A 110,074-nucleotide genomic window follows, 5' to 3' on the forward strand; every position below is an offset into this window, starting at 1 on the left:
AGATGGAGTTGGCGTCGAGGCAGTTCATGATCTCGGCGCGGGCGACGACCCCGCCGACCGACATGCCGTTGCCGATGCCCTTGGCGAAGGTGAGGATGTCGGGCGGTCCGGCCTGGCCGTGGGCCTGCCAGCCCCAGAAGTGCTCGCCGGTCCGGCCCCAGCCTGTCTGCACCTCGTCGGAGATCCAGAGGATCCCGTGCCGGTCGAGGACGCGCCGGAAGGCGGCGTAGAGACCGTCGGGCGGGGAGGTGAAGCCGCCGACGCCCTGGATCGGTTCGGCGATGAGGGCGGCGACGTCCCGGGTGTGGCCGAGGAGGTCCTCGAGGTCGGCGACGCAGGCCTCGATGAACCGCTCGTCGGAGTACTCGGCGTAGGGGCCGCGGGTGCGGACGCCGCCGTGCACGTACAGGGTCTGGAGCGGGGAGAGGCCGGTGGGCGACCAGGTGCGGTTGCCGGTGATGCCGACCGTGGAGAAGGAGCGGCCGTGGTAGCTGTTGCGCATCGCCAGGATCTGGTTCGTGCGGCGGTACGCGGTGGCGAGGAGGAGGGCCGTGTCGTTGGCCTCGGTCCCGGAGGTGGTGAAGAAGACCCGGGCGTCGGGGATGCCGGAGAGGCCGGCGACGCGCTCGGCGAGCTCCACCATGGGGCGGTTGAGGTAGAGCGTCGAGGAGTGGATGATCCGCCCGGCCTGCTCGGCGACGGCCTTGGTGACCTCGGGCAGGGCGTGGGCGGTCATGGTGGTGAGGATGCCGCCGAAGAAGTCGAGGTACCTGCGCCCGTCGGCGTCCCAGACGTGGCGGCCCTCACCGTGGGTGATCTCCAGGGGGTCGCGGTAGTAGAGGGCGACCCAGTCCGGGATGACGGCCTTGTGCCGGTCGTAGAGGCTGCTCACGGCTGCACCAGCCCGTCGTACGCGTCGGGGCGGCGGTCGCGGTAGAAGGCCCACTGCTGCCGGACCTCGTCGATGAGGCCGAAGTCGAGGTCGCGGACGACGAGCTCCTCGGTCTTGTCGGAGGCGACCTCGCCGACGAACCGGCCGCGCGGGTCGACGAAGTAGCTGGTGCCGTAGAAGTCGTTGTCGCCGTACTCCTCCTGGCCGACCCGGTTGATGGCGGCGACGAAGTACTCGTTGGCGACGGCGGCGGCGGGCTGTTCCAGCTGCCAGAGGTAGGACGAGAGTCCGCGCGAGGTGGCGGACGGGTTGTAGACCAACTGGGCTCCGTTGAGACCGAGTTGGCGCCAGCCTTCCGGGAAGTGACGGTCGTAGCAGATATAGACGCCGACCTTGCCGACGGCGGTGTCGAAGACCGGCCAGCCGGCGTTCCCCGGGCGGAAGTAGTACTTCTCCCAGAAGCCCCTGACCTGCGGGATGTGGTGCTTGCGGTACTTGCCGAGGTAGGAGCCGTCGGCGTCGACGACCGCCGCGGTGTTGTAGTAGAAGCCGGAGTCCTCGATCTCGAAGACGGGGACGACGATCACCATGCCGGTCTCGCGGGCGAGGTCCTGCATCCGGCGGACGGTCGGGCCGTCGGGGACGGGCTCGGCCCAGCGGTAGTGCTCGGGCTCCTGGACCTGACAGAAGTAGGGAGCGTTGAACACCTCCTGGAAGCCGATCACCTTGGCGCCCTGCCGGGCGGCCTCCCGGGCGTACTCCTCGTGTTTGGCGATCATGGATTCGGTGTCGCCGGTCCAGGTCGCCTGGACGAGCGCGGCGCGTACGACGTCGGTCATGAGCTGCTCCTTCGGCACGGCGTCAGAGAGCCTCTACGCACGTAGACGCGATGCGTAGGAGGAGAACGTAAGCCCCGTCACACCCCGGAGCAAGACCGCGGCCCTGAAGCGGCCGGGTCGATCATGTTTCATACCCGAGTGGTCCACGTCGGACACGTACCGACACGTACGGACCCGTGCGGACCCGTCCCGACTCGCGCGGAGAGGACCCCGGCCGCCGTCTCCTTCCCGGCCCGGGGCGGCGGGACCGAGGGCCCCGCCCCTCACGCCCCGGCCAGGCCCGCCACCCTCAGGGCGTGGAGCAGGTCGCGCTCCCGGGACGCGGACACCGCGCGCGCCGCGGCGAGCAGTTGAGGGACGAGCCCGTGCGGGTCGGCACCCGCGAGCCGGGCGGCGTCCTCGGGGGCACGGACCCGGACGAAGGCAGTGAGCAGGGCATGGGCCTCGCGGTGGTGGTCCTCGGCGTGCAGCGCGGCGCACGCCCCGGCGAGCTCCTCGACCGGGCGGGCCACGCCCTGCCGCAGCAGCTGCTCGCAGTCGGCCGTCCGGCCCGCGTCGGCGAGGACGCCCGCGACGGCGGCGAGCCGGCCGGGCGGCAGAGAGGCGGCCTCCCAGAGCAGGGTGGACCAGTCGGCACCGAGCCCGGCCCGGTGCAGCTCCGCAGCGAGGGCGGGCAGCCGGGCGGGCGGCCCGCCGAGCGCCTCGCAGAGCAGGGCGTGGGCCTCGCCGCTGCGGCCCTGGGCGCGGAGGCGCCGGAGGGCGTAGACCGCGTTGGCCGCGGCACGGTCGGCCTCGGCGGGGTCCGCCACGGGGACCTCGGCGACGACGGGTTCGACGCCGCCGAACCGGGCGCCTCGGGGCGCCGCTCCCCCGGTCGGCAGCGCGGGCAGCGGCGCCGGCTCGTCGACGCTCTCCTCCAGCCAGGCGTACCGGGCGCCCCGGGGGCGCCGCTTGACCTTGGCGGGCACGGCGCCGCCCACGGACGCTCCGGCCGCGGGGGCGGGGGCGGGCCGGCCGATCGGGGGCGCGGTGGGCGCGGGAGCGGGCGCCACGGCTACCGGGGGCGCGGTGCGCGCCGGTGGCGCGGGCGGGACGGCGTTCTGGGTCGCGGTGTGCGCGGGAGCGGACTGGCCGACGACCGGGGCCGCGGTGCGCACAGGCGGTGCGGGCCGGCCCGCGACCGGGGTCGCGGTGTACGCGGAAGCGGGAGTCGCGGCTACCGGGGCCGCGGTGCGCGCCGGTGGTTCGGGCCGCGTCGGGGCGGCGCCTCCCGTCGGGGTCCCGGCGCCGCGGGCCGACGTGCCGGGCGGTCCCGCTCCCAGCCGGGCCAGCCGGCCCGTCAGTTCCCTGACGCGGGACGTGGCCCGGGCGTGGTCGTCGCGGGTCCAGGCGAGGTCGCGCTCCAGGCGGGACGCCTCCGCCGGGTCCGGGGCCGCCCTGAGCCGTTCGCCCAGTTCGCGGGTGCGGGACTCGGCGTAGCGGCGTTCGCCCTCCATCAGGTCCCGGCGTTCGGCGAGGGCCGCCGCCCCACCGGGGCGGCGGTCATGGGCCGCGGCGGCCGCCGCGTACAGCGCTCGCCCCCGAGCGGCGAACGGCCCGTCGGCGGTCTCCCCGGCGTCCTGGAGGAGGGACTCGACGACGTCCCAGGGCAGGATCTCGATCCCGTCGAAGCAGGCGCGCAGGCCCTCCGGATCGCGCGCGGCGAAGACCCCGTACCAGCCGCCGTCCGGCCGGACACGCCTGACGAGCTCCGTCAGCCAGTGCCTGAACGTGGCTACTTCCACCGGGAGTTGATACACCGTCATGCGATCCGCACCTGCCCCGCCGTCGACTGGAACCTTCCGGTCCGCGGGTATTGGACCGCAGTCGTGTTACGGGACGACTACGGACCGTTTTCAGAACGTGACGACGATCCCGGTGTGCGGGCGCCTGCCGAGCCGGACGATCATGGCCGGAACGTCGGTCAGCCAGTACTGCCAGGTGTACTTGCGCGAGAGCAGCCGCCGGATCAGGCGCAGCTCCTCCCCCTCCACCAGGCGACCCGTGCCGGCGAACCGCTGGGCGCCCTCGGCGACGTTGCCGCGCAGGTCGCAGACGGCGACCTCGACCCGGGAGTCGTTGCGCAGGCGCTTGACCTTCCAGGAATCGGAGCGGGTCCAGACGTACAGCGCGGAGCCCTCCACCGCGTACCAGACGGGTGTCGCGACCCCCGTGCCGTTCTTCCGGAAAGTGGTCAGGCTGACGTAGCGGCCGCGCCGCAGCTCTTCGGGCATCATGCCCGGCAGCCTAGGCGGGGTCGGGTCCTTCGCTACGTCACGGGGCTCGTCCGCTCGTACGCGCTGCGCGCCTCGGTGACCTGGGAGGCGTGGGTGCGCGCCCAGTCACAGGCCGTGTCGAGCGGGCCGAGGAGGGACCGGCCGAGGCCGGTGAGGGCGTACTCGACGCGGGGCGGGTTCTCGTCGTGGACGGTGCGGGTGAGGAAGCCGTCGCGCTCCATGGCGCGGAGGGTCTCGGTGAGGACCTTGGGGGTGATCCAGTGCAGGGGGACGCGGAGTTCGGAGAAGCGGCGGGGCGTCCCGTCCTCCAGACAGCGCAGCACCATCGCCGTCCACTTGCCGCCGACGCGGAGGGGCTGTGCGGAGCCCGCGCCGCAGTCGGGGTCGGGGAAGAAGGAGGGGCTCAGCGACTGCGGGGAGTGCTGTTCGATCATGCGGCCGACGCTAGCCCAGTACCGTTGAAGTAACCAGGGGTGCCCGTTCTACGGTCCGGCCATGGACATCGACACCAGCGACAACAGCAGCGGGAACATCGTGGTCTTCGGCGCCGGAGGGCGGGTCGGCCGGGCGGTCGTGGCGGAGGCGGTGGCCCGGGGCCGCCGGGTGACCGCCGTGGTCCGCGACCCGGCCGCCCACCGCGACCTGGAGGGAGCGGGAGTCGCGCTCGTACGGGGGGACGCGACGGACGCGGCCTCGGTGGCGGCGCTCGCGGCGGGCCACGACGCGGCGGTGAACGCGGCGGTCCGGCTCGACGTGCCCTCGGCCGACTTCTTCACGGCCGCCGCGCGGGCCCTGGTCACCGGCCTGACCGCGGCGGGGGTCGGGCGGCTGCTCACCCTGGGCATCGCCACGACCCTGGAGACCGCTCCGGGGGTGCGGCTGATGGACGCGCCCGGCTTCCCCGAGGAGTGGCGGACGTTCTCCCAGGGACACGTGGCCGAGTTCGAGCTGCTCGCGGCGGAGGCCGGGCCCGGGCTCGACTGGCTGATGGTGGTGCCGCCGATGGACCTGAACGCGGAGGCGGAGCGGACCGGCGGCTACCGCACGGCGGTGGGCGCGGTGATCGACGGCCCGGGCCGCATCGCCCACGCCGATCTGGCGCTCGCCCTCCTGGACGAGATCGAGCGCCCGCGCCACAGCCGTGTGCAGCTGGCGGTCTCCGTCTGAGCCGGGCGGGCGGCTCAGACGGGGGCCGGGGTGCAGTGCACCACGAGCTCGTCCATGGAGAGTCCGAGGACTCCGGCCAGGGCCGCGACGGTGAAGAAGGCCGGGGTAGGAGCCCTGCCGGTCTCGATCTTGCGGAGGGTCTCGGCGGAGAGGCCGGCGGCGGCGGCGATCTCGACCATGGACCGCTCGCCGCGCGCCTCGCGCAGGAGCAGGCCCAGGCGCTCGCCGCGCTCGCGCTCTTCGGGGGTCAGGGGTGTACGCACCATGCGGCCATTCTAATACCGGTATAGTAATTGGTCATGGTGGAGATCAAGACGAACGAATCCCTGGCGGCCATGCGCGAGTCGGGCCGTGTGGTGGCCCGCGCCCTGGCGGCCGTACGAGAGAAGGCGGCGCCCGGCGTCCCGCTCACCGAGCTCGACCGCGCCGCGCGCGCCGTGCTCGCCGAGGCGGGGGCCGGCTCGCCCTTCCTCGACTACCACCCGGAGTGGGCCCCGGTGCCCTTCCCCGCGGTCGTGTGCGTCTCCGTGAACGACGCCATCGTGCACGGCATCCCGGACGGGACCCGGCTGGCCCCGGGCGACCTGGTCTCCGTGGACTGCGGGGCGACGCTGGGCGGCTGGGCGGGCGACGCGGCGGTCAGCTTCACCGTCGGCCCGGCCCGGCCGGAGGACACCCGGCTGATCGCCGCGGCGGAGGAGGCCCTGGAGGCCGGCATCGCGGCGGCCGTCGTCGGCAACCGCATCGGCGACATCGCCCACGCGATCGGCCGGGTCTGCCGGGCCGCGGGATACGGCATCCCCGACGGATTCGGCGGGCACGGGATCGGCCGCGCCATGCACGAGGACCCGGGCGTCCCCAACGAGGGACGCCCGGGCCGGGGCATGAGGCTGCGCCACGGGATGGTGCTCGCGATCGAGCCGATGCTCATCGGCGGCGGCACGGACGAGCACTACACGGCGCGGGACGGCTGGACGATCCGTACGTCCGACGGCTCCCGCGCCTCCCACGCCGAGCACACGGTGGCGATCACGGACGACGGCCCGCGCGTCCTGACGGCCCTGTAGCCGGCCGGGGCGCGGGGCCGCGGCGGGCGCACGACCGCGACCGCGCGGCTCCGGAAACCGGGACCGTGACCGCGCGGCTCGGGAAACCGCGACCTCGACCGCGCGACTCCAGGCCGCGCGGTCGGGGGCGCGTCGCTAGGACGCCGGACGTACGACCATCGCCGAGCCGCCGCCCCTGCGGACGGTCTCCGCGGCGGCCACCCAGCGGCCGTCGGGGAGCCGCTGGACACCGGTCGCCGCACCGATCTCCGGGTTCTGCCGGAAGCCGTGCCCGATGCCCTCCAGCTCCGCCCTCAGCGGGCTGTTCCACAGGGCCGGTTCGAGTTCGGTGGTGGCCTGGTTGCGCTGGCTGGCGCGCGGCGCGGCGATCGCGTCGACGAGCGGCAGACCCCGGTCGACGACCCCGGTGAGGGTCTGGAGGACCGTGGTGATGATGGTGGCGCCGCCCGGGGAGCCGAGCGCCAGGACGGGCCGGTCGTGCCGGTCGAGGACGATCGTCGGGGAGATCGAGGAGCGCGGCCGCTTGCCGGGGCCGGGCAGGTTGGGGTCGTGGACGGCCGCGCCGGCCGGGGCGAAGGAGAAGTCGGTCAGCTCGTTGTTGAGCAGGAAGCCCCGGCCGGGCACGGTGATGCCGCTTCCCCCAGTGGACTCGATGGTGAGGGTGTAGGCGACGATGTTGCCCCACTTGTCCGCCACCGTCAGATGGGTGGTGTTCTCGCCCTCGTACGTGGTCGGGGCGGCCGTGCCCCCGGTCGCGCAGGGCGCGGGACGCGCGGGGTCGCCCGGTGCGAGCGGGCTGGTGAGGGCGGCGTCGTCGCGGATCAGGCAGGCCCGGGAGTCGGCGAACCGCTGGGAGAGCAGGCCCCGCGTCGGCACGGATTCGAAGGCCGGGTCGCCGACCCAGCGGCCCCGGTCGGCGAAGGCGATGCGGCTGGCCTCGATGTAGCGGTGCAGGTAGCGGGCCTGGGAGGCCGCCGAGAGGTCGGTGCCCTCCAGGATGTTGAGCGCCTCGCCGACGCTGGTGCCGCCGGAGGAGGAGGGGGCCATGCCGTAGACGTCGAGCCCCCGGTACGAGACCTTCGTGGGCCTGCGGGACTCGGTGCGGTACGCGGCGAGGTCGGCCTCCGTCAGATCGCCGGGGCGGACGGTCCGGGTCGCGCCCTCGCGGAGCGGGGGCGTGCGCACGGTGTCGACGATGTCCCGGGCCAGCGGCCCCCGGTAGAGGGCGCCGACGCCGTTGCGGCCGAGCGTCTCGTACGTGCGGGCCAGGTCGGGGTTCTTGAAGACGCTGCCGACCACGGGCAGTTGCCCGCCGGGCAGGAACAGTGCGGAGGTGGCCGGGAAGTCACGGAACCGGGCCTCGTTGGCGGCGGTCTGGGCGCGGAACGTGGGGTCGACGGTGAAGCCCTCGCGGGCCAGCCGCTCGGCGGGTTCGAGCAGGGTGCCGAGCCGCTTGCTGCCCCAGGCGTCGAGGGCGGCCTTCCAGGTGGCGGGGGTGCCGGGGGTGCCGACGCCGAGTCCGCTGGTCTGGCCCTCCTCGAAGGGGATGGGCTTTCCGTTCTCCACGAAGAGCCCGGCGTCGGCCGAACGGGGGGCGGTCTCCCGTCCGTCGATGGTCCGCACGGTACGGCTCTTCGCGTCGTAGTACACGAAGTAGCCGCCGCCCCCGATGCCCGCCGAGTACGGCTCGGTGACGCCGAGGGCGGCCGCGACGGCGACGGCGGCGTCGACCGCGTTGCCGCCCTTGCGGAGCACCTCGATGCCGGCGGCCGAGGCGTCGGCGTCGACACTGGCGACGGCACCGCCGTACCCGACGGCGACGGGTTCCTTGACGGGTGGGGCCTGGACGGGCGGGGCCTTCGACGGCGCGGCGGCGCCCATCGAGAGCACCGTCGCCGCGACGGCGAGCAGCGAGACCTTGCCTGCGGCGGAGCGACGCATTCCTACCTCCAGTCAACGACCGTCCGCGCAGCGTAACTTCCCGCGCCGCCTCCCGTCAGGACCGCCTCGAACTGGAGGCCGGATCGCCGCTAGCATGCGCGCCTATGAACGAAGACCTGCGCAACGTGGTGCTCGGGGTCCTGGCCACCGGAGTCAGTGGTTCCCTGGGGTGGCTGACCCGGGCCTACCTCTGGCGGCGGCGGCTACGCCGCAAGCAGGCCTTCTTCGGGCTGCCCTCCGGTTCCGAGTGTCTGCTCGTGGTGAACCGTCTGGCCGGCAGCGAGCGCGGGGTGCACGCCACCGACGTGTCGGCGCTGCTCGAACTGTCGGCGCTGATCAAGGACTGCGGGGCGCGGCCCCGTGTCGTACAGCACGACACGGCCCGTCAGGGCCTGGGGCAGATAGCCGAGTTCTGCATCGGCGGCCCCTACTCCAACCGGCGCATGGCGGCCCATCTGCCCAACCTGTTGCCGGGACTCACGATGAACGTCGAGCAGGAGCCGCGCGAGGACCGGGGGATGATCACCGTCGCGGGCGAGACCTACCGCCCGGAGTGGGGGGTCGACGAGTACGTCGTCCTCGCCCGCCTCACCCGCGGCGAGGGCGGTCGGCCGGTGTTCCTTCTCTGCGGCCAGGCAGCGGTCACCAATCAGGCCGCGGCGCGGCATCTGGCCCGCCATCACAAGGCGCTGGCCGGCAAGTACGGGCCGGACGGCTCCTTCGTGCTCCTCCTGAAGGTGGTCAACTCGCAGGCGTACGGCCCCGATGTGATGGAGCTGGTCGCCGACGTCACGAGCGCGGCGCGGACGGCTCCAGCGGTCGAACCGGCAGCGACTTGATCCCGTTGACGAAGTTGGAGACGAGGCGCCGGGGCGGTCCCGCGAGGATCAGTCCGCCGCAGGCCGCGCGCGTCTCCTCGTAGAGCACGCGGAGCTGGAGCCGGGCGAAGTGGGCGCCGAGGCAGACGTGCGGGCCGTCGCCGAAGGAGACGTGCGGGTTGGGGGTCCGGGCGAGGTCCAGGCGGTGCGGGTCCACGAAGACGCGTTCGTCGTGGTTGGCGGAGGCGTGGAAGACGACGACCTTGTCGCCGGCCCGGATCCTCCGCCCGGCCAGTTCGGTGTCCTGGGCGGCGGTGCGCCGGAAGGAGAGCACGGGCGGGTGCACGCGCAGGAGTTCGTCCACGGCCGTGTCCATGGGGACCTCCCCCGCCCACAAGTTCCGCTGCTGCGCCGGGTGTTCGGCGAGGGCGAGGATTCCGCCGGGGGCGGCGCTGCGCACGGTGTCGTTGCCGGCGACGGTCAGCAGGAAGAAGAACATCTCCAGTTCTGCATCGTCGAGTTCGGAGGCGGCGAGCACGCTCATGACGTCGTCGGCCGGGTGGGCGCGTTTGTGGGCGGCGAGCTCCTGGGCGTAGCCGAACATCTCGGCGAGCATGGCGGGTGAGCGGGGGTTGACCGGCCGCCCCTCGGCGTCGAGGACCGGCGGCTCGTCGGGGTCCTGGTAGGCGATGACCCGCTCGGTCCAGGTGTGCAGCAGTCCCCGGTCGCTCGCGGGCACCCCGAGCAGGTCGGTGAGGTTGAGCAGCGCGTAGTCGTCGGTGACGGCCCGGACGAGGTCCACCTCGCCGCCGTCCGCGAACGCGGCCGCCAGCAGCTCACGGGCCCGGTCGCGGGCGGTGACGGTGAAGCGCTCGATCCGCCCGGGCGTGAACGCCCGGCTGACGAGCCGCCTCAGCCGGCCCTGTGCCGGGGGATCCTGATTGAGCATCATGCGGCGGACGAAGGGCAGGTCGGCCGGGTCGGGGTCGCGGATCTGGGTGGCGCCGAGGTGCGAGGAGTACGTCCCCGAGTCCTTGAGGACCCGCACGACGTCGGCGTGCCGGGTGACGGCCCAGAAGCCCGGCCCCGCGGGCCAGCCGAGGATCTCCGGCTCGTCCTGCCGGGCGACGGGGGCCCGGTCGCGCAGGGCGCGGAAGCGGTCGTGCGGGATGCCGGACGCGTAGATCCGGGGGTCGAAGACATCGGGTACCTCGTCCGGATCCCCCACCGTGCCTCCCGCCAGAACCGATCCAGAGGTCAAGACGTTCCCATCATGACAGGTCAGGGGCCTTTTTCGTAGGACGGAACGCACAGTTCGTGAGCCTTGTCCGGCCTGCCCCGCGACTCCCAGAATCTCCGTCGTGCATCACGCGGAGAACAGGGGGCACATGGGCGACACACGGAAGCCCGACGAGGACGCGGTCATGCGGGCGCGGGTCCTGCTGCTCGGATCCGACCGGCCGAGCAGCCGGGAGCAGGTCGAGGCGTACCGGATCCTGGTGCAGGTCAACCCACGGGCCTATCTGGCCAAGTTGACCCACGCGCTGGTCATCCGCACGTGGGACACCAGGGATCCGAAGCAGCACGTGGCGCTGTACGCGGAGGCGGTGGACGCGATGCGGCGGTACGGCGGGGAGGTGCCGGGCGGGAAGGACGAGCTGAGCAGCGCCCTGCAGGGCTATCAGCGCGCGCTGTTCGGCGACGGCCGGCGGTCCGAGGGGCGTGCGGTGTGCGAGGAGTTGGCGGCGGCCGGCCTGTACGGGCGCCTCGCGGTCGTCCTGGCGGAGGAGGGGCGCCACGCGGAGGCGGCCGATCTGCACGCCCGGCACATCGTGCCCGGGGAGGCGGACGTGTCCGAGTGGACGCTGATCGAGTGGGCGGCCGAACTGGACGCGGCCGGACGGCACGAGGAGGCCCTGGAGGTGTTCGCGCGTGTCGTCGACGAGGCCCGGCGCACGGCGGCGGAGGACCTCGCCCCGCTGGCGGCCCTGGTGTGGAAGCTGGACCAGTACGCCCGGATGCTCCGGACCGCCGGACGGACGGCCGAGGAGGCGGCCGCGCGGCGCGAGACGCTGACCCTCCTCGCCCGTCTCGCGGAGGGCGGGGAGCCGGTGAGCTGGAGCAACATCCAGGCCTGGTGGGTGACCCTGCTGCTCCTCTCGGGCCGGCCGGCCGAACCGGCCGCCACTCCCGAGGCCCCCCTGCCGGCGTTCGGGGTCCACCCTCACCACGGCTGGTCTCCCGACATACGGGAGGCCTGGTTCGCCTCGATCCCCGCCCTCGAAGGCCGGACCGCCGCCCTGCGGGAGTCCGGTGATCTTCCCGCGCTGATCGCCGCCCAGCGTCGCCTCACCGTCCGCCGGGCGCTCCGCTGGGAGACGTCCGGCCACCGGGCCGAGGACGCGCTCCGCCCGGCCTTCGACGAGGGCGTGCGTCTCGCCCGCCGACCGGACGGCGGCACGAGCGCCCTGGTCCGCGCGCTCACCGACCGGTCCATGTTCCTCCTCGCCGTCAAGCGGTACGAGGAGGCGCACGCGGACTTCGCCGAGGCCGTCGCCCTCCGGGGTGACGCGCCACCAATCGTTACCCGCACGTAACTTACCGACCAGTTACCACGGGTAAGGCGTCGCGGTTACCGTCGGGTCACTTTCACTGCCCCCCAACAGTGTCCCCAGTGAGGAGTGCCCCGTGCGCAGATCCCTGGTCCTCGCCGTCTCGGCCGCCCTCGTGGCCGGGACGGCCCTCGGGTTCGCCCCGGCCACCCAGGCCGCCGACACCGCCGGATCCCTCCGCTTCGTCGACATCGCCGGGGAGGGCGGCACCGTCCTCAAGGCGAACGTCGTCACGCCGGCCGGAGCCGACGCCGCCACCCGCCATCCCCTGATCGTTCTGCCCACCAGCTGGGCCATGCCCCAGGTCGAGTACCTCGCCCAGGCCAAGAAGCTCGCCGACTCCGGCTACGTCGTGGTGAGTTACAACTCGCGCGGCTTCTGGCAGTCCGGCGGCGAGATCGAGACCGCGGGCCCCAAGGACGTCGCGGACGCCTCCAAGGTGATCGACTGGGCCCTCGCGAACACCCCGTCCGACCCCGACCACGTGGGCATGGCGGGCGTCTCGTACGGCGCGGGCATCAGCCTGCTCGCCGCCGCGAACGACCCGCGGATCAAGGCCGTCGCCGCGCTCAGCGGCTGGGCCGACCTGATCGAGTCCATCTACAGCGGCCGCACCCAGCACCTCCAGGCCGCCGCCCTGCTCGGCGGCGCCGGCTATCTCACCGGCCGCCCGGGCCCCGAACTCCAGCAGATCCTCGGCGACTTCCTCTCCTCCGACCTGACCAAGGAGGAGGACATGATCGCCTGGGGCCGCAAGCGCTCCGCCGTCGAGCAGCTCGACCGGATCAACGCCAACGGCGCCGCCATCATGCTCGGCAACGCCTGGGGCGACACCATCTTCCCGCCCAACCAGTACGCGAGCTTCTACGAGAAGCTCACCGGCCCCAAGCGGCTGGAGTTCCGGCCCGGCGACCACGCCACCGCCGAGGCCACCGGCCTCCTCGGCCTGCCCAACGACACCTGGACCAGCGCCCACCGCTGGTTCGACCACTACCTCAAGGGCGTCGACAACGGCATCGACCGCGAGCGGCCCGTCCAGCTGAAGCCCCGCTCCGACGCCGGCTACGAGGGCTACCCGGACTGGAAGTCCCTCGACGCGAACCGGCGGAAGTTCGACCTCGGCGGTACGCAGCGGATACGGGCGAACGTCGACTCCGGCGCCAACGGCGGTGTCGTCATGCTCTCCAACCTCCTGGACCAGTTCTTCCAGGCCCCGCCCGTCGCCTCCGTGCCCCTCCTCCCCCGCGCCTTCGCCGGCGTCTGGCAGTCGGAGCGGTACGACGCCCCGCAGCGGGTGCGCGGCACCGTGAAGGTGCACACCACGGTCAGCTCCACCGAGGAGAGCGGCACCCTCGTGGCGTACCTCTACGACGTGGGCCCGCTCGGGCTCGGCAAGCTCGTCAGCAACGCCCCGTACACCTTCCACGACCGCACGCCCGGGCAGCCGTTCGGCGTCGATCTGGACCTCTTCTCGACGGCCTACGACGTCCCCGCCGGGCACCGGCTCGCGCTGGTCGTCGACACCGTCGACCCGCTCTACATCGAGCACAACCCGACCGGCGCGCGGCTCACCTTCTCCTCCCCCGCGACCGACCCGTCGTACGTGTCGGTCCCGCTGCGGGCGGAGTGACCACCGGCCGCTGCCGGGCGGGGGCGGCTCCCTGCCCGGGGGCGGCGGGGGTTCAGTACTCGGAGGCCTCCGCGTACACCTGGGAGAGCTGCGGCGCGCCCGTCATCGCCCAGTCCAGACCGGCCTCGACGACCTGGATCTCCCGGCCCGAGGCGAGCCGCACCACGGGGCCACCGCCCGGCCACACCTGCCACCGGGCGCCCGGCACGTTCCGGACGATCACGGTGCCGAGGTAGAGCCCGGCGTCGTTCCCGAACCAGGGGAGCTCTTCCGGATCGTTTCGCCAGCGGGGCGGCAGCTGGTCGAGCTCCTGGAGGGAGCCCGGGGTGTCGTCCAGGACCACCCCGGCCTCCCCTGCACGGGAACGCAGCAGCTCGCACTCCGAGAGGAGCTCGGCCACTCCCTCCGGATCCCGGTCGAAGGCCGCGGCCAGGGGGGCCTCCGCGGGCTCGGGCTCATGCCGCTTTCGCCAATGGTCCAGAAAGGGGATGTTCATCGGAACAGCGTCGCACCGCCACCTGTCGGTCGACCACCCGGCGCGCGGAGATGATCTCCGCACACGGGGCCGAAAGGACCGGTCAGACGTCGAGGTCGACCACGACGGGGGCGTGGTCCGAGGCGCCCTTGCCCTTGCGCTCCTCGCGGTCCACGTAGCTGTCGGAGACCGCCTCGGCGAAGGGCTTGTTCCCGTAGACCAGGTCGATGCGCATGCCCTTGTTCTTCGGGAAGCAGAGCTGGCGGTAGTCCCAGTACGTGAAGGGGTGGTCGTACTTGAGGGGGCGCGGGACGACGTCGGTGAGACCGGTGTCGCGGAGCCCGGCGAGCGCGGCCCGCTCCGGCTCCGTCACGTGCGTGGCGCCCTCGAAGACGCCGATGTCCCAGACGTCCTCGTCGGTCGGGGCGATGTTGTAGTCGCCGAGGACCGCGAAGGGGCGCTCCCCGGCCGCGTCCTCCGCGACGGCCGCCTTGAGCGCCTCCAGCCAGCGCAGCTTGTACGCGTAGTGGTCGTGGGCCACCTCGCGGCCGTTCGGCACGTACACCGACCAGACGCGGACCGGGCCGCAGGTCGCGGAGATCGCCCGGGGCTCCTCCGCCCCGTCGTACTCCGGGCCGCCGGGCAGGCCGGTGACCACGTCGGCGAGGCCGACCCGGGAGAGCAGGGCCACGCCGTTCCACCGCCCGGTGGCGTTCACCACCGACTCGTAGCCCAGGGCGCGCAGCTCCTCGGCGGGGAACTGCTCGGCGGTGCACTTGGTCTCCTGGATGCACAGCACGTCGGTGCCGCTGCTCTCCAGCCAGGCCAGGAGCCGGGGCAGCCGGGCGGTGATCGAATTGACGTTCCAGGTGGCGATGCGCATGTGCGCAAGCCTACTGGCGGGGTGTGACAGTCGGCCCTCGCCGCTCAGAGCTCGGCGGACGCGCCGGACGCGAGGCGCTCGTGGCGGGTGCCGCCGAGCTCTCCGATCTGGCGGTCGTAGATGGGCCGGGCGAGATCGGTGAGCAGGGCGTCGTGGATGTCGTACGCCCGGCGCGGCCGGACCTCGCGCACGTAGTCGATGACCTCGGAGATCTTGTTCCAGGGCGCCATGACGGGCAGCAGCAGGGTGTCGACCGGGTGGTCGGGCACGGTCAGCGCGTCGCCGGGGTGGAAGACGGAGCCGTCGACGAGATAGCCCACGTTGGTGATGCGCGGGATGTCCGGGTGGATCACCGCGTGCAGCTCGCCGTGGACCTGGACGTCGAAGCCGGCCGCCGTGAAGGTGTCGCCGTGCCCGACGGTGTGCACCCGTCCCGGGAAGGCCGCCGAGAGCCGGTCGGCGACGCTGCGCAGCGTCCAGATCTCGGCGGCCGCGTTCGCGTCCAGGGCGGCGCGCAGCCGGCCCTCGTCGAAGTGGTCGGGGTGCTCGTGGGTGACGAGCAGCGCGTCGGCTCCGAGGACGGCGTCCTCCTCGGTGAACATGCCGGGGTCGAGGACGAGCGTGCGGCCGTCCTTCTCCAGCCGCACGCAGGCGTGGGACTTCTTCGTCAGCTTCACGGGCCCAGGCTACGCCGGGGGTGTCGTCTCCTCGGCGATGGCGCGGGTGACGACCCGCAGCGCCGTCTCCGCGGCCGGGAGGCCGCAGTACACGCCCGCGTGGAGGACGATCTCGCGGAGCTCCTCGGGGGACAGGCCGTTGCGGAGGGCGGCGCGGGTGTGGTCGGCGAGGGCTTCCCGGTGGCCTCCGGCGATGAGCGCGGTGAGCGTGACGGCGCTGCGGGTGCGCCGGTCGAGTCCCTCGCGGCTCCAGACCTCGCCCCAGGCGTAGCGGGTGACCAGTTCCTGGAAGGCTCCGTCGGCGTCGTCGGCGAGGGCCTGGTCGACATGGGCGTCGCCGAGGACCTCGCGGCGCAGCCCGAGCCCCTTCTCGTACGGGTCGGGCCGGCCGCTCTCGGTGGGCTCGGCGGGCACGGCGGCCGGCGCGGGCACGGCGGCGGGGACGGGCGGCGCGAGCGGGGGCGGGACGGCGAGGGTGCCGCTGGCCTCCTGGGCGATGCCGGAGAAGTGCTCGGTGAGCAGGTCGGTGACGGCGGCGGGCTGTTCGACGGGGGCGAGGTGCGAGGCGCCGGGGACGACGGCGAGGCGGGCGTCGGCGATGCCGGCGACCAGGGTGCGGGCCTCGGCGGGTCCGGTGACCTGGTCCTCGGAGCCGACGAGGACGAGGGCGGGGATGCCGATGCTGCCGAGGGCCTCGCGGACGTCGAAGACGGCGAGGGCCTCGCAGGCGGCGATGTAGCAGGCGGGGTCGGTCGTCCGCACCATCTGGACGGCCCAGTCGACGATGGCGGGCTGCGCGCCGGCGAAGAGGGGCGTGAACCACTGCTCGGGGGCGGTGCGGGCCATCGGCTCCAGGCCGTTGGCCCGGACGATGACACCGCGCTGGCGGAACTCGTCGGCGGTGCCGAACCGGGGTGAGGTGGCGACCAGGGCGAGCGAGGCGACGCGGTGGGGAGCGCGGAGGGCGAGGTCGAGGCCGACGGCGCCGCCGAAGGAGCAGCCCGCGTATCCGAAGCGCTGGACGCCGAGCGCGTCGAGGGTGGCGAGGAGCCGGTCGCCGAGCTCGGCGACGGAGGTGAAGGGCTCCGCGGGCGCGCCCCCGTGCCCCGGGAGGTCGAAGCGGACGACCCGCCAGTCGCGGGTGAGCTCCGGTATCTGCCGGTCCCACATGTGGAAGGTCGTGCCGAGGGACGGTCCCAGGACCAGGACCGGAGCGTCGTCTCGCCCGTCGACGCGGTACTGCAGGGTTTCAGCGTTCGTCTCACTCACCCGCCCACGCTCCCACATCCCGGATCGCGTCAGGGGTGGGGGGCGAGGGTGCATCACCACGAGGCGCCACCTGGCACCGATCGACACAGGTTGGCACCACAATGGACTTGCGATGGCGCCATTCTGATGCCACTCTCTTCCTCATGGACCTGACCCCGCACATCGAACAGCTCCGCCGTGAACTCGCGGCCGCCGGCGAGATCGGCGGGGACGACACGCGCGCGCTGGCCGAGCGGCTGGCCGCCCCCCTGGAGTCGGCCGCCCGGCTGACCCTGCTGGACGCACTGTCCGCCGCCTCGGACGCGATCACCCGCGACCTGGCGCCGGGATCGGTGCACATGCGCCTGCGGGGGCTGGACCCCGAGTTCGTGGTGACAGCACCGCCCCTGCCGATGGCGCCACCCATGGCGCCAATGGCACCACGGGTGGCCGACGGCGAGGAGGCCGGCGGCACGGCCAGGATCAACTTCCGGCTCCCGGCCCCCCTCAAGGCCCGCGTCGAGGACGCGGCCACCCAGGAGGCCCTGTCGGTCAACGCCTGGCTCGTACGGGCGGTGGCCATCGCCCTGGAGCCGAACGGACCGGCCGAACCCGCCGCCGACGCCGCCTGACCGGGGCGGATCCACCCCGGTCGCGACCACCGGCCCCAGGGCCCCCGCACGACCCTCACGAAGACTCCACACCCGATCCGTCTCCGGGTGCCTCCGGCATGCCGCCGGCGGCATGCCGGCCCTACCGACAGGACTCCTCCACCGTGGCCACCTTCCTCTCCCGACTGGGCCGCTTCGCCTTCCGAAGGCGGGGCCTGGTCGTCGTCCTCTGGCTCCTGGCCTTCTTCGGCGCGGGCTTCGCGGCCTCCACCGCCGCCGCCCCGCCCGCCGACACCTTCTCGATGCCGGGCACGGAGTCGCAGAAGGCGTTCGACCTCCTCCAGGAGAAGTTCCCCGACGCCCGCGCGGACGGCGCCGCCGCCCGCGTCGTCGTCCGCGCACCCGGCGCCGAGAAGATCACCTCCCCCGCCCGCAAGGCCCAGGTCGAGCGGCTCGTCGCCGACCTGGCCAAGGCGCCCCAGGTCGCCGTCGTGGCCGACCCCTTCGTGACGAACGCCGTGAGCGGCGACCGTACGACCGTCTACGCCTACGTCACGTACAAGGCGAAGGCCACCGAGCTGACCGACGCGGCGCACGACGGCCTCGCAGGCGCGATGGAGCGGGCCAGGGACGCGGGCCTCGCCGTCGAGGCGGGCGGCGACGCCGTCGAGATCGAGCAGGCGATGAGCGGCACGGGCGAGAAGCTGGGCATCCTCGTCTCCGCCGTCGTCCTGCTCCTCACCTTCGGATCCCTGATCGCCGCCGGAATGCCGCTGCTCACGGCCATGATCGGCGTCGGCATCGGCATCAGCGCCATCACCGCGCTCGGCAGCACGCTCGGCCTGTCCTCCACCACCTCGACGCTCGCGATGATGATCGGCCTCGCCGTCGGCATCGACTACGCCCTGTTCATCGTCTCCCGCTACCGCTCCGAGATCGCCGAGGGACGCGAACGCGCGGACGCCGCCTCGCTGGCCGTGGGCACCGCGGGCTCGGCCGTCGTCTTCGCCGGTCTCACCGTGATCATCGCCCTGGCGGGGCTCGCGGTGGTCGACGTCCCGATGCTCACCAAGATGGGCCTCACCGCGGCCGGCACCGTCGCCGTGGCCGTCCTCGTCGCGATCACGTTCGTGCCCGCGCTGCTCGGCTTCGCCCCCGTCAGGGTGCTCGCCCGCCGCGACCGCAAGCAGTACACCGGCAAGCCGCTGTCCCCGCGGCAGCAGCGCAAGGCCGACAAGCGCGCGGCCCGCAGCAAGCCCAACCTCGGCGCCCGCTGGGCCGGATTCGTCCTGCGCCGGCCCGTCGCCGTCCTCCTCCTCGGCGTCCTGGGCCTGGGCGCCGCCGCCGTACCCGCCGCGAGCCTCGAACTGGGCCTGCCGGGCGAGGGCTCGATGGCCCCGCACACCACCCAGCGCAAGGCGTACGACATGCTGTCCGGCTCCTTCGGTCCCGGCTTCAACGGGCCGCTGACGGTCACCGTCGAGGCGAAGGACGCGAAGCGGGCGGCCGAGGCGGTCCGCACGACCCTGGAAGGGGTCCGCGGAGTCGCGAGCGTCTCCCCCGCGACCACCAACCCGTCGAACGACACCGCCGTCGTCACCGTCGTCCCCGCCACCGGCCCCACGGACACCAGGACCGAGGACCTGGTGCGCTCCCTGCGCGCGACGGCCGACGGGACCGAGAAGCGGACCGGCGCCACCGAGATCCTGGTCGCCGGCCAGACCGCGATGTTCATCGACTTCTCGCAGACCCTGGACGACGCGCTGCTCCCCTACCTCGCCCTGGTCGTCGGCCTGGCCTTCCTCCTGCTGATGCTGGTCTTCCGCTCCGTGCTCGTCCCCCTCAAGGCGGCCCTCGGCTTCCTCCTGTCCGTGAGCGCCGCCCTCGGTGCCGTCGTCGCCGTGTTCCAGTGGGGCTGGCTCGCCGACCTCTTCGGCGTCGACCAGCCGGGCCCGGTCATGAGCACCCTTCCCATCTTCATGATCGGCGTCGTGTTCGGCCTCGCGATGGACTACGAGGTCTTCCTGGTGTCCCGGATGCGTGAGGCGTACGTCCACGGCGCCCGCCCCGCCGAGGCGGTCGCCACCGGCTTCCGGTACGGCGGCCGGGTCGTCAGCGCCGCCGCGATCATCATGACCAGCGTCTTCTCCGGCTTCATCGTGGAGGACAACGACTTCGTCAAGATGATCGGCTTCGGCCTCGCCGCCGCCGTCCTCTTCGACGCCTTCGTCGTCCGCATGACCCTCGTGCCCGCCCTGTTCGCCCTGCTCGGCAGGTCCGCCTGGTGGCTGCCGAAGTGGCTCGACCGGATCCTGCCGAACATCGACGTGGAGGGCGAGCAGCTGACGCGGCCGGGGATCCCCTCGGGGCACCCCGCGCGGGAGAACCACCTCGTGGGCTGACCGCCGGAGGTCACTCCCGGTCCGTGCCGAGATACCGGTCGAGCGGGGGCTCCTGGGCCAGGACCGCGCCGATGGTGAAGGCGAAGGTGAGCGAGGCGCAGACCACGATCAGCCAGGACAGCATGGTCAGGACCAGGCCAAGCGAGCCGTACTCGGCCAGGGCACGGTCGAGGGCGGTCGGCATGTAGAGATGCGCCGTGATGCCGAGGACGGTCGAGGCCGTGCCCGCCAGCAGGGCGCCCGGCAGGAGGGGCAGCCAGGGCACCCGCTTGACGAGCAGCAGGTGCTGGGTCCACAGCCACACCCCCGTGCTGACCAGGAAGTACAGCGGCAGGCCCAGCCAGGCCCCCGCCCCGAAGCCGTCGCGGATGGGGGCCTGGAGGAACACCAGGAGGACCAGCGCGAGCAGCCACACGGTCCACCGCCAGGCCGCGATCCGGGTCCCCGCCTTGGGAAGGCCCCAGGCCCGCTCGCACACCCTGGCCATGGCGCGGCTGAAGCTCGTGGCCGAGATCAGGGCGACGATGGCACCCACGATGCCGGTGGTCTCGCGCAGTCCACCGGCGTCACCGCCGTTCAGGACCTGCTGAAGTTCCTGGTCCGCGGCGCCCCGCAGGCCGAACATGGCACGGAGCGACTCGCGCAGCTGGTCGCGCGCGCTGCTCGGGGCGAAGGCGGCGACGGCGAAGAGGAGGGGCACGGCGGCCAGGAAGGCCTGGGCCGCGAGCCGTGTCCCGGAGTCCAGCAGGTTCCCGCTGACCAGCCTGCTGGTCAGTTCCGTGAGAACGGGAAAACGCTTCTCGGCTCCGGTCCGGATGCGCCGCACCCGGGTCGCCCACGACATCCCGCCTCCCGACCCCGCCCGGCCCGTCCCGCCATTGGACGTGAAGCCGGGCACGCGCGCGAGCCGGGCGGTTCCTTCGGGGGAACCCGGGGCGTCAGGGGCTCGTCGTCGAGACCGCGTACACGCGGGGGAAGGCGGGGTCCGTGAGGTCGACGGTGATGTCGGTGCGCGGGCGCGGCTCCTCCCGGGTGACGGTGGTGCCCGCCCAGGTCATGCCGTCGGCGAAGGTCCAGCCGGCGATGTCGGCGTCCCGCTCGCCGACGGTGATCCGGCCCGGCGTGAGCGCCGAGCGGGAGGTCCCGGACTCGGCGAGGAAGGCGTCGAGTCCGCCGGCGTTCGTCGTGAACTGGACGTACAGCCGGCTGGTCTTCCAGTTGCTGGTCTCGTAGTAGGCGACGCCCCAGGCCCCCGCGGGGACCGGGACCTCGAAGACCCGGCGCTTCATCAGCGAGGGCCAGTTGTCCTGGAGGCCGGCCGCCGAGGACTCGCGCTCCTTGTCCCGGCCGCTGTCGCGGCTCTGGCCGGCGGAGATGACGAGGTAGCCGGCCGGGATGCCGACGAGGAGCACGATGATGACCGCCGTCAGCCAGCGGCGGCGGATCATGTGCCGGCGGTCCTCGGGCAGCTTCTCCCGCGGGGTGCGGGGCGGGGCGGACTGGTGGGGCAGGGTCATGAAGGCGGGTCCTCGGGGGTGCGTGCGGCCCGGCCCGAGGTCCCGTTGCGCAGGGCCTGGGCGTAGCGCTCGTACCGTTCGTACCGCTCGACGCGGCGCCGGTTGGCGCGGCGGAAGCGGCGGGCGACGAGCCGGGCGAGGTCGGCGGCGCCGACCATCCCGGCCTCGGGGCCGAGCTGGGCGCGGGTGATGCGGGCCTCGGGACGGTAGCCGCGGCCGGTGAGGTGGCGGCGGAAGGCGTCCCTCGCGGGGCCGATGAGCAGGTCGTCGGCGGCGGAGACGCCTCCGCCGATGACGAAGCAGGAGGGGTCGAGGGCGGCGGCGAGGTTGGCGATGCCGACGCCGAGCCACTGGCCGATGTCCTGGAGCAGCTCCACGCACATGGCGTCGCCCTCGCGGGCGAGCTCGGTGATGAGGGGGCCGGTGATCTCGGGAATGTTCCCCTTGACCCGCTCGATGATCTCGTACGCGACCGGGGAGTCGGCCGCGGCGAGCTCGCGGGCCTCGCGGACCAGCGCGTTCCCGGAGCTGTACTGCTCCCAGCAGCCGCGGTTGCCGCAGGGGCAGCGGTGGCCGCCGGGGACGACCTGCATGTGGCCGAACTCTCCGGCGACGCCGTACTTGCCCCGCTTGACCTGGCCGTCCTCCAGGATGGCGCCGCCGATGCCGGTGCCGAGGGTGATCATGACGAGGTGGTCCTCGCCGCGTCCGGCGCCGAAGCGCCACTCGGCCCACGCGGCGGTGTTGGCGTCGTTGTCGACCATGACGGGGACGGCGAGGCGGCCCTGGAGGGCGTCGCGCAGGGGTTCGTTGCGCCAGGCGAGGTGCGGGGCGAAGAGCACCCGGGCCCGGTCGGCGTCGACCCAGCCGGCCGCGCCGATGCCGACGGCGTGCACGTCGTGCCGGTCGGAGAGGTCCAGGACCAGTTCGACGATGGTGTCCTCGACGACCTTGGGGCTCTTGGACTTGTCCGGGGTCTCCGTGCGGAGCTTCTCCAGGATGTTGCCGTCGGCGTCGACGACGCCGGCCATCACCTTCGTACCGCCGATGTCGATGCCGACGGTCGGCACCCGGGGCGCCGTCAGGTGGGAGCGGCGCTCCCGGGTCCCGACGGTCCGCAGCACGGTCCCGCGGGCGGCTCCCCGGTGGGCGAGGTCACGGTAGGTACTCATCGGCTCCGATTCTGCCAGGTGGGGTGTGAAGGGGCCGTCATGTCGCGGAGGGGCCGGTCACGGTCCGGTCGGCCGCTCCAGCTCGTGGCGCAGGTCCTCCAGCTCGCTGCCGCCCGCCATCTGCCGGGTCAACTCGTCGAGCGTGACGGAGTCCTTGGTGTGGCTCGCCGCCATGACGCCGCGCTTCAGGAGGACGAAACGGTCGCCGACGAGGTAGGCGTGGTGCGGGTTGTGCGTGATGAGGACCACGCCGAGGCCCTGGTCGCGGGCGGCGGCGACGTACTTCAGGACGACCCCGGACTGCTTGACGCCGAGGGCGGCGGTCGGCTCGTCGAGGACGAGGACCTTGGCGCCGAAGTGGACGGCGCGGGCGATGGCCACGCACTGGCGCTCGCCGCCGGAGAGGGTACCGATCGGCTGGTCCACGTCACGGAGGTCGATGCCCATGCGGAGCAGCGCCTCACGGGTCGTGGACCGCATCAGGTCGACGTCGAGCCGCTTGAAGGGGCCGGAGCCCTTCGTCGGCTCGGAGCCGAGGAAGAAGTTCCGCCAGACCGGCATGAGGGGGACGACGGCGAGGTCCTGGTAGACGGTGGCGATGCCCCGGTCGAGGGCGTCGCGCGGGTTGGCGAGGGTGACCTCCTCGCCCTCGATGCGGAAGGTTCCGGCGTCGTGCCGGTGGAGGCCGGCGACGATCTTGATGAGGGTGGACTTGCCGGCGCCGTTGTCCCCGAGGACGCAGGAGATCTCGCCCGCGCGGACCTCCAGGGAGACGCCTTCGAGGGCGCGGATGTTGCCGTAGTACTTGCTGACGTCGTCGAGCTCGACGAGCGCGGTGGCCTCCGTCGTCACTTGGTCGCCTCCACGCGCTTGCGGATCCAGGCGTTCAGCAGGGTCGCCAGGAGGAGCATCGCTCCCAGGAAGAACTTGAACCAGTCGGGGTTCCACTCGGCGTACACGATGCCCTTGCTGGTCATGCCGAAGATGAGGGCGCCGACCGCCGAGCCGATGGCGGAGCCGTATCCGCCGGTGATCAGACAGCCGCCGATGACGGCCGCGATGATGTAGATCAGCTCGTTGCCGACGCCTTCGCCCGACTGGACGACGTCGAAGGAGAAGAGCAGGTGCTGGCCGGAGATCCAGGCGCAGAAGGCCACGCCCATGTAGAGGCCGATCTTCGTGCGGTAGACCGGGACGCCGACCGCGCGGGCCGCGTCGGCGCCGCCGCCGACGGCGAAGATCCAGTTGCCGAAGCGGGTGCGGAGCAGGATCCAGGTGGCGAGGGCGACGAGGCCGAACCACCACAGGATGGTGACCTCGAGCTCGACGCCGCCGATCGTCACCTCCGAGGCGAAGAGCTTCCGGGCGGAGGAGAAGCCCTCCATGTCGGCGATGCTCTTGGTGGAGACGGTGCCGCTGATCAGCTTGGTGAGGCCCAGGTTCAGGCCGGTCAGCATGAGGAAGGTGCCGAGCGTGATGATGAAGCTGGGCAGCTTGGTGCGGGTCAGCATGAAGCCGTTGAAGACGCCGATCGCCAGGGTGACGAGCAGCGAGACGCCGACGCCGACCCAGACGTTCGCCGTCATCTGGTAGCTGAACATCGACGAGACGAGCGCGGAGCTGGTGACCATGACACCGGCGGAGAGGTCGAACTCTCCGCCGATCATCAGCAGGCTGACCGGGACGGCCATGATGCCGATGGTGGAGGCCGCGTAGAGGACGGTGCCGAGGCTGGAGGGCTTCAGGAAGCCGTCGGCGACCACCGCGAAGAACACGAAGACGGCGATCGCGCCGACGACCGAGCCGAGCTCGGGGCGGGCGAGCAGCTTCTTCAGCGGGGTGGTGCGGAGCAGCCGTTCGTCGACGTGGTCGACACCGTCCGAGGACGGGGCGGTGGAGCTCATCGGGTGCCCCGATCCGCGTACTGCTTCAGCGCGGCGGCCTGGTCCTTGGTGATGATCTGGGGGCCGGTCAGGACCGGCTTCCCGCCGCCGAGGACGTCGGCGTTGTAGCGGTAGAGCCAGAGCAGGTCGACGGCCTCGTAGCCCTGGAGGTAGGGCTGCTGGTCGACGGCGAAGCCGAGGGTGCCGGCCTCCAGGGCGGTCGCGACCTTGGCGTTGAGGTCGAAGGTGTCGACCTCGGCCTTGCTGCCGGCGCTCTTCGCGGCCTGGACGGCGGTGTCGGCGAAGGGGGCGCCGAGGGTGACGACGGCGTCGACGTCCTTGTCGGACTGGAGCTTGGCCTCGATGGAGGCCTTGACGTCGGGCATGTTGGTGCCGTCGACGTACAGGTTCACGAGCTCGCCGTCGAAGGTCTTCTTCACTCCCGCGCAGCGCTGCTCGTGGCCGACGTTGCCCTGCTCGTGCAGGACGCACAGGGCCTTCTTCTTCCCGCGCTTGTCGAGCTCCTCGCCCACGGCCTCGCCGGCGACGGTCTCGTCCTGGCCGATGTGGGTGAGCGCCCCGTAGGCCTTGGACTGCTCGGCGCCCGAGTTCACGGTGATCACCGGGATGCCGGCCTTGACGGCCTTCTCGACGGCGGCCTTCATGGCGTCGGGCTTGGCGAGGGTGACGATCAGTCCGTCGACGCCCTTGGCGACGTACGAGTCGATCAGCTGCGCCTGCTGCTGCGCCTCGTCGCTGTGGGCGTAGAGGAAGTTGATGTTGTCCTTGGCGGCGGCCTGCTTGGCGCCCTTCTGGACGATGTCCCAGAAGGTGTCCCCGTCACCCGAGTGGGTCACCATGGCGAAGGTCCACCGGGGGGTGTCGACGGCGGCCCTCCCCTGGGCCTCGGCGGCCTTGCGGGCATCCTCCGCCCGCTTTCCGCCGGTGCTGCTGCACCCGGCGAGCGCCGCGGTGAGTGCGAGGGCGAGCACGGCGCCGACTGCGGCGCGTACCCCTCCTGTCCGAAGCCTGGTCACGAGGCCGTGCCCTCCTTTGTGTCCTTCTGCGTGCATTGCAGTATCGGTCATGCGGGTCGCGGCACTGGTGAGGGGCCCCCTCGAGTGGCTACGGACGGACCATCAGCTGGAACTCGAAGGAGTAGCGGGTGGCCCGGTAGAGGTGGGAGCCGTACTCGACGGCGCGTCCGGTGGCGTCGAAGGTGACGCGCTCCATGGTGAGCAGCGGGGCACCCACGGGCTCGTCGAGGAGCGCGGCCTCCTCGGCGGTCGCGGCGCGGGCGCCGACGACCTGCCGGGCGCTGTGCAGGGTGAGCGCGGCGGAGCGGAGCAGGCGGTAGAGGCCGGTGGTCTCCAGGAGTCCGGTGTCGGGGTCGGCGATCCCCGCGGGCAGGTGGTTGCGGAGGAGGGCCATGGGCTCGCCGTGCGCGGTGCGGATCCGTTCCAGGTAGCGGACCTCGGTGCCCTCGGGTACGCCGAGGGCGGCGGCGACGGGTCCCTCCGCGGGTTCGAGGCGGTTGGCCAGGACCCGGGTGGCGGGGCGCTGCCCGGCCGCGGCGAGGTCGTCGTAGAGGCTGCTGAGCTCCATCGGGCGCCGGACCCTGCTGTGCAGGACCTGGGTGCCGACACCCCGGCGGCGGACCAGCAGGCCCTTGTCGACGAGGGACTGGATGGCCTGGCGGACGGTGGGCCGGGAGAGGCCGAGGCGGGTGGCGAGGTCGATCTCGTTGCCGAGGAGGGTGCCCGGGGTCAGTGTCCCGTTCTCCACGGCGCTCTCCAGCTGCTGGGCGAGCTGGAAGTAGAGCGGGACCGGACTGGTGCGGTCCACGGAGAGCGGGGGCAGGGGGGAGCCGGACTGCTTGGGCACGGGGGGAGCGTAGCCCGGGGCGCTGATGACGGGAAGTCGTGACGTCCGGTTGTCCTGACAAATCCTTGACACCCGGGGCCGCCCGGCTCCACGGTGGGGCCATGCGCATCGGACTGATCGGTACGGGACGGATCGGGAGCTTCCACGCGGGTGTGCTGGCCCGGCACCCGGAGGTCGAGTCGCTGGTCGTGGCCGACGCGGACGCCGTCCGGGCGGCCGGGGTCGCGGGGGCGCTCGGGGCGGAGGCGGCGCCGGACGTGGACGCGCTGCTCGGGCACGCCCTGGACGCCGTGGTGATCGCCTCGGCGACGGCCGCGCACGCGGAACTGATCGCCCGCGCCGCGGGGGCGGGGCTGCCGGCCTTCTGCGAGAAGCCGATCGCCCTGGACGTACCGGGGACGCTGGCCGCGCTGGACGCGGTGGCGGAGGCGGGCACGGTGCTCCAGCTGGGGTTCATGCGCCGCTTCGACGCGGGGTACCGGGCGGCGCGCGAGGCGGTGCGGTCGGGACGGCTCGGCCGGCTGCACACCGTGCGGGCGGTCACCTCCGACCCGGAGCCGCCGCCCGCCGCGTACCTGCCGCTCTCCGGCGGGCTCTTCCGCGACTGTCTCGTGCACGACTTCGACATCGTCCGCTGGGTGACCGGGCGGGAGGTCGTCGAGGTGTACGCGACGGGGTCGGACGCGGGCCCGGCGATGTTCCGCGAGGCCGGAGACGTGGACACGGCCGCGGCCGTGCTCACGCTGGACGACGGCACGCTGGCGACGGCGACCGCGACCCGGTGCAACGGCGCCGGGTACGACGTCCGGATGGAGCTGGCCGGCGAGCGGGACCAGATCGTGGTGGGCCTGGACGACCGGACCCCGCTCACCTCCGTGGAGCCGCAGGGCCCGCCCGCCCCGGGCAAGCCCTGGCCCGGCTTCCTGGAGCGCTTCGCCCCCGCGTACGAGGCGGAGCTGGACGCCTTCGTGCGCCTGGTGCGCGGCGAGGCGCCCAACCCCTGCGACGGCCGGGAGGCCCTGGCGGCGCTCCGGATCGCCGAGGCGTGCGAGCGCTCGCGCCGGGAGCGGGTTCCGGTGCGGGTCGGGTCCTAGACGGGCGGTGTCACCCCGCGAACCCGGCCCGGGACGGTCTCACCCCGCGAACCCGGCTTGGGACGGTGTCGCCCCGCGCGCCCGGCCCGGGACGGGTGTCACCAGCGGACCGGGAGGTGACGGACGCCGCGCATCAGGAGGCCCGGCAGCCATTCCCAGGGCGCGCCCTCGGGGTCGAGTTCGAGCCGGGGGAAGCGGTCCAGGAGTGTCCGGAGGGCGATCCTGCCCTCCAGACGGGCGAGCGGGGCGCCCAGGCAGTAGTGGATGCCGTGGCCGAAGGCGAGGTGGCCCCTGGTGTCGCGGCGGATGTCGAAGCGGTCCGGCTCGGGGAAGCGGGCCGGGTCCCGGTCGAGCGCGCCGATCCCCACGAGGACGCTCTGTCCGGCCGGGATGACGGTGTCGCCGATGGTGACGGGCTCCCCGGTGAAGCGGAAGGTGCCGGTCTCCACCGGCCCGTCGTACCGCAGGGACTCCTCGATCGCGCCGTCGAGGAGGTCCGGGTCGGCGCGCAGGGCGGCGAGCTGCTCGGGGTGGGTGAGCAGGTTGCGGACGGTGTTGGAGATCAGGTTGACGGTGGTCTCGTGGCCGGCGATGAGCAAGAGGTAGGCCATGGCCCGGAGTTCGGGTCCGGACAGCCGGTCGCCGTCCTCGGCGCGGGCGGCGATCAGGCCGGAGAGCAGGTCGTCGGCGGGGCCGGCGGCCCGCTTGTCCTCGATGAGCCCGTCGAGGTAGCCGCCGAAGCCCTCCAGGGCGTCGAGGATGCCCCGTTCGCCGGTCGGGGTGACGAGCTCGTTCGACCAGCCGCGGAAGGTCTCGCGGTCCTCGGCCGGGACGCCGAGCAGTTCGCAGATGACGGTGATCGGCAGCGGGAACGCGTAGGCGTCGACGAGGTCGGCGCGTCCGGCCGGTTCCATGGCGTCGGCGAGTTCGTGGGTGAGCCGCTCGATGCGGGGGCGCAGGCTCTCGACCCGGCGGCCGGTGAACTCCGCCGTGACCAGGCGGCGCAGCCGGGTGTGGTCGGGTGCGTCCGCCGCGAGGAGGTGGACGCCGATGATGTCCTCCTCCGGCGGCCGGACGCCGATGACGGACGGTGACTTGGCGAGCCGGGGATCGGCCAGCGCCGCGCGCCCTTCCTCGTGGCCGACGACCAGCCAGAACTGGAAGCCGTCGGGCATCCGGACCTCGTGGACGGGACCTGCTTCACGGAGCTTCGCGTAGTAGGGGTACGGGTTCGCGGTGAAGTCCGCGCCGTACTCCCCCAGTTCGATGACGGACATCGAAGCAGACTATCCGACTAGTCGTTCTCGTCCGGGTCGACGAGGCCCGCGTCGTGGACGAGGAGCGCGATCTGGACACGGTTGTTGAGGCCGAGCTTGGCGAGGATCCGGGAGACGTGCGCCTTGACCGTGGGGACGCCCATGTACAGCTCGGCGGCGATCTCCGCGTTGGACCGGCCGTGGCCGACGGCGACGGCCACCTCCCGTTCGCGGTCGGCGAGTTCGGCGAGCCGGGCGGTGGCCGTGGCGCGCCGCGACCGCTCCGGCGGCTCCGGCCGCTCCGCGACGTGGGTCATGAGCTGGCGGGTGACGGCGGGCGAGAGGACGGGGTCGCCCGCGGCGACCCGGCGGACGGCGCCGACGATCTCGGCGGGCGGGGTGTCCTTGAGGACGAACCCGGCGGCGCCGGCCCGCAGGGCGCGCAGCACCTGTTCGTCGGCGTGGAAGGTGGTGAGGACGACGACCTCGGGGGCGCCGGGGTGGGCGCGGAGCCGCTCGGTGGCCGTGAGGCCGTCCACGTGGGGCATGCGGATGTCCATGAGGACGACGTCCGGGGCGTGCCGGGCGACGAGTTCGGGGACCTCGCGTCCGTCGGCGCCCTCTCCCACGATCTCGAGGTCCTCGGCGCCGCCGAGCATGAAGGTGAGGCCCGCGCGGACCAGGGGGTCGTCGTCGACGATGAGCAGCCGGATGGTCATGGGGGCCACGGTAGCCAGGCGTGCAGGGCGAATCCGCCGTCGGGGGCCGGACCGTGTTCCATCCGGCCGCCGGCGAGGGCGGCGCGTTCGGTCAGGCCGATGAGCCCCTGGCCGGAGCCGGGGACGTGCGGGACGGGCCCCGCGGGGGCCGGGTTGTGGATGTCGACGGTGAGGCCTTCGCCGGGGCGGCCCCGGACGGTGACGGTGACCGTGGTGCCGGGGGCGTGCTTGCGGGCGTTGGTGAGGCCCTCCTGCGCGATGCGGTAGACGGTGCGGCCGGTGGCGGCGGGCACGGCGGCCGGGTCGTCGACGGTGCTGTCGAGGACGACCTCCGTGCCGGCCTCGCGGGACTCGTCGACCAGCGCGTCGAGGGTGACGAGGGTGGGCTGGGGCCGGTCGCCGTCGCCGTTCTCGCCGGGGGCGCGCAGGACGCCGATGATCTCGCGGAGGTCCTGGAGGGCTTCGTGGGCGCTGTCGCGGATGACTCCGGCGGCGCGGGCGATCTGCTCGGGCGGGGCGTCCGGCCGGAACTCCAGGGCGCCGGCGTGCACGCTCAGCAGGGTGAGCCGGTGGGCGAGCACGTCGTGCATCTCGCGGGCGATGGCCTCGCGGGCGAGCCGCTGGGCCTGCGCGGCGCGCAGCTCGGCCTCGGCCTCGGCGCGGCGGGCCCGCTCCCTGAGGGCCTCGACGAGCTGGCGCCGGGAGCGGACGAGCATGCCCCAGGCGGTGACGAGCAGGATGAGGATGAAGCCGAGGCCGATGGAGAGCCCGACGTTGGTGGTGGGGTCGGGGCGGACGAAGACCTGGACGGTGGAGGTGGCGGCGGCGAACGCCACGATCCAGCCGACCTCGCGGAAGGGGCGGCGCACGGCGACGCTGAAGAGGCTCGCGAGGAGGGCGCCCGCGGCGACCGGGGCGACGATGTTCACCACGGACAGGGCGACCGCGAGCCCGGCCGGCCAGCGGCGGCGCCCCCAGAGCGCGCAGCAGGCGGCGGCGCCGGCGAGCTGGTCGAAGAGGGTGACGGGCTCGCTGGTGTACTGCGCGCTGGCGTCGGCGGCGAGGAGGCCGACGAGGGCGGCGAGCAGGAACAGAGTGGTGTCCACGATCCAGTCGCGGACGGTACGGCGGGGCCGGGCGGCCCCGCTCCCGCCCGGCTCGACCAGGTGGGAGGGGAGCAGCCAGCGCTGCCGGTCCGTGCGAGTCATGTCGGCAAATGTACGCAGGCCGGGGGCGGTCCACCGGTCCCGCGGGCCGTCCCGCTACCGGAGTCGCGGAGGTCGATACTTTGGTATCGGCCGCCCGAGACGTCCGGCCGACGCGGCCGGCCGGCCCTCGCCTCCATGATCGGATCATGAAGAAGTTCCTTGAGGGCCTCGGAGCACTCCTGCTCGTGGCCGGCGTGGCAGGAGTGATCCGCGAGATGACCGACGGCTGGTTCCACTTCCTGGGTCTGACCCGGTTCCTCACGGAGAACGTGGGGTTCCTGGAGGGCCGGGAGCTGTTCGCGAACATCGTCGTCGCGGTCCTCGGCCTGGCCCTCGCGATAGGCGCGAGCCGCATGGCGGCGGACTGAGACGGGCGCTTCCGGCGTTCTTCCGGATGCGGTCAGGCGCTCGCCCGGTCGAGGCGGTTGACCTCGGCCAGGTGCTCGGCCATGCGGTGGGAGACGGCGCCGCTCGTGTAGAGGACGGCGCCGACGACGGCGAGGGGGACGGAGCCACCGAGGATCGCGAGCGTCCCGGGCCAGTCGCGGGAGGCGACGCAGTCCTTCTCGTGGACGTAGTCGCTGCTGAGGAGGGCGGGGCAGGGGCTGCCGCCGCCGTCCTCGTCCTCGTACGGGGTGAGGAGGAGGACGCCGAGCCAGACCCAGAGCAGTCCGGCCACGGCGAGCAGCCCCAGGCCCCAGCCCTGCGTGCGCCGCGCGCGGGCGCGGAACGCGTTGTCGTACACCAGTGAACGCATGGTCGAAGAACCTACCGGGCGTCGCCGTCGGCCGTGCGACGGCCCCAACTGGTGCCCGCGAGAACGAGGATCGCGCCCACGAGCCCGAGGACACCGGGGCGGTCGCCGGCGAGCGCGATGCCCGCGGCGGCGGCCCAGAGCGGCTCCGTGCCGAGGAGGAGGCTGACGCGGGAGGGCGAGGTGCGGCGGACGGCCCACATCTGCACGAAGAAGGCGAAAAGCGTGCAGAGGACGGAGAGGAAGAGGAGCCCCGCCCACTCGCGCGGGCCGAAGTCGAGGGCCACGGCCCAGGGCGAGGCGCCGGTGCCGGGGAAGGCGGCGATGACGGCGAACACGGCGACGGCGGAGCCGAGCTGGACGGTGGTGAGGGAGAGCGAGTCGGCCGACCGGACCGCCTTGATCCGGGACATGGCCAGGACGTGGACGGTACGGGCGAGGGCGGCGAGCAGCATGAGCAGATCGCCGAGGGAGGGGGCGGTGAAACCGCCGCCCTGGGTCAGCAGGACGACACCGGCGACGGAGAGCCCGGCGGCGGCGAGGAAGGCGCGGGGAGGCCGGACGCGGGTGACGGCGGCCTCGGCGAGCGGGGTGAAGATCATGGTGAGGCTGATGATCAGGCCCGCGTTGGTGGCGGAGGTGTGGACGACGCCGTACGTCTCCAGGAGGAAGATCCCGCTGAGGATCAGCCCGAGGGTCGCGGCGCCGCGCCACTGGGCCGCGCTCAGGGCGCGGAGCCTGCGCCGTCCGGCGGCGACGAGGACGGGCAGCACCACGGCGAACCGCAGCACGAGGACCGCGATGACGGTGTGGCCGGTGGTGATGCCCTTGGCCGCGAGATAGCTGGCGCCCCAGACGACGGCGACGAGCAGGACGGGCAGGTCGGTGAGCCAGGCCCGGCGCGGGGCGCCGAGGGGCACGGGAGCGGCGATCGAGGACATCGCGGCCGATTCTCCAACTCTTCGGGCGGGGTGGAGACTTCGACGGCTCGCACTCGGAGCGATCACCGTACCCGGACGGGCCCGTGGCGGCTACACCTTTCCCGCGGCCTCCGGCTCAGTAGCTGCCGTACGTGGGGCGGCCGGCCAGCTCGTAGGTGTGGAGGGCGACACCCGTGCTGCTGACGCGCGTGTCGGTGAGGCGGAAGGCCGTGGGGCGGACGCCTTCGCTGAACAGGCGGCGGCCGGTGCCCAGGACCACGGGGAAGACGTGCAGATGGAGGGTGTCGATGAGGTCGTGGTCGAGGAGGGTCCGGGCCAGGCCCGCGCTGCCGTGCATCTGGATCTCGCCGTCGATCCGCTCCTTGAGGGCGGCGACCTCCTCGACGACGTCACCGCGGAGCAGGGTGGTGTTCTCCCAGTCCGCCGAGGTGAGGGTGGTCGTGGCGACGTACTTGGGGAGGGCGTTGAGCTTGGAGGCGACGGGGTCGGTGGGGTCGGTGTGCTTCGGCCAGTAGCCCGCGAAGATGTCGTACGTGTGGCGGCCGAGGAGGAAGGCGGTCGGCCGGGCGAAGATCTCGGTGATGCGCTGCCCGAAGTCCTCGTCGCCGAACGGCACGGACCAGCCGCCGTGTTCGAAACCGCTGCTGCGGTCCTCGTCGGGACCTCCGGGCGCCTGGATGACGCCGTCGAGGGTGAGGAACTGGGTGAGGCTGAGCGTGGCCATGGCGGATGCCTTTCTCTTCTGCGGACCATCGTGTCCCACCCCTTTCGACTCCGCCGCCCGGCGGAAGTCATCGGTGATCGGGTCGGCGTCCGATTCCCGCCAGCTTCCGGGCGCCTCGCCGACTTTCATTGAACCCGCAACCACTTGGTACTTCTCTCGGAGGTTTCGGATGTCCACGATGAACGGCACGGCGGCCCTGGTGACGGGTGGCAGCCGGGGGATCGGCGCGGCGACGGCGGTGCGTCTGGCTCAGGAGGGCGCCGATGTGGCCTTCACCTACGTCCAGGACGAGGCGCGCGCCAAGGAGGTCACCGCACGGATCGAGGCGACCGGCCGCAAGGCGCTGCCCCTGCGGGCCGACGCGGCCGACGCCGGGGACGCGGCGGGCGCGGTGGAGTGGGCGGCGGACGCCCTCGGACGCCTCGACGTCCTGGTGAACAACGTCGGCGCCGGCGTCCTCGGGCCGCTGGGCTCGCTCTCCCTCGCGGAGGTGGACCGGGTCCTGGCGGTGAACGTCCGGGCGGCCTTCCTCGCCTCGCAGGCGGCGGCCGCGCGCTTCGCCGAGGGCGGCCGGATCGTCACGATCGGCACCTGCATGACCCAGCGGGTACCGGGCCCCGGCGGGACGCTCTACACGATGAGCAAGGCGGCCCTTATCGGTATGACGAAGGCGCTCGCGCGGGAGCTGGGCGGGCTCGGCATCACGGCGAACATCGTCCACCCCGGTCCTGTCGACACCGACATGAACCCGGCGGACGGGCCGTACGCGGAGGGGCAGGCCGCCATGACGGCGCTCGGCCGCTTCGGCACCCCGGACGAGGTGGCGGCGATGGTCGCCTTCCTCGCGGGACCCGGCGGGCGGTACGTGACGGGCGCCGAGTTCTCGGTGGACGGCGGGCACGCCGCGTAACCCCTGGCCGGAGCCCGGAGGGTGAGCCGAAGGTCGCCGCAGGGACGTGAGCCCGGCTCGGGGCGCCCGGAGGCGAACCGGGCCCGGAAAGAGGGGAGCGCGAGGGCGCACCGGTGCTGTCGGGTCGGTGCGCCCTCGCGGGCCGGGCGGGGTGTCGTGCCCGCCCAGTCGGTGGAGGAGCCGGCTAGCCGCCGAGCTCCTGGTGGCGGGCGGTCAGCCGCGCCGTACCGGCCTCCGTGAGGGAGCCGAAGAGACGGAGGCGGGAGATGCCGCCGTCCGGGTAGATGTCGATCCGGACGCGGGAGCCGACCGCCGGGGTGTCGAGCACGAACCGGTGGTTGGTGTCGGGCTGGAGGCGGGTCCGGGGCAGGATCTCGGTCCACTCCTCCGAGCCCTCGGCCGCGACGGAGAGGGCGACCCAGCCCGCGCTGTTGCCCTTGAGGTAGGCGGTGTCGATCTCGACGGCGCGGATCTCGGACTCGGCGACCAGGCCGTAGCGGATCCAGTCGTTGCCCTTGTCGCGGCGGCGGCGGGTCTCCCAGCCGTCGTCCATCTTGCGGGAGCGGCCCGGCTGGATGGTGTTGGTGGCCGGGGAGTAGAAGCGGTCGGAGGCGTCCTCGACCTGGCCGCCGTTCTCCAGGGCCGCGAGGTCGAAGGTGCCGAGGACGCCGAGCCACGCCGGGTCCGGGGCGACCTCGCCGTAGACGCGGAGGCGGGCGATGCCGCCGTCCGGGTGCTGGTTGACGCGCAGGTGGGTGAAGCGCTGCTCGACGTCGACGGCGAAGCCGTTGGCGGCGTGGCCGCCGACCGCGGTGCGCGGGACGAGCGTCGTCCACTTCACGTCGTCGGCGAGGAGCTCCTCGGGCGAGGGCGAGCCGGCCACGGAGGTCGCCTCGACGGAGACGGCCTGCGGGTAGTTGCCGCGGAAGTGGGCGGTGTCGAGGACGATGCCGCGGACGACGCCGGGCGCGCCGAGGCGTACGAGGGCCCAGTCGTGGTCGTCCTCGGTGGGGTGCGGCTGCTGGGCCGAGACGCCGCGGCGGCGGCGGGTCTCCCAGCCGTCCATGATCTTGCCCTTGTGGCCGAAGTGCTCGGGGTCGAACTCGGCGGCCTCGGGCTTCAGCAGGTTCTCGCGCTCGGCGAAGAACTCGTCGTTGGCCGCGATGACGCCGGCGCCCAGACGCCGGTCCGCGAGGTCCGCGTACTGGGTGAAGGGGAAGTCGGCCGTCCGGTAGTCGGCGTACGGGTCGCCGCCGCCGTAGGGGCTGGCGTCACCGGTGAAGCTGGGTATGGACGACACGTCAGTTGTTCCTTTCGAGGAGGCGGCCGGAGGGCTCGGCGAGGGTGCCGTGGTCGGCGATCCGCTCGCCGCGCAGCCAGGTGGAGGTGACGACGCCGCTGAGGGTCCTGCCCGCGTAGGCGGTGATCCGGTTGCGGTGCTGGAGCTCGGCCGGGTCGACGGTGAACGTGGCGTCGGGGGCCAGGACGGCGAAGTCGGCGTCCCGGCCGGCCTCGATCGCACCCTTGCGGGTGAGTCCGGCCAGCCGCGCCGGGCCCTCGGACATCCAGCGGACCACGTCCTCCAGGGTGTGGCCGCGGCGGCGGGCCTCGGTCCAGATCGCGGGCAGCCCCAGCTGCAGCGAGGAGATCCCGCCCCACGCGGAGGCGAAGTCCGGGGTCTTCAGATCGGCCGTGGACGGCGAGTGGTCGGAGACGATGCAGTCGATCGTGCCGTCCGCAAGGCCCTGCCACAGCGCGTCCTGGTTGACCGCCTCACGGATCGGCGGACAGCACTTGAACTCCGTCGCGCCGTCCGGGATCTCCTCCGCGGTGAGCGTGAGGAAGTGCGGACACGACTCCACCGTGATCTTGACCCCCTCGGCCCTGGCCGCCGCGATCGGCGCCAGCGCGTCCGAGGACGACAGGTGCAGGACGTGGACGCGGGCGTCCAGCCGGCGGGCCTGGTTGATCAGGTTCTCGATCGCCGTGTTCTCCGCGTCCCGGGGACGCGAGGCCAGGAAGTCGGCATACGCGCCGCCCGACCGCTGCGGCGCCGCCGCCAGATGATGCGGGTCCTCGGCGTGCACGATCATCAGACCGCCGAAGCCGGAGATCTCCGCCAGCGAGGTCGCCAGCTGCTCCTGGTCCAGCTCCGGGAACTCCTCCACGCCCGAGGGCGACAGGAAGCACTTGAAACCGAAGACACCGGCGTCGTGCAGGGGACGCAGGTCCTTGACGTTGTCCGGCAGCGCGCCGCCCCAGAAACCGACGTCGACGTGCGCCTTGCTCCGCGCCACCTCCTGCTTGACCCGCAGGTTGTCCACGGTGGTGGTCGGCGGCAGCGAGTTCAGCGGCATGTCGAGCAGGGTGGTGATGCCACCGGCGGCCGCCGCGCGGGTGGCCGTCCAGAAGCCCTCCCACTCCGTCCGGCCCGGATCGTTCACATGCACGTGCGTGTCGACCAGACCGGGCAGGACCACGTCGTCACCGACGTCCTCCAGCCGGGCACCGGCCGGCACCTCCGCGTCGTACGCCAGCACGGCCGCGATCGTCCCACCGGAGACGGCGATCGACGCCGGGCGCGTCCCCTCGGGGGTGATGACACGCGTCGAACGCAGGACCAGGTTGACGTCCACCCGTACCCCTATCTTCAAGCGATCCGCAGAGGGAGCGAGAAATTCAACGAACTGTTGAAAAGGAGTCTTCACTTCCGGGCGACAGGTCGTCAAGGGCACACTTCCAGCATCGGCCGTCGGCGAACCCGACTTAGAGGTTTCCACAAAGTGGAATGGAAATTCCGTACAGTAGAACGTAGCTCCGCACATGCGGGCCAGACCCGGATCGCTCCGGGCCGTCACCGACACCGGACAAACACCCCCTGACCGGCGCTGACGCCGGGACCGGGACCGTGTGCCCCGGCCGGCGGCCCGGTAGGCTGCTGCCTTGCCCGCCTGCCCCGAAAGGACCGTTGACGTGCCGACGTCCAGCGCCAGCACCACCGACGCCGCCAAGCCCGCCGCGAGCGGAGGCGTCCAGTCCCTCGAGCGCGCCTTCGACCTCCTGGAGCGGATGGCCGACGCCGGGGGCGAGGTCGGGCTGAGCGAGCTCTCCGCCAGCAGCGGACTCCCGCTCCCCACCATCCACCGCCTCATGCGCACCCTCGTGGCCTGCGGCTACGTGCGCCAGCAGCCCAACCGGCGGTACGCGCTCGGCCCCCGGCTCATCCGGCTCGGCGAGTCCGCCTCCCGCCTCCTCGGCACTTGGGCCCGCCCCTACCTGGCGCGCCTCGTCGAGGAGACCGGCGAGACGGCGAACATGGCGCTGCTCGACGGGGACGAGATCGTGTACGTCGCGCAGGTGCCGTCCAAGCACTCGATGCGCATGTTCACCGAGGTCGGCCGCCGGGTCCTGCCCCACTCCACCGGCGTCGGCAAGGCGCTCCTCGCGCACACGCCGGCGGAGGAGGTACGGGCGCTGCTCGCCCGCACCGGCATGCCGGCCGCGACCGAGAAGACCATCACCACGCCGGACGGCTTCCTCGACGCGCTCGTCGCGGTCCGCGAGACCGGGTACGCGGTCGACGACAACGAGCAGGAGATAGGAGTCCGCTGCCTCGCGGTCTCCGTACCGGACTCCCCCACGGCGGCGGCCATCTCCATCTCGGGCCCGGCGGGCCGGGTCACCGAGGCGGCCACGGAGAAGATCGTCCCGATCCTCCAGGAAGTCGCCCGCGAACTGTCGGCGGCCCTCGCGAACACCACGGGCAACGGCCAGGGCTGAGACCCCCGTGGGAGCCGACATCGACGGGGTCGTCGAGGTGCGCGAGCGCGACGGCCGATGGCGGTTCGCGCTCGGCCTCCCGGAGTCCGCGCTCGTACGCGACCGGCACGCCAGGGAGGTCCTCTTCGGCTACGGCGGGGCCCTCCAGGTGGAGCGGCCCCTGTTCGACCGGCGGGGATGCCCGGACGACGTCTCGGACGTGGTCCCCAGCACCTGCGAGGAGCTCCACCACAGCCACTCGTACGCCACCTGGGCCGAGATCGCGGCGGTCGACTGGGACGGGCCGCTCTGCGACGGCCCCGACGGGAACCACATCGGCGCATGGCGGCCGGGGCCCGACGGTTCGCTCGTCCTCCACGACGTGCCCTGGACGCCGGTCGAGGTCCTCGACGCGGCGGAGGAGCTCTTCGGCGAGGACCTGATGCCACCGGAGTGGCCGGCGGGCGGCGAGGTCCACTGGAACGGCGCCGTGTACCGCCCCGTGACCTGGACGCCCCGCATGTTCGTCCCGCCGGACGGCGACTGGGGCCCGGTGTGGACCGTGATGCGGGAACTCGCGACCGCCCACGGGGACGAGAACGTCCGCCTGGTCGTCTGGTTCTGCTGACACCACGACCGACCGGTCCGCCGGGCCCTGCGCCCCCGGACCGAAGGCTCAGGGCCCGGTCCGCCGGATCGGCCCCCGCCCCGTTCCGCCCCGGCCCGGTCCCGGTCGTCTCCGGTCGGGCGGGGGGCAGGGCGGAGGGGGACGCCCGGCCCCGGGGCGTCCCCGGGCGGTGTCGCCCGGCCCCCCGGGCTCAGGCCCGTACGGAATCCGTCAGCCGCCCGTCCTGGACCGTCACCGTGCGGTCGGTACGGGCCAGATGGGTGCGGTCGTGGGTGACCAGGACCGTCGCCGTGCCCCGCTCGGCCGTCAGCGTGGCCAGGAGGTCCATGACCGCCGCCCCCCGCTCGTGGTCCAGGGCGCTCGTCGGCTCGTCCACCAGGAGCACGGACGGCTCGTTCATCAGCGCCCGCGCGATGTTCACGCGCTGCCGCTGCCCGCCCGACAGCTGGTGCGGCCTCCGGTGCGCCTGGTCCGCGAGGCCCACCGCGTCGAGGAGGTCCCCGGCCCGGCCGCGGAAGGACTTCGGCGCCCGGCCCGACAGATGGGCCATCACCTGGAGCTGCTCCAGCGCGCTGAGCGACGGCAGCAGATTCGGCTGCTGGAAGACGATCCCGATGTGCTCGCGGCGCAGCTCCGCCTTGGCGGCGGCGGTGAGCACCCCCGTGTCCGTACCCGCGACGGCGACCCGGCCCGAGTCCGGGGTCACCAGGGTGGCGGCGACCGCGAGGAGGCTGGACTTGCCGGAGCCGGAGGGGCCGACGACGGCCGTGAGCGTACCGGCGGGGACGGTGAGGGAGACGGCGTCGAGGGCGGTGAGCCGGCCTTCGCCGTCGGGGTAGGTGAGGGTGACGTCGTCGAGGACGAGGCTCATCGGGCGCTCCCGAGGGCGGTGAGGGGGTCGACGGCGGTGATCCGCCGGATGGACAGGGCGGCGCCGAGGACACCGAGGACGACGATCACGGCGGCGGGCCCCAGGACGGTCAGCGGCTCCAGGACGAAGGGCACGTTCCCGCCGCTGACGAGGGCGCCGATGCCGACCGCGAGCGCGGTGCCGAGCAGGGTGCCGCCGGTGAGCATGAGGACGGCCTGTCCGAGGGCGTCCTTGAGGAGGTACGGGGTGGAGGCGCCGAGCGCCTTGAGGACGGCGACGTCACCGCTGCGCTGGATGGTCCAGACGGTGAAGAAGGCTCCTATGACCAGCGCGGAGATGGCGAAGAGGAAGCCGCGCATCAGCTGCAGCGAACCGTTCTCGGCCTGGTAGGACCCTATGGCGGTGAGGGCGCCGTCGGGGGTGCGGGCCTCGGTGCCGGCGGCCTTGTCGCCGGCCGCCCAGTCGACGCCGTCGCCACTCAGCGCGATGACGGTGGCCTGGTCCTGCGGGGTGGTGCCGCTGTGGCCGAGCTTCTGCCAGTCGTCGAGCGAGGTCCACACCACGGGCGTGTGGCTGTACGAGGCGTCGCCGGACACCGCGGAGACGGTGACCTCCAGCGGGCCGAGGCGGACGATGTCGCCGGCGCGCACGTCCAGCTCCTCCGCCGCCGACTCGGACAGGACCGCCCTGCCCGCGCCGACGGAACCGGGGGCCAGGCCCGCGTCCGGCTCCGAACCGAAGGCGGAGACGGCCGCGGTGCGGTCACCGGCGGCGGCGTTGAGGGTACGGATCCCGAGGGGATCGGCCTCCGTCACCCCGGGCCGCTCCGCCCAGCCGCGCCACTGCTCCTCCGTCACCGTCGAATTGGTGAAGGAGACCGACTGCCCGGACGGCGGTGCCGCGAAGGCCAGCCGGTCGGCGGGCAGACCGGTGATCGCGGAGATGTTCTCTCGCGCGAGTCCGGCCGTCAGCCCGGACAGCAACCCCACGAGCAGGGTGATCAGCACGATCACCGTGCCCATGAGGGTGAACCGCCCCTTGGCGAATCTCAGGTCTCTCCATGCCACGAACATGCTGACCAGAGTGGTCCCGGAGGCCCCCGGCGGGCATCGCGCCACGGATGGCTCCGCAATCAAACTTTCGGTTGAGTCCGGATTGTCGCCCGGTGTCTACGCTGGAGAAACCATGGACCCCCGCTCACTCACCCCCGCCCTGCGCGCCCTGCGCGTCTGCCTGCACCTCCTCATGGCGGGCCTGCTCGTCCTGGCGGCGGTACGGGCGGACTCGGCCGCCGGGACGGTCATGGCGGCGGTGACGGGCGCGGTCTACGCGGCCGGCTCGTACCTGCCGTCCGTGCGGAGCTCCCAGCGGGCCGCCGCCGTCTGGCTCGCGGTCCTCGGGGCGTCCTGGCTGGCGCTGCTCTGGCTGACGCCGGAGGCGCTCTGGCTGGCCTTCCCCCTGTACTTCCTCCAGCTGCACCTGCTGCCCACCCGCTGGTCGCTGCCGGCCGTGACGCTCACGGCGGGCGCGGCGATCCTCTCGTACGTGGGCCACGGCGCCGCGCTCAACCCGGGTGTCTTCATCGGGCCGCTGCTCGGTGCGGCGGTCGCGGTGGCGACGGTCCTCGGCTATCAGGCCCTGTACCGGGAGAGCGAGCGGCGGCGCCGGCTCATCGAGGAACTGATCGAGACGCGGGCGGAGCTCGCGGCCGCGGAGCGGCACGCGGGGACGCTCGCCGAGCGGGAGCGGCTCGCCCGGGAGATCCACGACACGCTCGCGCAGGGCCTGTCCTCGATCCAGCTGCTGCTTCGGGCGGCCGAGCGGGTGCTCCCGCCGGACTCCCCCGCCGCGGGCCACATCGGCCGGGCCCGCGAGGCGGCGCAGGACAACCTGGCGGAGGCGCGGCGCTTCGTCCGGGCGCTGTCGCCGCCGGACCTGGAGCGCGGCTCGCTCGCGGCGGCCCTGGAGCGCCTGTGCGAGCCGGTCACCGGGGTGACTCCGGGACCCGGGCCGCGGGTGCGGTTCTCGGCGAGCGGCACACCGGTCGAGCTGCCGACCCCGTACGAGGTGGCGCTGCTGCGGATCGCGCAGTCGGCGCTCGCGAACACGGTGCGGCACGCCTCGGCCTCGCGGGCGGAGATCACCTTGTCGTTCATGGACGCGTCGGTGACCCTGGACGTCGTCGACGACGGCAACGGCTTCGACCCCGCTTCCGTACGCCCCTCCTCCGACGGCGGCTTCGGGCTTCCGGCGATGCGCTCGCGGGCGGAGTCGCTGGGCGGCACGTTCACCGTCGAGTCGGCGCCCGGCCAGGGCACCGCCGTCGCCGTCTCCCTCCCCCTCCCCGCTGGAGCCACCGCATGACCATCCGACTCCTCCTCGCCGACGACCACCCGGTGGTACGGGCGGGCCTGCGCGCGGTCCTCGACACCGAGCCGGACTTCGCGGTGGTCGCGGAGGCGGCCACGGCCGAGCGCGCGGTGGAGCTCGCCGCCGCCGGGGACGTGGACGTGGTCCTGATGGACCTGCAGTTCGGCCCGGGCATGCACGGCTCCGAGGCGACGGCGGCGATCACCGGCGTGCCGGGCGGGCCGAAGGTGCTGGTCCTGACGACGTACGACACGGACGCGGACATCCTGGCGGCGGTGGAGGCGGGTGCCTCCGGCTACCTCCTGAAGGACGCGCCGCCCGAGGAACTGGCGGCGGCGGTCCGGACGGCGGCGGCCGGGCAGTCGGCCCTCGCGCCGGCGGTGGCGCACCGGCTGATGGACCGGATGCGGACACCGGCGGAGGCCCTGACCAAGCGCGAGCTGGAGGTCCTCCAGCTGGTCGGCGAGGGCCTGTCGAACCAGCAGATCAGCAAGGCGCTGTTCCTGAGCCAGGCGACGGTGAAGTCCCACCTGGTGCACATCTTCGCGAAGCTGGGCGTGGACTCGCGCACGGCGGCGGTCGCGACGGCGACCGCGCGGCGGCTGATCAGGCGGTGAGGCCGTCCGCCCGGCCCTCGGCCGACGAGGCGGCCCTGGCTCCCATCAGGTCCTGGAGGGACCGCATGCACGGCAGACAGTGCCGGTCCGTCGGCTCTCCGTCCGCGCGGCGGTCGACGGTCTGACCGCAGAGGCTGCTGACCGCCTCCTTGGCGATCACGTGCCAGACCAGAAGTCCGCTGGAGTGGTCGGGCGCGATGTGCATCTCGTACATGGCAGGTTCCGTTCTCCGGGGGTCCGTGTCCCACCCAACTCGTGCCTGGCGGCACCGGCACGGCGGCCAGGTCAACCGGGTGAAACAGAAGCACTCGGACCCCCGGGGATCCCCGGGCTCACCCGGACTTGGCGGGCGAGGCGGACTTCCGGCCCCGGGCGGGGGGCGCGGACGGCCCGGGCTTGGCCTTCTTGGCCGCGGGCTTCTTGGGTGCGGGCTTCGTGGGTGCGGGCTTGTTCGGTGCGGGCTTCTTGGCCGCGGGCTTCTTCGGTGCGGGCTTCTTCGGTGCGGGCTTCTTGGGCGCGGGCTTCCTGGGCTCCGCCTTCTTCACCTCCGCCTTCTTCGGCGCGGGTGCCTTGGTCCCGGAAGCCTTGGCCTCGTCGTCCATCCGCCACTTCAGCTCGATCTCCAGCTCGATCTCGCCGTCCTCGACCTCGAACTCCACCTCGGCGCGGAGCGTGTCGGGGATCTTCAGGCTCAGCACGCCGGGCCCCCACCGGAGCTCGGCGTCCTCACCCTCCCTGAGTGCGCGAGCGAGCGACTCGAGCTGCTCCGCGGCCTCGGCACGGGACAGGGAGCTCTTCTGCTCGAACTTCAGGTCGCTCACGACTGCCTCCCGGTGGCCGAGCCGCCCATGTCGTCCCCGCGGTCGACGCACAGGGCCCAGATGATGAACCCGGACATCGCGATCATGATGACGGACCACCACGGGTAGTACGGCAGCGACAGGAAGTTCGCGATGATGACCAGCGCGGCGATGCCCACGCCGGTGTACCGCGCCCAGGCGGCCGCCTGGAAGAGCCCGAAGCTGACGAGCAGGGCGACGATGCCGAGGCAGAGATGGATCCATCCCCAGCCGGTGAGGTCGAACCGGAAGACGTAGTTGGGCGTGCTGACGAAGATGTCGTCCTCGGCGATCGCCATGATCCCTCGGAAGATGCCGAGCAGCCCTGCCAGAGCGAGCATGACGCCGGCGAACATCCGGAGGCCTCCGGCCCACGCGTGCTTCGCCGATGACACCTGGGCGCTGTGCGCGGTGGTCATCTCGGTCCCCTTTCCTTTCCCCGGGCCCGTCTCAAGGACTCGGGGTGGTGGTGCCGGTGCCCGTGTCGGCGCCGGTGCCGGCGGGCGTGGACGGCCGGTCGTCGCTCAGGACGAGCTCCTTGGCCCTGCGGAACTCCTCCTCGCTGATGTCGCCGCGGGTGCGGAGCTCGGAGAGCCGGGAGAGTTCGTCCGCGTGGCTGGGACGGGCGCCGCCGCCGGCGGTCTGGCGGACGTAGGAGTCGAACGCCTCCTGCTTCTTGATGGCGTGCTCGACCTCCCGCTGCCCCATCTGCTTGCCCCGGGCGATGACGTAGACCAGCACGCCGAGGAAGGGCAGCAGGATGACGAACGCCAGCCATCCGGCCTTGCCCCAGCCACCCATGCTGTCGTCCCGGAAGATGTCCCAGATGATCCGGAAGAGCAGGATGAACCACAGGATCCACAGGAAGAACCACAGCATGGTCCAGAAGGCACTCAGCAGTGGGTAGTCGTAGGCGAGGTAGGTCGGTGTGTCCATGTCCGCGCTCCGTTCCGGGTCCTTCTCGTGTCGGGGTCCGCCGCGGTCACTCCGGCAGCCGCCGCAGTTCCACCACGTGCAGTCCGAGCGACTGGAAGCGGGCCAGCAGGCCGTACAGGTGAGCCTCGTCCACGAGCGGGCCGTACAGCAGCGTCTGGCCGGAGATCATCACGTGCTCCAACTCGGGGAAGGATCCGATCAGCGTCTCCGACATGTGCCCGTCGACGCGGATCTCGTACTGCATGGCGTGCCCCCTCTCGGGGTGGCGGTCACCTGGCCGGTCGTGCCCTTGGCTTCGATGGTCCGCCTCCGTGTGTCCGCCTGCCTCACCCCGCACGGGTGAATCACGGGCCGGCGGGGCCGGGCTCCGGCGGCTCGGGGTCCGTGGCGTCCGGCTCGCGGCGCTCGCCGCCGGTCCCGCCACCGGTCCCGCCGGCGCCGGGCAGACCGCGCGTCACGAAGAAGCTCGCCAGGGTGATGCCCCCGGTCGCGAGGACGGCTGCCTTGAGGCCGTCGAGCTGGGCCGAGGCGTACGCGTCGGTGACGGCGTCCACCTCGTGCGGCGGAAGCCCCGCGCTCTCCGCCGCCGAGCGGACCTGGTCGGTGGGGACGAAGTTGATCCCGGCCTCCAGGGCGACGCTCGTCTGCTGCCGGGCCGCGTCCGAGAGCCGCGGGTCCTCTTCGACCTGGGTCGTGAAGGCCTGGGCCAGGGCTCCGATCAGCAGGGAGCCGATGAGGGCCGTGCCCAGTGCGGACCCCAGGTTCTGGGCGGTGAACTGCAGGCCGCCGACCTCGCTGCGCTCCTCCTCCCCCACGCTCGACTGGACGACGTTGCCGAGCTGCGAGGCGAGCAGCCCGACGCCCAGGCCGAGGAGCGCCATGGCCCAGAAGAACTGGGCGTCGTCGAGCTCGGGGTCGATGGTGGCGACGAGCCAGCCGATGGCGACGAGCAGCACCGCCAGGGCCAGGCGCACGATCCGCCGCGGGCCGGCCCTGCGCCCGAGCCGCGCGCCGCCCAGGGAGGCCACGAGCATGGTGACGGAGACCGGCAGGAGCCTCAGTCCGGTCTCGAAGGCGTCCAGGCCCTGCACCACCTGCAGGTACAGCGGGATCGTGAAGAACAGCCCCAGCAGGATGAGGTTCTGGCTCAGCAGGCTCATCAGCCCCGAGCTCAGAGCGGGTCTGCGGAACAGGGCCAGATGGACCAGGGGGTCGGCACCGCGGGCCTCCCGCCTCTCCTCCCACACGCGGAAGAAGTACAGGACCACGACGCCGGCCCCGACCACGAACAGCGTGGGGGCGAAGCCGAAGACCGTGAAGGGAGGGTTCCGCGGCTGCACCCATCCCCAGCTGCTGCTCTGGAGCACACCGAGCACACCGAGCCCCAGACCGGCCGCCGACAGCACGGCGCCGACGACGTCCATGCCGGGACGGCGGCCCGCCGGGGGCCGCTTCGGGATCGCCCCCTGGAACAGGAGCACGGCCAGCACCACCACGACCTCGCCCGCGAAGACGAGGCGCCAGGTGAGGTACGTCGTCACCCAGCCGCCGAGCAGCGGACCCACCGCGATGCCGGCCCCGGCCAGGCCGCCGATCACGCCGTACGCGACGGAGCGGTCGCGGCCCCGGTAGGACTCGGCGACGAGGGCCGCCATGGACGGCAGCACCAGTGCGGCGCCGAGCCCCTCGATGACCGACCAGCCCAGGGCCAGGACCCACAGGGTGGGCGCGACGGAGGTCAGGGCCGATCCGACGCCGTAGACCGCCATGCCGATCAGGAAGACGCGGCGCCGGCCCAGGATGTCCCCGAACCTGCCCCCGATGAGCATGAAGGCGGCCATGACCAGGGCGTACAGGGTGATGACGGCCTGGATCGCGGTCACCTCGGTGTCGAAGTCCTCGACCAGCTGGCTGATGGAGACGTTCATGACGGAGGTGTCCAGCACCATCAGGAACTGGGCCGCCCCCAGCACGATCAGAGCACGCCAACGTCTCACGGTCGCCACCTCGCCGGACCCTGACTGCCGGTACCGCCGGCAGCGGAGAAGGTGAGCACACCCTCGTCGCCATCACACCGGAAACGGCCGGCGGCCGCCTCACCCGCTGCGGGTGACGCCCGGCGTCGGGGCGCCCGCCCCGTCGCCGCCGGGCGTCCGGTCACAGCAGCCCCAGCTCACGGGCGCGGCGGACGGCGTCGTTGCGCCGGTGCACGGACAGCTTCCGGTAGACGCTCTTGAGGTGGGTCTTCACCGTGTTCACCGACACGTACAGGTCGGCGGCGATGTCCTCGGTCGACATCGCCCGGGCCAGCCGCTCCAGGACGTCGCGCTCCCGCTCGCTGAGCTCCTCCACCGGCATACCCGGCCCGGGGCCGCCCGGGGCCGGGCCGTCCGGCGCCTCCGGGTCGGGAACGAGCCATCCGAGCGCCGACGCCCGCAGCGACGGCTCCGCCAGGAACGCGTCGATCCAGGGCCCGGCGCTGCGGAAGGGGCGTCTGAGCTCCTCGCGGCGGCCCTCGGCGAGGGCCTGCGCGAGGAGTCGGCGCACGGTGGCGGTGTCTCCCTCCAGCGCCGCCGCCTGGGCCCGTACCAGCGCGGCGGGCACCGCCACCCCCGGTCCCGACCGCCCGTGGGCCTCCAGACCGTCGAGCAGGCGGAGGGCCGTACGGGGGTCCCCGGCGGCGAGATACGCCCGCGCCAGGCCGACGGTGCACAGCGGCTGGTCCCCGGCGACCTGCCGGAGGGCCTCGACGGCCGCGTCCGGACGGCCCTCGGCCAGGAGGGCCTCCGAGACGACCAGGGCGGCGGTGCCCTGCGCCCAGGGTGAGTCGTCGGCGGCCGGAACGGGCCGGGCCGCGACGGCCAGCGCGGCGCCCGTCCGGCCCCGGGCCAGCAGCACACCGGCGGTGACGGCGCGGCCGGCCGCCGCCGGCACCGGGTCCGCCGACCGCGGACCGGGCGCGTCGGCGAGGAGGGCCTCGGCATGGTCCACGTCGTCCCGGCCGAGTGCCACCGCGGCCAGGACCACCTGCCCGAGTCCGGAACCCCACGGCTGGGCCAGGCCGTACCGCTCGGCCTCGGCCGTCATGGCGGAGACCTTGCGTTCCGCCGCGCCCGGCCGCCCGTCGAGGTGGTCGACGAGCGCCAGGTGTTCGAGTGCCTCCATCCGCGGGAGCGCGGTGGACGCCGTACGGGGACCGCGGGCCACCGCGGTGAGGTCGGTCCGGGCGTCTTCGTAGCGTCCGGCCCAGAGCGCGGACGAGCCTCTGTGGGTGAGCAGCAGGGCGTCGAGTTCCGGGTGTCCTTCCAGCAGCCGGGAGGGCATCCGGGGCATCAGCTGCCGGGCCGACCGGGTGGCCCGTTCGGCGCGTCCCGCCGAGCCGGCCAGGCGCCCGGCCAGTGCCTCCAGGACGGCCCAGCTCAGCCGGGCGGCCGGGAAGTCCCGGCCGTCGGACGCCAGCTGTTCCTCGGCGCGGCGCAGGTGCGCCAGGCCCCGGTCGAGATCGGACCGGGACAGCTCGCAGGCGGCGCGGACGAGGTTCGTGGCCGGGTCGGGCGTCTCGCCCTCCATCCCGGCGAACCAGTCGACGGGCTCCCCCGAGCCCGGGCCGGTGATGAGCCGCCCGATCTCCAGATCCTCGACCAGGACCCGGGCCATGTACGTCCAGTCCCTGGCGGCGGCGCCGTGGGCCAGCATCTCGGGCAGGGTTCCGGAGCGCCGCAGCCAGTGCGCGGCGCGCCGGTGCAGCTCCGTCTCCAGGCCGGGGGCGCGCCGCCGCAGATGGACCAGGAGGATCTCCCGGAAGAGCGGATGGAGCCGGTACCAGCCGTGCCCGAAGTCCTCGACGAAGGCGTTCGCACGGTGGAGTTCCGCCAGGATCGTCGCGGCGTCGCGCCGCTGGGTCAGCGCGTCCGCCAGGCCGGGGCAGAAGCGGTCCAGGACGCTGATCCGCAGCAGCAGGGCCTGGGTCTCGGGGGTCTGCCGTTCCAGCACCTCGGCGAGGAGGAAGTCGGCGATCGTGCCCTGTCCCGCCTCGAACTGCTTCAGGTAGAGCTCGGGGTCCGGGCTCGACCGCGCCGCCAGGGCGCTCAGCCGGAGGCCGGCCGCCCATCCCCGGGTGCGCTCCACCAGGGCTCCGGCCACCGGAACGGCCAGCGACAGCCCGTGCAGCTCCAGGAGCTCGACCGCCTCCTCCGTGGTGAAGGCCAGATCGGCGTCACGGATCTCGGTCATCTCGCCGGCGAGGCGGTAGCGGTGGAGCGGGAGGAGGGGTTCGGTACGGCTGACGAGGACGAGGCGGAGCCCCGGCCGCGCGTGCCGCAGGACGAACTCCAGCTGCCGTGCGACCTCGGGGTCGGTCATCCGCTCGAACTCGTCGATCACCACGGTGACGGGCCGGTCGTGCCCGGCGAGTTCCCAGGCGAGCCGGCTCAGGAGCGTGTGGTGGACCCGGGTCGCGTCGGCGGGGAAGTCGATGGCGGTGGGTACCGGTACTCCGCAGGCGTTGAGGGACTGGAGCAGCTGCGCCCAGAACATTCCGGGGCCCTCGACCGCCGCGTCGAGCGTGAGCCAGGCGACCGGCCGCCCGAGGTGTGCGGCCCAGTCGGCGACCAGGAGGGACTTGCCGGCCCCGGCGGAGCCGTTGACCACGGTCAGCGGGGTCAGCAGGGCCTGCCCGAGGTGCTCGACCAGGCGGTCGCGGCGCAGGAACGTGCCGGGGCGCCCCGGCAGGGCGAACCGGGTCCGTAGGAAGGGGTCGCCGAGGGGGTCGGCGCCGCCGGGTACGGGGGCGCCCCGCGGGACCTCGCGATCCGTGGCCGCCACGTCCACCACCGCCTTCCGGCCGGCCCGCCGAGGGCGGAGTCTCCCCTCCAGGATGGAAGTGTTCTCCCGGAATCGGCCACCGGACAGGGCCCCGCAAACCCCTCGCGGGTACCCGAAGGTCCCGCACCGGAGGGACCTTCCGGGGAACCGCCCGGGCCGGGAGGTGCGCCCGGCCCGGCCGCGGGGCCTCCTACTGTCCGGGCTGCGGGGGCCCGAAGAGCTCGACGGCACGCCGGACCCCCGCGAGGCCCTCGGCGAGCGCGCTGACGGAGCCGACGGAGCCCGCGACGATCAGCAGGGAGCGGCGCAGCCGCCGTACCTCGGGGTCGCCGCTGAGCGCCATGGCGTCCAGCGCGGCGAGCTCGTCCTCGGCGATCCCCCGGTCGGCGAACTCGACCCGGTGTGCGGCCAGTTCACGCCGGAGCCGGGACACGGCGGACCGCAGTTCGGCCACCCTGGGGTCCACACCCTCGCCGGTCACTCGCCTCTGCCCCACGCTTCGCAACATGGTTCTCCCCCTCGCACGACACTGTGCGCAGAACTCCGTACGACGAACACTCCGGACACTCCGAGCCGACCCCCCGGACGGCGGTCGGGCGCCGTGAGTGGGGGTCAGTTAACTCCTTCGCCACCCCGGCGCGCCACCCTTGGTGGACGGAATTCAGGCGACCGTGTGATTCCGCCTCATGGGGTATGCAGGTGGCATGACAGCTGCAGAAGATCGAACCCCCGTCGTCGCCGGACTGCTGCTCGCCGCCGGGGGCGGGAGGCGGCTCGGGGGGCGGCCCAAGGCGCTGCTCCCGCACCGGGGGCGGCCGCTGGTGGAACACGCCGTGGGGGTGCTGCGCGAGGCCGGGTGCGAGGTGGTGCACGTGGTGCTGGGCGCGTCGGTGGAGCTCGTACGGGAGCGGGCGGAGCTGCCCGGGTGTGTGCTCGTGGACAACCCGGAGTGGGCGGAGGGCATGGGTTCCTCGCTGCGGGCCGGGCTCGCCTCGCTGGCCGCCGATCCGTGCGGCGTGGACGCGGCGCTCGTCCTGCTGGTGGACCAGCCGGGGATCGGGGCGGAGGCCGTGGCCCGGGTCCGGGCGGCGTACGGCTCACGGGATTCCCTGGCGGCCGCCTCGTACGACGGGGAGCGGGGCCATCCGGTGCTGTTCGGCGCCGGGCACTGGGCGGGCATCGCGGAGACGGCGGTGGGCGACCGGGGTGCACGGGACTATCTGGCGGCGCACCGGGATGCGATCACCCCGGTGGACTGCTCGGATGTGGCCGAGCCCTACGACATCGACACCGAGGCGGACCTGGCGCACCTGGAGTGAACGGGCTGGCACCGAGCGCCATGTTCTGTCGATCCGGAGAATCTCGACATCAACAAACCATTGAACTTCCACCATGAGGAAACTAGTATCCACTGTTCAGAAGCGCCTGCTCGTTCAGAAGGCGCTCGCGGCCGTATCTCGGCGCCTGCGGCACTCCGTGCCGATCCGCGACGCCCGGCGGCCGCCTGGCACCGCCCGTGAAGTCCGCTGAAGGAAGTGACAGTTCATGTCCGCACCAGCGCCGTCCCCCCTGGCCGTCGTCGATGCCGAGCCCCTCCCGCGTCAGGAGGAGGTGCTCACCGAGGCCGCCCTGGCCTTCGTCGCCGAACTGCACCGGCGGTTCACCCCGCGCCGGGACGAGCTCCTCGCCCGCCGAGCGGAGCGTCGCGCCGAGATCGCCCGTACGTCCACCCTGGACTTCCTTCCGGAGACCGCCGCGATCCGCGCCGACGACTCCTGGAAGGTCGCGCCGGCCCCGGCGGCCCTGAACGACCGCCGTGTCGAGATCACCGGCCCGACCGACCGCAAGATGACGATCAACGCCCTCAACTCCGGCGCGAAGGTCTGGCTCGCCGACTTCGAGGACGCCTCGGCGCCGACCTGGGAGAACGTCGTCCTCGGCCAGGTCAACCTGATCGACGCCTACACCCGGAAGATCGACTTCACGGACCCGAGGTCGGGCAAGTCGTACGCGCTCAAGCCGGCCGGTGAGCTCGCCACCGTCGTCATGCGGCCGCGCGGCTGGCACCTGGAGGAGCGTCACCTCACCTTCGACGGACGGCCGGTGCCCGGCGCGCTCGTCGACTTCGGCCTGTACTTCTTCCACAACGCCCAGCGTCTGATCGACCTCGGCAAGGGCCCGTACTTCTACCTCCCGAAGACGGAGTCGCACCTGGAGGCCCGCCTCTGGAACGACATCTTCGTCTTCGCGCAGGACTACGTCGGCATCCCGCAGGGCACCGTCCGCGCCACGGTCCTCATCGAGACCATCACGGCCGCGTACGAGATGGAGGAGATCCTCTACGAGCTCCGCGACCACGCCGCCGGCCTGAACGCGGGCCGCTGGGACTACCTCTTCTCCATCGTCAAGAACTTCCGTGACGGCGGGGCCAAGTTCGTCCTTCCGGACCGCAACGCGGTCACGATGACCGCCCCGTTCATGCGCGCGTACACCGAACTCCTCGTGCGCACCTGCCACAAGCGCGGCGCGCACGCGATCGGCGGCATGGCGGCGTTCATCCCGTCCCGCAAGGACGCCGAGGTCAACAAGGTCGCATTCGAGAAGGTCAAGGCCGACAAGGACCGCGAGGCCGGCGACGGCTTCGACGGCTCCTGGGTCGCCCACCCCGACCTGGTCCCGATCGCGATGGCCTCCTTCGACGCGGTCCTCGGCGACAGGCCGAACCAGAAGGACCGTCTCCGCGAGGACGTCTCCGTCGCGCCCGGCGACCTCATCGCCATCGACTCGCTCGACGCCAAGCCCACCTACGGCGGCCTCGTCAGCGCCGTCCAGGTCGGCATCCGCTACATCGAGGCGTGGCTGCGCGGCCTCGGCGCCGTCGCCATCTTCAACCTGATGGAGGACGCGGCCACCGCCGAGATCTCCCGCTCCCAGATCTGGCAGTGGATCAACGCGGGTGTCGAGTTCGAGCACGCCGGGAAGACCGTGACCGCCACCCCCGAGCTCGCCCGCAAGGTCGCCGCCGAGGAGCTGGCCGCGATCCGCGCCGAGATCGGCGAGGAGGCCTTCGCGGCCGGCAGGTGGCAGCAGGCCCACGACCTGCTCCTGCACGTCTCCCTCGACGCGGACTACGCGGACTTCCTGACCCTTCCCGCGTACGAGCAGCTGGTCGGCTGACCCGACCCGTACGGCTGACTCGGCTGCCCGCACAGCCGCCGACAGCAACCTGAGCAGGGCTTCGTCACCGGTGTCGCACAGCACCGGAGGCGGGGCCCTGTTCCCGTTCCTGTGACCTCACAGGCGACGTGACGGAACCGAGATATGCAGCTACCTAGCGGTAACAAGCCACGCCGTGCGAGATTCCGCCATGCCACCGGCCGGCGGCTGTCCCCCACGTCACTGCGTCACCGCATACCGCAGGAGCACAGCCATGCCTTCGACCCCCCACCGTGCGCTGCGCGCACTCCTGGCACTGTGTACCGCCGCCGGGCTCGCCTCCGTCGCCGCCCCCACGGCCACCGCCGCCCCCGGCACCGGCCCCACCGCCGTCGTCGCCATGGGCGACAGCTACATCTCCGGCGAGGCCGGCCGCTGGCAGGGCAACAGCCTCACCAACTCCGGCAGCCGCAACGGCACCGACCGCGCCTGGACGGGCAGCGCCTACGACCCCTCCCGGGTGTACGGCTCCACCGCCGGCGGCTGTCACCGCTCGGACACCTCCGAGGTGCGGAGCGCCGGTCCGATCGCGAGCTCCCTGATCAACCTCGCCTGCTCCGGGGCGACGACGAAGAACGTCTTCCGCGCCTCCCAGGGCGGCCAGGCCTACAAGGGCGAGGCGCCCCAGGCCGACCAGCTGGCGGCCGTCGCCGCCGCGAACGACGTCGAGCTGATCGCGCTGTCCATCGGCGGCAACGACCTCGGCTTCGCCGACATCATCACCACCTGCGCCACCGACTACATCGTCTGGTACTCCTACTGCCACGACGACCAGCAGGCCGAGGTCGACGCGCGGATCGACGGCGTGATGGCCGACGTCGGCAAGTCCGTCGACGAGATCCGGGCGGTCATGACCGCCGCCGGATACGCCGCCTCCGACTACCGGATCGTCCTCCAGTCGTACCCGTCCCCCATCCCCCGCGCCGCCGACAACCGGTACGGGGAGAGCGGCTGGGCCCGCACCAACACCGGCGGCTGCCCCTTCTGGAACGCCGACTCGGACTGGGCCCGCGACTCCCTGGTCCCCCAGCTCGCCTCCCGCCTCAAGGGCGTCGCCACGGCCAAGGGCGTGCAGTTCCTGGACCTGCGGGACGCGCTCCAGGGCCGTGAGGTCTGCGCGAAGGCCGCCAAGCAGGTGACGGCGACCGTGCCCCCGTCGGGGACGACCAGCGAGTGGGCGCGGTGGATCGACAGCCAGAGCACACAGGGTCTCGTCCAGGAGTCGATGCACCCCAACGCCTACGGCCAGCAGGCCCTCGGCCGCTGCCTGGCCCTGATCAGCGCCCGCCCGACGGGGAACCAGAGCTGCCGGAACACGGCGGGGTCGGGGCCGTCGGGGATGTACCTCACGGCGGGGTGACGTCCGCCGCGCTCACGGGAGGGTGATGCCGAGCGGGCGGAGGACCCGCTCGGTCTCGTGCCGGTCCGCCGCGGCCATCGCGCGGACCAGGGCCGCGGAACCGCCCGGCCAGGCGGCCGCCGCGGTGTCGAAGGCGGCGCGGCGGGACTCCAGGGGGCCCTTCTTCCCGGGCAGCGCGTCGAGGACGTGCAGGGCCCGGGCGGAGGTCCGGACCTGGATCGGGTCCGCCGGCTCGCCCCGGTCGCGCAGGGCGTCCAGGACGTACGCGCCGACGACGGGGTCGCGCAGGGCACCGCGCAGGGCCTCGGGCGGGGCACCGGCCGTGTCCAGGACGGCGAAGAGGCCGCGGGTGGCGGCCGCGTCGGAGGTGCCGGAGTGGACGGTGCCGAGGGCGGCGAGCAGCTGGGACCAGGCGTCGGAGGTGTCCCCGCGCGCGTGGAGCCAGTCGGCGAGCACGCGCGCGGCGACGGACGCGGACCAGCCGCCGGCGGCGGCGACCACGTCCGGCGCGGCCCAGGCGAGGGCCTCGGCGGCGTCGGGCGCGACGACCCCGCGCACTCCGAGCAGATAGCGCACGACGCCCGCGCCGCGCGGGGTGAGCCCGAAGGCGTCGCCGGTGCGGAAGACCAGGCCGGTGGCGGCGAGGCGGTCGAGGACCGTGGCGAGGTCGCGGGCCGGTCCTTCGAGCCGCGCCCGGTCGGCCTCGTTCGGCTCCGCCGTGCCGAGGAGCCGTACGAGCTCCGGCAGGGGCGGGACGGTGTACGCGTCAGGTGCCGCGTCCGGCACGGTGACGGGCAGGTCCTCCAGGGCCGGGTCGACGGGCCAGTCCTCGTACTCGGCTGCCTTGCGGGCGACGGACTCGGCGGAGCAGCCGCGCTGGTAGACCGCGTACAGCAGGTGCGGTGCCTCGCCCCCGTAGGGCTCGAACTCCTCCTCCGCGAGCTCCTCGACGGCGGCGATGAGGGTGTCCGCGTCCTCCTCCACGGGCCCGGCCTCGATCGCGGGCGGCGGGGGTGCGGGGGCGGCGGGGTCCCCGTAGTAGTCGAGGTGTTCGTCGAGGAGGGCGTCGGCGAGGACGAGGTGGGGGAAGGCGTCGGGTCCCGGCGCGAACCGCGCGTACGGGCCGGCGAGCTGCTCGGCGAGTCCGGCGGCGGTCCACCGGTCCTGGAGCGCGGCGGCGAGCTGCCCGATGCCGGCCGCGACGGCGTGGTCGGTGAGCAGCGGACCGGCGGCCGGGGGCGCCTCGGCGTCCCGCACGTACGCGCGCGTGAGCGCCTCGGCGAGCAGCACGTCGGCGAGGGCGGTCCGGCCCATGAGGTGGGCGCGGCGCACCCCGTCGGGCAGCGGCGCGCCGTCGAGGGCGGAGAGCCGGCGCCGTACGTCCTCGGGGTCGGCGAGGTCGGCACCGCAGGTGCGCAGGAGCGAGGCGTACCAGCGGTGCCAGGTGAGGTTGCCGGGGTCGGTCATGGCGCGCTCGAAGTCGGGCGCGGAATCGGCGACGACCACGGCGATCTTCTCGCGCCGTCCGCCGTCGAACCGTGCGGCGAGGGCCCCGAGGACGGCCGGGTAGGCGGCGAGCTCGCCGGGCGGCGCGTACACGAAGGCCGGCAGGTCCTCCACGAGGAGCTGCCGCACGAGTCCGGGCGTCGGCTCGGGCAGCCCCGTCGCGCGGTCGGCGCCGCGCAGGGCGAGCAGTCCCAGTACCGCTTCGGCGGCCCGCGCGAAGGCGGGGTCATGACGCTCGGGCGCTCCGTCGAGGAAGCCGTCGAGCCCGGTGTTGGTGAGAACGGTCCCGGCCACGCTTCCCAGGGTAGTTCGGGGGAGCCGGTTCCGGCGGGCAAGGGCCGGGGGTCAGGAGTGTCGCCGCAGGGTGCGGACGACGTGGGTGAGGTGCTGGATGTGGCCGTGGCCGATCCAGAAGTCGGGGTGGCCGGTGCCGGGGAGGTCCCGGCCGTCCGCGCAGGCGCGGAGCCAGCGCTCGCCCTCGCTGTACTCCGCTCCCCTGAAGTCGGGGCCGTCGACGATCTCGCGGGCCAGGGCGCGGACCGTCAGGTGGTGGTGGGACTCGGCGGGCACCTCGCCGATGAGGAAGGTGTGCGCGGTGGTGTAGCGCAGCGCGCCCCGGAAGGGGTCGTCGCCGGTGTCGGAGACCCGGTCGGCGCTCGCCGCGTCGTGCGCCCCGTAGTCGCCGTATGCGGGTCGGGGACCCTGTCCGCCGGCGGCGTGGCGGAGCAGTTCGGGGAGGTGACGGTCGGTCCGGTACGTCTCGGCCAGGGGTGCCCCGTACCCCTCGGGGTGGGTGCGGGGGAAGGCGCCGGCGAGGAGTACGACGGTGCGCCAGGGGTGGAGGGTGCCGAGGTGGTCGAGGAGGTCGAGGGTGTGGAGCGCCGTGCGTTCGGCGCCCGGGTCCTCGTCGACGGCGCCCAGGTCGACGAGGAGGTCCAGCGGGCAGCGTGCGAACGCGATCCGGTCCAGGAGGCGGCAGAGTGCCTCCGCCGTGGAGTCGACGGCGTCCGGGCGTATCCGGATGCCGAGGCCGGTGCCACCGGCACGGGCCGCCTCGGCGCAGGCCACCTGCTGGGCGGCGGCGCGGTCGATGCCGGTCACTGGCCTCAGCGGGGTGCGGCCGGAGCCGATGCCGGGGAATCCCGGCTCGCGCTCGATGTGGCGGGTGTCGACCCAGGCGGGGCGACCGCGCTGGGCCCGTCCGATGAGGTCCAGGGTGTCGCGGGCGTGGCGGGCGAGTGCGGCGGGGTCGGGGTCGAGGGGGTGGGACGGCCCGCGGCCGGGGGTGCGCTCGCGGCCGACGCGCGGCGGGACGGTCCAGAGCGGCACGAGGGCGGCCCTGATGTCCGGCGTCAGCAGGTGGTAGGCGCCGAGCGCGCTCGGCCGGGCGGGCAGGGCGGGTACGTAGATCGGCTCGGACGACGGCTCGGACGACCGTTCTGACGACGGCTCCGACGGCGGCTCGGACATCGCCTCGGACATCGGCTCGGACATCGGCTCTGGCATCGGCTCGGACATCGGCTCTGGCATCGGCGCCCCCCAGCGGCCCGTCGCATCCCCTGGTCGCAGGGTGAGGGGCGTCGGTTCTCGGCGAAAGGGTGCGATTCCGGCCAAGGGCCCTGGAGTTCAGCGCACGACCACGGTCCTCGGTGCCGAGAAGTCGCCCCAGGTGCCGTCCGGGAGCTGGGCGCGCAGGGTGACCGTGTAGCGGGTGCCCGGCGGGTCCTGGACCGGGAAGGTGTACGTCGCGCGGCCGGGGGGCGGGGTGGTGCCCCAGACGATGGTGGTGGCGAACCGGCCGTCGAGGTGGAGTTCGTGGTGGGTGACGGGGGCGCCCGTCCTCGGCGGTGTCCAGGTGAGGGTGATCTCGCCCTTGCGGGCCGTGGCGGTGAGGTCTCGGGGGGCGGTGTTCGGCGGGGCGCCCGGGGAGGGGGCGGTGGTGAGGTCGGCCGGCGCGCTGTCCGGGGACGAGTTCTCGGCGGCGTCGCGGGCGCGGACGGTGAACGCGTAGGCGGTGCCGGGGCGCAGGCCCGTCAGGTGGGCGGTGGTCGCGGTGCCGGGGACGGTGTGGATGCGGGTGTCGGCCTGGTAGACGTCGTACGCGGTGACCCGGGTGTCGTCACGGGCCGGGGACCAGCGGAGGGTGGCGGCGCGGCTGCCGTCGGCGGTGACGCGGAGGGCGGTCGGGGTGGTGGGAGGCCTGCGGTCCTCGGCGGCGGCGCGGAGGGTGGTGGCGGTGACGGTGGCGCTGGGGGGCGAGACGTTGCCGGCGGCGTCGCGGGCGCGGACGCTGAAGCGGTGGGGGGTCGCGGGGGCGAGGCCCACGACGTCGGTCATCAGCGTGGTGGCGGGGAGGTCCTTGACCTTGCGGCCCTCGCGGTAGACGGCGTATCCGGTGACGGCGCGGTCGTCGGTGGCCGCGCTCCACATGACGTGGACGGTGCTCGCGCTGCCGGCGGTGGCGGTGACTCCGCTGGGGACGGTGGGTGCCCGGGTGTCCTTCGGCGCGGGGGCGGCGGCGCCGGCGCAGGCGGTGAGGGAGAACGTCATCGTGAGCGCGAGTGCGGTCAACAGGCTTGCGGCGAGCGGGCGTTGCACGGGCCGGCCTCCGTCCGTCGGAAAGGTCCAGACCTATATCGCACAGTCGGCGTCGACTCGGCAAGGGGGCGTTGTCAGTGGGGTGCGCTTCACTGGAATCGTCACGCTGAGTAGTCGACGAGGGGGGAATCATGACGGACCGTACGACCTATGTGTCGCTCGCCGGGGTGCGGGGGCGCGGCTGGACCGACGCGATGGTGCAGGATCTGCTCGGCACGCCCGATGTACAGGGGCGCGATCCGCGCCGCTGGTCCCTCGCGCCGGTGCGGCTCTACCTCCTGGCCCGGGTGGAGACGGTGGAGCGGACGCCCGAGTTCGCCGAGACGGCCGCGCTCTGCAGGGCGCGGGCCTCGGCCTCCGGGGTCCACGCCGAGCGGCGGCGGGCCGCCGTCCTGAGCGCGATCCGAGCGGAACCGATCGAGGTGCCCCGGCTCCCCCGGCCCGAACTGGAGCGGCGGGCCGTGCGGCACCGGCATCTGCTGGGAGCCCGAAGTCCCGGGCCGCGGCGCGAGGGGGCACCGCCCGGTGCACCCGCACCCGCGCCCGCGCCGGCCGGGGCGCTGGTGCGCTGGCAGGTGAGCTATCTGCGGCACGCCCTGTCGCGGTACGAGGCGCTGCTCGACGGGCTGTACGGGGAGAGCGGGCGGGGCGAGGCCGAACGGCTGCTGAGGCAGCGGCTGTACGAGGCGATCGCCGCCGCCTACCCCGCGCTGGCCCGGGAGTGCCGTCGCCGGATCGCGGTGGAGGAGCGGTGAGCGCCGCCGTGCCGCCGCGCCGGGCCGGTGAGTGCCGTCATCGGACGGTCGGTCCGCCGGTCCGGCGGTCCGTCAGCAGCCGGGTGATCGCGCGGCAGGCCGCCGGGATCGGGGCGACGACCCGGACCGCGCAGCGGGCGTGGAGTGCCTCGGCCGCCTCGCCCAGCGGGCCGCCGCCGATGACGACGGCGCGGGCCCCGTCGCGTTCGGCGCAGGCGCGGACGGCGCGCTCCAGCCGGTCGAGGAGGAGCTCCGGGTCGGCGGAGAGGCGTTCGGGGGCGCCCGCGGTGAGCCGCAGGCCGGTGTACCGGTCGGCGAGGCCGAGGGCGTTCACGCGGGCGTGGATGGCGTCGGCGAGGAGCGGGGTGGTGGTGGCGATGCCGAAGGGCGTGCCGCCGGCGGCGGCTTCGAGCAGCGCCGCCTCGCCGATGCCGACGACGGGGATGCCGGACGTGGGGGCGCCGGACGTGAGGGTGCCGGACGTGAGGGTGCCGGACGTGAGGGTGCCGGACGTGGGGATGCCGACCTCCCGGATGCCGGACGCGGGGGTGCCCGTCGCCCCGTACGCTCCGCTCGCCCCGGCCAACCCGTGCACCCCGCTCGCACCGGCTCCCGTCGTGGCCGCGCGGAGGGCTGTGAGGCCCGGGTCTCCGAAGGCGGCGACGAGGAGGGCGGCGCAGTCGCCCCCGGCCGTGGCCCGGAGGCCGGCGGCGAGGACCTCGGGGGCGGCGGCCCGCAGGGCCTCCGGATCGGTGAGCATGCGCGGCCCCCGGGCGACGGTCACGCCCCGGACGGGAAGGGCGGGCCCCAGGGTGCGCCGGGCGATGGCGGTCATCATCGCGGTCGTGGCGGTGGAGGAGTTGGGGTTGATCAGCACCACGGCCCCGGGCCCCGCGGCGTGCGCGGGGACCAGGGCGGTCGGTGGGACGAGGAGCGGGCTCAGTGGACGTGCGCCGCCTTCGCCGAGGCGCTGCCGGAGATCTCCTCGCCGGGCTCCATGGGCGCGGTGACCTCGTCGGCGTCGCGGCCGCGGCCCAGGTGGTTGAAGACCACGTTGAGCAGGACGGCGGCGACGCAGCCGGTCGAGATGCCGGAGTCCAGGATGATCTGCGCGGTCTCCGGGAAGGCGTGGTAGAAGTCCGGCTTGGTGATCGGGATGATGCCGACGGCCAGCGAGACGGCCACGATCAGCACGTTGTTGTCCTTCTCCAGGCCGGCCTTGACCAGGGTCTGGATGCCGCTGGCGGCGACCGAGCCGAAGAGGACGACGCCCGCGCCGCCGAGGACCGGCCGGGGCACGACCGAGATGAGCGAGGCGGCGACCGGCGAGAGGCCCATGAGGACCAGGAAGCCACCACCGGCGGCGACGACGAAGCGGCTGCGGATCCTGGTCATGGCGACCAGACCGATGTTCTGCGCGAAGGCGCTGCACATGAAGCCGTTGAAGAGCGGGCTGATCGCGGAGCCGAGGGTGTCGGCACGCAGTCCGGCGGCGATGGTCTTCTCGTCGGCGGGCCGCTCGACGATCTCGCCGAGCGCCAGCATGTCGGCGGTCGACTCGGTCATGGAGACCAGCATGACCACACACATGGAGATGATCGCGGCGAGGGCGAACTGCGGGGCGCCGAAGTGGAAGGGGGACGGGAAACCGACGATGTCGGCCTCCTGCACCGGGCTGAAGTCGGTGACCCCGAACGGTATGGCGATGAGCGTGCCGATGACGAGGCCGACCAGGACCGCGACCTGCTTGAGGAAGCCGCGGGTGAAGCGGCGGAGCAGCAGGACCACGACGAGCGTGATGCCGGCGAGCGAGAGGTGCGTGGTCGAACCGTAGTCCTTGGCCGTGGGGTTGGGCCCCTGGGCCCAGCCGAACGCGACCGGGAGGAGGGAGACGCCGATGAGGGTGATCACGGTGCCGGTGACGACGGGCGGGAAGAACCGCACGAGCCGGGAGAAGAAGGGTGCCGCGGCGAAGCCGAGGAGACCGGCGACGATGATCGCCCCGAAGATCACGGGGAGCGCGTCGGCCTTGTTCTCGGTGGTGTCGACGATCGCCAGCATGGGCGCGACGCCGGCGAAGGTGACGCCGTTGACGAACGGCAGCTTGGCGCCGATCTTCCAGACGCCGAGGGTCTGGAGGAAGGTGGCGAGGCCGGCGGTGAAGAGGCTGGCGCCGGTGAGGAAGGTGAGCTCGGTGCCGGAGAGGCCGACGGCCGCTCCGACGATCAGGGGCGGGGCGACGACGCCCGCGTACATGGCGGCGACGTGCTGGAGGCCGCTGGTGAGCATCTTGAGTGGGGGCAGCGTCTCGTCGACCGGATGCTTCTCTCGGTCTTCGGGGGCGGAGCCTGCTTCTGGTGCATTGCGAACCTGGGGCTTGGCGGCCACGGGGTTCCTCCGGTCGGTTACACGTCGGCGGTGACGCGGGGTTCATGGAGGTGGTGCGAAGCGGTGCGAAGTGCAGGAGGTGCGGCTCGGTGCGGGGTGAAGAGGGTGGAGCGGGGTGCGCGCGGAGGGGTGCGACGCGGGGACGGGTGCCCGGTGTGGGGGTGCGGGCGTACTTCACCGTCCCGGGTGGTGCCGTAGGTCTTCTGCGTACGGCACCACCCGGTCGGGCTGCCGCGGACCCCGCTCGGGTCCGCGGCGACCGACCGAGGGCCGTCCCCCTCGGTCGGACTCCATGGGGAGGGTCAGCTCTGGGCCGTGATCCGGGCCAGGCGCTGCGCCTCCGCTCGCGCGTCACGCGCGATCTGCTCCTCGTCGGCGAACAGGAGTCGGTTGTTCTCGACGATCTGCTTGCCGTTGACGAAGGAGGCGGTGACCGGGGCCGCCGCGCCGAAGACGATGGCGGTGACCGGGTCGGCGATCGAGGAGTGGCCGAGGCCGTCGATCTTCCAGAGGACGAAGTCCGCGAGCTTGCCGGCCTCGAGGGAGCCGATGTTGTCGGCGCGGCCGAGGACCTGGGCGCCGCCGTAGGTGCCGAGGCGCAGGGCCTGGCGGGCGTTGAGCGCGGCCTCGCGGTGGGCGCCGAGCCGGTTGATGAGGAGCGCGTTGCGCAGCTCGGTGTGGAGCTCGCCGGACTCGTTGGAGGCGGTGCCGTCGACGCCGAGGCCGACGGGGACGCCCGCCTTGAGCATGTCCGGTACGCGGGCGATGCCGGCGGCGAGGCGCGCGTTGGAGGAGGGACAGTGCGCCACACCGGTCTTGGTGCGGGCGAAGGCCTCGATGTCGGAGTCGTTCATGTGGACGCAGTGCGCCATCCACACGTCCTCGCCGAGGAAGCCGGTGGACTCGAAGTAGTCCGTCGGGCCCATGCCGAAGAGCTCGTGGCAGAACTTCTCCTCCTCCACGGTCTCCGAGCCGTGGGTGTGCATGCGCACGCCGAGGCGGCGGCCGAGCGCGGCGCCCTCGCGGAGCAGCTCGGTGGAGATGGAGAAGGGCGAGCAGGGGGCGACGGCGACCTGGGTCATCGCGTCGAAGGAGGCGTCGTGGTACTTCCGCACCGTCTCCTCGGTCGCGGCGAGCGCGCCCTCGGTGGTCTCGACGGCGAAGTCCGGCGGCAGGCCGCCGTCCTTCTCGCTGCGGTCCATGGAGCCGCGGGCCAGGGTGAAGCGGACACCCATGTCGGCGGCCGCGCCGATGATGGCGCCGGAGAGGTCGCCGGAGCCCTGCGGGTAGACGTAGTGGTGGTCCATGGCCGTGGTGACACCGCCGCGGGCCATCATCGCCAGGGAGCCCTGGGCGGCGACGCGGACCATCGACTCGTCGATGCGGGACCACGTCGGGTAGAGCGCGACCAGCCAGTTGAAGAGGTTGTGGTCGGTGGCCAGACCTCGGGTGATCCACTGGTAGAAGTGGTGGTGGGTGTTGACCAGGCCGGGCGTCACCAGATGACCGGTGGCGTCGATCCGGCGGACCACGTTCTCCAGGCCCTCGGGCGCCTTGCCGGCGCCGATGGACTCGATCCTGTTGTCGGCGACGACGAGGTGGCCGGAGGCGTACTCGGTGTCGTTCGCGTCGACGGTCGCGATCGCCGCGTTCTCGATGACGATGCGCTGGGCTGCCGAAGGTGCTGCCATGGCGGTGCTTCCTTCATTCCTCGGGGGTGGTGTGGGCACGGCAGGACCCTAGGAGGATTTGAGTGCCGGAGCCGTGTGACGGCTCCGGGTGCCGAGATGGTGGAAGAACAGGTTGAGCAGGACCGCGACGAGCGCGCCCGCGCTGATGCCGGAGCCGAGCACGGTCTGCGCCCAGGCGGGGAAGCCGGCGTAGAAGGTGGGCGCGGCGAGCGGGATGATGCCCGCTCCGAGCGCGACGGCCACCAGGATGATGTTGGAGCTGTCGTCGAGTCCGGCCTCGGACAGGGTACGGATGCCGCTGACCGCGATGGAGCCGAAGAGGACGATGCCGGCGCCGCCGAGGACGGGCATGGGGACCATGGAGACGACCGCGCCGAGGACGGGGAAGGCGCCGAGGACGAGCAGGGCTCCGCCGGCGACGGCGACCACGTACCGGGAGCGGACCCGGGTCAGCGAGACGACGCCGACGTTCTGGGCGAAGGCGGAGGTCGGGAAGCCGCCGAAGACCGGGCCGAGCAGGGTGGCGATGCCGTCGGTGCGCAGGCCGCGGGTGATGGTCCTGCCGTCGCTGCGGCGCTCGCAGATCTCGCCGAGGGCGAGCATGCCGGCGCTGGACTCGGTCATGAGGACCAGCATCACGATGCACAGGGAGAGGATCGCGGCGGGCTGGAACTCGGGGGCGCCGAAGGCGAAGGGCGCGGGGAGGGCGGCGACGGGCGCCTCACGCAGGGCGCTGAAGTCGGCCATCCCGAAGGGGATCGCGGCGAGGGTGCCGATGAGCAGGCCGAGCAGCAGGGCGATCTGCTTGACGAAGCCCTTGCCGAAGCGCTGGAAGAGCAGGATGACGACGAGGGTGAAGCCGGCGAGTGCCAGGTACTTCATGGCGCCGAAGTCGGCGGCGGTCTTGTCGCCGCCCTGGGCCCAGCCGACGGGCACGGGCATCAGGGTGACCCCGATGAGGGTGATGACGACGCCGGTGACGAGCGGCGGGAAGAAGCGCAGGAGCCTGCCGAAGAAGGGTCCGACGGCGAGGCAGAAGACTCCGGCGACCATCACCGCGCCGTAGATGGCGGGGAGTTGGTGTCCGGGGGCGCTCGTCTCGGCGATGGCGAGCATCGGGGCGATGCCCGCGGACGAGGCGGCGTTGACGAACGGGAGCCGGTTGCCGGCGAAGCGTCCGAGGCCGAGGGTCTGCAGGATCGTCGCGCACCCGGCGATGAGCAGGCTGGCCGCGATGAGCCGCGTCATTCCGGCGGCGTCCAGGCCGACGGCCTGGCCGATGATGAGCGGAGGGGTGACGACGCCGGCGTACATGGCGGCGATGTGCTGGAGCGCCGCGGGGACGAGCCGCGAGGCGGGGAGCTTCTCGTCCACCGGGTGGCACGCGGCCGGGGCCGGGGCGGTGGTGGACGGCGGAGTGGAACACGGGCCTTCGGCGTGCGCCGGCCCCTTTGCGGGCTGTGCCATGGAAATGCCTCCGCTCTGGTGCGGGCCCCGCCCGACTGCGGGCGGGCGGGGCCGTCACTCAGATGCCGCTTAGAGGTTGGTCATGTCGACCGGGATCAGCGCCGTGGCTCCGTCGCGGAGGACGGTGGCCTCGATGAGGCCGTACATGCGGTCGGCGGCGTAGTAGACCTCGTTGTCGTTCTTCAGGCCGAAGGGCTCGAGGTCCACCAGGAAGTGGTGCTTGTTCGGGAGCGAGAAGCGGACTTCGTCGATCTCCGAGCGGTGGTTGATGATGCGCGTGGCCATCTGGTACAGCGTCTGCTGGAGGGAGTACGAGTACGTCTCCGAGAAGGCCTCGAGCATGTGCTTCCGGGTCTGCTCGTAGGACCGCTCCCAGTTGGGCATGCGCTGGTCGTCGTCGGTCCAGTTGAACCGCCAGCGGGCGGACACCTGGGTCGCCAGGATGCGGTCGTACGCCTCCTGGAGGGTGGTGTACTGGTCCTTGATGTAGCCCCAGAACTCCGAGTTGGTGGAGTTCATGACGACGAGGTCCTTGAGGCCGGAGATGACCTCCCACTTCTCGCCGTCGTAGGTGATCTGGGTGACGCGGGTCTCCTGGCCCTTGCGGGCGAAGGAGTGGTTCACCTCGTCGGAGCCGATGAACTTGGAGTTGGCGTCGGAGGAGGCGATGCGCTCCCAGGCGTACTCCTCGATCCGGATGCGCGCCCTCTTGATCGGCTCCTGGCTCGTCACGAAGTGGCGGGCGAGGTGGATGCCGAACTGCTCGGCGGACTCGATGCCGTGCTCCTTGGCGAACGCGAAGATGGTGTTCTTCGTCGTGTCGGTGGGGAGGCAGTGGGCGTTGGAGCCGGTGAGGTGGACGTCGTCGAGGTCGCCGGAGAGGGCGACGGAGACGTTCAGGTCCTTGATGTGGTGGGTGGCGCCGTCCCGCGTGATCTTGACGACGCGGTTCTCTGCTTTGCCGTACTGGTTCTGGCCGAGAATCGTGGGCATGTCTGCTAGCTCCCTCGGTAAACGGAGTAGCCGAACGGGTTGAGCAGCAGCGGTACGTGGTAGTGCTCGCCCGGCTTGACGGCGAACGTGATCGCCACCTCCGGGAAGAACGCACCGCTGTCCCTTACGCGGGGGGCGTCCTGCTGCGCCTCGGCTTGCTTCTTGGCGAAGTACGTCTCGGTCTCGAAGTCGAGACGCACGTGGGTGGTTTCTTCCGGCAGCGCCGGCAGGTCCTTGCAGCGCCCGTCCGCGTCGGTGGCGGAGCCGCCGAGCGTGACCCACTCCGCGTCGGAGCCGCTGCGGGCCGCGAGCGTGATGGCCACGCCCTCGGCCGGCCGGCCGATGCTGGTGTCCAGGATGTGTGTGGACACCGAGGCGGTGGTGTCGGTGCTCATCGGGAGCTCTCTTCCTCGGGGGTCTCGGGAGTCTCCACGAGACGGGTCAGCCGGATGCGGTTGATCTTGCCCAGTTCGGTGCGGACGATCTCCCGCTCCCGCTCGGGCGAGTTCGAGATCCGCTCCCGGACCGCGTCGCGCATCTGCTCGCCGGTCCTGCCGGTGGCGCAGATGAGGAAGACATGACCGAACTTGTCCTGGTAGGCCAGGTTGAGTTCGAGCATCTCGGCCTTGAGCTCCGCGGAGGCGCCGGCCATCCCGCTCTGTTCGCGGGAGGAGGTCGGGTCCCCGGCCTTCGGACGACCGATCGGCGGGTGCCCCGCCATCGCCTCGGCCAGGTCCTCGGCGGTCAGCTCGGCCATGGCGGCGTCACTGGCGAGGAAGAGGGCTTCGGCGGTGGTGTACGGGCGCTGGGCGAGAATCCTGCTCCCCCACGCCGAACTGGAACACACCTCGTGGAGCGTGGCGACGGCCTCGCTGTCCGAGGAGGTGTTGAACCGGGTGAGGCCCGGTGTCGTACCTGAAGTCACGGGAAGCCTCCGTGGCTGTTTTTCGCTGTGCGTCGGACGGGCTGCGGATAGCTAACGCCCTCCGCAACACAACGTCAACACTTTGTTGAAAACTCGGCCACACAAAAGCCGTCGTCCCGACATCTGGACGACGGCTCATGGTCAAACATGATCAACTACTCGCTCTTGGTGGCCTTTTCCCTGTTCAGGGCGGTCTCCCGGTTCAGGTAGTTGTACACGGTGAAACGACTGACACCGAGCGCGCCGGCCACCGTCTCCACTCCATGACGCACGGAGAAGGCACCGCGTGCCTCCAGGATCCGGACGACCTCCTGCTTCGCCTTGCGGTCCAGTTCGGCCAGCGGCATCCCGTGCCGCCGCTCCATCGCCGCGAGGATGTGGTCCAGGGAGTCCGAGAGCTGCGGCAGCCGCACGGCCAGCACGTCCTCCCCCTCCCAGGACAGGACGACGTCGTCCCCCTCCGCCTGCGCGGGGACCAGCAGCTCGGCGCCCATGGCGTCCACCAGCGGCTTCACGGCCGCGACCAAGGGGTGCTCGCTCACTTCTCGCCCTCCCCGATCACATTGACCTGGAGCGAGACGCGCGTGGCGCCGGCCGCGAGCGACCTGCGCAGCAGGGCGTCGACGGCGGTGAGCACCGCGTCGGCGCCGCCTTCCGCCGTGTTGCCGAAGGGGCCGACGTCGACCGCGTCCAGCTCGGCCGACTGGATGACCTCACGAGCCACGACCGCGTGCGCCGGCGCCTCGTCGAGGTCGAACGGCTCGGTCGTGAACTCCACTCTCAAACGCTCCATGGCCCCACGCTACGGCCCCACCTCGCGCTACGGGAGCCCCGGACCTGCGGGGACCTCTTGACAAGTGTGTCGCCCGCCTTGCAACATTCCGTCAGACAGAAACTTACTTCCGCAATACGGAAGGAGCGCCGCCCCTCATGGGATACACGGACCAGCGCTTCGATGTGAACCTGTCGATCCTCTTCACGGAACTCCCGCTCCTGGAGCGCCCCGCGGCCGCCGCCGCGGCGGGCTTCACCGCGGTCGAGCTGTGGTGGCCCTGGATCGACACCGCCACCCCCGAGCAGAGCGAGCTCGACGCCCTCAAGAAGGCTCTTGAGGACGCCGGCACCCAGCTGGTGGGCCTGAACTTCTACGCCGGGCAGCTCCCCGGCCCGGACCGCGGAGCCCTCTCCGTGCCCGGGGAAGAGTCGGACCGCTTCCGCGCCAACATCGAGGTGGCCGCAGACTTCGCCGCCTCGGTCGGCTGCAAGGCGCTCAACGCGCTCTACGGCAACCGCGTCGAGGGCGTGGACCCGCAGATCCAGGACACCCTCGCCCTGGAGAACCTGGTCCTGGCCGCCCGCGCGGCCGACCGCATCGGCGCGATCCTCCTCGTCGAGACCCTCAACAAGCCGGAGTCGCCGCTCTACCCGCTGGTGAGCGCCCCCTCCGCGATCGAGGTCGTCGACAAGGTCAACGCCGCCACCGGCCTCGGCAACGCCAAGTTCCTCCTCGACATCTACCACCTGTCGATGAACGGCGAGGACGTCAGCCAGGTCATCGCGGAGTACGCGGCCAAGACCGGCCACGTCCAGATCGCGGACAACCCGGGCCGCGGCGCGCCGGGCACCGGCGACCTGCCGCTCGAGCAGCTCCTCGACGAGCTCAGGAAGGCCGGTTACGACGGCTGGGTCGGCCTGGAGTACAAGGCCGCCGACGCCGCCGCGTCCTTCGCATGGCTGCCGGCCGAGGCCCGCGCCGCCCGCTGACGCAGGCTCCCTCCCCGTACCACCTTGTTTTGAGAGGCACCCTCACCATGAGCACTCTTCCCAAGATCGCTTGGATCGGCCTCGGCATCATGGGCTCCCCCATGTCCGAGAACCTCCTGAAGGCCGGCTACTCGGTCACCGGCTTCACCCTGGAGCAGGACAAGCTGGACCGCCTGGCCAAGGCCGGCGGCTCCGTGGCCGGCTCGATCGCCGAGGCCGTCAAGGACGCCGACGTCATCATCACGATGGTGCCCGCCTCCCCGCAGGTCGAGGCCATCTCCTACGGCCCCGAGGGCATCCTGGAGAACGCGAAGCAGGGCGCGCTGATCGTCGACATGTCGTCGATCACCCCGCAGACCTCGGTCGACCTGGCGAAGAACGCGGCCGAGAAGGGCATCCGCGTCATCGACGCCCCGGTGTCCGGCGGCGAGGCCGGCGCGATCGAGGCCGTGCTCTCGATCATGGTCGGCGGCGGGCAGGCCGACTTCGACGAGGCCCTCCCGATCCTGGAGGCCCTCGGCAAGACCATCGTGCTCTGCGGCCCGCACGGCTCCGGCCAGACGGTGAAGGCCGCCAACCAGCTGATCGTCGCGGTCAACATCCAGGCCTGCGCCGAGGCCGTCGTCTTCCTCGAGAAGTCCGGCGTGAACCTCCAGGCCGCCCTGGACGTCCTCAACGGCGGCCTGGCCGGCTCGACCGTGCTGACCCGCAAGAAGGACAACTTCCTGAACCGGGACTTCAAGCCCGGCTTCCGGATCGACCTGCACCACAAGGACATGGGCATCGTCACCGACGCCGCCCGCAACGTCGGTGCGGCCCTCCCGGTCGGCGCGGTCGTCGCCCAGCTCGTCGCCTCGCTGCGCGCGCAGGGTGACGGCGGCCTGGACCACTCGGCCCTGCTGCGCGCCGTCGAGCGCCTCTCCGGCCAGCAGGTCTGACCCTCCGCCCCGTCACCGGGGCCCCTGATTTCCGGTCGGCGGCGGCGCTGACAACCTGTCCTGTCGCGCCCAGGCGTCGTCGCCGACCGGAACACCACACTTCATTTTCAACAAACTGTTGACGTGCTGTTCGAGCCGAATTTACGCTCCTCGGACCGTCAGCAGAGCTCCCGTACGGAAGGTCACGATGTCGAAGCGCGTGCTTACGACCGAGTCCGGCGCCCCCGTCGCCGACAACCAGAACTCCGCCACCGCCGGCGTCGGTGGCCCTCTCCTCCTCCAGGACCAGCACCTGCTGGAGAAGCTCGCGCGCTTCAACCGTGAGCGGATCCCGGAGCGCGTGGTGCACGCCCGCGGCTCCGGCGCGTACGGCTACTTCGAGGTGACCGACGACGTCACCGCGTACACCAAGGCGGACTTCCTCGGTGAGGTCGGCAAGAAGACCGAGACCTTCCTCCGCTTCTCCACCGTGGCCGACTCGCTCGGCGGCGCGGACGCGGTGCGCGACCCCCGCGGCTTCGCCCTGAAGTTCTACACCGAAGAGGGCAACTACGACCTCGTCGGCAACAACACCCCGGTGTTCTTCATCAAGGACCCGATCAAGTTCCCCGACTTCATCCACTCGCAGAAGCGCGACCCCTTCACGGGCAAGCAGGAGCCGGACAACGTCTGGGACTTCTGGGCGCACGCCCCCGAGGCCACCCACCAGATCACCTGGCTCATGGGCGACCGCGGCATCCCGGCCTCGTACCGTCACATGAACGGCTACGGCTCGCACACCTACCAGTGGACCAACGCGGCGGGCGAGGCCTTCTTCGTCAAGTACCACTTCAAGACGAACCAGGGCATCCGCTCCCTCTCCGCCGAGCAGGCCGCCGAGCTCGTCGGCAAGGACGCCAACTCGCACCAGACCGACCTGCTCCAGGCCATCGAGCGCGGCGTGAACCCCTCGTGGACCCTGTACGTCCAGGTGATGCCGGCCGCCGAGGCCGCGGACTACCGCTTCAACCCGTTCGACCTCACCAAGGTGTGGCCGCACAGCGACTACCCGCTGCAGCGCGTGGGCCGCCTGGTCCTCGACCGCAACCCGGACAACGTCTTCGCCGAGGTCGAGCAGGCCGCGTTCTCCCCGAACAACTTCGTGCCGGGCATCGGTCCCTCGCCGGACAAGATGCTCCAGGGCCGACTCTTCGCCTACGCCGACGCCCACCGCTACCGCCTCGGTGTGAACCACACCCAGCTCCCGGTGAACGCCCCCAAGGCGACCGTGGCCGAGAACTACGGCCGCGACGGCGCCATGGCCACCCGCCAGGGCTCGCGCCACGACAAGAACTACGAGCCCAACTCGTACTCGGGCCCGGCCCAGACCGACGCCGCGCTCTCCGCGCCGCTCGCGATCCACGGCTGGACCGGCACCCACGAGGCGCCCGCGCACACCAAGGACGACGACTTCTTCCAGGCCGGTGAGCTCTACCGCCTGATGTCCGAGGACGAGAAGAAGCGCCTGATCGCCAACATCGCCGGCGGTCTCTCCCAGGTGTCCCGCGAGGACGTCATCGAGAAGAACCTCGCGCACTTCGCCGCCGCCGACGCGGACTACGGCAAGCGCGTCCGCGAGGCCGTCGAGGCCCTGCGCGAGGACTGACCGCACAGCAGCACCCAGACTGCGTACGGCACCTGACGGGAGGTCAGTGCCGTACGTGGTCCGGATCGCCGGCCCGGATGAGGGGTGGTCGGCGAACCGGACAAGCGTGAGGACCGCGGCGGCTCCGAGCCAGTGCGGTGGTAAGGACGCCGGGCCCCCTTCCTGACCTGAAGGAAGGGGAACCGCCACGGCGCCCGTCGGCACCGCCGCGGTCCCAACGCCCCCCTTCCGAGGGGATCCCAAGACTCCGCCCGGCGACGCGAACGTCCTGTCGCGCCAGCCTCGTGCCGTCGGGCGGTCACAACGGGAGAGCGCGGAACCAGGTTTACGGTCCCTGGTTCCGCGCTCTTCTTCTTTGTACGGCCCCGCTCAGGCCGTTCGCCGGCGCTCCCCGCGAGGAGCCGGTCGTGCCGCGCCCGACGGCACTCCCCCGGGTTCCCCGGGCTCCCCGCCGCGCTCCGCCCGGGCCAGCAGGAACGTCACGGTGAGCGAGGCGAGGGCGAGCAGCACCATGCCCGTGCGCGGTGAGGTGTACTGGGCGAGGGTGCCGGCCAGCGCCGCGCTCACTCCCTGGAGCGCGAGCATCCCCGAGGTGTGCAGCCCGAGGGCGTGACCGCTCAGTTCCTCCGGCACCAGGGCCATCAGCCGCTCCTGGTGCAGCAGGCTCGCCGCGTACCCGACCGCCGACACGGTCACGAGGACGAGCGCCAGGGGCAGTGCGGGATCGAGGGCGAACAGCAGGAACGGGGCCGCCAGCAGCGCCTGGAGCGGGAAGCGGATCCGGTCGCGCAGCCGCGCCGGGAGGAAGCGGCCGACGGTGGTGTCCCCGGCCAGCATCCCGAGCGCGCCGCAGGCGAAGAGGAGCCCGGCGCGCTCGGGGGCGTACGGCACGAAGAGCGACTCGCAGCCGACGACGAGGCCGTTCGGCACCCAGAGCGCGAGGTAGGCCCTGCGGCGGGCGGGCACGGCCCAGAGCCGTCCGTTGGTGCGCCAGGTCTCGGCGACCGAGGGCCGCCCGGCCACGCGGGGCGGCCGGGCCCCGAGACCGAGGCGGGCGGCCAGGGCGGCGGCGAGGTAGAGCCCCGCGCCGGCGAGGACCGTGCCGCGCGGCGAGAGCAGGGCGACGAGGAGTCCGCCGGTGGCGAAGCCGCCGATCTGGAAGGCGCCGGTGGACATGTTCATCACGGAGCGGCCGAGGAGGTACTCCTCGCGCGGAAGGATCTCGTTCAGGAGCCCGTGGCGCACCCCGCCGCCCAGTGAGGCCGCGAGCCCCTCGGCGAGCAGGATCAGGAAGACCGCCCAGGTCGGCAGGGCGGGGACCGCCAGGACGGCGGTGCCCAGGGCGAAGAAGAGGGCGATGCCGGAGATCGCGGCGCGCGGCGGCAGCCGGTCGGCGGCGGAGAGCAGGGTGGTCGCGCCGAGCAGCTGGGCGAGCGAGGGGCCGAAGAGGGCGAGGGCGGAGAGGAGGGGGGATCCGGTCGCGCGGAAGACGAGCGTGGCGAGACCGAGTCCGGCGACCGTCTGGGCGGCGGTGTGGGCGGAGCCGGTGACGAAGAGCGGGGTGAATTCGGGCGTGCGGAAGAGCGCGCGGTAGCGGGGCATGGTGCGGAGTCTCGGAGCCCGCGCGGACCCGTCGGTATTGTTTCGCGGGGAGGCGAAACATGGGCTGGTGGCAGATCGGCACGGACACGCTGGCGGGGAGCTCGTTCGTGCTGTCGCCGCTCGCCGAGACGGTGGCCTCGCTCAAGGTCCTGCACGCGGCGTCGGCGGCGCACCCGGGTGAGCGTGCCTGGCTCGACCGGCACCTGTCCGCGTACCGGGAGCGGCTGGCGGCGGAGCCGCTCGACGCGTTGCTCGTGCGGGCGGCGATCGGCCCCAGCTGGAACGCGGACTTCCTCACCCCGACCCCGCTGGGCGACCGCGAGCGGAGCTTCGAGGAGGAGGTCGTGGCGGTGCGGGCGACCCGACCGGCCGACGCCGTGGACCAGTTGGCGGTGGCGATCGGCGGCCCGGTGCCGGAGCCGCTGCGTTCGGCGCGGGATCTTCCGGACCGACTCGCGGGCGTGCTCGGGTGGGTGTGGCGGGAGACGGTGCGGCCGGAGTGGGCGCGCCGGCGGCGGATCCTGGAGGCCGACGTGGTGGCGCGGACGGCGATGCTGAGCCGGGGCGGCTGGGCGGCGGCGCTCGACGAGCTGTGCCCGGGGAAGATGCGCTGGCTCGGCGACGGCCGGCTCCAGGTCAACACCCGTGACTATCCGCCGCGTTCGGTCGACCGGGGCCGGTTGCTGTTCGTGCCGGTGACACCGGCGAAGGGCTGGGTGTCGTGGGAGGGGACGGAGCGCTACGCGATCGTCTACCCCTGCGCGGGCGCTCTGGCGGACGCGGCCGGTCCGGCCGTGCCGCGGGCCCTGGGGGCCTTGCTCGGGACGGCCCGCGCCGGGGTGCTCGTACGGCTCGGGAGTCCACTGTCCACCAGCCAGTTGGTGGCGCTGACGGGGCAGGGGCTCGGGTCTGTGGGCCGGCATCTGAAGGTGCTGCTCGACGCCGGGCTCGTCCGGCGGGGGCGGGCGGGCCGCTCGGTGCTGTACGAGTGGACGGAGGCGGGTGCCGTGCTGGTGACGGCACAGGGAGACCCCCGCCCCGGTGCTCCTCGGGGCGGGGGCCGTCTCACGGCTCCGTGATCAGACCTGGAGGGCCTTGATCGCGGTCGGCGCGTGGCCGGGCTCGGTGGCCAGGTCCTCGAACTCGGTGACGTCGCTCATGTCGACCGTCTTGCTCATGGCGATGTTGGTGATGCGCTCCAGGATGGCCTCGACGACGACCGGGACCTGGTGCTCGACGGCCAGCTTCTTGGCCTCCTCGAACGCCTCGCCCAGCTTGTCGGGGTCGGTGACGCGGATGGCCTTGACGCCGAGGCCCTCGGCGACCTTGACGTGGTCGACGCCGTAGACGCCGATCTCGGGGGTGTTGATGTTCTCGAACTCGAGGTTGACCTCGAAGTTGATGCCGAGGTTGCCCTGCGCCTGGCGGATCAGACCGAGGTAGGCGTTGTTCACGAGGACGTGGACGTAGGGGACCTTGTGCTGGGCGGCGACCGCCAGCTCCTCGATCATGAACTGGAAGTCGTAGTCGCCGGAGAGGGCGACGATCGGCGTCTCCGGGTCGGCGGTGGCGGCACCGATGGCGGCCGGGATGGTCCAGCCGAGCGGGCCGGCCTGGCCGCAGTTGATCCAGTGGCGCGGCTTGTAGACGTGCAGGAACTGCGCGGCGGCGATCTGGGAGAGACCGATGGTGGTGACGTAGCGGGTCTCCGGGCCGAAGGCCCTGTTCATCTCCTCGTAGACGCGCTGCGGCTTCAGGGGGATGTTGTCGAAGTGCGTACGGCGCTGCAGGGTGGCCTTGCGCTCCTGCGCGGAGGCGGCCCAGGCGGAGAAGTCCGGCAGCTTGCCGGCGGCCTTGAGCTCCTCGGCGATCTCGATGAAGAGTTCCAGGGCGACCTTGGCGTCGGAGGCGATGCCGTAGTCGGGGGCGAAGATCTTGCCGATCTGGGTCGGCTCGATGTCGACGTGGACGAACTTCCGGCCCTTGGTGTAGGCGTCCATGTTGTAGCCGGTGTGGCGGTTGGCCCAGCGGTTGCCGATGCCGAGGACGAAGTCCGACTCCAGGAAGGTCGCGTTGCCGTAGCGGTGCGCGGTCTGGACGCCGACCATGCCGGCGGCGAGCTCGTGGTCGTCCGGGATGGTGCCCCAGCCCATGAGGGTGGAGATGACCGGGATGCCGGTGAGCTCGGCGAACTCGACGAGGAGGTCGGAGGCGTCGGCGTTGATGATGCCGCCGCCGGCGACGATCAGCGGACGCTCGGACTCCAGCAGGAAGTTCAGCGCCTTCGCGGCCTGCGCGCGGGTGGCCTGCGGCTTGTAGACCGGCAGCGGCTCGTAGGTCTCCGGGTCGAACTCGATCTCGGTCAGCTGGACGTCGATCGGGAGGTCGATGAGGACCGGGCCGGGACGGCCGGAGCGCATCAGGTGGAAGGCCTGCTGGAAGACGCCGGGGACCTGCGCGGCCTCCAGGACGGTCGTGGCGGCCTTCGTGACGGGCTTGGCGATGGCGGCGATGTCGACGGCCTGGAAGTCCTCCTTGTGGAGCTTCGAGACCGGCGCCTGGCCGGTGATGCAGAGGATCGGGATGGAGTCCGCGATGGCCGAGTACAGGCCGGTGATCATGTCGGTGCCGGCGGGGCCGGACGTACCGATGCAGACGCCGATGTTGCCGGCCTTGGCGCGGGTGTAGCCCTCGGCCATGTGGGACGCGCCCTCGACGTGGCGGGCGAGCGTGTGGCCGACGCCGCCCACGTTCTTGAGCTCGCGGTAGAAGGGGTTGATCGCCGCGCCGGGGACGCCGAACGCCTGGGTGACGCCTTCGCGCTTGAGGATCTCAACGGCCGCTGCGGCGGCGGTCATACGAGGCATGGGAGTGCTCCTGCTTCGGCCGGGCGGATCCAGGCGGGCGCCCCGTCTCGGGAGGCCCGACCGCCTGTTTCCGTAATGCGGAAATACTGTTCTGCTATACGGAAGCAATGTAGGTCGGGCTGCGGAGAGCCGTCAAGAGAAGTCCGTACGGCGGGATCACCGAAGTGGCCGAACAGCCTCCCCCGGGGTGCCGGATGGGTGGACGATGGGGCGGAACGACAGGGGGTTGGGCTGTGGGCGAGTCGGTGCCGGTGAACTGTCCGGAGTGCCTGCGCACGCACGCGTACGCGGCACCCGCCCTCCCCTGCGTGTGCGGAAGCCCGGTCGCCCCACCGGTGGCGGCGGGCGCGGTCGCGCAGCCGATCACGCACCGGAACTGGACGGACGAGTGGGTCACCGTCCGCTGCGAGGCCTGCGGCCGCGAGAACGACTGGCCCCACCCGGAACTCGGCTGCCCGTGCGGGACCGTGCTGCGGGTACCGGTACGACCGGTGGAGCCGGGGCCGTGGCCGGCGGGCGGGACGGCTACGGAGGCCGGCGGCACCCCGCCCGGCACGGCGGGCGGTGTGGCCGGAACCGGTGGGGGCGCCGCACCGGCGCGGGACCCGGGTCCGTCCCCGTCGCCGCCGCGGACGGACCCCGGCTCACCGCTGCCGACGTCTGAGGGACGGGACCTTGGTCCACGGCCGGGGACGGGCCGCCACGGAACCTCCGGCAGCGCGGCCGGCGGCACGACGGACGGCGCCCGCGGCGCCGGCGGCGGCCGGTCCGACGGCGGACGGTCCGGCGGCGGCAGGCCCGGCGGCCCGGCCGGCGACGGCACTTCCGCCGGCGACAGCACTTCCGCCGGTGAAGGCACCTCCGCCGGTGAAGGTCCCGCCGACACCCCGGCCGTGCCCGGGTCCCCGTGGTTCGGGCCGGGGCCGGGCGCCCGGGGCGGGGCCGGTGCGGCCGGGCTCGGGGCGGACGGGCCCGGCCCGGCGGCGCCCCGCACCTTCGCCGAGCGGTACCCCGCGCACATCCCGCTGCCGGTCACGGCCCCGCGCCCGGCTCCGCTGCGCGGGGCCTTCCGGCCCGTGACGATCCGGACCTCGCGGGACGCGGTCGCGGCGGCGGCCGGGTACCTGCGCTGGCTCGGCTTCCGGGACGTCGTCCAGCCCGAGGAGCGCCCCGCGTCCGGCGTGGACCTGCGGGCGCCCGGTCTGGTCGCCCAGGTCGACCCGAGCACCCGGCCGACCGGGCTGCGGGCCGTCGAGTGCCTCTGGCTCAACGGCCTGAGCGCCTCCGCCGTGAGCGTGTTCTTCTCGCTCGCGGGCTACACCCCGGAAGCCCGCTCGCGCGCCGCCGAGCTCGGTCTCCCGCTCTTCGTCCTCGACCTGACGGGCACCCCGCAGCCGGTCAGCGACGCCGCGGAAGGCCTGGCGGCGGGCGGCGCCTGAGCACGGGAGGCGCCGGGCGGGCCGCCCCGGGGGCCCACACAACTCCTCGGCATCCGAAATCGGCCATTCACGCGTGACGATCACGCTCCCCCGGGCACAACACCCTCGGGGGGTGGGCGTCATGCCGACGGGGACATGGTGGTTCATCGGGGCGGCCTGGGGAGAGCTGCTGCTCGCCACCCTGCTGCTGACCGCGCGCGGAACCCGCAGCAGGGACAGCGGTACGGCGGACGGGGATGCCGTGCCCGCGCCGCAGGCCCTCGCGCTGCTGCGGGGCGGGCGGCGGGCGGCCGTCACGGTCGCCCTGGTGGCGCTGCACCAGCGCGGGGCGGTCGCGGCGGGCCGCAAACATACGATTCGGGCCAATGGCGGACCGGGCCGCACGCGCGACCCCGTCCAGCTCGGAGTCCACGGGGCCCTGCACCGGGCGCTCGCGCTGCGGGCCCTCGCGCTGCGCCCCGAGGCGCGGCGGGCGGTGGACACGCTGCGCGGCGAGCTGCGCGGGGCCGGGCTGCTGCGGCCGCTCACCCGGCTGTGGGCGGCCCGGGCTCTGCTGGGGTGCGTACCGCTGACCGTGCTGGCGGGGCCGTTCGCGACCGGGGCCTCCGGGACGGGCCTGGCCGGGGCGCTCACGGCCGGGCTGCCGCCGGTCCTCGTGGCGGTGGCGCTGCTGCGCCTGCCGGCCACGACCAGGGCGGCGCGGCGGCTCCTCCACGGCCTGCGGGATCGGTATCCGCTGCCGGCCCACCGGCGGGAGGTGACGGACGGACGGCTGGTCCAGCTGTACGTGGCGCTGTACGGCGATCCGGCGCTGGCCCTGTTCCTGCCCCGCTTCTCGCGCGACGGCGGCCTTCTCGACCGGCCCCGGGAGCACGAGGGCCCCCGGGGCGACGACCGGAACCGGCCGCCGGCGGACGGTGGTCCGGGCGCGGGCGGTCCGGTGCGCTGAGGCCGCGCCATACTGTCGTATGCGCATCAGAGCGGCCGCTCCGGCCGAACTCCCGCTGCTCCAGGACATCGAACGAGCGGCGGGCGAGCCGTTCCGCACTCTCGGCATGGCGGCGATCGCCGACGACGACCCGCTGCCCCTGGACGTCCTGGAGGCCTACCGCAGTGCGGGCCGGGCCTGGGTGGCGGTGGACGCCGCCGACCGCCCGGTGGCGTACCTGCTCACGGACACCGTGGACGGCGCGGCCCACATCGAGCAGGTGTCGGTGCACCCGGACGCCGCCCGCAGGGGCGTCGGCCGGGCGCTGATCGAGCACCTGGCGGCGGCCGCCAGGGAGCAGGGCCTGGCGGCCCTGACGCTGACGACCTTCACCGAGGTGCCGTGGAACGCGCCGTACTACACGCGGCTCGGCTTCCGCCCGCTCTCCGACGCCGACCCGGCGCTCACGGAGGGGCTGCGCGCCATCAGCCGGGCCGAGGCGGCCCACGGCCTGTCGGTCTGGCCCCGCGTCTGCATGCGGCGGGAGCTCGTCCGGGACCGGCCCTAGGAGCCGTACGTCTGGCGCAGTTCCACCTTCCGCACCTTGCCGCTCACCGTCATCGGGAACTCGGTGAGGATCTCCACCCTGCGCGGGATCTTGTAGTGGGCGAGCCGGTCCCGGCAGAAGGCGGTGAGCTCCTCCAGGGTGGGCGGGGCGGCGGGGTCGCGGGGGATCACGCAGGCGAGGATCTCCTCGCCGTACCGCTCGTCGGGGACGCCGACGACCTGCACGTCCGCGATCTTGGGGTGGCCGTAGAGGAACTCCTCGATCTCGCGCGGGTACACGTTCTCCCCGCCCCGGATGATCATGTCCTTGATGCGGCCGACGATCTGCACGTATCCGTCGTCCCGCATGACCGCGAGGTCGCCGGTGTGCATCCAGCGGCCCGGGTCGATCGCCTCGGCGGTCTTCTCCGGCTCGTCCCAGTAGCCGAGCATCACGCTGTAGCCGCGGGTGCACAGCTCGCCCGCCGTGCCGCGCTCGGTGGTCAGTCCGGTCGCCGGGTCGACGACCTTCACCTCGACGTGCGGCATGACCCGGCCGACCGTGCCGGTGCGGCGCTCCAGGTCGTCGTCACGGCGGGTCTGGGTGGAGACGGGCGAGGTCTCGGTCATGCCGTAGCAGATCGACACCTCCGCCATGTTCATCTCGGCGACGACCCGCTTCATCACCTCGACCGGGCACGGCGAGCCCGCCATGATGCCAGTGCGGAGCGTGGAGAGGTCGTACGCGGCGAAGTCGGGCAGGTTGAGCTCGGCGATGAACATCGTCGGCACCCCGTACAGCGAGGTGCAGCGCTCGTCCTGGACCGCCCGGAGGGTGGCGGCGGGGTCGAAGGAGGCGGCCGGGATCACGATGCAGGCGCCGTGCGAGGTGGCCGCGAGGTTCCCCATGACCATGCCGAAGCAGTGGTAGAAGGGCACCGGGACGCAGATGCGGTCCTGCTCGCTGTAGGCGATCATCTCGCCCACGAAGTAGCCGTTGTTGAGGATGTTGTGGTGGGAGAGGGTGGCGCCCTTCGGGAAGCCCGTCGTCCCCGAGGTGTACTGGATGTTGACGGGCTCGTCGCAGGAGAGCGGCTCCGGCCGCAGCTCCCCGGGCGTACGGGCGAGCAGTGCGTCCCAGGTGGGGTCGCCGAAGTACACGGCCTCGCGCAACTCGGGGCAGGTGTCGCGCACTTGCTCGACCAGGGCCCGGTAGTCGCTGGTCTTGTGGGCGAGGGAGGCGAAGAGCAGCGAGATGCCGGCCTGTTGGAGCACGTACTCCAACTCGTGGGCGCGGTAGGCCGGGTTGATGTTCACCATGATGGCGCCGATGCGGGCGGTGGCGTACTGGACGAGCACCCACTCGGCGCAGTTCACCGCCCAGATGCCGACCCGGTCGCCCTTGGCGACCCCGCTGCCCAGCAGCGCGTCCGCCAGCCGGTCGACGTCGGCGCCGAATGCGGCGTACGTCCAGCGGCGTCCGGTGGGGACGTCGACGAGGGCCTCCCGGTCGGGCCAGGCGGCGACGGCGCGGTCGAGGTTGGCGCCGATGGTGTCGCCGAGGAGCGGCGTGTCCGACACTCCGTGCGCGTACGAGAGGTTCATGCGAGGTCGCCTTCCACGTGCGAGAGGTTCACGGCGGTCATGCGAGGTCACCCTCCGCGTACTCCTTGCCGCCGCCCTCCGCGGTCAGCCGGCGCAGTTCGACACGCCGGATCTTGCCGGAGACGGTCTTCGGCAGGTCGGCGAACTCGATGCGGCGGACCCGCTTGTACGGGGCGAGCACCGCGCGCGAGTGGGCGAACAGGACCTTCGCGGTCTCCTCGTCCGGCTCCCAGCCCGCCGCCAGGACGACGTACGCCTTGGGGACGGCGAGCCGCAGCGGGTCGGGGGCGGGGACGACGGCCGCCTCGGCGACGGCCTCGTGCTCCAGGAGGGCGCTCTCCAGCTCGAAGGGGCTGATCTTGTAGTCGGAGGCCTTGAAGACGTCGTCGGCGCGCCCGATGTAGGTGATGTAGCCGTCCGCGTCGCGGGAGCCGATGTCGCCGGTGCGGTAGTGGCCGCCCGCCATCGCCTCGGCCGTGCGCTCCGGGTCGCCGTGGTAGCCCGTCATCAGACCCACCGGGTTGGCGGCGAGGTCGAGACAGATCTCGCCCTCCTCGACGTCCGGCGTGCCGCTCACCGGGTCGACGAGGGTGACCCGGAAGCCGGGGCTCGGGCGCCCCATGGAGCCCTGCTTGAGCCGCTGGCCGGGGCTGTTGGACACCTGGACGGCGGTCTCCGTCTGGCCGAAGCCGTCCCGGATCGTGACGCCCCAGGCGCGCCGCACCGACTCGATGACCTCGGGGTTGAGCGGCTCGCCGGCGGCGACGACCTCGCGCGGCGGGGTCTTCAGCCGGGTCAGGTCGGACTGGATCAGCATGCGCCACACGGTCGGCGGGGCGCAGAAGCTGGTGACGCCGTTGCGCTCCATCTCGTCCATGAGGCGGGCCGGGTCGAAGCGGGTGTAGTTGTGGATGAAGACGGTCGCCTCGGCGTTCCACGGCGCGAAGAGGTTGGACCAGGCGTGCTTCGCCCAGCCCGGCGAGGAGATGTTGAGGTGCACGTCGCCGGGCTTGAGCCCGATCCAGTACATCGTCGACAGGTGACCGACGGGGTACGAGGTGTGGGTGTGCTCCACCAGCTTGGGGCGGGCGGTCGTGCCGGAGGTGAAGTACAGCATCAGGGTGTCGTCGGCGAGGGTCACTCCGTCGGGCTCGAACACGTCCGACGCCTGGGCGGCGTGCTCGTACCCCAGCCAGCTCACCCCGTCGCCGCCGACCGCGATCCGGGTGTACTCCCCGGGGACGTCGTCGAACTTGGCGGTGTCCTCGGCCCGCACGATCACGTGCCGGGCGCGGCCCCGGTCGACGCGGTCGCGCAGGTCGGCGGGGCCGAGGAGCGGGGTGGCGGGGATGAGGACGGCGCGCAGCTTCATGGCGGCGAGGACGGTCTCCCAGAGCTCGACCTGGTTGCCGAGCATCAGGATGATCCGGTCGCCGGCGCGCACGCCCTGGGCCCGGAGCCAGTTCGCGACCCTGTTCGAGCGGGCGGACATCTCGGCGAAGCTCACCCGCGTCTCGGAGCCGTCCTCCTCGACGATGTGCAGCGCGGTCCTGTCGTTGTCCCGCGCGATGACGTCGAACCATTCGAGCGCCCAGTTGAAACGGTCGGGCCGGGGCCAGGCGAAGCCCTCGTAGGCCGTCTCGTAGTCCTCGCGATGCTGCAGCAGGAAGTCCCGGGCGGCCCGGAACCCCTCCGTCGCGCCGGTCGCGCTCGTGGGCGTCATGTGTCCTCCTCATTGCGGGACCTGTCCCGGACATCGTGTAATCGGTGACCCAGGTCTCACTACCCCCGTTCGGGGGTGAAGGAGTGGTCCCGTGCCCGAGAAGACGGAAGCGGTGGAGTTGCGGACGGCGCTGCTGCGGCTCAGGCGCGCCAGCGGGCTGCCCGTCGTCTTCGGCGGACTGCTCCAGGAGGGCCGCACCCTGCGGATCGCCGAGCTGAGCGGGGCCGTGACGCCGGCGCTGAGCGGGCTCGCGATCTCGGCCGGCTACGGCCTCGGCGGGAAGTGCCTGGCGCTGTCGCGGCCGTGCGCGGTCACGGACTACCCGTCCTCGCGGCACATCACCCACGAGTACGACGGGCCGGTCTCGGCGGAGGGCCTGCGCGCGGTGATCGCGGTCCCCGTCGTCGTGCGCCGCAAGGTGCGCGGTGTGCTCTACGGGGCGCTGCGCGAGTCCCTCCCGATCGGCGAACGCGTCTTCGACGCGGCGATGGCGGCGGCGCGTGACGTGGAGCAGGCCCTCGCGGTACGGGACGAGGTACGGCAGCTGCTGGCGCCGCCGCCGCCCGGACCGTCCTGGGAGGAGGTCCGCCAGGCGTACGGGGAGCTGCGCGAACTGGCCCCGAAGGTCGTCGACCCCGCGCTCCGGGAGCGGCTCCTCGCCGTCTGCGGCCGCCTGGAGTCGGCCTCCGGCGGCGCGCCCGCCGCTCCCGGGGTCTCCCTGACCCCCCGCGAGACGGACGTCCTCGCGGCGGTCGCCTCCGGCGCGACGAACGCGACGGCGGCGGAGCGCCTGGGCCTGCGGCCGGAGACGGTGAAGGGCTACCTCCGCTCGGCGATGCGCAAGCTCGGCGCCCACACCCGCCTGGAGGCGGTGGTGGCGGCCCGGCGGGCGGGGGCGCTGCCGTAGCGGGCCCCGGGCCCGCTGTCAGACGAAATGGTGCCGCGCGTCCTCCAGGGGGCCGCGCAGCAGACGGCCGACGGCCTCGTAGGGGTCCGCTCCGAGGTAGGAGGGGCCGGTGTGGTGCAGGAGGAAGAAGCGCCCGGTCTCGTCGATGAGGACCATGGCCCCGTCGAAGGTCTCGTATCCGACGGGGAAGAGCCTCCTCCCCAGGTTCCGGGCGAGTTCGGCCACGTCCTCGCCGCTCTCCTCGTAGATCCAGTGCGGGGTGAATCCGACGGAGTCCGGCGGCGTCCCGGGGATGACCAGACGCAGTCCGCCGAACTCCCGGACGAAGTCCCCGGCCGCGGGGAACGCTTCGACGGGGTGGCCCTCCTCGGCGAACCGTTCGGTCACGAAGGCCAGCATCCCCGGGAGCCGCGCGCCGACGTCACGCCCCGGGAACCAGCCCGCTTCCGTCAGGACGGCCTCGACCTCCTCCGGAGTCACCCGGCCACCTCCGCGGTGACGATGTCGTACGGGACGTCCGCCGGCGCCAGGAGGCGCAGGGTGCGCTCCGCCTCGGCCGTGAGCGCCGCGCGTTCCGCGCGCGTCACTCGTGCGAAGGGCTCGATGGTGAGCGTGGTGCGGTCCTTCGCCTCGTCGAGGCGCCAGAGCCCGGCGAGGAAGCCGTCGAGGAGGAAGACGCGGTGGGCCTGGTTGCCGGTCCAGGTGCGGGTGCGGTACTCGGCGGGGACGACACGGGTGCGGTCGGCGTGCGAGAGGAGCAGGTTGTCGAACTCGGGGAGGAAGCGGGGCGGGGCGGGGGTGTCCTCGTCGGGGCGGGGCGCGTCGGGGAGGTCGAAGAGCTCGGTGCCCTGCTCGTCCCGGAAGACGAGGAGCTCGGACCGCAGCCGCTCGAAGGCCGGGCGGAGGCGGGTGAGACCGCACCAGAGCTGCATGTCCTTGACGGAGGCGGGGCCGAAGGCGCCGAGGTAGCGCAGGACGGTCTCGTCCAGGTCGGCGGCTTCGTCCTCGGGCCCGTCGAACCAGGTCCGGACGGTGGTGAGCGCGACCTGCCCGCTGCGCCGCCAGAGGCCGCGCGGGGTGACCTGCACCATCAGGAGCAGACAGCGGGCGGCGATGGTGAGCGCCAGCGGGTCGGCGTCCGGCCACTCCTGGAGCAGGTGCTCCCGCAGGTCCTTGGGGGTGCGGGGCTGTTCCTCGACGTACGCGGTGGCCAGGGCGGTGAGCCGGTCGAGGTCGACGCCGTCGAGCCCCTTCCGGAACATCTTCAGCTCCCGGTCGATGGCCCCGGCCTGGACGAGCCGGCGCAGGCCGACGGCGTCGCGGGCGGTGTGGGTGTGGACGGTGGACCGGAGCGAGACGATACGGGCGACCCGCCGGGACTCCATCAGGGCGGACAGGTCCTCGGGCCGGAACCCGTCGAGGCGGGCGGCGAGCGCGTAGTACGGGGGCTTGGTGTTCTGGGCCTGGAGGCCGACGAGGTGGGCGACGGCCTCCTCGACGCCGAGCGGGGCGGGGCGCAGGAGCAGCTGCCGGTCGAGGGTGGCACGGTTCAGGGCGCGGGCACCGAGCACGGGGTGGGTCGTCTTGAGGGCCATGATCCGTACGCTACCGAGAGTTGCGGACAGATTCCGTCCTCAAGGCGTATCGAAGGGGTCCGAGCGGGATCCCAGGAGGGGTGGGACGGGACCGGGGAGACCGGGACGGGACCGAGGGCAGGCCGGGTCGGAATCGAGGGAACACCGGGGCGGGACCGGGCGGAGGCCGGGTCGGGATCGAGGGGAGACGGGGACGGTATCCGGACGGGAGTGATTCGCCCCATATATCCTGCTCTCGGTCCACCGACCGAGGAGGAGGTGCACGACGATGTCCGACCGTCGCCCCCGCGCGGCCTGGCGCCGCCGGCCCGAACCGCCGCCCGCGGCCTCGTCCGCGCGGCCGCCCTCGGTACAGCCCAGCGTGGTGCAGTCGACGCTCTACCGCGACGGTCGCCGGGTCTCCTCCCCCCTCACCCTCGCGGACACCTTCCGCCAGCTGCGCGAGCACCCCGACGGCATGGCCTGGATCGGCCTCCAGCGCCCGACCGAGGAGGAACTCCACTCCCTGGCAGCCGAGTTCGACCTGCACGAGCTGGCCGTCGAGGACGCGCTGGAGGCCCATCAGCGTCCCAAGCTGGAGCGGTACGGCGACACGCTCTTCGTCGTCCTGCGCGCCGCCCGCTACCTCGACGCCCAGGAGGAGGTCGACTTCGGCGAGCTCCATGTCTTCGTGGGCCCGGACTTCCTCATCACGGTCCGGCACGGCGCCGCCCCGGACCTCACGGCCGTCCGCCGCCGCATGGAGCAGAACCCGGACCTGCTGGCCCTGGGACCCGAAGCGGTCCTGTACGCGATCCTCGACGCGGTGGTCGACGGCTACGCCCCGGTGGTGGCGGGCGTCCAGAACGACATCGACGAGATCGAGACGGAGGTCTTCGGCGGCGACCCGGCGGTCTCCCGCCGCATCTACGAACTCTCCCGCGAGATGGTCGAGTTCCAGCGCGCCACCCGCCCCCTGGTGGGCATGCTGCACGCCCTGATGGCCGGCTTCGCCAAGTACGGCACGGACGAGGAGCTCCAGCGCTACCTCCGCGACGTCGCCGACCACGTCACCCACACCAGCGAGCGCGTCGACGGCTTCCGCCAGGCCCTGGCGGACATCCTCACGGTCAACGCGACCCTGGTCACCCAGCAGCAGAACGCCGAGATGCGCGCCCTGGCGGAAGCCGGCTTCGAGCAGAACGAGGAGATCAAGAAGATCTCCGCGTGGGCCGCCATCCTCTTCGCGCCGACGCTGGTGGGAACGATCTACGGGATGAACTTCGACAACATGCCGGAGCTGCACTGGGCGGGCGGGTATCCGTTCGCGGTGGTGCTGATGGCGGTGGTGTGCGTGAGCCTGTACGTCGTCTTCAAGAAGAAGGACTGGCTGTAGAGGAAGGAAAGGAGCAGCGGGCCATGGGTGACCTCCTCCTGATCCGCCACGGTGAGACCGAGTGGAGCGCCACCGGGCGGCACACCGGCCGTACCGATCTGCCGCTCACGCCCGACGGCGAGGCGGAGGCGCGTACGCTCGCGCCGTTCTTCACGGGCCGTCCCTTCGCGTTCGTGCTCACCAGTCCGCTGCGGCGGGCCCGGCACACGGCCGAGCTGGCCGGTCTGCGGGGCGCCTCGGCGGACGAGGACCTGTGCGAGTGGGACTACGGCGGGTACGAGGGGCTGACCACGGCCCGCATCCACGAGTCCCGGCCCGACTGGTCGCTGTGGCGCGACGGTGTGCCCCCGCACCCCGACGGGCGGCCCGGTGAGACCGCCGAGGACGTGGGGCGGCGGGCGGACCGGGTCCTGGCGCGCGCCGCACCGCTGCTCGCGGGCTCCGGGGACGACGGTGTGGTGGTGGCGCACGCGCATCTGCTGCGCGTCCTCACCGCCCGGTATCTGGGCCTGCCCGCGCCCGAGGGGCGGCTGTTCCTCCTGACGACGGCGACGGTCGGCCGGCTGTCGACGGAGCACGGGCTGCCGGTGGTCGCGGGCTGGAACCAGCGCCCCCTTCCCCTCGCGTGACGCGGGCCCCGGCCGAGGTGGGCGGGAGCGGGGCGGGGCGTGCGTGGTGGGCGGAGCTGCCGCCGGCGGCCGGGGCCGCGGTGCTCGCCACCGGCATCCTGTCGGTCGGGCTCCACCTGACCGGTTTCGAAGGGGTCTCGGTGGTGGCGCTGTGCCTGGCCACCGCGCTGTGGCTGCTGCTCGCGTTCGACTTCTCGACCCTGCTCCTCGGGGACCGGCGCCGCTGGGCGGCGAACGCCGACACCCCGCCGGCGCTCACCGCCGTGGCCGCCACGACGGTGCTCGGCGCCCGGTTCGAGCTCCTCGGCCGCACTCCGGTGGCGGTGGCGTTCCTGGTCCTGGCCTCCGCGGTCTGGCCGGTGCTGCTGGCCACCGTGCTACGGCACCTGACCCGGCGGGCACCGGGCGCCGCGTTCCTGGTCTGTGTGGCCACCCAGGGGCTCGCGGTGCTGTCCGCGCTCCTCGCGCCGGAGACCGGTGACTGGCTCGCACGGGTGGCCCTCGTCCTCTTCCTGCTGGGTCTCGCGCTGTACGCCGACGCGCTGGCCCGCTTCGACGTCCGCCAGGTGGTGACGGGCGCGGGCGACCACTGGATCGCGGGCGGGGCGATGGCGATCTCGGCACTCGCCGGGTCGAAGCTCCTCACCTCGGGCGCCTGGTCGGGCGGGGCGGAGACGGCCCTGCGGAGGACGACGTTCGTCCTGCTCGCCCTCGACCTGACCTGGTACGCGGTCCTGCTCTGCGGCGAGCTCGCCCACCGGCGTCTCCGCTACGACGTCCTCCGCTGGGCGACGGTCTTCCCGCTCGGCATGACGGCGGTGGCGTCCCTGTCGACCGCGGCGGCGACGGGAGTGGACTGGCTGGGGACGCTGGGCCGGGTCCTGCTGTGGATCGCGGTCGCCGCCTGGCTCCTGACCGCGTACGGCCTGATCCGCACCTTCACGGGGCGGCCCGCCGGCACCCCCTAGGCCGGCGGAGGGCTCCTCGGGCGAGGCGGTGGGCGGCCGTGGGGCGGAGCCCGGACGGTTCGCCGCTCCGCTACCGCGACGCCCCGGCCGGCCGCTCCACCCGGCCGAACGCGAGGTCGAGGATCCGCCGCCATCGCACGGGCGGCACGGGTGCGGGGACGCCGGGCCGGTCGCGCGGCACCAGGACCCGCAGGGCGCCCGGGCGCAGGGTGCACACGACCGGGGTGGGCATCCGCAGCGCCTCGCCGTCCACCGCCACGGGGATCTCCTCCGTATCGGCGGTCACCTCGACGCGGTGTGCGGTCAGGACCGTGAGGGCCGTGGACTGGGAGCCCCGGACGGCCAGGTCGGCGGCCTGCGCCGCGTCCTCCACCCGGATCCCGAGCACCCCCAGCTCGCCGTCGTCCAGGCTGGGGCGGCGGCCGCCGCCGCTGAACTCGTCGGGCGAGACGTACGGGTTGTTGCTGACGAGCAGGGCCTGCTGGGACGAGAGCACCGTGCCGTCGATCCGCGCGTCCAGCCGCCGCACGCCCTCGCCGAGCAGCAGGTCCGGCATGACGGTGAGGATCGTGCCCGCCTTGGCGTCGCGGTACTCGGGGCGTTGCACGACGTCGGCGTACACCCCGAAGGACACGGTGTTGACGAAGGCCCGGCCGGCGACGTCGCCGAGGTCGATCCGGAGCTCCTCGCCGTCGGTCAGCGCGTCGAGGCAGCGGGACGGGTCGGTGCGGTCGAGGCCCAGGTCCATGGCGAAGTGGTTGCGGGTTCCGGCGGAGACCACGAGGAACGGCAGGTCGTGCTCGGCGGCCACCGCCGCGACCAGCGCCTGGGTGCCGTCGCCGCCCGCGACGCCGAGCAGGTCCGCGCCGTCGGCCACGGCCCCGCGGGCCAGCTCGGCGACGTCGGCGGGGGCGGAGGGGTCGAGCAGGATCACCCGCGCTCCGAGCTCCTCCGCCCGCTCGACGAGCCCGAAGCGGCCGACCTTCCCGCCTCCGGACTTCGGGTTCATGATCAGGACCGCTCGCTCCGGGCGGGGCGCCGCGACCGCGCGCGTCGACCGCTCCGGACTCGATCTGCGCAGCGCCGCCCGCGCGCAGGCCAGGGCCACGCCCCAGCACAGGACCAGCAGCAGCGCCGTCAGCCACAGGCCGTCGTACGCGTAGAGGACCACGACGCCGACGGGCGCGGCGACCGCGAGCAGCGCCCCCAGGAGGCGTACCGCGCCGCGGTGCGCCACGAACCACCAGAGGCCGACGGCGCAGAGGACGATGCCGAGGAGCCCGGCCAGGACCACTTCGAGGCCGCCGTCGCCGAGCGCGAGCAGGAGCACCACCAGCGAACCGACCGCCGCGAGCACCGCCAGCCGCGCGAGCAGTCGCGCGGCCCCGTCCACGCCGGGGTCCGTTCCACGCGTCCTGCCCATGGTGTCCCCCTTCGTGGTGTCCCGCCGCGAGCACGGTCCGGGGCACCAGCCTGCACGCGGCGGGGCGGGAAGGCATCCCGGCCGGGCCGTGCGGATGAAGGGGCGGGAGCGGGTGCGTGAAGCGACCGGGCCGGGCGCGTGAAGGGGCAGGACCGAGCGCGTGAAGCGACCCGGGCCGGGCCGCGTCCGTCGGCCGGGCCTGGCCCCGTGACGTGCCGGGCCCGGCCGCCGCTCCCTCCCCGCCGGTGTCAGATGACGCCCTGCGCCAGCATGGCCTCCGCGACCCTCAGGAAGCCCGACACATTGGCGCCGAGCACGTAGTCGTCCGCGTCGGTGCCGTACGCCTCGGCGGTGGCGCGGCACTGGGTGTGGACGTCGCGCATGACCTGGGCGAGCCGGGACTCGGTCTGCTCGAAGGACCAGGTGTCGCGGGCGGCGTTCTGCTGCATCTCCAGGGCGGAGGTGGCCACGCCGCCGGCGTTGGCCGCCTTCCCGGGGCCGAAGAGGATCCCGGCCTCCCGGAACACCTCGACCGCCTCGGGCGTGCAGGGCATGTTCGCCCCCTCGGCCACCGCGCGGACCCCGTTCTTGACCAGGGCCACGGCGTCCTCGCGGCGCAGCTCGTTCTGCGTGGCGCAGGGCAGGGCGACGTCGCACCGGACGTCGTACACCGTGCCGCGGGCCGAGAAGACCGCGGCCGGCCTGGCCTCCGCGTACGCGGAGAGCCGGGCGCGACGCACCTCCTTGACCTCCTTCAGGAGCTCCAGGTCGATGCCGTTCTCGTCGACGAGGTAACCGCTGGAGTCGCTGCAGGCCACCACACGGCCGCCCAGGGCGTGGACCTTCTCCACGGCGTACACGGCGACGTTCCCGGACCCGGAGACCACCACGCGGCGACCGTCGAAGCCCTCGCCGCGGGTGGCGAGCATCTCCTGGGCGAAGTAGACCGCGCCGTAGCCCGTGGCCTCGGTGCGGGCGTGCGAACCGCCCCAGGCCACCGGCTTGCCGGTGAGGACCCCCGACTCGTACCGGTTGGTGATCCGCTTGTACTGGCCGAAGAGGTAGCCGATCTCCCGCGCGCCGACGCCGATGTCCCCGGCGGGCACGTCGGTGTGCTCGCCCAGGTGGCGGTACAGCTCGGTCATGAAGGACTGGCAGAAGCGCATGATCTCGCCGTCCGAGCGGCCCTTGGGGTCGAAGTCCGCGCCGCCCTTGCCGCCGCCGATCGCCATCCCGGTCAAGGCGTTCTTGAAGATCTGCTCGAAGCCCAGGAACTTCACGATGCCGAGGTTGACGCTCGGGTGGAACCGCAGGCCTCCCTTGTACGGGCCGAGGGCGCTGTTGAATTCCACCCGGAAGCCCCGGTTGACGCGCACGGTTCCCTGGTCGTCGACCCAGGGAACCCGGAACATCAGCTGCCGCTCAGGCTCGACGAGCCGCTCCACGATCCCGGCCCCGGCGTACTCGGGGTGCCGGTCGAGCGCGGGCCCGAGGGACTCCAGCACCTCGGCCGCCGCCTGGTGGAACTCGGGCTCGCCGGGGTTGCGCCGGCGGACCTCGGCGTAGACGGACTCGATGTGCGCGCTGACGTTCATGGGCGTGTCTCTCCCTTTCGAACAAGATTCCGCTTGAGCGGATGACTACGGCTTACGCCATCCCCTGAACCGTTCCAACCAGTTTTCACGTCGAAGTGATCGGACCTCCGGTCGGCCGGCCGTACCCGCGCGCGGGTACGGCCGGGGAGCCGGGCCGCCCGGTGCGGCCGGTGGTCAGGCGCGGCAGCGCAGGAGCTCGAAGGGCGGGTTGGCGAGGCAGTCCGCCCAGAACTCCGCGCCGAACTCACGGAGGCCGGCCTCGGACACCTCCAGCGGCACCCAGGTCAGGTCGCCGAACCCGGCCGCGCGCAGGGAGTTCTCGTAGACCTCCCGGCGCGGACAGGCGCCGACGAACGAGATCGGCGGGTCGAGCAGCGCCGTGATCCGGACGCGCGGTCCGGTCTCGATCTCCTCGCCGGTCGCCTCGCAGAGGAAGCCGTACCTGGCGAGCGACGGCCCGTCGAAGCGGTAGTCGGGCTTCTGCACGAGCAGGAAGAACTCGCCCCCGGGCTTCAGGCTCCGGTGCACGTGGGCGCACATCCGCTCCATGGTGGAGATGTCCGGCGCGTAGTTGAGCGCCTGGACCCCCAGCGCGATGTCGAAGCGTTCGTCGAGGGGCCGCAGTTCGGCGAGATCGCCCACCTCGTAGCGCACGCCGAGCGGTTCGCTCTCCTCGAACGCCCGGGCCGCGGCCACCATCTCCCCCGAGATGTCGACGCCGAGCACGTCCGTGGCGCCGCGCCGCTTGAACTCCCTGCTGTAGAAGCCGGTGCCGGAGGCGAGGTCGAGAATCGACCTGCCCCGTACGTCACCGACCAGGGCCAGGAAGCTCGGCACCTCCCCGTACTGCGTCAGCGGCAGGGACTTGAATCCCTCGAACGCCTCACCGATCTCGTCGTAGAGCTGCACACTCATCGCGCTGTCCTTCCCCGTGCTCGGTCATGCCCCCTGGTGGACTGTCAGGCCCTGGCAGTCTTGCCGGATCGCGACGGAAGTCCGTACTGGCGGAAGCCACGAAGGCCCGGACGTCGCCCTGGCATCCCGTACGGAAGGACGCGCGGCTCCGGGGGCCGTCGGGGATTCCGGAAACTCCTCCGCCGATTCCTGTTATCGGACCGCCTCCCCGGGATCTCCCAGATGTTGGCCGTCGACGACAGCGGGAACAGGCAGGGTGATTCGGAGCATGGGCGCACAGCACGGTACGGAACTGGTCAGGGCGGCACAGAGCGGAGACCCGCGGGCGCAGGACCGGCTCATCGCGCTCCATCTGCCCCTGGTCTACAACATCGTGGGCCGGGCGATGAACGGCCACCACGACGTCGACGACGTCGTGCAGGAGACGATGCTGCGGGCGCTCGCCGGACTCGGCGACCTGCGCTCCCCCGACAGCTTCAGGTCCTGGCTGGTCGCCATCACCATGAACGGCGTCCGCAGCCACTGGCACCGGCAGCAGCAGGCCGGTCTCCCCACGGGCGGCCTCGACGACGCCCGCGAGATCGCGCAGCCGGGGTCCGACTTCGTGGAGCTGGCCGTGGTCCGGCTGAACCTGTCCGGCCAGCGCCGCGAGACCGCCGAGGCGACCCGCTGGATGGAGCCGGAGGACAGGGACCTCCTGTCGCTGTGGTGGCTGGAATGCGCCGGCGAGCTGAGCCGCCACGAGGTGGCCGCCGCCCTGCAGCTGTCCCCGCAGCACACCGCCGTGCGGGTCCAGCGGATGAAGGAACGGCTGGAGGCCTCGCGGGTCGTCGTGCGGGCCCTCTCGCAGAACCCGCCCTGCCCGACCCTGCGGTACGAGATCGACACCTGGGACGGCCGTCCCTCCGCCCTCTGGCGCAAGCGCATGGCCCGGCACGCGCGCGCGTGCGCGCACTGCGCCGGGCTGTGGAGCGGGCTCGTCCCGGCGGAGGGGCTGCTCGCCGGACTCCTTCTGGTGCCCCCGGCGGCGCTGCTCCTCGCGGGCGTCCGCGAGCGGGCCGGCTTCGAGGCCGTGGCCGCGACGGCCCAGCTCGGCGCCCCGCTCGCCCCTCCGGGGCACGGCGCCGACGCCGCCACCGGGCCGGGTGGTGGGACCGGGCCGGGCGTTGGGGCCGCGGGCCGCGGTGCCCGGAGCACCCGCGCCGTCCGGCGGCGGCGCCGGCAGCGGCGGCAGGGCCGCAGGCGCGTCGTCATCGCCGCGGGCATAGCCGTGGTGGCGGTCACCGGCGGCGCCTTCACCCTGACCACCGGCCCGGACGAGGGGACGGAGGGCAGGGGCACGACCCTCGCCGCGACCGCCGACACCGGACTCCCCACCGCGCAGGAGCCGACGGCGACCCCGACGGCCGGCTCCTCCTCGGCCACCCCTTCCCCGTCGGCGTCGAAGACTCCCCGCAAGACCCCCAAGCCCTCGCGCCCCACGCCGACCGCCTCCCGCACCTCGCCGCCGGCACCGCCCCGGCCGACGCGCACGACCGCGCCCGCGCCCACCCCGACCGCCACGCGGACGACATCCGGATCGGGCTCCGGTTCCGGTTCGGGTTCCGGTTCCGGATCCGGTACGGGTTCGGGCTCCACCGAGCAGCAGGTGATCAGCCTGGTCAACTCGGAACGGGCCAAGGCGGGCTGCGGGCCGCTGACCGAGCACCCCCTGCTGACCAAGGCCGCCCAGGGGCATTCCGACGACATGGCCGCGCGAAACTTCTTCGACCACACCAACCCCGACGGCGACGGCCCGGGCGAGCGCGTCACGGCCGCCGGGTACGCGTGGTCGACGTACGGCGAGAACATCGCGCAGGGCCAGACCACCGCGGCGCAGGTGATGGACTCCTGGATGAACAGCCCCGGCCACCGGGCGAACATCCTGAACTGCGACTTCAAGGAGATCGGCATCGGCCTCCACACCGCCGGCGGCCCTTACTGGACGCAGGTCTTCGGCGCCCGCTGAGGCCCACGTGAGGCCCACGAGGACCCCGGTGTGACAAGCATGACGTCCGACAGGGGGATCTTGACGCTTCCCTGACGCGTGACCCCGGGTCGGCGGCTCGCGGTCTGCTTAGGCTTGCCCGGCCGTCCGTCGGATGGCCGAAAGCCGACACCCACCGCACCCCCAGGGACACCCGATGGCCACCACGAACGACGCCCGCACCGGACGATTGCGTGCGTGGATGCTGGAGGGTCTCTCCGACATGGGGAAGGGCAAGCCCTCCCGGCCGGTGGAGTCGGCCCCGGACGCCGGGCACAAGGGCCAGCGCTGGTGGCGGGTGATGTGCCTGACCGGCGTCGACTACTTCTCCACCCTCGGCTACCAGCCCGGCATCGCGGCCCTGGCCGCCGGACTGCTCTCCCCCGTCGCCACGATCGTCCTGGTGATCGTCACCCTGGCCGGCGCCCTGCCCGTCTACCGGCGGGTCGCCGAGGAGAGCCCGCGCGGCGAGGGCTCGATCGCCATGCTGTCGCGCCTGCTCTCCTTCTGGAAGGGCAAGCTGTTCGTCCTCACCCTGCTCGGCTTCGCCGCGACCGACTTCCTCATCACCATCACCCTGTCGGCGGCCGACGCCTCCACCCACCTCGTCGAGAACCCCCACCTCGAAGAGGCACTCCACAACAAACAGATGATCATCACGCTCGTGCTGATCGCCCTGCTCGGCGCGGTGTTCCTCAAGGGCTTCCTCGAAGCCATCGGCGTCGCCGTCGTCCTCGTCGGCATCTACCTCGGCCTCAACGTGGTCGTCGTCATCAGCGGCCTCTGGCACGTCCTCACCGAGGGCCATGTCGTCACCGACTGGACCACCGCCCTGACCGCCGAGCACGGCAACGTCTTCGCCATGGTCGGCGTCGCCCTCCTCGTCTTCCCCAAGCTCGCGCTCGGCCTGTCGGGCTTCGAGACCGGTGTGGCGGTCATGCCGCACGTGAAGGGCGACCCTGACGACACCGAGGAGAAGCCGACCGGCCGCATCCGCGACACCAAGAAGCTCCTGACCACCGCCGCGCTGATCATGAGCGTCTTCCTGATCTGCACGAGCTTCATCACCACCGTGCTCATCCCGGAGAAGGAGTTCGAGTCCGGCGGCCAGGCCAACGGCCGCGCGCTCGCCTACCTCGCCCACGAATACCTCGGCAACACCTTCGGCACCGTCTACGACATCTCCACCATCGCCATCCTCTGGTTCGCCGGCGCCTCCGCCATGGCCGGACTGCTCAACCTGATGCCCCGCTACCTGCCCAAATACGGCATGGCACCCCACTGGGCCCGCGCCGTGCGCCCCATGGTCATCGTCTTCACCCTGGTCGCCTTCCTCGTCACCTGGATCTTCGACGCCGACGTCGACGCCCAGGGCGGCGCGTACGCCACCGGCGTCCTCGTCCTGATCTGCTCCGCCGCCATCGCCGTGACCATCGCCGCCCGCAAGGCCGGCCAGCGCGGCTGGAGCATCGGCTTCGGCGTCATCTCCGCCGTCTTCCTCTACACCACCGTCGTCAACGTCATCGAACGCCCCGACGGCGTGAAGATCGGCGCCTGCTTCATCGCCGGCATCATCCTCATCTCGCTCCTCTCGCGCCTCGGCCGCGCCTTCGAACTCCGCGTCACCCACATCGAGCTCGACGACATGGCCGAGCGCTTCATCCAGGACATCTCCCGCCGCACCCCGCGCTTCATCGCCAACGAACCCGACAACCGCGACATCGCCGAGTACCGCGACAAGATCGAGCAGATCCGCGCCGACAACGACCTCCCCACCACCGAGGACTTCGTCTTCATCGAGGTCACCGTCACCGACCCCTCCGAGTTCGAGGCGGGCCTGACCGTGCGCGGCGAGGTCATGCACGACCGCTACCGCGTCCTCACCGTCGAGTCCTCCTCCATCCCCAACGCCCTGGCCGCGCTCCTCCTCCACGCCCGCGACCTCACCGGTGTGAGCCCCCACATCTACTTCGAGTGGACCGAGGGCAACCCCTTCGCCAACTTCCTCCGCTTCTTCCTCCTCGGCCAGGGCGAGGTCGCCCCCGTCACCCGAGAAGTCCTCCGCGAGGCCGAACCCGACCGGAACCGCCGCCCCCGCGTCCACGTCGGCTGACGGAGCCCGGCGGAGCTCTGACGGCGGGATCTCACACCTGATCGGGCCCGTGCGTGCGGGGGGTGTAACGCCCGGGGCTCCCGAGGTGTGACGGACCGAAATTCGATCTTCCTACGGTGCTGGTCACGGGGCCGTTCCGGTACGACGGCACGGCCCCTTCCGGACGGTACGCGCACCGTGAGGTGGGGGATTTCGGTGGGATCTGGCTCGAACGCCGGCATGAGCGACGGCAGCGTCCGCACCGTCTGCTCCTACTGCGGGGTCGGCTGCGGGATCGTCCTGGACGTGCGGCGGGACCCCGCCGACGGGCGCCGCCGCGCGGTGAAGGCGTCCGGCGACAAGGCGCACCCCGCCAACGCGGGGCGGCTGTGCACCAAGGGGGCGACGAGCGCGGACATGCTGGCGGCGCCCGGGCGGGCGGAGAAGGCGCTGGTGCGTCCCGAGCGCGGTGCGCAGCCGGTGGAGACGGACGTGGACGAGGCGATCGCCTCGGTCGCCGCCCGGCTGAAGGCGGTCCTGGACGAGCACGGGCCGGACGCGCTGGCCCTGTACGTGTCGGGGCAGATGTCCCTGGAGGCGCAGTACCTGGCGAACAAGCTGGCCAAGGGCTTCGTCCGCACCCGTCACATCGAGTCGAACTCCCGGCTCTGCATGGCCTCGGCCGGTTCCGGCTACAAGCTGTCGCTGGGCGCGGACGGCCCGCCCGGCTCGTACCAGGACCTCGATCACGCGGACGTGATCCTCGTGATCGGCTCCAACATGGCGGACTGCCACCCGATCCTGTTCCTGCGCATGATGGACCGGGTCAAGGCCGGTGCGAAGCTGATCGTCGTCGATCCGCGCCGCAGCGCCACCGCCGACAAGGCGGACCTGTATCTGGCGATCCGGCCCGGCACCGACCTGGCCCTCCTCAACGGCCTGCTGCACCTGCTCGTCGAGAACGGCCACACCGACGAGGAGTTCATCGCCGAGTTCACCGAGGGCTGGGAGCACATGCCCGGCTTCCTCGCCGACCATCCGCCGCACCGGGTCGCGGAGATCACCGGCCTCGCCGAGGAGGACATCCGGCGGGCCGCCCGGTGGATCGGCGAGGCCGGCGCGTGGACGAGCTGCTGGACCATGGGCCTGAACCAGTCCACGCACGGCACCTGGAACACCAATGCCCTGGTGAACCTGCACCTCGCGACCGGTGCGATCTGCCGTCCCGGCGCGGGCCCCTTCTCGCTGACCGGCCAGCCCAACGCCATGGGCGGCCGTGAGATGGGGTACATGGGGCCGGGTCTGCCCGGCCAGCGCTCGGTGCTCGTCGACGACGAACGCGCCTTCGTGGAGCGGTTGTGGGACATCCCCGAGGGCTCGCTGCGCACCGAGGCCGGAAGCGGCACGATCGAGATGTTCGAGCGGATGGCGGCGGGCGACATCAAGGCCTGCTGGATCATCTGCACCAACCCCGTCGCCTCCGTCGCCAACCGGAAGACCGTCATCGCCGGTCTGGAGGCCGCCGAGCTCGTCGTCACCCAGGACGTGTTCGCCGAGACGGAGACGAACGCGTACGCCGACCTGGTCCTTCCGGCGACGTTGTGGGCGGAGTCCGACGGTGTCCTGGTCAACTCCGAGCGGAACCTCACCCTGGTCCAGGGGGTCGTCGACCCGCCGGGGCAGGCCCTGCCGGACTGGGAGCTGATCGCCCGGGTCGCCCGCGCGATGGGATTCGCCGAGGCCTTCGCGTACTCCTCCGCCGAGGAGATCTTCGAGGAGCTCAAGCGGGCGTGGAACCCCGCGACCGGCTGGGACCTGCGCGGCGTCACGTACGAGCGGCTGCGCGCCACCCCGGTCCAGTGGCCCGCCCCCGTCGCCGACGGCCCGGACCGCAACCCGATCCGCTACCTGAACGACGGCTCCAGCCAGACCCTCCTGGAGCGCGCGGACGGCAGCCGTCCCCGGCTGGCCTTCCCGACCGCGAGCGGACGCGCCCGCTTCTTCGCGCGTCCGCACCTGCCGGCGGCCGAACTCCCCGACGACGACTACCCGTTCGTCCTCAACACGGGCCGCCTCCAGCACCACTGGCACACCATGACGAAGACCGGCAAGGTCGCGAAGCTGGCCAGGCTGCACCCGGGCCCGTTCGTCGAGATCCACCCCGAGGACGCCGGAGCCCTCGGGATCGCGGAGGGCGACCACGTGGAGATCGCCTCCCGCCGCGGGCGCGCCGTCCTGCCCGCCGTGGTCACCGACCGGGTCCTGCCGGGGACCTGCTTCGCGCCCTTCCACTGGAACGACCTCTTCGGCGAGTACGTCAGCATCAACGCCGTCACCCACGACGCCGTCGACCCCGTCTCCTTCCAGCCCGGGTTCAAGGCCTGTGCCGTCACCCTCACCAGGACGGCCGCGCCGGTGACGGACGACGAGCCCGCGGGCACGGCACCGGAACCCGCGCTCACGCCCACGTCCGCCGCCGCGGCCCCCGTGGCCGCGCTCGCCGCGCTGTTCGGGGTCGACGACCTCGCCCCCGTCCCCCTCGGCGGACCGGAGCGCCGCTACCTCGCCGGCTACCTGTCGGGGCTCGCTCTCGCCCCGCCCGACGGACGCGTCCCGGTGCTGCCGCCCGACGCGCCCTTCGCCCCGGACCCCGCCGCGTGGGTCAACGGCGTGCTCGCCGGGATGTTCTCCCGTACGACCGCACCCACACCCGCGCCCCCGTCCGGCCCGTCCCTCTCGACCCTCACGTCCCCCGGCGCGCCGGAGGCGGACCCGGCCGCGCCCGCCCGCCGTCTGCTGATCCTGTGGGCCTCGCAGACCGGCAACGCCGAGGAGTTCGCCGCCGCCGTCGCCGCACGCCTGACCGAGGCGGGGAAGCTCCCCGAACTGCTCCCCATGACGGACATCGCCCCGGCCCGGCTCACCCCCGACACCGACCTGCTCGTCGTCACCAGCACCTTCGGCGACGGGGACGCCCCCGACAACGGCGCCGGTTTCTGGGAGGCGCTGTCCGCCCCGGAGGCCACGTCCCTGGAGGGTGTCCGGTACGCCGTGCTCGCCTTCGGCGACACCGCCTACGACGACTTCTGCGGCCACGGCCGCCGCGTCGACGAACGGCTCGCGGCGCTCGGCGGCACCCGTCTGCTCCCGCGTACGGACTGCGAGCCCGACTTCGAGGAGGCGGCCGAGGCGTGGCTCGGCCACGTCGTCACGGCCCTGGCCGGGGGCGGGGTGCGACAGGCCGCCGGCGCGCCCGCGCGCACCACCGCCGCCGCTCCCGCCGTCACCGCGGTCGTCGCACCGCCCGTCCCCACCAAGGCGTCGCCCTTCGCCACCCTCCTCGTCGGCAACAGGCTGCTGAGCCTGCCCGGTTCACAGAAGGAGGTGCGGGAGTTCGCCTTCGACACCCGCGACGGCGAGCTCGCCTACGAGGCCGGGGACGCCCTCGGGGTGTGGCCGGTCAACGGCGCCGGGCTCGTGGCCGAGTGGCTGGCGCTCACCGGCCTCGACCCCGCCGGGCCCGTGGACCTCGGGGACGGGACGCCGCTGCCCTTCGAGGAGGCCCTGCGCTCCCGTCTGGACATCTCCCGCATCAGCCCCGAGCTCCTGAGGTTCCTGGCGGCGCGCACCGGGAGTCACGAGCTGAAGCGGCTGCTGCGCCCGGACAACAAGGAGGCTCTCGCGAAGTGGAGTTGGGGCCGGCAGGCCGCCGACGTCGTCGCCGCGTTCCCCGTCCGGGCCTCCGCCGCGGAGTGGACCGCCGCCCTGGGACGGCTGCGGCCCCGCCTGTACTCGATCTCCTCCAGCCCGCTCGCCCACCCCGGCGAGGTGCGGCTCACCGTCTCCGTGGTCCGCTACACGAACGACCTCGGCCGGGACCGCAGGGGCGTGTGCTCGACCTATCTGGCGGACCGTGCCGACGACGGCCCGGTGCAGGTCTTCGTCCGGCGCTCGCCGGGATTCCGCCCGCCCGCCGACCCCTCGACGCCCATGGTCATGGTCGGTCCCGGCACCGGCGTGGCCCCGTTCATCGGCTTCCTCCAGGACCGGCTGGCCCGCGGCCACACGGCTCCCAACTGGCTCTTCTTCGGTGAGCAGCACGAGGCCACCGACTTCTACCACCGTCGGGAGCTGGAGGCGTACCTGGAGTCCGGCCACCTCGACCGGCTGGACCTCGCCTTCTCGCGCGACCGGCGGAACAAGGTGTACGTCCAGGACCGGATGCGGGAGAACGGCGCCCGTCTGTGGCAGTGGCTCCGGGACGGCGCCCACTTCTACGTGTGCGGCGACGCGGAGCGCATGGCCAAGGACGTCGACCGGGCGCTCAGGGACGTCGTCGCCGCCCACGGCGGCATGGACGCCGACGAGGCCGCCGCCTATGTCAGGCGGCTCGCCGCGGACAAGCGCTACGTCCGGGACGTCTACTGACGCGGCGGCACGTCGCCGGGTGCTACGGCCGGTCCAGCCGGGCCAGTTCCACCTCGACGGCCTCCCGCAGGAGGGTGCGCGCGTGGTCGATCGCGAGGCCGCCGCTCAGCCAGCGCATGCTGAGGCCTTCGAGGAGGGCGGTGAGCCGCTCCGCCGAGGCGGCGAGGGTGGCCGCGGGCGCCATCGGCCGCACCTGGCCCAGGAGCCCCGCCACCTCCTGCACCCAGACCAGGGTCGCGCGGGCGAGGTCCTCGCGCAGGACGGGATCGAAGACGGCGCTCGCCCGCAGCTCGCCCCAGGCCGAGCTGTTCTCCCGCACCTCGGGGGTGTCCTGGAGCTCCAGGAGGAGGACCTGGTCGAGTTCCTCGCGCGGGGTGAGCGGCTCGGCGTCGGGGTCCTGCGTGCTGGTGTACCGCTCGGCGCGGTCGTTGATGAACTCCAGCGTGTGGCGCAGGATTCCGGTGCGGTCCTTGAAGTGGTAGTAGATCAGGCCGGTGGAGACCCCGGCCTCGGCGGCCAGTTCCTCCACACGGAGCCCACGGACCCCGCGCCGGGCGATCACCCGGGCGGCCGCTTCAAGGATCTGAGTACTACGAGACGCCATGCCCCGAACCCTATCCGCAGCGGCGGGCGGAGTGATCGTCGGCCGCTCACTCGTCCTTCCGGTACTGGCTCAGGACCACGGTGACCGGGCCGTCGCCCGGGGTCCCTTCGACGACGCGCGCGACGACGAGGCGCCGGGCGTCCTGGCTGCGGACGCAGAAGGGCCGTTCGTCGGCGAGGTCGTCGAGGGGCAGGCTCGTGACGGGTTCCGTCTCGATGCCCCGCTCGCAGTCCTCGGGGCTCAGCACGTACCCGGAGGCGACGAAGGCGTCCGCCTCCTCGGGCAGCACGAACGCGCCCTTCTCGCGGCTCAGGTACCAGTCGGCGGTCTCGGCGGGGACCACCTTGCCGGCGCCGAGGTCGAACTCGTACCCGTCGTCGGGCGCGGTCAGCTCGACGTCGGCGTACCCCGGCGTGAACGAGGCGTCCGCCGCGGTGCCGGTCCCGTCGAACCAGTACACGGCACCGGCCGCCGTCGCGAGCAGGCCGACGCCGGTGACGCACGCGATCAGGGCCGTGCGTCCGCGCCGGCGTCGGGAGCGGCGCGCCGGGGGCGTGCCGGGGGCCCGGTGGGCCGCGGGGCGGGGCTCCGGCACCGGCTCCGTGGGGGTGGGGAGGGTCCCGGCGTGGGTGGGCCGGTCGTGGAGCGACGGCGTACCGGTGGAACCCGCCCGCCCCCACCCGGCCGGGCCCGGCAGCTCGCTCCGTACCGCGCCCGGCAGCCAGCCCTCGGTGAACTCGGGGGCGGGGCCGACGGCCGGGTGCGCGTGCGCGGCGGCGATGAGTTCGGCCGGGGTCGGCCGCTCCTCCGGCCGCTTGGCGAGGCAGCGCTCCAGGAGGTCGTGGAGTTCGCCGGGGACGCAGGCGAGGTCGGCCGGCTCGTGGACGACGCGGTACAGCGCGGCCGACTCGGGACCGGCGCCGAACGGCAGCGTCGCCCCGGCCACGTAGGCGGCGAGCGCGCCGAGCGCGAAGACGTCGGTCGCGGGGGTCACCGCGTGGCCGAGGGCCTGCTCGGGTGCCATGTAGGCGGCGGTGCCGATGGTGATGCCGGTGCCGGTGAGTCCGGTGGCGTCGGCCGCCCGGGCGATGCCGAAGTCGATGACGCGCGGGCCGTCCTCGGCGATGAGGACGTTGGCGGGCTTGAGGTCGCGGTGGACGACGCCCGCGCCGTGGATGGCCTGGAGGGCCTCCGCGATCCCGGCGACGAGGAGCAGCACCGTGCGGACGGGAAGCGGGCCGTGGCGCTCGACCACCTGCTGGAGCGAGGGTCCGGGGACGTAGGCGGTGGCGAGCCAGGGGACGGGGTCGTCGGCGCCGTGGTCCACCACCTGCGCGGTGAAGAGGCCGTGGATGCGGCTCGCGCTGGCGACCTCCTGGGCGAAGCGCCGCCGGAACTCGGGGTCGGCGGCGAAGTCCTCGCGCACCGCCTTGAGGGCGATGGGCCGCCCGCCCGGGGTGTGGGCGAGGTAGACGACGCCCATGCCGCCGGCGCCGAGCCTGGCCTGGATCCGGTAGCCGCCGATCTCTCGGGGGTCGTCGGGCGCCGGCGGCGCGTGGGCCGGCCGCGGCCCGGGAGGATACGTGGAGGACATGGGCACGATCGTGCCTTTGACTAAAGTTTCAGTCAACATGGACCTGTACGAGCCACCCCCGGACCGCGCGACACCGGGGTCGCGCACCTCTCCCCCGCCCCTGCGCCGACCGGGCGACACCGGGCCCGCCGCACGGTGCGTCCATTTGACTGAAAATCCGGTCAGTGCCACAGTGACGTCCACGGCCACCCCCACTCACGCCCACCGCGCCGCCCGCACCGAGGGCGCCCGCCACCCGCGTGAGGCCAGGCCCGCGATTCCCGCCGCCGCGCGTCACGCGATCCGCCCGCCGCCGGACAGTCTCGCCGCCGATGATCGGAGCACACCGTGTCCCACCGCCCCCTCTCCCGCCGCACGGCCCTGCGCGCCTTCGCCGGAATCGGCGGTGCCCTCGCCCTCGGAGCCGCCGCCTGCGGCCCCGACGGCGCCGCGCAGGGCGGTGCCGCCGCCGGCACGAGCCGCGCCCCGGCCACCCCCGCCGCGGACGGCGAGCGGCGCTTCGGCGCCGAATGGGAGAGCCACACCCGTACGTTCATGTCCTGGCCCGCCCTCGACTCCGTCTGGGGGGACGAGCTCCCCTCCGTACGGGAGGACATCGCCCGCATCGCCCGGGCCGTCTCGGAGTACGAGGAGGTCGTGATGATGGCCCGCCCGGCGCAGCTGGCGGCGGCCCAGCAGGCCTGCGGCTCGCAGGTCGAGGTCATCGCGATGCCCGTCGACGACCTGTGGGCCCGCGACACCGTCCCCGTCTTCGTCGAGGACGACGGCGAGCTCGTCGGCATCGACTTCAACTTCAACGGCTGGGGCGACAAGCAGACCCACGACAACGACGCCCTGGTGGGCCGCAGGCTGCTCGCGAAGTACGGCATCCCCCGCGAGGTGGCACCGCTCACCGCCGAGGGCGGCTCGTTCGAGACCGACGGCGAGGGCACCCTCCTCGTCACCGAGAGCTCGATCGTCAACGACAACCGCAACCGCGGGAAGACACGGGACCAGATCGAGGACGAGCTGATCGAGACGCTCGGCGTGGAGAAGGTCGTCTGGCTGGCCGGCGTCCGCGGCGAGGACATCACCGACGCGCACGTGGACAGCCTCGTACGGTTCACCGCGCCCGGCGTGGTCCTGCTCGACCAGGCCTTCCCCGGCTCTCCCCCGGACTCCTGGTCCCGCTCCGCCGACCAGGCCCGCGCGGTGCTGAGCAAGGCCACCGACGCCCACGGCCGGCGCTTCGAGATCATCGACCTGCCGCAGCCCGACCTCGACCTGATCACCGGCGAGGGCGACGACTTCGTGTCGACGTACGCCAACTTCTACGTCGCCAACGACTCCCTCTTCATGCCCAGGTTCGGCGACCGGAAGGCCGACGACCGCGCCCGCGGCATCCTCCAGGAGCAGTTCCCGAAGCGCGAGATCGTGCAGATCCAGATCGACACCATCGCCTCCGGAGGCGGCGGCATCCACTGCGCGACCCACGACCAGCCCGGCAAGCCGGCCGCCTGACCCCTGCCGGGGCGGCGGCCCGGCCGCGGCGGCTCAGGGCAGCTGGACGATCTGGATCAGATTGCCGCAGGTGTCGTCCAGGACCGCCGTGGTGACCGGGCCCGCCTCCGTCGGCTCCTGGGTGAAGCGGACGCCGAGGGCGCGCAGCCGCTCGTACTCGGCGCGGACGTCGTCCACGGCGAAGGACGTGGCCGGGACGCCGTCGCGAGCAGGGCGTTCATGTACTGCTTGGCGGCGGGGTGCGCGTCGGGCTCCAGGAGCAGTTCGGTGCCGTCCGGGGCCTGCGGCGAGACGACGGTCAGCCAGCGGTAGTCGCCGAGGGGGACCTCCGTCTTCTTCACGAAGCCCAGCTTCTCCGTGTAGAAGGCGAGGGCCTTGTCCTGGTCGTCGACGAAGACACTGGTCACGTGGATCCGCATGGTTCTCCTCCTTGGGTACGGGCCTGAGCCACCGACGTAACCACCTGCCCGCCGCCCCGCGGGAGCCCGACACGCGTCGACCGTCGACCGTCGACCGTCGACCGTCGACCGTCGACCGTCGACCGTCGACCGGAGAAGTCGGCCCGTGGGGCACGGGAGTTCCCGGTGCGCTCTTGTGGGACGCACCACATCTCGCGTAGGCATGGGGACGACAGGTCGAGGGGGCGGCCGAGGTGGTGAGACCCGCCCGCACACCTCCGAAAGGGGTGCAAGGATGGGCGCGCCATGACACCAGGCCGATGTTCCCGAGCCGTGCGCGCCGCGATGTTCGCGGCCGTCTGCGTGCTGCTCGCGGCCACCGGCCACATCCTCATGTCGGGCCGTGCCGTTCCCGGCGGGACGCTGGGGGCGGCCCTCGTCGGTACGGCCGCGGGGGCGTGGTTCCTGGGCGGGCGTGAGCGCGGGCTCCTGGCCGTGACCTCCGCCGCCGTCGCCTTCCAGTCCGTGCTGCACCTGGTCTTCTCGTGGTCGCAGACGCCCGCCGCCGCACCGCCGACGGGCGGGTCGGCCGTGGACCACTCGGCCATGGACCACTCCGCCATGGGCCACATGCCCATGGACCACCTGTCCATGCGTCACATGACGATGGACCACATGGCCTCGGGGTCCTCCCCCCTGGGGCACCTGGCGGCCGTGCCCTCCACGGACGTGATGTCCGACGGCCCGCTCTCCGCCGGCCTGCTCTCCGCCGCCGTGCCCTCCGGGCACGACATGACGGACATGGCCTCCTCGGCGGGGATGCTCGCCGCCCACCTCCTCGCCGCACTGCTGAGCGGGCTCTGGCTCGCGCACGGCGAGCGGGCCGTGTTCCGTCTGCTGCGCACCGTGCCCGCCCGGCTCTTCCGGCCCCTGGCGCTGCTCCTCGCGGTGCCGCCCACGGCCGCGGACCGGCCTCGGGTGCGGCGCGCGCGGACCGGTGACGGGTGGGTTCCCCGGCGTCTCCTCCTCGCACGCGCGCTGCTCACCAGAGGGCCCCCTCGGGCGATCGCTGTCCTCTGACAGCCGGATCCCCGAGGGCGACGGTCCCTGCACCCCGCCCCGGGCACCGGCCTGCCCCGCGGCAGGCCGTACGACGCACCGGCGGCGCCCGCGCGGCACGCCGGACCCCTCTTGCCCTAAGGACCTGTGGCGATGACTCCTGCCCGGAACACCCCTGCCCACCACAAGCTTGTGAACGCACGCACAAGCTCTCCGCGCACCCTGCCCACGGCCGAGAGCGACGCGGCGACGACCCTCCTCGCGCTGGCCGCCCGGGACGGCGGGCCCTCCCAAACCGATCTGTTCGTGCGGGCGCTGCACCGGGACGTCTGGCGATACGTGGCGTACCTCAGTGCCGACCGGCAGGCGGCGGACGACCTCACGCAGGAGGTCTTCCTGCGGGCTCTCACCGCGCTGCCCCGTTTCGAGGGACGTTCCTCCGCGCGCACCTGGCTGCTGTCCATCGCCCGCCGCACGGTCGTGGACAGCCTGCGGCGCGCGGCGGCCCGGCCCCGGCTCTCGGACCAGGACGACTGGCAGACGGCCGCCGAGCGGGCGCAGCCCCGTGGGCTTCCCGGCTTCGAGGACGGCATCGCCCTGGCGGAGCTTCTGGCGGCGATCCCGGAGGAGCGCCGCGAGGCCTTCGTCCTGACCCAACTCCTCGGCCTGTCCTACGCGGAGGCCGCCGAGACCGCGGGCTGCCCGGTCGGCACCATACGGTCCCGGGTCGCGCGGGCCCGCGCGTCGCTCGTCGCACTGCTGACCGCCGGCGAGGAGCGGGATCCCGCCGCCGCGCCGGCCGGGGAGGACGGCTCCGCGCGGCGGCACGGGTCGTACGCGCTGCCGGTCCTCGTCTGATCCGGGAGCCCTTGGTGCCGTCGGCCGACGGCGCCAAGGGCTTTACCCGGGACGGTGCTCGACGAGTGGTCAGGTGATGGCCAGCGGGTCGTTCGGGGCGAGGGCCGCCGCGATGCGCTGGGCGACGACCTCGGCCATGTTGCCGTCGGGGGTGGTCGCGGTCTTCGTCGCGGAGACCGCGATGGCGAGCCGCTTCGACGGAAGGTACGCCTGGATCGCCGCGTACCCGGAGAACGACGGATTCTGCAGCACCCATCCGTTGACGACGATGACGCCGAGTCCGAAGTGCTTGGCCTCGGTCTGCTTCAGGCAGATCGAGGCGGGGCACGTGGCGCTCGCGCCGCCGAGGCCGACCGTGCCCGGGTTCAGCAGGGTGCGGTAGGAGCGGTGCGAGAGGAGCTCACCGCTGCCGATGGCCCGCGCCGACGTGGCCAGGTCGCAGATGTGGGTGGTGATGACCGCGCCGGGCGCGGTGGTCCACGAGGGGTTCCAGAACGTGGACTCCTCGTAGAAGCCGCGGTCCGAGGTGAAGGCGTGCAGGACCCGGCGCGGGACGTCGGGGGTGAAGTTGTTCCGGGTGTCGCGCATTCCGAGGGGGCCGGTGACGCGTTCCCTCACGAGCCGGTCGATCCGGATGCCGGTGATCTTCTCGAGCGCGGCGACGAGGAGGACGTAGTTGGCGTGGGAGTAGCTCCAGCTCTTGCCCGGCTCGTACCAGAAGGAGTGGCTGTAGGGGTAGGCGAGGAGCTGCGCCGGGGTCCAGTGGCGGAAGGGGTGCGCCTCCAGTTCGGCGACGAAGGCCGGGTCGGTGACGTAGTCGTGGAGGCCGGTGGTGTTGGTGGCGAGCATCCGCAGGGTGATCCGGTTCGCCTGGGGCACGGTGGGCAGCCACTGCTCCACGGTGTCGTCGAGGTCGACCTTCCCCTCCTCGACGAGCTGGAGGAGGGCCGTGCCGATGTGGGCGAAGGCCACGGAGCCGGCCCGGAAGTGCATGTCGGGCTCGGCGGGGACGCCGGTCATGGACTCGCCGAGGGCGTCGGTGAGGACCTCGCGTCCGTCGATGGTGACCCGCAGCTCGACGGAGTTGAGCTTGAGGTCGCTCTTGGCCTTGCGGGTGATGTCCAGGATCCGGCGGGCCTTGCCGTCGAGGGGCCGCTCGGTCCGCACGCAGTCGCGCCCGCCGGGTCCGCCGGGGCCGTCCTGTCCGCCGGGGCCCTGGGAGCGGGAGGCGAGGGCCGGGGCGGCGGCGGTCTGGACGGTGAGGGCGAGGAGCGCGGCGCAGAGGAGGGCTCTGCGGGACCGGGTCCGGTTCCGGGTGGGGGTGGGTCTCATGCCTCGCACTATGTCGGGAAGAACCACCACGAACCGGTCGAACACTCCACAGTCGGGACGAGAGGCATCCATGTGGGGCAGACGGAAGAGCCGGTGCCCTGGGGCACCGGCTCTTCCGTGGGGGTACGGGCGTCAGGCGACGAGTTCCTTCTCCTCCGTCTCGTCGTCGGCGGCGGGGGCGGGCTTGGTGTCCCGCATGACCAGGGTGGCGAGGACGGCCGCCGCGAGGACACCGACGGCGCTGATGGTGAAGGTGGTGGACATCGAGGAGGTGAAGGCCTCGCGGGCGGCGGTGGCCAGTCCGGCGTCGCCCTGGGCGACGGCCAGCGCGCCGCCGATGGACTGCTTCGCCTGCTCGGGGGCGTCGGCCGGCATCTCGGCGGAGAAGGTGCTGGTGAGCAGCGAGCCGAGGATGGCGATGCCGAGCGCGGTGCCGGCCTGCTGGATGGTGTCGTTGAGGGCGGAGCCGACGCCGGCCTTCTCCTCGGGGATGGTGCTCATCAGGGCGCCGACGGCGGCCGGCATCGCGAGGCCGGCGCCGAGGCCGAGCAGTCCGAGGGCGACGGCCGGGACGGTGAAGCCGGAGTGGGCGTCGACTGTGGTGAGCAGGGCGAAGGAGGCGGCCATGACCAGCATGCCGGCGAGGATGAGGAGGCGGTTGCCGATCTTGGCGGCGAGGCCGGCGCCGGCGCCGTTGCCGATGAGGGCGGCGACGGCGAGCGGGACGAAGGCGAGACCGGCCTTGACGGGCGAGTAGCCGAGGACGAACTGCAGGTACTGGGTGAGGACGAGGAGCAGTCCGCCGTTGCCGATCTGCACGAGGGTCAGGGAGAGCGAACCGCCGCTGAAGTTGCGGTGCTTGAAGAGGACCAGCGGCACCATCGGCTCGGGGGTGACGTTCTCCCAGATCACGAACCCGCCGAGGGTGACGACGGCGACCGCGAGGGTGATGAGCGAGCGGCCCTCGAAGGCGCCGTGCTGCGGGATCTCGATGATCCACCAGATCAGCGCGGTCATGCCGACGGCGGAGAGGATCGCGCCGAGCGGGTCGGGCTTCTGCCACGGCCCCTTCGACTCGGGCATCAGGGTGAGGGCGGCGAGGACGGCGAGGGCGACGACCGGGACGTTGATGAAGAAGATCGAGTGCCAGGAGAAGTGGTCGATCAGGACGCCGCCGAGGACGGGGCTGCCGACGAGGCCGAGCATGGACACGGAGCCCCAGGCGGCCATGGCGCGGGGCCGCTCGTCCTCGTCGAAGACGGTGATGAGGATGGAGAGCGTCGAGGGCATGATCAGCGCGCCGCCGACGCCCATCGTGATCCGGGCGGCGATGACCTCGCCGGGGGTGGTGCAGACGGTGGCGGCGAGTGAGGCCGCTCCGAAGAGCAGCAGGCCGATGATCATGATCTTTCGGCGGCCGAAGCGGTCACCGAGGCTTCCCGAGGTGAGCAGGAGCCCCGCGAAGACCAGGATGTAGGAGTCCAGGATCCACTGGATGTCCTGGGCGCTCGCGCCGATGTCCTCGGTCATGGACGGCACGGCGACGGTGAGCGCCATGCTGTCGACGACCAGGACCAGGGTGCTGAGGCACAGCACGACCAGGATCCACCAGCGGCGTGGGTTGCGGGTTTCCATCGGGAGTTCCCCCTCGGGTTTCGTTCGCGCCCCTCGGAGCGCCCCTTCGATGCGAACACTGTACGCAGCTGCGCACAGTGTTCGCAACCCCGGAGACCTGTACGCTGAATGCGAACGCCGTACGCACCGAAGGTCGCACGCAGTGAGCGAATGCCGTGCGCAGTGAAGGAGGACCATGGCCGCCAAGGCGAACCCCGTCCCGTCCGTATGGGCCCGCGAGCAGTCCGCCCCCGACCAGCCCGCGCTCAGCCGGGCCGCGATCGTCCGCGAGGCGGTCGTCATGCTCGACGCCGACGGCATCGAGGCGCTCAGCATGCGCAAGCTCGGCGCCCGCCTGAACGCCGGCGCGACCTCCCTCTACCGCCATGTCGCCACCAAGGACGAGCTGATGGAGCTCGCCGTGGACGAGGTCGCCGCCGAGATCACCGTCCCGCCCGCGGGCAGCCCCTGGCGGGCCGCCGCCGCCGAGGCCGCCGAGTCCTTCCGCGCGACGGCCCTGCGCCACCCCTGGCTCTCGTCGACCCTCGGCCAGGCGGGGCTCGCCTACCTCGGCCCCAACCTGATGTCGTACTCGGAGCGCCTCGCCGCCCTGTTCACGGCCGCCGGCTTCCCCGAGCCGAGCCGCGCCATCGACACCCTCCTGTCGTACGTCATCGGCATGAGCACCACGGAGGCCGCCTGGCTCACCACGGTCGCCCGCTCCGGGGAGACCGAGGCCGGGTTCATCGCCCGCCTCATGCCGGCGGCCCAGCAGGCGGCGTCCGGCCACGACCACCTCGCCGAGGCGTACGCCGACGCCGCCACCCGCGTGGCGGTCGACCCGGTCACCGTCCGGGACGCCAAGTTCGCCTACGGCCTGGAGGTGGTCCTGGACGGCCTGGAGATGCGGCTCCCGCGCTGACCCGGCCCCGGCGGCCACCGCCGGTGCAGCGCGTCGATGTGGAACGCGTGCGCGTGGTGTCCCCCGGCCCCCGCCAGATGCGGGTGGCCGGCCGGGAGTTCGGGGTGGACGTGCTCCAGCTCGGCCGGGTCCTCGCGGGGCCAGAGCCGCACCGCGCCCACGGCGCCGAGGAGCGCGAGGGCGGCGAGCACGGCCGCCGAGACGGCGGGTCCCGCCCGGGCGGCGAGCACACCGGCGAGCGGGTACGCGAGCAGCCAGCAGGCGTGCGAGAGCGAGAACCGGGCCGCGAAGGCGGCCGGCAGGTCGCCACCGCCCGCCGAACGGCGCACCACCCGGCCGCCGGGGGTGAGGACGGCGGAACCGGCCGCGCCGACGACCAGCCAGACCGCGAGCAGCGCGGGCCACGACCAGGCACCGGGTGCGGCGGTGAGACCGAGGGCGAGGAGCGCGAGGGCCGCGGGCAGGACGAGGGCCGCCCGCACCATGACGGCGCGGTCGTCCGCCCGGCTCAGGACACGCGGCAGCAGCAGCGCCGCGGCCATCGAGCCCGCCCCGTACGCCCCGAGCGCGAGCGGGACGTCGCCGGCGGGGCGGCCGAGGGTGTCGCGGACCAGGAGCACGGTGTCGACGAGGACCACGGCCCCGGCCGCGGCGACGGCGAGGTCGAGGGCGAGCAGCGCGCGCAGACGCGGGGTGGCGAGCAGCAGCCGGATCCCGAAGGCCGCCCTGGCGTACAGCCGCCGCCCGTCGGCGGCTCCGGGCGCGGGCGGCGCGGGCAGGGCGGTCGTCCGGACGAGCACGGCGGAGACGAGGAACCCGGCGGCGGTGCCGGCGAAGAGCCAGGAGTACGGGAGGACGGTGAGCAGCGCGGCGGCCAGCACGGGGCTGACCAGGCTCTCCAGGTCGTAGGCGAGCCGGGAGAGGGAGAGGGCCTCGGTGTAGTCGCGCTCCTCCGGCAGCACCTGGGGGATCGTCGCCTGGAACGCCGGGGTGAAGGCGGCGGAAGCGGCCTGGAGCAGAAGAATCAGGAGGTAGACCTGCCAGACCCGGGAGACGAACGGCAGGGCGAGCACGACGGTCGCCCGCGCCAGGTCCGCCGAGACGAGCAGCGCACGCCGGGGCACGCGGTCGGCGAGCGCGCCGGCGAGCGGGGCGATCGCCACGTACGCGGCCATCTTGAGGGCGAGGGCGGTGCCGAGCACCGCGGCGGCGTCCGCTCCGGCGAGGTCGTACGCGAGGAGGCTCAGGGCCACCGTCGCCAGGCCGGTGCCCGCGAGGGCGACGACCTGCGCGCCGAAGAGGCGCCGGTAGGTGCGGTTGCGCAGGACGGACAGCATGGAGGCGCCCCCGGTCGGCCACGGCGGACGGCTGAGGTCTCCACCGTAGCCGACATGTGCACGAGTGCGCACATGTTCACGTCAGTCGTGCCAGGGCTCCCCGGTCACCTGGTGGTCGGCCCGGCTGATCGCCTCGACGACCAGCCGCTTCAGATGCCCGTCCGGCATCGCGTACACGACCCGCCGGCCGTCCTTGCGGGTCGTGACGAGCCCGCCGAGGCGCAGCTTGGCGAGGTGCTGGCTGACGGCGGGACGCGCGGCCCCGCACGCCTCGGTCAGGGCGGTGACGTCGGCCTCGCCCCGGGTGAGCAGCCACACCAGATGGAGCCGGGTGGGGTCGGAGAGCAGGCCGAACACCTCGGCGGCCGCCGCGAGTTCGCGCGCTCCGGGGGTCCGCTCGTGCGGACGGGACGCGGCTGCGGGATCGGGCGCTGCGGGCTCGGGCGTGGACATGCGCCCACCGTACCCAGGAAGCGGATGAGGGGCGCCGGGCGGCCGCCCCC

Annotated in this window: 100 protein-coding genes and 1 pseudogene (1 of these 101 cut by a window edge); 36 read left to right on the forward strand and 65 right to left on the reverse strand. The window is 73.0% G+C overall.

The annotated features are described in order from the left end of the window. The 5 genes from IE237_RS20885 to IE237_RS20905 all read right to left on the reverse strand — a co-directional run. A protein-coding gene (locus IE237_RS20885; protein ID WP_189803563.1) for an aspartate aminotransferase family protein crosses the window boundary here: on the reverse strand, positions 1-892 show its 5' portion. The gene continues 389 nt to the left of window position 1, outside the view; the window shows 892 of its 1,281 coding nt (coding positions 1-892); the start codon lies at positions 890-892; the stop codon falls past the left edge of the window. After that, complete coding sequence (locus IE237_RS20890) at positions 889-1,731, reverse strand: nitrilase-related carbon-nitrogen hydrolase (protein ID WP_189803564.1); 843 nt, start codon at positions 1,729-1,731, stop codon at positions 889-891. Before IE237_RS20890 ends, IE237_RS20885 begins: the two co-directional genes overlap by 4 nt. A 263-nt stretch (positions 1,732-1,994) precedes the next feature. Continuing rightward, the gene (locus IE237_RS20895; protein ID WP_189803565.1) at positions 1,995-3,536 is read right to left on the reverse strand and encodes a UL36 very large tegument protein; all 1,542 of its coding nucleotides are present in this window, start codon (positions 3,534-3,536) and stop codon (positions 1,995-1,997) included. Between the two features lie 90 nt (positions 3,537-3,626). After that, positions 3,627-4,007 (reverse strand): PPOX class F420-dependent oxidoreductase, encoded by a 381-nt coding sequence (locus IE237_RS20900; protein WP_189803566.1) that lies wholly within the window; start codon positions 4,005-4,007, stop codon positions 3,627-3,629. A gap of 32 nt (positions 4,008-4,039) precedes the next feature. Next, complete coding sequence (locus tag IE237_RS20905) at positions 4,040-4,441, reverse strand: winged helix-turn-helix transcriptional regulator (protein ID WP_189803567.1); 402 nt, start codon at positions 4,439-4,441, stop codon at positions 4,040-4,042. Between the two features lie 61 nt (positions 4,442-4,502). Between IE237_RS20905 and IE237_RS20910 the strand changes: the two genes are divergently transcribed. Next, positions 4,503-5,174 (forward strand): NAD(P)-dependent oxidoreductase, encoded by a 672-nt coding sequence (locus tag IE237_RS20910; RefSeq protein WP_189803568.1) that lies wholly within the window; start codon positions 4,503-4,505, stop codon positions 5,172-5,174. A gap of 14 nt (positions 5,175-5,188) precedes the next feature. Here the strand turns inward: IE237_RS20910 and IE237_RS20915 are convergent, their stop codons facing one another. Then, positions 5,189-5,440: a helix-turn-helix domain-containing protein gene (locus IE237_RS20915; protein WP_093873302.1), complete on the reverse strand. Its 252-nt coding sequence runs from the start codon at positions 5,438-5,440 to the stop codon at positions 5,189-5,191. Between the two features lie 33 nt (positions 5,441-5,473). On the opposite strand from IE237_RS20915, the gene map reads away from it, so the two are divergent. After that, positions 5,474-6,241 (forward strand): type I methionyl aminopeptidase, encoded by a 768-nt coding sequence (map, locus tag IE237_RS20920; protein ID WP_189803569.1) that lies wholly within the window; start codon positions 5,474-5,476, stop codon positions 6,239-6,241. A 135-nt stretch (positions 6,242-6,376) separates the two neighbouring features. Here map and ggt read toward each other — a convergent pair whose 3' ends face one another. Next, positions 6,377-8,182 carry a gamma-glutamyltransferase gene (ggt, locus tag IE237_RS20925; protein ID WP_189803570.1) on the reverse strand — a complete coding sequence of 602 codons (1,806 nt, stop codon included), beginning with the start codon at positions 8,180-8,182 and terminating at the stop codon, positions 6,377-6,379. Positions 8,183-8,286: 104 nt separating this feature from the next. On the opposite strand from ggt, the gene IE237_RS20930 reads away from it, so the two are divergent. Next, the gene (locus tag IE237_RS20930; RefSeq protein ID WP_189803571.1) at positions 8,287-9,021 is read left to right on the forward strand and encodes a hypothetical protein; all 735 of its coding nucleotides are present in this window, start codon (positions 8,287-8,289) and stop codon (positions 9,019-9,021) included. Here IE237_RS20930 and IE237_RS20935 read toward each other — a convergent pair. Then, a complete protein-coding gene (locus IE237_RS20935) occupies positions 8,972-10,228 on the reverse strand; it encodes a cytochrome P450 (RefSeq protein WP_189803572.1) in 1,257 nt (418 codons plus the stop codon). The genes IE237_RS20930 and IE237_RS20935 overlap by 50 nt on opposite strands. Before the next feature lie 160 nt (positions 10,229-10,388). Between IE237_RS20935 and IE237_RS20940 the strand changes: the two genes are divergently transcribed. Together IE237_RS20940 and IE237_RS20945 are read left to right on the forward strand one after the other, a co-directional pair. Then, positions 10,389-11,597, forward strand: coding sequence for a tetratricopeptide repeat protein (locus IE237_RS20940; RefSeq protein WP_189803573.1), 1,209 nt, complete (start codon positions 10,389-10,391; stop codon positions 11,595-11,597). Between the two features lie 91 nt (positions 11,598-11,688). Beyond that, positions 11,689-13,242 (forward strand): CocE/NonD family hydrolase, encoded by a 1,554-nt coding sequence (locus tag IE237_RS20945; protein ID WP_189803574.1) that lies wholly within the window; start codon positions 11,689-11,691, stop codon positions 13,240-13,242. 52 nt (positions 13,243-13,294) lie between these two features. Here IE237_RS20945 and IE237_RS20950 read toward each other — a convergent pair whose 3' ends face one another. From IE237_RS20950 to pcaDC, 4 genes are all read right to left on the reverse strand, one after another. Further along, on the reverse strand, positions 13,295-13,738 hold the full coding sequence (locus IE237_RS20950; RefSeq protein ID WP_189803575.1) for a DUF6278 family protein: 444 nt from the start codon (positions 13,736-13,738) through the stop codon (positions 13,295-13,297). A gap of 82 nt (positions 13,739-13,820) precedes the next feature. After that, positions 13,821-14,600 carry an exodeoxyribonuclease III gene (locus IE237_RS20955; RefSeq protein ID WP_189803576.1) on the reverse strand — a complete coding sequence of 260 codons (780 nt, stop codon included), beginning with the start codon at positions 14,598-14,600 and terminating at the stop codon, positions 13,821-13,823. A 44-nt stretch (positions 14,601-14,644) separates the two neighbouring features. Continuing rightward, positions 14,645-15,277, reverse strand: a complete 633-nt coding sequence (locus tag IE237_RS20960; protein WP_189803577.1) for an MBL fold metallo-hydrolase — start codon at positions 15,275-15,277, stop codon at positions 14,645-14,647. 9 nt (positions 15,278-15,286) lie between these two features. Continuing rightward, positions 15,287-16,546, reverse strand: coding sequence for a bifunctional 3-oxoadipate enol-lactonase/4-carboxymuconolactone decarboxylase PcaDC (gene pcaDC, locus IE237_RS20965; protein ID WP_229842793.1), 1,260 nt, complete (start codon positions 16,544-16,546; stop codon positions 15,287-15,289). Between the two features lie 143 nt (positions 16,547-16,689). Between pcaDC and IE237_RS20970 the strand changes: the two genes are divergently transcribed. Together IE237_RS20970 and IE237_RS20975 are read left to right on the forward strand one after the other, a co-directional pair. After that, the gene (locus IE237_RS20970; RefSeq protein WP_189803579.1) at positions 16,690-17,157 is read left to right on the forward strand and encodes a hypothetical protein; all 468 of its coding nucleotides are present in this window, start codon (positions 16,690-16,692) and stop codon (positions 17,155-17,157) included. Between the two features lie 143 nt (positions 17,158-17,300). Then, positions 17,301-19,538, forward strand: a complete 2,238-nt coding sequence (locus IE237_RS20975) for an MMPL family transporter (RefSeq protein WP_189803580.1) — start codon at positions 17,301-17,303, stop codon at positions 19,536-19,538. Between the two features lie 10 nt (positions 19,539-19,548). Here the strand turns inward: IE237_RS20975 and IE237_RS20980 are convergent, their stop codons facing one another. The 7 genes from IE237_RS20980 to IE237_RS21010 all read right to left on the reverse strand — a co-directional run bounded on the left by IE237_RS20980 (position 19,549) and on the right by IE237_RS21010 (position 25,955). Beyond that, positions 19,549-20,382 (reverse strand): YhjD/YihY/BrkB family envelope integrity protein, encoded by an 834-nt coding sequence (locus IE237_RS20980; RefSeq protein WP_189803581.1) that lies wholly within the window; start codon positions 20,380-20,382, stop codon positions 19,549-19,551. 94 nt (positions 20,383-20,476) lie between these two features. Further along, a complete protein-coding gene (locus IE237_RS20985; RefSeq protein WP_189803582.1) occupies positions 20,477-21,055 on the reverse strand; it encodes a hypothetical protein in 579 nt (192 codons plus the stop codon). Next, a complete protein-coding gene (locus IE237_RS20990; RefSeq protein ID WP_189803583.1) occupies positions 21,052-22,227 on the reverse strand; it encodes an ROK family glucokinase in 1,176 nt (391 codons plus the stop codon). Before IE237_RS20990 ends, IE237_RS20985 begins: the two co-directional genes overlap by 4 nt. Before the next feature lie 57 nt (positions 22,228-22,284). After that, a complete protein-coding gene (locus IE237_RS20995) occupies positions 22,285-23,079 on the reverse strand; it encodes an ATP-binding cassette domain-containing protein (protein WP_189803584.1) in 795 nt (264 codons plus the stop codon). Continuing rightward, entirely contained in the window at positions 23,076-24,131 is a 1,056-nt protein-coding gene (locus IE237_RS21000; RefSeq protein ID WP_189803585.1) for an ABC transporter permease, read from the reverse strand. The genes IE237_RS20995 and IE237_RS21000 overlap by 4 nt, the downstream gene beginning before the upstream one ends. Beyond that, positions 24,128-25,147: a sugar ABC transporter substrate-binding protein gene (locus tag IE237_RS21005; protein WP_189803586.1), complete on the reverse strand. Its 1,020-nt coding sequence runs from the start codon at positions 25,145-25,147 to the stop codon at positions 24,128-24,130. Before IE237_RS21005 ends, IE237_RS21000 begins: the two co-directional genes overlap by 4 nt. A gap of 88 nt (positions 25,148-25,235) precedes the next feature. Then, complete coding sequence (locus tag IE237_RS21010; RefSeq protein WP_189803693.1) at positions 25,236-25,955, reverse strand: GntR family transcriptional regulator; 720 nt, start codon at positions 25,953-25,955, stop codon at positions 25,236-25,238. A gap of 140 nt (positions 25,956-26,095) precedes the next feature. Here IE237_RS21010 and IE237_RS21015 point away from each other — a divergent pair, with 140 nt between their 5' ends. Then, positions 26,096-27,088: a Gfo/Idh/MocA family protein gene (locus tag IE237_RS21015; RefSeq protein ID WP_189803587.1), complete on the forward strand. Its 993-nt coding sequence runs from the start codon at positions 26,096-26,098 to the stop codon at positions 27,086-27,088. A gap of 98 nt (positions 27,089-27,186) precedes the next feature. Here the strand turns inward: IE237_RS21015 and IE237_RS21020 are convergent, their stop codons facing one another. From IE237_RS21020 to IE237_RS21030, 3 genes are read right to left on the reverse strand one after another with little or no spacing between them, the layout of a single operon-like run. Beyond that, on the reverse strand, positions 27,187-28,365 hold the full coding sequence (locus IE237_RS21020) for a cytochrome P450 family protein (protein WP_189803588.1): 1,179 nt from the start codon (positions 28,363-28,365) through the stop codon (positions 27,187-27,189). 17 nt (positions 28,366-28,382) lie between these two features. Continuing rightward, positions 28,383-29,063 (reverse strand): response regulator, encoded by a 681-nt coding sequence (locus IE237_RS21025; RefSeq protein ID WP_189803589.1) that lies wholly within the window; start codon positions 29,061-29,063, stop codon positions 28,383-28,385. Continuing rightward, positions 29,060-30,271, reverse strand: a complete 1,212-nt coding sequence (locus IE237_RS21030) for a sensor histidine kinase (RefSeq protein ID WP_189803590.1) — start codon at positions 30,269-30,271, stop codon at positions 29,060-29,062. Before IE237_RS21030 ends, IE237_RS21025 begins: the two co-directional genes overlap by 4 nt. A 146-nt stretch (positions 30,272-30,417) precedes the next feature. On the opposite strand from IE237_RS21030, the gene IE237_RS21035 reads away from it, so the two are divergent. Next, on the forward strand, positions 30,418-30,639 hold the full coding sequence (locus IE237_RS21035; RefSeq protein WP_189803591.1) for a hypothetical protein: 222 nt from the start codon (positions 30,418-30,420) through the stop codon (positions 30,637-30,639). Between the two features lie 32 nt (positions 30,640-30,671). Here IE237_RS21035 and IE237_RS21040 read toward each other — a convergent pair whose 3' ends face one another. From IE237_RS21040 to IE237_RS21050, 3 genes are all read right to left on the reverse strand, one after another. After that, entirely contained in the window at positions 30,672-31,028 is a 357-nt protein-coding gene (locus tag IE237_RS21040) for a hypothetical protein (protein ID WP_189803592.1), read from the reverse strand. Positions 31,029-31,039: 11 nt separating this feature from the next. Further along, positions 31,040-31,966, reverse strand: coding sequence for a DMT family transporter (locus tag IE237_RS21045; RefSeq protein WP_189803593.1), 927 nt, complete (start codon positions 31,964-31,966; stop codon positions 31,040-31,042). A gap of 115 nt (positions 31,967-32,081) precedes the next feature. Beyond that, positions 32,082-32,690, reverse strand: coding sequence for a dihydrofolate reductase family protein (locus IE237_RS21050; RefSeq protein WP_189803594.1), 609 nt, complete (start codon positions 32,688-32,690; stop codon positions 32,082-32,084). 169 nt (positions 32,691-32,859) lie between these two features. Here IE237_RS21050 and IE237_RS21055 point away from each other — a divergent pair, with 169 nt between their 5' ends. Further along, a complete protein-coding gene (locus tag IE237_RS21055; RefSeq protein WP_189803595.1) occupies positions 32,860-33,600 on the forward strand; it encodes an SDR family NAD(P)-dependent oxidoreductase in 741 nt (246 codons plus the stop codon). 184 nt (positions 33,601-33,784) lie between these two features. Here the strand turns inward: IE237_RS21055 and alc are convergent, their stop codons facing one another. Beyond that, complete coding sequence (gene alc / locus IE237_RS21060; protein ID WP_189803596.1) at positions 33,785-34,900, reverse strand: allantoicase; 1,116 nt, start codon at positions 34,898-34,900, stop codon at positions 33,785-33,787. A 1-nt stretch (position 34,901) separates the two neighbouring features. Next, entirely contained in the window at positions 34,902-36,236 is a 1,335-nt protein-coding gene (gene allB, locus IE237_RS21065; protein ID WP_189803597.1) for an allantoinase AllB, read from the reverse strand. A 337-nt stretch (positions 36,237-36,573) separates the two neighbouring features. Between allB and IE237_RS21070 the strand changes: the two genes are divergently transcribed. Together IE237_RS21070 and IE237_RS21075 are read left to right on the forward strand one after the other, a co-directional pair. Continuing rightward, entirely contained in the window at positions 36,574-37,380 is an 807-nt protein-coding gene (locus IE237_RS21070; protein WP_189803598.1) for an IclR family transcriptional regulator, read from the forward strand. 7 nt (positions 37,381-37,387) lie between these two features. Further along, positions 37,388-37,987 carry a hypothetical protein gene (locus IE237_RS21075; RefSeq protein ID WP_189803599.1) on the forward strand — a complete coding sequence of 200 codons (600 nt, stop codon included), beginning with the start codon at positions 37,388-37,390 and terminating at the stop codon, positions 37,985-37,987. A gap of 190 nt (positions 37,988-38,177) precedes the next feature. Here the strand turns inward: IE237_RS21075 and IE237_RS21080 are convergent, their stop codons facing one another. Beyond that, positions 38,178-38,858, reverse strand: coding sequence for an ABC transporter ATP-binding protein (locus tag IE237_RS21080; protein ID WP_189803600.1), 681 nt, complete (start codon positions 38,856-38,858; stop codon positions 38,178-38,180). After that, a complete protein-coding gene (locus tag IE237_RS21085) occupies positions 38,855-39,931 on the reverse strand; it encodes an ABC transporter permease (RefSeq protein WP_189803601.1) in 1,077 nt (358 codons plus the stop codon). Before IE237_RS21085 ends, IE237_RS21080 begins: the two co-directional genes overlap by 4 nt. 112 nt (positions 39,932-40,043) lie before the next feature. Between IE237_RS21085 and IE237_RS21090 the strand changes: the two genes are divergently transcribed. Both IE237_RS21090 and IE237_RS21095 read left to right on the forward strand, forming a co-directional pair. Then, positions 40,044-41,222 carry a sensor histidine kinase gene (locus IE237_RS21090; protein ID WP_189803602.1) on the forward strand — a complete coding sequence of 393 codons (1,179 nt, stop codon included), beginning with the start codon at positions 40,044-40,046 and terminating at the stop codon, positions 41,220-41,222. After that, positions 41,219-41,845, forward strand: a complete 627-nt coding sequence (locus IE237_RS21095; protein WP_189803603.1) for a response regulator — start codon at positions 41,219-41,221, stop codon at positions 41,843-41,845. The genes IE237_RS21090 and IE237_RS21095 overlap by 4 nt, the downstream gene beginning before the upstream one ends. Here IE237_RS21095 and IE237_RS21100 read toward each other — a convergent pair. The 8 genes from IE237_RS21100 to IE237_RS21135 all read right to left on the reverse strand — a co-directional run bounded on the left by IE237_RS21100 (position 41,835) and on the right by IE237_RS21135 (position 48,952). Next, on the reverse strand, positions 41,835-42,059 hold the full coding sequence (locus IE237_RS21100; RefSeq protein WP_189803604.1) for a hypothetical protein: 225 nt from the start codon (positions 42,057-42,059) through the stop codon (positions 41,835-41,837). The two genes, IE237_RS21095 and IE237_RS21100, sit on opposite strands and share 11 nt — an antisense overlap. Positions 42,060-42,177: 118 nt before the next feature. Further along, positions 42,178-42,666 carry an amphi-Trp domain-containing protein gene (locus tag IE237_RS21105; RefSeq protein ID WP_189803605.1) on the reverse strand — a complete coding sequence of 163 codons (489 nt, stop codon included), beginning with the start codon at positions 42,664-42,666 and terminating at the stop codon, positions 42,178-42,180. Beyond that, the gene (locus tag IE237_RS21110; RefSeq protein WP_189803606.1) at positions 42,663-43,103 is read right to left on the reverse strand and encodes a DUF7144 family membrane protein; all 441 of its coding nucleotides are present in this window, start codon (positions 43,101-43,103) and stop codon (positions 42,663-42,665) included. Before IE237_RS21110 ends, IE237_RS21105 begins: the two co-directional genes overlap by 4 nt. 31 nt (positions 43,104-43,134) lie before the next feature. After that, positions 43,135-43,620, reverse strand: a complete 486-nt coding sequence (locus IE237_RS21115) for an SHOCT domain-containing protein (RefSeq protein ID WP_189803607.1) — start codon at positions 43,618-43,620, stop codon at positions 43,135-43,137. 46 nt (positions 43,621-43,666) lie between these two features. Beyond that, positions 43,667-43,864: a DUF8691 family protein gene (locus tag IE237_RS21120; protein WP_189803608.1), complete on the reverse strand. Its 198-nt coding sequence runs from the start codon at positions 43,862-43,864 to the stop codon at positions 43,667-43,669. 100 nt (positions 43,865-43,964) lie between these two features. After that, positions 43,965-45,617: an MFS transporter gene (locus IE237_RS21125; RefSeq protein ID WP_189803609.1), complete on the reverse strand. Its 1,653-nt coding sequence runs from the start codon at positions 45,615-45,617 to the stop codon at positions 43,965-43,967. A 160-nt stretch (positions 45,618-45,777) separates the two neighbouring features. Continuing rightward, entirely contained in the window at positions 45,778-48,453 is a 2,676-nt protein-coding gene (locus IE237_RS21130) for a winged helix-turn-helix domain-containing protein (RefSeq protein ID WP_370468234.1), read from the reverse strand. Positions 48,454-48,634: 181 nt separating this feature from the next. Next, positions 48,635-48,952: a DUF5955 family protein gene (locus IE237_RS21135; protein WP_189803611.1), complete on the reverse strand. Its 318-nt coding sequence runs from the start codon at positions 48,950-48,952 to the stop codon at positions 48,635-48,637. Between the two features lie 196 nt (positions 48,953-49,148). On the opposite strand from IE237_RS21135, the gene IE237_RS21140 reads away from it, so the two are divergent. From IE237_RS21140 to IE237_RS21150, 3 genes are all read left to right on the forward strand, one after another. Beyond that, entirely contained in the window at positions 49,149-49,763 is a 615-nt protein-coding gene (locus tag IE237_RS21140) for a nucleotidyltransferase family protein (RefSeq protein WP_189803612.1), read from the forward strand. A gap of 226 nt (positions 49,764-49,989) precedes the next feature. Beyond that, positions 49,990-51,621: a malate synthase A gene (gene aceB / locus IE237_RS21145; protein WP_189803613.1), complete on the forward strand. Its 1,632-nt coding sequence runs from the start codon at positions 49,990-49,992 to the stop codon at positions 51,619-51,621. Positions 51,622-51,874: 253 nt separating this feature from the next. Beyond that, entirely contained in the window at positions 51,875-53,020 is a 1,146-nt protein-coding gene (locus tag IE237_RS21150; RefSeq protein ID WP_189803614.1) for a GDSL-type esterase/lipase family protein, read from the forward strand. A gap of 12 nt (positions 53,021-53,032) precedes the next feature. Here the strand turns inward: IE237_RS21150 and IE237_RS21155 are convergent, their stop codons facing one another. The 3 genes from IE237_RS21155 to IE237_RS21165 all read right to left on the reverse strand — a co-directional run bounded on the left by IE237_RS21155 (position 53,033) and on the right by IE237_RS21165 (position 57,124). Continuing rightward, a complete protein-coding gene (locus IE237_RS21155) occupies positions 53,033-54,820 on the reverse strand; it encodes a hypothetical protein (protein ID WP_189803615.1) in 1,788 nt (595 codons plus the stop codon). 51 nt (positions 54,821-54,871) lie between these two features. Beyond that, complete coding sequence (locus tag IE237_RS21160) at positions 54,872-56,020, reverse strand: beta family protein (RefSeq protein ID WP_189803616.1); 1,149 nt, start codon at positions 56,018-56,020, stop codon at positions 54,872-54,874. Between the two features lie 132 nt (positions 56,021-56,152). Next, on the reverse strand, positions 56,153-57,124 hold the full coding sequence (locus IE237_RS21165; RefSeq protein ID WP_189803617.1) for a fibronectin type III domain-containing protein: 972 nt from the start codon (positions 57,122-57,124) through the stop codon (positions 56,153-56,155). 131 nt (positions 57,125-57,255) lie between these two features. Between IE237_RS21165 and IE237_RS21170 the strand changes: the two genes are divergently transcribed. Beyond that, positions 57,256-57,879 carry a hypothetical protein gene (locus tag IE237_RS21170; protein ID WP_189803618.1) on the forward strand — a complete coding sequence of 208 codons (624 nt, stop codon included), beginning with the start codon at positions 57,256-57,258 and terminating at the stop codon, positions 57,877-57,879. 37 nt (positions 57,880-57,916) lie between these two features. Here IE237_RS21170 and IE237_RS21175 read toward each other — a convergent pair whose 3' ends face one another. The 9 genes from IE237_RS21175 to IE237_RS21215 form a co-directional block, all read right to left on the reverse strand. After that, complete coding sequence (locus IE237_RS21175; RefSeq protein WP_189803619.1) at positions 57,917-58,759, reverse strand: aspartate/glutamate racemase family protein; 843 nt, start codon at positions 58,757-58,759, stop codon at positions 57,917-57,919. Positions 58,760-58,818: 59 nt separating this feature from the next. Further along, positions 58,819-60,168: a nucleobase:cation symporter-2 family protein gene (locus IE237_RS21180; RefSeq protein WP_229842795.1), complete on the reverse strand. Its 1,350-nt coding sequence runs from the start codon at positions 60,166-60,168 to the stop codon at positions 58,819-58,821. Positions 60,169-60,569: 401 nt separating this feature from the next. Then, positions 60,570-61,958 (reverse strand): 8-oxoguanine deaminase, encoded by a 1,389-nt coding sequence (locus tag IE237_RS21185; RefSeq protein ID WP_189803621.1) that lies wholly within the window; start codon positions 61,956-61,958, stop codon positions 60,570-60,572. A gap of 48 nt (positions 61,959-62,006) precedes the next feature. Next, positions 62,007-63,425 carry a nucleobase:cation symporter-2 family protein gene (locus tag IE237_RS21190; protein ID WP_189803622.1) on the reverse strand — a complete coding sequence of 473 codons (1,419 nt, stop codon included), beginning with the start codon at positions 63,423-63,425 and terminating at the stop codon, positions 62,007-62,009. A gap of 69 nt (positions 63,426-63,494) precedes the next feature. Then, a complete protein-coding gene (gene pucL, locus IE237_RS21195) occupies positions 63,495-64,418 on the reverse strand; it encodes a factor-independent urate hydroxylase (RefSeq protein WP_189803623.1) in 924 nt (307 codons plus the stop codon). 5 nt (positions 64,419-64,423) lie between these two features. Further along, positions 64,424-64,813: a hydroxyisourate hydrolase gene (gene uraH / locus IE237_RS21200; RefSeq protein ID WP_116158141.1), complete on the reverse strand. Its 390-nt coding sequence runs from the start codon at positions 64,811-64,813 to the stop codon at positions 64,424-64,426. After that, on the reverse strand, positions 64,810-65,343 hold the full coding sequence (gene uraD / locus IE237_RS21205) for a 2-oxo-4-hydroxy-4-carboxy-5-ureidoimidazoline decarboxylase (RefSeq protein WP_189803624.1): 534 nt from the start codon (positions 65,341-65,343) through the stop codon (positions 64,810-64,812). Before uraD ends, uraH begins: the two co-directional genes overlap by 4 nt. 155 nt (positions 65,344-65,498) lie before the next feature. Continuing rightward, positions 65,499-65,837, reverse strand: coding sequence for a helix-turn-helix domain-containing protein (locus IE237_RS21210; protein WP_229842806.1), 339 nt, complete (start codon positions 65,835-65,837; stop codon positions 65,499-65,501). A 44-nt stretch (positions 65,838-65,881) separates the two neighbouring features. After that, positions 65,882-66,136 carry a YkoF family thiamine-binding protein gene (locus IE237_RS21215; protein WP_189803626.1) on the reverse strand — a complete coding sequence of 85 codons (255 nt, stop codon included), beginning with the start codon at positions 66,134-66,136 and terminating at the stop codon, positions 65,882-65,884. A gap of 137 nt (positions 66,137-66,273) precedes the next feature. Here IE237_RS21215 and IE237_RS21220 point away from each other — a divergent pair, with 137 nt between their 5' ends. The 3 genes from IE237_RS21220 (at position 66,274) to IE237_RS21230 (ending at position 69,690) form a co-directional block, all read left to right on the forward strand. After that, the gene (locus IE237_RS21220; protein WP_189803627.1) at positions 66,274-67,107 is read left to right on the forward strand and encodes a TIM barrel protein; all 834 of its coding nucleotides are present in this window, start codon (positions 66,274-66,276) and stop codon (positions 67,105-67,107) included. Between the two features lie 47 nt (positions 67,108-67,154). Then, positions 67,155-68,045, forward strand: coding sequence for a 2-hydroxy-3-oxopropionate reductase (locus IE237_RS21225; protein ID WP_189803628.1), 891 nt, complete (start codon positions 67,155-67,157; stop codon positions 68,043-68,045). 187 nt (positions 68,046-68,232) lie between these two features. Beyond that, complete coding sequence (locus IE237_RS21230; RefSeq protein ID WP_189803629.1) at positions 68,233-69,690, forward strand: catalase; 1,458 nt, start codon at positions 68,233-68,235, stop codon at positions 69,688-69,690. Positions 69,691-70,059: 369 nt separating this feature from the next. Here the strand turns inward: IE237_RS21230 and IE237_RS21235 are convergent, their stop codons facing one another. Next, a complete protein-coding gene (locus IE237_RS21235) occupies positions 70,060-71,292 on the reverse strand; it encodes an MFS transporter (RefSeq protein ID WP_189803630.1) in 1,233 nt (410 codons plus the stop codon). A 59-nt stretch (positions 71,293-71,351) separates the two neighbouring features. Between IE237_RS21235 and IE237_RS21240 the strand changes: the two genes are divergently transcribed. Next, positions 71,352-72,371, forward strand: coding sequence for an ArsR/SmtB family transcription factor (locus IE237_RS21240; protein WP_189803631.1), 1,020 nt, complete (start codon positions 71,352-71,354; stop codon positions 72,369-72,371). On the opposite strand, the gene gcl is transcribed toward IE237_RS21240, so the two are convergent. Beyond that, on the reverse strand, positions 72,372-74,150 hold the full coding sequence (gene gcl / locus IE237_RS21245) for a glyoxylate carboligase (protein WP_189803694.1): 1,779 nt from the start codon (positions 74,148-74,150) through the stop codon (positions 72,372-72,374). It lies immediately after the preceding gene. 902 nt (positions 74,151-75,052) lie between these two features. Between gcl and IE237_RS21250 the strand changes: the two genes are divergently transcribed. From IE237_RS21250 to IE237_RS21260, 3 genes are all read left to right on the forward strand, one after another. Continuing rightward, a complete protein-coding gene (locus IE237_RS21250; protein WP_370468237.1) occupies positions 75,053-75,598 on the forward strand; it encodes a hypothetical protein in 546 nt (181 codons plus the stop codon). Between the two features lie 121 nt (positions 75,599-75,719). Continuing rightward, positions 75,720-76,547: a TIGR04222 domain-containing membrane protein gene (locus IE237_RS21255; RefSeq protein WP_189803632.1), complete on the forward strand. Its 828-nt coding sequence runs from the start codon at positions 75,720-75,722 to the stop codon at positions 76,545-76,547. A 19-nt stretch (positions 76,548-76,566) separates the two neighbouring features. Further along, on the forward strand, positions 76,567-77,094 hold the full coding sequence (locus IE237_RS21260) for a GNAT family N-acetyltransferase (RefSeq protein WP_368858568.1): 528 nt from the start codon (positions 76,567-76,569) through the stop codon (positions 77,092-77,094). On the opposite strand, the gene IE237_RS21265 is transcribed toward IE237_RS21260, so the two are convergent. Further along, entirely contained in the window at positions 77,091-78,677 is a 1,587-nt protein-coding gene (locus tag IE237_RS21265; protein ID WP_189803634.1) for an AMP-binding protein, read from the reverse strand. The two genes, IE237_RS21260 and IE237_RS21265, sit on opposite strands and share 4 nt — an antisense overlap. Positions 78,678-78,714: 37 nt before the next feature. Next, entirely contained in the window at positions 78,715-80,400 is a 1,686-nt protein-coding gene (locus tag IE237_RS21270; protein ID WP_189803635.1) for an AMP-binding protein, read from the reverse strand. A 91-nt stretch (positions 80,401-80,491) separates the two neighbouring features. Here IE237_RS21270 and IE237_RS21275 point away from each other — a divergent pair, with 91 nt between their 5' ends. Then, the gene (locus tag IE237_RS21275) at positions 80,492-81,307 is read left to right on the forward strand and encodes a helix-turn-helix transcriptional regulator (RefSeq protein WP_189803636.1); all 816 of its coding nucleotides are present in this window, start codon (positions 80,492-80,494) and stop codon (positions 81,305-81,307) included. An 18-nt stretch (positions 81,308-81,325) separates the two neighbouring features. Here the strand turns inward: IE237_RS21275 and IE237_RS21280 are convergent, their stop codons facing one another. Next, complete coding sequence (locus tag IE237_RS21280; RefSeq protein ID WP_189803637.1) at positions 81,326-81,787, reverse strand: SUKH-3 domain-containing protein; 462 nt, start codon at positions 81,785-81,787, stop codon at positions 81,326-81,328. Beyond that, positions 81,784-82,902, reverse strand: coding sequence for a winged helix DNA-binding domain-containing protein (locus IE237_RS21285; RefSeq protein ID WP_189803638.1), 1,119 nt, complete (start codon positions 82,900-82,902; stop codon positions 81,784-81,786). The genes IE237_RS21280 and IE237_RS21285 overlap by 4 nt, the downstream gene beginning before the upstream one ends. 268 nt (positions 82,903-83,170) lie before the next feature. On the opposite strand from IE237_RS21285, the gene IE237_RS21290 reads away from it, so the two are divergent. From IE237_RS21290 to IE237_RS21300, 3 genes are read left to right on the forward strand one after another with little or no spacing between them, the layout of a single operon-like run. Beyond that, entirely contained in the window at positions 83,171-84,277 is a 1,107-nt protein-coding gene (locus IE237_RS21290; protein ID WP_189803639.1) for a magnesium and cobalt transport protein CorA, read from the forward strand. Positions 84,278-84,300: 23 nt separating this feature from the next. After that, entirely contained in the window at positions 84,301-84,906 is a 606-nt protein-coding gene (locus IE237_RS21295) for a histidine phosphatase family protein (RefSeq protein ID WP_189803640.1), read from the forward strand. Continuing rightward, positions 84,903-85,874 carry a tellurite resistance/C4-dicarboxylate transporter family protein gene (locus IE237_RS21300; RefSeq protein ID WP_229842796.1) on the forward strand — a complete coding sequence of 324 codons (972 nt, stop codon included), beginning with the start codon at positions 84,903-84,905 and terminating at the stop codon, positions 85,872-85,874. Before IE237_RS21295 ends, IE237_RS21300 begins: the two co-directional genes overlap by 4 nt. Positions 85,875-85,944: 70 nt before the next feature. Here IE237_RS21300 and IE237_RS21305 read toward each other — a convergent pair whose 3' ends face one another. The 3 genes from IE237_RS21305 to IE237_RS21315 form a co-directional block, all read right to left on the reverse strand. Beyond that, a complete protein-coding gene (locus IE237_RS21305) occupies positions 85,945-87,297 on the reverse strand; it encodes a diacylglycerol/lipid kinase family protein (RefSeq protein ID WP_189803641.1) in 1,353 nt (450 codons plus the stop codon). Positions 87,298-87,545: 248 nt separating this feature from the next. After that, entirely contained in the window at positions 87,546-88,892 is a 1,347-nt protein-coding gene (gene gdhA / locus IE237_RS21310) for an NADP-specific glutamate dehydrogenase (protein ID WP_189803642.1), read from the reverse strand. 174 nt (positions 88,893-89,066) lie between these two features. After that, positions 89,067-89,807, reverse strand: coding sequence for a class I SAM-dependent methyltransferase (locus IE237_RS21315; protein WP_189803643.1), 741 nt, complete (start codon positions 89,805-89,807; stop codon positions 89,067-89,069). Positions 89,808-90,075: 268 nt separating this feature from the next. Between IE237_RS21315 and IE237_RS21320 the strand changes: the two genes are divergently transcribed. From IE237_RS21320 to IE237_RS21330, 3 genes are all read left to right on the forward strand, one after another. Further along, the gene (locus tag IE237_RS21320; RefSeq protein ID WP_189803644.1) at positions 90,076-91,815 is read left to right on the forward strand and encodes a sigma-70 family RNA polymerase sigma factor; all 1,740 of its coding nucleotides are present in this window, start codon (positions 90,076-90,078) and stop codon (positions 91,813-91,815) included. Between the two features lie 175 nt (positions 91,816-91,990). Next, positions 91,991-93,946 (forward strand): APC family permease, encoded by a 1,956-nt coding sequence (locus IE237_RS21325; RefSeq protein ID WP_189803645.1) that lies wholly within the window; start codon positions 91,991-91,993, stop codon positions 93,944-93,946. Positions 93,947-94,165: 219 nt separating this feature from the next. After that, positions 94,166-98,353 (forward strand): bifunctional nitrate reductase/sulfite reductase flavoprotein subunit alpha, encoded by a 4,188-nt coding sequence (locus IE237_RS21330; protein WP_189803646.1) that lies wholly within the window; start codon positions 94,166-94,168, stop codon positions 98,351-98,353. Positions 98,354-98,375: 22 nt separating this feature from the next. Here the strand turns inward: IE237_RS21330 and IE237_RS21335 are convergent, their stop codons facing one another. Then, entirely contained in the window at positions 98,376-98,957 is a 582-nt protein-coding gene (locus tag IE237_RS21335; protein ID WP_189803647.1) for a TetR/AcrR family transcriptional regulator, read from the reverse strand. A 46-nt stretch (positions 98,958-99,003) separates the two neighbouring features. Next, complete coding sequence (locus tag IE237_RS21340) at positions 99,004-100,551, reverse strand: serine/threonine-protein kinase (RefSeq protein WP_189803648.1); 1,548 nt, start codon at positions 100,549-100,551, stop codon at positions 99,004-99,006. Between the two features lie 327 nt (positions 100,552-100,878). On the opposite strand from IE237_RS21340, the gene IE237_RS21345 reads away from it, so the two are divergent. Beyond that, positions 100,879-102,051 carry an agmatine deiminase family protein gene (locus IE237_RS21345; protein WP_189803649.1) on the forward strand — a complete coding sequence of 391 codons (1,173 nt, stop codon included), beginning with the start codon at positions 100,879-100,881 and terminating at the stop codon, positions 102,049-102,051. A gap of 33 nt (positions 102,052-102,084) precedes the next feature. Here IE237_RS21345 and IE237_RS40830 read toward each other — a convergent pair. Next, positions 102,085-102,470: pseudogene (locus tag IE237_RS40830) on the reverse strand (VOC family protein). A 285-nt stretch (positions 102,471-102,755) separates the two neighbouring features. On the opposite strand from IE237_RS40830, the gene IE237_RS21355 reads away from it, so the two are divergent. Next, positions 102,756-103,529, forward strand: coding sequence for a hypothetical protein (locus IE237_RS21355; RefSeq protein ID WP_189803651.1), 774 nt, complete (start codon positions 102,756-102,758; stop codon positions 103,527-103,529). 132 nt (positions 103,530-103,661) lie between these two features. Next, positions 103,662-104,366: a sigma-70 family RNA polymerase sigma factor gene (locus IE237_RS21360; protein WP_189803652.1), complete on the forward strand. Its 705-nt coding sequence runs from the start codon at positions 103,662-103,664 to the stop codon at positions 104,364-104,366. Positions 104,367-104,435: 69 nt separating this feature from the next. Here IE237_RS21360 and IE237_RS21365 read toward each other — a convergent pair whose 3' ends face one another. Next, positions 104,436-105,698, reverse strand: a complete 1,263-nt coding sequence (locus tag IE237_RS21365) for a serine hydrolase domain-containing protein (protein ID WP_189803653.1) — start codon at positions 105,696-105,698, stop codon at positions 104,436-104,438. Between the two features lie 132 nt (positions 105,699-105,830). Continuing rightward, positions 105,831-107,333, reverse strand: a complete 1,503-nt coding sequence (locus tag IE237_RS21370; RefSeq protein WP_189803654.1) for an MFS transporter — start codon at positions 107,331-107,333, stop codon at positions 105,831-105,833. Positions 107,334-107,508: 175 nt separating this feature from the next. On the opposite strand from IE237_RS21370, the gene IE237_RS21375 reads away from it, so the two are divergent. Then, positions 107,509-108,234: a TetR/AcrR family transcriptional regulator C-terminal domain-containing protein gene (locus IE237_RS21375; RefSeq protein WP_189803655.1), complete on the forward strand. Its 726-nt coding sequence runs from the start codon at positions 107,509-107,511 to the stop codon at positions 108,232-108,234. Here the strand turns inward: IE237_RS21375 and IE237_RS21380 are convergent. Together IE237_RS21380 and IE237_RS21385 are read right to left on the reverse strand one after the other, a co-directional pair. Next, positions 108,183-109,571, reverse strand: a complete 1,389-nt coding sequence (locus IE237_RS21380) for an MFS transporter (RefSeq protein WP_189803656.1) — start codon at positions 109,569-109,571, stop codon at positions 108,183-108,185. The genes IE237_RS21375 and IE237_RS21380 overlap by 52 nt on opposite strands. An 81-nt stretch (positions 109,572-109,652) precedes the next feature. Continuing rightward, positions 109,653-110,024: an ArsR/SmtB family transcription factor gene (locus IE237_RS21385; RefSeq protein WP_189803657.1), complete on the reverse strand. Its 372-nt coding sequence runs from the start codon at positions 110,022-110,024 to the stop codon at positions 109,653-109,655. Positions 110,025-110,074 lie beyond the last annotated feature (50 nt).

It is taken from the genome of Streptomyces tanashiensis (assembly GCF_014648895.1).
Classification (GTDB): domain Bacteria; phylum Actinomycetota; class Actinomycetes; order Streptomycetales; family Streptomycetaceae; genus Streptomyces; species Streptomyces tanashiensis.

Coding starts and splice junctions, on each gene's coding strand:
- IE237_RS20890 (WP_189803564.1), bottom strand. CDS start 1,731: ATGACCGACGTCGTACGCGCCGCGCTCGTCCAGGCGACCTGGACCGGC.
- IE237_RS20895 (WP_189803565.1), bottom strand. CDS start 3,536: ATGACGGTGTATCAACTCCCGGTGGAAGTAGCCACGTTCAGGCACTGG.
- IE237_RS20900 (WP_189803566.1), bottom strand. CDS start 4,007: ATGATGCCCGAAGAGCTGCGGCGCGGCCGCTACGTCAGCCTGACCACT.
- IE237_RS20905 (WP_189803567.1), bottom strand. CDS start 4,441: ATGATCGAACAGCACTCCCCGCAGTCGCTGAGCCCCTCCTTCTTCCCC.
- IE237_RS20910 (WP_189803568.1), top strand. CDS start 4,503: ATGGACATCGACACCAGCGACAACAGCAGCGGGAACATCGTGGTCTTC.
- IE237_RS20915 (WP_093873302.1), bottom strand. CDS start 5,440: ATGGTGCGTACACCCCTGACCCCCGAAGAGCGCGAGCGCGGCGAGCGC.
- map (WP_189803569.1), top strand. CDS start 5,474: ATGGTGGAGATCAAGACGAACGAATCCCTGGCGGCCATGCGCGAGTCG.
- ggt (WP_189803570.1), bottom strand. CDS start 8,182: ATGCGTCGCTCCGCCGCAGGCAAGGTCTCGCTGCTCGCCGTCGCGGCG.
- IE237_RS20930 (WP_189803571.1), top strand. CDS start 8,287: ATGAACGAAGACCTGCGCAACGTGGTGCTCGGGGTCCTGGCCACCGGA.
- IE237_RS20940 (WP_189803573.1), top strand. CDS start 10,389: ATGGGCGACACACGGAAGCCCGACGAGGACGCGGTCATGCGGGCGCGG.
- IE237_RS20950 (WP_189803575.1), bottom strand. CDS start 13,738: ATGAACATCCCCTTTCTGGACCATTGGCGAAAGCGGCATGAGCCCGAG.
- IE237_RS20955 (WP_189803576.1), bottom strand. CDS start 14,600: ATGCGCATCGCCACCTGGAACGTCAATTCGATCACCGCCCGGCTGCCC.
- IE237_RS20970 (WP_189803579.1), top strand. CDS start 16,690: ATGGACCTGACCCCGCACATCGAACAGCTCCGCCGTGAACTCGCGGCC.
- IE237_RS20980 (WP_189803581.1), bottom strand. CDS start 20,382: ATGTCGTGGGCGACCCGGGTGCGGCGCATCCGGACCGGAGCCGAGAAG.
- IE237_RS20985 (WP_189803582.1), bottom strand. CDS start 21,055: ATGACCCTGCCCCACCAGTCCGCCCCGCCCCGCACCCCGCGGGAGAAG.
- IE237_RS20990 (WP_189803583.1), bottom strand. CDS start 22,227: ATGAGTACCTACCGTGACCTCGCCCACCGGGGAGCCGCCCGCGGGACC.
- IE237_RS21000 (WP_189803585.1), bottom strand. CDS start 24,131: ATGAGCTCCACCGCCCCGTCCTCGGACGGTGTCGACCACGTCGACGAA.
- IE237_RS21015 (WP_189803587.1), top strand. CDS start 26,096: ATGCGCATCGGACTGATCGGTACGGGACGGATCGGGAGCTTCCACGCG.
- IE237_RS21020 (WP_189803588.1), bottom strand. CDS start 28,365: ATGTCCGTCATCGAACTGGGGGAGTACGGCGCGGACTTCACCGCGAAC.
- IE237_RS21025 (WP_189803589.1), bottom strand. CDS start 29,063: ATGACCATCCGGCTGCTCATCGTCGACGACGACCCCCTGGTCCGCGCG.
- IE237_RS21030 (WP_189803590.1), bottom strand. CDS start 30,271: ATGACTCGCACGGACCGGCAGCGCTGGCTGCTCCCCTCCCACCTGGTC.
- IE237_RS21035 (WP_189803591.1), top strand. CDS start 30,418: ATGAAGAAGTTCCTTGAGGGCCTCGGAGCACTCCTGCTCGTGGCCGGC.
- IE237_RS21040 (WP_189803592.1), bottom strand. CDS start 31,028: ATGCGTTCACTGGTGTACGACAACGCGTTCCGCGCCCGCGCGCGGCGC.
- IE237_RS21045 (WP_189803593.1), bottom strand. CDS start 31,966: ATGTCCTCGATCGCCGCTCCCGTGCCCCTCGGCGCCCCGCGCCGGGCC.
- IE237_RS21050 (WP_189803594.1), bottom strand. CDS start 32,690: ATGGCCACGCTCAGCCTCACCCAGTTCCTCACCCTCGACGGCGTCATC.
- IE237_RS21055 (WP_189803595.1), top strand. CDS start 32,860: ATGTCCACGATGAACGGCACGGCGGCCCTGGTGACGGGTGGCAGCCGG.
- IE237_RS21080 (WP_189803600.1), bottom strand. CDS start 38,858: ATGAGCCTCGTCCTCGACGACGTCACCCTCACCTACCCCGACGGCGAA.
- IE237_RS21085 (WP_189803601.1), bottom strand. CDS start 39,931: ATGTTCGTGGCATGGAGAGACCTGAGATTCGCCAAGGGGCGGTTCACC.
- IE237_RS21090 (WP_189803602.1), top strand. CDS start 40,044: ATGGACCCCCGCTCACTCACCCCCGCCCTGCGCGCCCTGCGCGTCTGC.
- IE237_RS21095 (WP_189803603.1), top strand. CDS start 41,219: ATGACCATCCGACTCCTCCTCGCCGACGACCACCCGGTGGTACGGGCG.
- IE237_RS21100 (WP_189803604.1), bottom strand. CDS start 42,059: ATGTACGAGATGCACATCGCGCCCGACCACTCCAGCGGACTTCTGGTC.
- IE237_RS21110 (WP_189803606.1), bottom strand. CDS start 43,103: ATGACCACCGCGCACAGCGCCCAGGTGTCATCGGCGAAGCACGCGTGG.
- IE237_RS21115 (WP_189803607.1), bottom strand. CDS start 43,620: ATGGACACACCGACCTACCTCGCCTACGACTACCCACTGCTGAGTGCC.
- IE237_RS21120 (WP_189803608.1), bottom strand. CDS start 43,864: ATGCAGTACGAGATCCGCGTCGACGGGCACATGTCGGAGACGCTGATC.
- IE237_RS21135 (WP_189803611.1), bottom strand. CDS start 48,952: ATGTTGCGAAGCGTGGGGCAGAGGCGAGTGACCGGCGAGGGTGTGGAC.
- IE237_RS21140 (WP_189803612.1), top strand. CDS start 49,149: ATGACAGCTGCAGAAGATCGAACCCCCGTCGTCGCCGGACTGCTGCTC.
- aceB (WP_189803613.1), top strand. CDS start 49,990: ATGTCCGCACCAGCGCCGTCCCCCCTGGCCGTCGTCGATGCCGAGCCC.
- IE237_RS21150 (WP_189803614.1), top strand. CDS start 51,875: ATGCCTTCGACCCCCCACCGTGCGCTGCGCGCACTCCTGGCACTGTGT.
- IE237_RS21160 (WP_189803616.1), bottom strand. CDS start 56,020: ATGTCCGAGCCGATGTCCGAGGCGATGTCCGAGCCGCCGTCGGAGCCG.
- IE237_RS21170 (WP_189803618.1), top strand. CDS start 57,256: ATGACGGACCGTACGACCTATGTGTCGCTCGCCGGGGTGCGGGGGCGC.
- IE237_RS21180 (WP_229842795.1), bottom strand. CDS start 60,168: ATGCTCACCAGCGGCCTCCAGCACGTCGCCGCCATGTACGCGGGCGTC.
- IE237_RS21185 (WP_189803621.1), bottom strand. CDS start 61,958: ATGGCAGCACCTTCGGCAGCCCAGCGCATCGTCATCGAGAACGCGGCG.
- IE237_RS21190 (WP_189803622.1), bottom strand. CDS start 63,425: ATGGCACAGCCCGCAAAGGGGCCGGCGCACGCCGAAGGCCCGTGTTCC.
- pucL (WP_189803623.1), bottom strand. CDS start 64,418: ATGCCCACGATTCTCGGCCAGAACCAGTACGGCAAAGCAGAGAACCGC.
- uraH (WP_116158141.1), bottom strand. CDS start 64,813: ATGAGCACCGACACCACCGCCTCGGTGTCCACACACATCCTGGACACC.
- IE237_RS21210 (WP_229842806.1), bottom strand. CDS start 65,837: ATGGGCGCCGAGCTGCTGGTCCCCGCGCAGGCGGAGGGGGACGACGTC.
- IE237_RS21215 (WP_189803626.1), bottom strand. CDS start 66,136: ATGGAGCGTTTGAGAGTGGAGTTCACGACCGAGCCGTTCGACCTCGAC.
- IE237_RS21220 (WP_189803627.1), top strand. CDS start 66,274: ATGGGATACACGGACCAGCGCTTCGATGTGAACCTGTCGATCCTCTTC.
- IE237_RS21225 (WP_189803628.1), top strand. CDS start 67,155: ATGAGCACTCTTCCCAAGATCGCTTGGATCGGCCTCGGCATCATGGGC.
- IE237_RS21230 (WP_189803629.1), top strand. CDS start 68,233: ATGTCGAAGCGCGTGCTTACGACCGAGTCCGGCGCCCCCGTCGCCGAC.
- IE237_RS21235 (WP_189803630.1), bottom strand. CDS start 71,292: ATGCCCCGCTACCGCGCGCTCTTCCGCACGCCCGAATTCACCCCGCTC.
- IE237_RS21240 (WP_189803631.1), top strand. CDS start 71,352: ATGGGCTGGTGGCAGATCGGCACGGACACGCTGGCGGGGAGCTCGTTC.
- gcl (WP_189803694.1), bottom strand. CDS start 74,150: ATGACCGCCGCCGCAGCGGCCGTTGAGATCCTCAAGCGCGAAGGCGTC.
- IE237_RS21255 (WP_189803632.1), top strand. CDS start 75,720: ATGCCGACGGGGACATGGTGGTTCATCGGGGCGGCCTGGGGAGAGCTG.
- IE237_RS21260 (WP_368858568.1), top strand. CDS start 76,567: ATGCGCATCAGAGCGGCCGCTCCGGCCGAACTCCCGCTGCTCCAGGAC.
- IE237_RS21265 (WP_189803634.1), bottom strand. CDS start 78,677: ATGAACCTCTCGTACGCGCACGGAGTGTCGGACACGCCGCTCCTCGGC.
- IE237_RS21270 (WP_189803635.1), bottom strand. CDS start 80,400: ATGACGCCCACGAGCGCGACCGGCGCGACGGAGGGGTTCCGGGCCGCC.
- IE237_RS21285 (WP_189803638.1), bottom strand. CDS start 82,902: ATGGCCCTCAAGACGACCCACCCCGTGCTCGGTGCCCGCGCCCTGAAC.
- IE237_RS21290 (WP_189803639.1), top strand. CDS start 83,171: ATGTCCGACCGTCGCCCCCGCGCGGCCTGGCGCCGCCGGCCCGAACCG.
- IE237_RS21295 (WP_189803640.1), top strand. CDS start 84,301: ATGGGTGACCTCCTCCTGATCCGCCACGGTGAGACCGAGTGGAGCGCC.
- IE237_RS21305 (WP_189803641.1), bottom strand. CDS start 87,297: ATGGGCAGGACGCGTGGAACGGACCCCGGCGTGGACGGGGCCGCGCGA.
- gdhA (WP_189803642.1), bottom strand. CDS start 88,892: ATGAACGTCAGCGCGCACATCGAGTCCGTCTACGCCGAGGTCCGCCGG.
- IE237_RS21315 (WP_189803643.1), bottom strand. CDS start 89,807: ATGAGTGTGCAGCTCTACGACGAGATCGGTGAGGCGTTCGAGGGATTC.
- IE237_RS21320 (WP_189803644.1), top strand. CDS start 90,076: ATGGGCGCACAGCACGGTACGGAACTGGTCAGGGCGGCACAGAGCGGA.
- IE237_RS21325 (WP_189803645.1), top strand. CDS start 91,991: ATGGCCACCACGAACGACGCCCGCACCGGACGATTGCGTGCGTGGATG.
- IE237_RS21330 (WP_189803646.1), top strand. CDS start 94,166: ATGAGCGACGGCAGCGTCCGCACCGTCTGCTCCTACTGCGGGGTCGGC.
- IE237_RS21335 (WP_189803647.1), bottom strand. CDS start 98,957: ATGGCGTCTCGTAGTACTCAGATCCTTGAAGCGGCCGCCCGGGTGATC.
- IE237_RS21340 (WP_189803648.1), bottom strand. CDS start 100,551: ATGTCCTCCACGTATCCTCCCGGGCCGCGGCCGGCCCACGCGCCGCCG.
- IE237_RS21355 (WP_189803651.1), top strand. CDS start 102,756: ATGACACCAGGCCGATGTTCCCGAGCCGTGCGCGCCGCGATGTTCGCG.
- IE237_RS21360 (WP_189803652.1), top strand. CDS start 103,662: ATGACTCCTGCCCGGAACACCCCTGCCCACCACAAGCTTGTGAACGCA.
- IE237_RS21365 (WP_189803653.1), bottom strand. CDS start 105,698: ATGAGACCCACCCCCACCCGGAACCGGACCCGGTCCCGCAGAGCCCTC.
- IE237_RS21370 (WP_189803654.1), bottom strand. CDS start 107,333: ATGGAAACCCGCAACCCACGCCGCTGGTGGATCCTGGTCGTGCTGTGC.
- IE237_RS21375 (WP_189803655.1), top strand. CDS start 107,509: ATGGCCGCCAAGGCGAACCCCGTCCCGTCCGTATGGGCCCGCGAGCAG.
- IE237_RS21380 (WP_189803656.1), bottom strand. CDS start 109,571: ATGCTGTCCGTCCTGCGCAACCGCACCTACCGGCGCCTCTTCGGCGCG.
- IE237_RS21385 (WP_189803657.1), bottom strand. CDS start 110,024: ATGTCCACGCCCGAGCCCGCAGCGCCCGATCCCGCAGCCGCGTCCCGT.